Source organism: Nonomuraea jiangxiensis, from assembly GCF_900099965.1.
GTDB lineage: Bacteria > Actinomycetota > Actinomycetes > Streptosporangiales > Streptosporangiaceae > Nonomuraea > Nonomuraea jiangxiensis.
In genome coordinates this window covers 8,885-122,895 of record NZ_FNDJ01000029.1, presented here as the reverse complement: position 1 = coordinate 122,895, position 114,011 = coordinate 8,885, and the positions used below count along the sequence as shown (strand labels likewise).

The following is a 114,011-nucleotide window of genomic DNA, read 5'->3' as shown; positions in this document are numbered from 1 at the left end:
CCGGTCGATGTCGCGGGTGAAGGCGTGCACGTGCGCCAGCAGCTGGTGGCCGAACGAGACCGGCTGGGCGTGCTGCAGGTGCGTCATGCCGGGCGCGGCGGTCTCGGCGTGCTGCTCGGCCTGGGCCATCAGCGCCGTCTCCAGCTCGACCAGGCGCGAGACGACCGTGCGGGCGTGGTCGCGCAGGTAGAGGCGCAGGTCGGTGGCGATCTGGTCGTTGCGGCTGCGCCCGGCGCGGAGCTTGCCGCCCAGCGAGCCGAGCCGCTCCAGCAGGCCGCGCTCCAGCGCGGTGTGCACGTCCTCGTCGGCGACCGTCGGCCGGAACTGGCCCTCCTTGCAGGCGCGCTCCAGGTCGTCGAGCGCGCCGATCATACGCCCGAGCTCCTCCTCGGTCAGCAGCCCCGCCCTGTGCAGCACCCGGGCGTGCGCCCTCGACGCCGCCAGGTCGTACGGCACGAGCCGCCAGTCGAAGTGCACGCTCACCGACAGCCGGGTCAGCGCGTCGGCCGGGCCACCCTCGAAACGCCCGCCCCACAGCCGCATCGGCTTGCCATCACTCACCGTCATCTCCTTCGTGTCCCTTTTCCATGGTCGCGCCCGCTTCGGTGCTCGCCGGCATCGTGCCCTGCCTGTCCCCCGGTGCTTTGTGCGCCCCGGCGCGACCATAGTGCATCCGGCCCAGGTTGGCGTTCCTGGCCACGGCGATCTTCGCGGAAAGTGCGGAAGGCGGCGCTAGCTTCGCTTGTCGGCCACCCGCAGCAGCGCCTCCGCGACGGCCGGCCCGCCCGCCGGGTCGCGGCTGATGACGAGGATCGTGTCGTCGCCCGCCACCGTGCCGAGGATCGACTCCCAGTCGGCGTGGTCGATGGCCGAGGCCAGGAACTGCGCGGCGCCCGGCGGGGTCCGTACGATGACCAGGTTGGCCGACGCCTCGGCCCCGACCAGCAGTTCCTCCGCGATGCGGTGCAGCCGGGCGGCCGGCGACTCGCCGGTGCCGGTGCCCACCCGGGTGAGCGGGATCCGGCCGCCGCCCTCTCCCGGGAGCGCGTACACCAGCGAGCCGTCGTCGGCCCGCAGCTTGAGCGCGCCCAACTCGTCCAGGTCGCGTGAGAGCGTGGCCTGGGTGACCTCGACACCGCTCTCGGCGAGCAGTTTGGCCAGCTCGGGCTGGGAGCGTACGGCCTTCCGCTGCAGCAGGTCGGTGATCTTCGCCTGCCGCGCGGCCTTGGTCATCGGGATCGTCATCTAGTGGGTCACCAACCAGTGCAGCAGCGCCTTCTGCGCGTGCAGCCGGTTTTCCGCCTGGTCCCAGACCACGCTTCGCGGACCTTCGAGAACCTCTTCGGTGATCTCGTATCCGCGGTAGGCCGGCAGGCAGTGCAGCACGATCGCGTCGGGCGCGGCGTTCTTCAGCAGCTCCGCGTTGACCTGGTACGGCATGAGCGCGGCCACCCGCTGCTCCTTGCCCTCCTGGCCCATCGACACCCACGTGTCGGTGGCGATCACGTGGGCGCCCTGGACGGCGGCGGCCGGGTCGGACAGCGCGATCACCGAGCCGCCTGCCTTGGCCGCGATGGCGGCGGCCTGGTCGAGCACGACCGCGTCCGGCTGGTAGCCGGCCGGGGCGCCGATGCGCACGTGCATGCCCGCCGTGGCGCCGCCGAGCAGGTAGGAGTGGGCCATGTTGTTGGCGCCGTCGCCCACGAAGGCGAGCGTCACCCCGGCGGTCCCGCCCAGCCGCTCCCTGACGGTCTGCAGGTCGGCGAGGATCTGGCAGGGGTGGAACTCGTCGGTGAGCGCGTTGACGACCGGGACGCGCGAGTGCGCGGCCATCTCGTCGATGAGCTCCTGGCCGGTCGTGCGCCAGACGATGGCGGCGACCTGGCGGTCCAGCACCCTGGCCAGGTCGGCGGTGGGCTCGCCCCGGCCCATCAGGACCGAGAGGTTGTCCACCACCAGCGGCAGGCCGCCCAGCTCGCCGATGCCGGTGTGGAAGGAGATCCGGGTGCGGGCCGAGGGCTTGTCGAACAGCACCGCGACCGTCTTCGGGCCCTTGAACGGCTGGTAGCCGAAGCGGTCGCGCTTCATCGCGGCGGCGAGCTCCAGGACCTCCGCCTGCTCGGCGGGCGTCAGGTCGTCATCCCGCAGGAAGTGCCTGACCGCGGCGGGATTGCTCACTTCGATGCCTCTTCCAGGATCCGCGGGAACGCCGTCACGAACGCGTCCACCTCGCCGGCCGTCACGATCAGCGGCGGCGCCAGGCGTACGGCGTCCGGCTGGAGGGCGTTGACCAGGAAACCGGCGTCCGCGGCGGCCCGCTGCACCTCGGCCGAGCGGGGCTCGGTCAGCACCGTGGCCAGCCACAGGCCGCGCCCGCGCACCCCCTTCAGCAGCGGGTGACCGATGGCCTCCAGGCCACCCCGCAGCCGCGCGGAGACCGACTTGACGTGGTCGAGGTCGAGGTTGTCCAGCACGGCCAGGGCGGCGGCGCACGAGACCGGGTTGCCGCCGAACGTCGAGCCGTGGTCGCCCTTCTCGAACAGCGTGCCCGCGTCGCCGAACCCGACGCACGCGCCGATCGGCAACCCCCCGCCCAGCCCCTTGGCCAGGGTCAGGATGTCGGGCGTGACGCCGTCTGCCTGGTGGGCGAACCAGTGGCCGGTACGGCCGATGGCGGCCTGGATCTCGTCGGCCACCAGCAGCGCCCCGGTCGAGTCGCAGATCTCGCGGGCCGCCTCGAAGTAGCCCTCCGGCGGCGGGACCACGCCCGCCTCGCCCTGCGTGGGCTCCAGGAACACCGCGATGCAGTCGCCGGTCACGGCCTCCTTGAGCGCGTCGGCGTCGCCGTACGGGACGAAGCGCACGTCGATCGGGAACGGTCCGAACTGGTCGCGGATGGCCGGCTTGCCGGTCAGGGACAGGGCGCCGATGGTCCGGCCGTGGAAGCCGTTCTCGGCGGCCACGAAGTAGGAGCGGCCCTCGCGGCGGCCGTATTTGACGGCGAGCTTGTAGGCGGCCTCGTTGGCCTCGGTGCCGGAGTTGGCGAGGAAGACCTTGGCGGGGGCGTTCAGCAGGTCGAGGAGCTTCTCGGTGAGCAGCACCTCGGGCTCGTGCAGGAACAGGTTGCTGGTGTGCGCGATCGTGGAGACCTGCTTGGAGACGGCCTCGACCAGGGCCGGGTGGGCGTGGCCGAGCGAGCTGGTCGCGATGCCGGCGATGAAGTCGAGATATTCCTTGCCCGCCACGTCCCACACGCGGGAGCCCTCGCCTCGTGCCAGGGCGACCGGGGGGACGCCGTAGTTGGGCATGAAGGCCTTTTCGAACCTCTGAAACAGGTCCATCAGGGCATCACCATCGTTCCGATTCCCTCGTTCGTGAAGATTTCCAGCAGCAGTGAATGGGACACGCGGCCGTCGAGCACGTGGGCCTGCGGGACGCCGCCCCGCACGGCCGTCAGGCACGCCTCCATCTTGGGGACCATGCCGCTCGACAGCGTCGGCATCAGGGTCTCCAGCTCGTCGGCGCGGAGCTCGGGGATCACGTCGGTGTCGTCGGGCCAGTTGGCGTACAGGCCCTCGACGTCGGTCAGGACGATCAGCTTCTGCGCCTGGAGCGCCACGGCCAGGGCGGCGGCGGCCGTGTCGGCGTTGACGTTGTAGATCTCGCCGTCGTCGCCCCTGGCGACGCTGGAGACGACGGGGATGCGGCGGTCGTCGAGCAGGGCGTGCACCGCGCCGGGATCGACCTTGATGATCTCGCCGACCTGGCCGATGTCGACCGGCGCGCCGTCCACGATGGCGTGCTTGCGTACGGCCGTGAACAGGTGGGCGTCCTCCCCGGACATGCCGACCGCGAACGGGCCGTGCCGGTTGACCAGGCCGACGATGTCGCGGTTGACCTGGCCGACCAGGACCATCCTGACGACCTGCATGGCCTCGGGCGTGGTGACCCGCAGCCCGGCGGTGAACGTGGACTCGATGCCCAGCCGGTCGAGCGCGCTGCTGATCTGCGGGCCTCCGCCGTGCACGACCACCGGGCGCAGGCCCGCGTGGTGCAGGAAGACGACGTCCTCGGCGAAGCCCTCCTTGAGGGCCTCGTCGGTCATGGCGTTGCCGCCGTATTTGATCACGATGGTCGCGCCGTGGAAGCGGGTCAGCCAGGGCAGCGCCTCGATCAGCGCCTCCGCCTTGGAATGGGCGGTGGTGAGCCTCATGAGGAGTACGCCGAGTTCTCGTGGACGTAGGCGGCGGTCAGGTCCGTGGTGTGGACGGTCGCGGTGTACGGGCCCGCCGACAGGTCGATGGTGATCGTCACGTCCCTGGGGCGCATGTCCACCTTGTCGCGGTCGTCGCCGACCGCGCCGGCACGGCAGATCCAGATGCCGTTGATGGCGACGTTGAGCCGGTCGGGCTCGAAGACGGCGTCGGTGGTGCCGACGGCGGCCAGGACGCGGCCCCAGTTGGGGTCCTCGCCGTGGATGGCGCACTTGAGCAGGTTGGAACGCGACACCGTACGGCCGACCTTGACGGCGTCGTCCTCCGAGGCCGCGCCGACCACCTCGATGGCGATGGCCTTGGTGGCGCCCTCGGCGTCGACCAGGAGCTGCCTGGCCAGGTCGGCGCAGACCTCCGTGACCTTCTGCTCGAACTCCGCCAGGTCAGGCCGCACCCCGGAGGCGCCGCTGGCCAGCAGGAGCACGGTGTCGTTGGTGGACATGCAGCCGTCGGCGTCGAGCCGGTCGAACGTGGTGGCCGTGGCCCGGCGCAGCGTGGCGTCGAGCTCCTCGCTGGTCAGGTCGGCGTCGGTGGTGATCACGCAGAGCATGGTGGCCAGGGCGGGGGCGAGCATGCCGGCGCCCTTGGCCATGCCGCCCACCATGTAGCCGGAGGCCCGCCTGAAGGAGATCTTGGAGACGGTGTCGGTGGTGCGGATGGCGTCGGCGGCGGCCAGGCCACCGTCGCGGGAGAGCTGGGTGGCGGCGGTCTCGACGCCGGACAGCAGCGCGTCCATCGGCAGCCGCTCGCCGATCAGTCCGGTGGAGCAGACCGCGATCTCGCCCGCGGAGTCGGCCAGCACCGCGGCGGCCTTCTCGGCGGTGGCGTGGGTGTCCTGGAAGCCCTCGGGGCCGGTGCAGGCGTTGGCGCCGCCGGAGTTGAGCACCACCGCCCGCACCCGGCCACCCGCGAGGACCTGTCGCGACCAGAGCACGGGGGCGGCCTGCACGCGGTTGGCCGTGAAGACTCCCGCGGCGGCGCGGCTGGGCCCGTCGTTGACGACGAGGGCCAGGTCGCGGGCGCCGCCGGACTTGATCCCGGCCGCGACTCCCGCGGCACGGAAACCGAGCGGGGCGGTGACGCTCATGCCGCCTCCTTCGCCGTCCGCGGGGCTGCCGGGAACCCCTGCCTACCGGTGCGTTGGGTACGTTCTCTCACGGAGCAACTCCTGTCACGGGGAGACCCAGCTCTTCCGGCAGGCCGAGGGCGAGGTTCACGCACTGGATCGCGCCTCCGGCCGTGCCCTTGGTGAGGTTGTCGATGGCGATGACGGCGACGAGGCGGCCCACCCGCTCGTCGAGCGTCACCTGGAGGGCGGCGGTGTTGGCGCCGTAGGTCATGGAGGTGGCCGGCCAGAGGCCCTCGGGCAGCAGGTGGACGAACGGCTCGTCCTTCAGCGCCACCTCGTAGGCGGCCCGCAGCGACTCCTTGGTGACGCCGGGCGTGGCGGGAGCGGTGCAGGTGGCGAGGATGCCGCGGCTCATCGGGGCCAGCGTCGGGGTGAAGGACACGCGCACCGGGCCGCCGGCGACGGCCGACAGGCCCTGCTCCATCTCGGGGGTGTGCCGGTGTGCCCCGCCCACGCCGTACGCGCTGACGGAGCCCATGACCTCGCTGCCGAGCAGGTGGGGCTTGGGCGAGCGGCCGGCGCCGCTGGTGCCGCTGGCGGCCACCACGACCACGTCGGGCTCGGCCAGCCCGGCGGCGAACGCGGGCGACAGGGCGAGCAGGACCGAGGTGGGGTAGCAGCCGGGGACCGCGATGCGGGTGGCCCGGCGCAGGATCTCGCGCTGGCCGGGCAGCTCGGGCAGGCCGTAGGGCCAGGTGCCGGCGTGCTCGCCGCCGTAGAACTCCTGCCAGGCGGCCGGATCGGCGAGGCGGTGGTCGGCGCCGCAGTCGACCACGATGGTCTCCTCGCCGAGCTGGGCGGCGACCGCGGCCGAGTGGCCGTGCGGCAGCGCCAGGAAGACCACGTCATGGCCGGCCAGCGCCTCGGCGGTGGTGTCCTCGATGCGGCGACCGGCCAGTTGCGGGAGGTGGGGCTGGTGGGCGGCGAGGAGGCTGCCCGCGCTGGAGGCGGCGGTGAGCGTGCCGATCTCGACCTCGGGGTGAGCGAGCAGCAGGCGGAGCAGCTCCCCACCCGCGTAGCCGCTGGCTCCCGCGACTGCTGCCCTCATCCGGCGGCCTCCTGCATAGTCATGCATATGTCCTCATGGTTTTGCTGCACTGACAAGATGATGCACGCCAGAGGATGAATATGCAAGCGGAGGGCGGGCGGGCGGACCACATCGTGGGTTCCCTTCCCCCTGTTCCCCGGAGACGAACATGGCCGCCGCCCCCGTCTTCGGGGAGCGGCGGCCCTTTGTGCCGTTCGGTGCCTGCGCCCGGCGGGCGTCAGCGCAGGAAGGCGGCGGCCACGCCGGCGTCCACCGGGACGTGCAACCCGGTGGTGAGGGAGAGGTCGGCGCCGGTGAGGGCGAAGACCGCGGCCGCGACGTGCTCGGGCAGGACCTCGCGCTTGAGCAGCGTGCGCTGGGCGTAGAACTCGCCGAGCCTGTCCTCCTCGACCCCGTACACGGCCGCGCGGTTGGCGCCCCAGCCGGAGGCGAAGATGCCCGAGCCGCGTACGACGCCGTCGGGGTTGATGCCGTTCACCCGGATGCCGTGCCCGCCCAGCTCGGCCGCCAGCAACCGGACCTGGTGTGCCTGGTCGGCCTTGGCGGCGCCGTAGGCGACGTTGTTCGGGCCGGCGAAGACGGAGTTCTTGGAGGCGATGTAGACGATGTCGCCGCCCAGGCCCTGATCGATCAGGACCCGGGCGGTCTCCCTGGAGACCAGGAAGGAGCCCCTGGCCATGACGTCGTGCTGCAGGTCCCAGTCGGCCAGGCTCGTCTCCAGCAGCGACCGCGACAGTGACAGGCCGGCGTTGTTGACCACGAGGTCCACGCCGCCGAAGGCCAGCACGCCCGCGCGTACAGCTGCGACGACCTGCTCCTCCGAGGTGACGTCCACCCCGACCGCCACGGCGACGTCGGAGACCCGGTGTGCCGCCGCGCCGAGTTCGGCGGCCACCTTCTCCGCGGCGGCCAGGTCGCGGTCGGCGACGATCACGCATGCGCCCTCGGCGGCCAGCCGGCGGGCGGTGGCCGCGCCGATGCCCGAGCCGCCGCCGGTGACCAGCGCGATCCGCGTGGCCAGCGGCTTGGGCCTGGGCAGGCGGCGCAGCTTGGCCTCCTCCAGCTCCCAGTACTCGATGCGGAACTTCTCCGACTCCGGGATCGGCGCGTAGCTGGAGACGGACTCGGCGCCGCGCATGACGTTGATCGCGTTGACGTAGAACTCGCCGGCCACCCGGGCGGTCTGCTTGTCCTTGCCGAACGAGAACATGCCCACGCCCGGCACCAGCACGATCGCCGGGTCCGCGCCGCGCATGGGCGGCGAGCCGGGAGTGGCGTGCCGCTCGTAGTAGGCGGTGTAGTCGGCCCGGTAGGCGGCGTGCAGCTCGCGCAGCCGCTCGACCGCCCGCTCCAGCGGCGCGTCCGGCGGCAGGTCCAGCACCAGCGGCGCGACCTTGGTGCGCAGGAAGTGGTCAGGGCAGGAGGTGCCCAGGGCCGCCAGCCGCGGGTGCTCGGCGCGGGAGACGAAGTCCAGCACCTCCGGGCTGTCGGTGTAGTGGCCGACCACCCGCACGTCGGTGGCGGCCAGGCCGCGGATGTGCGGCATGAGGGTCGCCGCGCGCTCGTGCCGCTCGGCCTCGGGCAGGGTCTCGTGGACGACGGCGCCGAACGGGTCCGGGCGGCCGTGCTCGCTCAGGTACGCCTCCGCGGTGCGGATGATCTCCAGCGAGCGGGACTCGCACTCCTGCGACGTGGCGCCCCAGGCGGTGATGCCGTGGCCGCCGAGGACGCAGCCGATCGCTTGGGGGTGGGCGTCCTTGATGGCCGCGATGTCCAGGCCGAGCTGGAAGCCGGGCCGCCGCCACGGCACCCACACCACCCGGTCGCCGAACACCCGCCTGGTCAGCTCCTCGCCGTCGGCGGCGGTGGCCAGGGCGATCCCGGCGTCGGGGTGCAGGTGGTCGACGTGGGCGGCCTCGACCAGGCCGTGCATGGCGGTGTCGATCGACGGCGCGGCCCCGCCCCTGCCGTGCAGGCAGTAGTCGAACGCGGCGACCATCTCGTCTTCGCGGTCCACGCCCGGGTAGACGTTCGCCAGCGCGCGCAGCCGGTCCAGGCGCAGCACGGCCAGGCCCGCCTGCTTGAGCGTGCCGAGGTCGCCGCCGGAGCCCTTGACCCACAGCAGCTCGACCTCCTCGCCGGTCACCGGGTCGGGCGCGGCGCCCTTGGCCGAGGTGTTGCCGCCCGCGTAGTTGGTGTTGCGGGCATCGGCGCCCAGGCGGTGCGAGCGTTCAAGTAGTTCTTCGATGACGTGGTCACTCATGGTGGTGTCAGGCTCCCCAGCCGGCCTGTGCGCCGCCGACCCGATCGGCGACGATCTTCTCGAAATATCCGGACTTGGCGTAGGCGGCCATCGGGTCGGACGCCAGCCCCGACTCCTCCCGCAGCTCCGCCAGCAGCGGCCGCACGTCGGTGTTGTAGGCGTCCATGAACACCCCGTTCGCGCCCAGCACGTCACCCTCGGCCTGCGCGGCGGCCAGCGCCTCCCGATCCACCAGCAGCGCCTTGGCGGTCGCCTCCTGCACGTTCATCACCGAGCGGATCTGGCCCGGGATCTTCGGCTCGATGTTGTGGCACTGGTCGAGCATGAACGCCACCCCGGTCGCCGGGTCCAGCCCGCCGCCGCGCACCACCTCGTACATGATCCGGAAGAGCTGGAACGGGTCCGCCGCCCCCACCATCAGGTCGTCGTCGGCGTAGAAGCGGGAGTTGAAGTCGAACCCGCCCAGCTTCCCCTCCCGCAGCAGGAACGCCACGATGAACTCGATGTTCGTGCCCGGCGCGTGGTGCCCCGTGTCCACCACCACCTGCGCCTTCGGGCCGAGCTTGACGCAGTGCGCGTACGCGGTCCCCCAGTCCGGCACGTCGGTGGCGTAGAAGGCGGGCTCGAACAGCTTGTACTCCAGCAGGAACCGCTGCCCCTCGCCGAGGCGGTCGTAGACCTCGGCCAGGGCCTCGGCCAGCCGGTCCTGCCGGGCGCGGAGGTCGTCCTGGCCCGGGTAGTTGATGCCGTCGGAGAACCACAACTTCAGCGTGTCCGACCCGGTGGCGTCCATGATGTCCACGCACTCCAGCAGATGGTCGGTCGCCTTGCGGCGCACCCGCGCGGACGGGTGGGTGACGCTGCCGAGCATGTAGTCGTCGTCCTGGAAGACGTTGGAGTTGATCGCCCCGATACCCACCCCCAGCTCCCGGGCGTGCCGGGCCAGGTCGGCGTAGTCGTCCACCTTGTCCCACGGAATGTGCAGCGCCACCGTGGGCGCCACCCCGGTGAAGGCGTGCACCTGCGCGGCGTCGGCCAGCTTCTCGTACGGATCGCGCGGCACCCCCCGCTGGGCGAACACCTTGAACCTGGTGCCGCTGTTGCCGTACGCCCACGACGGCGTCTCGATGTGCTGCGCGCGCAGCACGGCCTTGATGTCAGTCATTACTCCCCGATCAATCCAGGTGGAACACTTCGTCCAGCGGCCGCATGCCCTCGTCGGGACGCCCGTCGAGGTCCTCGAAGAACGGCGCCATCTCCGCCTGCCAGCGGGCGTTGACCTCGGTCTCGGCCATGGCCTTCTTGGCGGCCTCGAAGTCGTCGGTCTCCAGGTAGCCCACGAGCAGGCCGTCGTCTCTGAGGAAGAGCGAGTAGTTGTGCCAGCCGGCGCGCGTGAGCGCCTCGCGCATGTCCGGCCAGACCTCCCGGTGGCGTTCGCGGTACTCCGCCAGCCGCTCTGGGCGGACTTTCAGCAGGAAGCAGACGCGTTGCACTGGCACTCCTTTCAAAACGTTTTAATCTTCCGCCTGGAAACTACGTTCACCGGTGCTCGCTGTCAATGAGGCGATTGCGTTCACCGCAGCCTCAACAGGGCGCCGACCTGGTTACACGTTTTAACTCATCGGCCGGGGACGACCCGGGCGTCGCCGGCCGGCACGGCGACCGTCCCGCCGTCGGGCAGGGTCACCACGGCGTCCTCCGCCGTGTGGTTGATCGCGAACAGGAACGAGCGGCCGTCGGCGTGCGAGCGGCGCACGACCTCGACCCCGGGCGCGGTCGTGGCGACGGGCTCGACGCCCGCCTCGGCGCACACCTCGGCCAGGACCCCGGCCAGGGCCGCGGCGTCGAGCCGGGTGGTCAGGTAGTGCGCCGCCCCCTCGCCCCACTCGTTGCGGGTCCGGGCGGGCTCGCCGGTGGCGTACGTGTCCAGGACCTGGGCGCCGGTCGAGCGCGCCACCTCGCTCCAGACGCCGGCCCTCGCCCCGGAGGCCAGCCGGATCGGCCCGTCCAGCGGGAAGAACTCCTCGACGCTCACTCCGAGCAGCTCCCGCCACGCGCCGGGGTAGCCGCCCAGCCGCACCCGGTCGTGCTCGTCCACGATCCCGCTGTACGGCCCGACGAGCGCGACCCCGCCCCGCCGTACGAACGCGGCCAGGTTCGCCGCCCCCGAGTCGCTCACCAGGTAGAGCTGGGGCACCAGAACCAGCCGGTAACCGGTCAGATCGCCCTCCGGATGCGCCAGGTCGCAGGTGATCCCGGCCCGCCAGAGCGCGGCGTGCCAGCGTTTGGCCTCCTCCACCGGGTCCAGCTCGGAGCTGGGCTGGGCGGGGTGGTCCTGGGCCCACACGCTGGAGTGGTCGAGGAGGATGGCGGCCTCGGCCGTAACGGTGCTGCCCGCCACGCCGGCCAGCCCGGCCAGCTCGGCCCCGAGCGCCTCGACCTCGCGCCAGATCTTGGTGCCCGTGCCGGCGTGCGGCAGCATCGCCGAGTGCCACTTCTCGGCGCCCGCCCGCGAGGCCCGCCACTGGAAGAACATGATCCCGTCCGCGCCCCTGGCCAGGTGGGCCAGGGAGTTGCGGCGCAGCTCGCCGGGGGCCTTGGCGAGGTTGCGCGGCTGCCAGTTGACCGCGCTGGTGGAGTGCTCCATCAGCAGCCAGGGGCGGCCGCCGTTCAGCGAGCGCGCGTAGTCGGCGGCGAAGGCCAGGTCGACGTGCGGCTCGGGGCGGGAACCGACCAGGTAGTGGTCGGTGGAGACCACGTCCACCTGGGCGGCGAAGGCCCAGCAGTCCATGTTCCAGTGCGCGCCCGCCATCAGGTTGGTGGTCGCGGGCACGTCAGGGGCGAGCCGCCTGAGCAGGTCGCGCTCGGCGACGTAGAGCTCGACCAGCGCGTCCGAGCTGAAGCGGCGGTAGTCGAGCTGCTGACCGGGGTTGGTGAAGCTGGGGGTGGCGCGCGGCGGCAGGATCTGCGCCCAGTCGCTGTAGTGCTGGGACCAGAACGCGGTGCCCCAGGCGTCGTTGAGCGCGTCGAGCGAGCGGTAGCGCGAGCGCAGCCAGGCGCGGAAGGCCGCCGCCGAGGCGTCGCAGTAGCAGCGGGCGTTGTGGCAGCCGTACTCGTTGTGCACGTGCCACAGGGCCAGCGCGGGGTGGTCGCGGTAGCGGGCGGCCACCTGCTCGGCGATGCGCAGCGCCTTCTCCCGGTAGATCGGCGAGCTGGGGCAGAAGCCCTGCCTGCTGCCGTGCTGCAGGCGCCGGCCGTCGGCGTCCACCGGCAGCGCCTCGGGGTAGGCGTCGCCGAACCAGGGCGGCGGGGCGGCGGTCGGGGTGGCCAGGTTGGCCCGGATCCCGTTCGCGGCCAGCAGGTCCAGCACGCGGTCGAGCCAGTCGAACTCGAACACGCCCTCGACCGGCTCCAGCAGCGACCAGGAGAAGATGCCGACGCTGACCCGGTTGACGCCGGCCCTGCGCATCAGCGCGACGTCCTCGGCCCAGACCTCCTCGGGCCACTGCTCGGGGTTCCAGTCCGCGCCGTAGGCGATGACATCGGGCATGAAGCCTGCCTTTCGATCGCTCGTCAGGTACCCGGGATTAAAACGTTCCTCTCCCAAGGCAGGCAAGTCCCATTCTGAAAGCGAGTGAATAAGGCCGGGATCTGGGCCGCGGCTGGCGTACTGGTCATTAGTACGTTTTAATTGGGCTTCATGGCCATGGTCAGCATCAAGGACGTCGCCGCGTACGCGGGCGTGTCCCCGGGCACGGTATCCAACGTACTGAACCGGCCCGGCAAAGTCGCCCCCGCCACCCGGGAGCGGGTGGAGGCGGCGATCAACGAGCTGGGGTTCGTGCGCCACGGCTCGGCCTCGACGCTGCGCGCCGGGCACAGCAGGACGATCGGCCTGAGCGTGATCGACATCGGCAACCCGTTCTTCACCGAGGTCGCGGCCGGGGTGGAGGACGTGGCCAGCGAGCTGGGCTACGCGGTGATCCTGGGCAACTCGGCCGGCTCGCAGGACAAGGAGGAGCGCAACCTGCGGGTGCTGGCCGAGCAGCGGGTGCGCGGCGTGCTGATCACCCCCTCCGGCGAGGACGTGGCCAGGCTCGACCGGCTGCGCGAGCACGGCATCAGCGTGGTGCTCGTCGACCATCCCGCGCACCGGCCCGACCAGTGCGCGGTGGCCGTGGACGACGTGGCGGGCGGCCGGGCGGCGGTCGCGCACCTGCTGGCCAGGGGCGCGCGCAGCCTCGCCTACGTCACGGGACCGCTGGCCATCAGGCAGTGCCTGGAGCGCCGGGAGGGCGCGAAGGTCGCCATGCGGGCCGCCGGGCTCGACCCCGGGACGCTGAAGGTGGCCGAGACGAACACCATGACGGCCCGCGCGGGCGAGAAGGCGGCCGGCGACCTCATCGCGGGCGGCCTGCCCGAGGCCGTGTTCTGCGCCAACGACCTGCTCGCCCTCGGCGTGCTACGGGCGCTGCTGCGGGCCGGGGTGCGGGTGCCCGAGGACGTGGCGCTGATGGGCTACGACGACATCGACTTCGCCGCCGCCTCCACCGTCTCGCTGAGCTCGATGCGCCAGCCCACCTACCAGCTCGGCCGCATCGCCACGGAGTTGCTGCTGGACGAGTGCGACAATCCGGAGACGCACGCCCACCAGCACATCATGTTCCAGCCCGAGCTCGTCGCCAGGGAGTCCACGCAATGAGCCGCCGCTTCGCCGCCGTCGACCTCGGCGCCTCCAGCGGCCGGGTGATGCTGGCCGACCTGTCCGACGGGCTGCGGCTGACCGAGGCGCACCGCTTCCCCAACGGCCCGGTACGCGTGGCGGGCCGCCTCCACTGGGACATCCTCGGCCTCTACCGCGAGATCCTGACCGGCCTGCGGCAGGCCGGACCGGTCTCCTCCATCGGCGTTGACTCCTGGGCGGTGGACTACGGGCTGCTCGACGAGTCGGGCGCGCTGCTCGGCAACCCGGTGCACTATCGCGACGACCGGACGCGCGGCGTGGCCGGGCAGGTGGCCGACGCCGTCGGCGCGGCGGCACTGTACGAGGTGTCCGGGCTGCAGGTGCTGCCGTTCAACACGATCTACCAGTTGCTGGCCGACCACCGGCTCGACCAGGCGGCGACGATGCTGCTGATCCCCGACCTGATCGGCTACTGGCTCACCGGCGAGGCCGGCGCGGAGGTGACCAACGCCTCGACCACGGGGCTGCTCGACGTACGCACCAGGTCCTGGGCGTTACCGCTGATCAAGCAGCTCGGCCTGCCCGCGCTGCTGTTCCCGCCGCTGCGGCGGCCCGGTGACGCGGTGGGCGGGCTGCGGCGGGACGTGGCGGCGGAGATCGGCTGGTCGGCGCCCGTCAGGGCGGTGGCCTCGCACGACACCGCCTCCGCCGTGGCCGCGATCCCGGCAGTGGGCGAGGCGTTCGCCTACGTCTCGTGCGGCACGTGGTCGCTGGCCGGGGTGGAGCTGCCGGGCCCGGTCCTGACCCCGGAGAGCCGCGCCGCGAACTTCACCAACGAGGCCGGCGTCGACGGCACCGTACGCTACCTGCGCAACGTGATGGGCCTGTGGCTGCTGCAGGAGTGCCAGCGCGCCTGGCCGGACTCCGACCTGGGCGACCTGCTGGCGGGCGCGGCGGCCGAGCCGGCGTTCGCGGCCGTGGTCAACCCGGACGAGCCGCTCTTCCTGCCGCCGGGCGACATGCCGGCCAGGATCGCGGCCGAGTGCCGCCGTACGGGTCAACGCCCGCCCGAGTCCCCGGCCGCCTACGTGCGCTGCGTCCTGGAGAGCCTGGCGCTCGGCCACCGGCTGGCGGTGCGCCAGGCGATGGAGCTGTCAGGCCGCGAGGTCGGCGTCGTACACCTGGTGGGCGGTGGGTCCCGCAACGAGCTGCTGTGCCAGTTCACCGCCGACGCCTGCGGCCTGCCGGTGGTGGCGGGGCCGGCCGAGGCGACCACGTTCGGCAACGTGCTGGTGCAGGCCCGGGCGGCGGGGCTGGTGTCCGGGCTCGACGAGATGCGCGCCCTGGTCGCCTCCTCGCAGCCGCTGCGCCGCTACGAGCCGTCGGGCGACGAGCACGCCTGGGAACAGGCCGCGGCCCGTCTCTTCTGACCCCTTCTGACCTGCGTCTTCCGGTTTTCCCGCGCACCGCACCGGGCAGGAAGGCGACCAGGGGCATCGGGGGGCGCCATGGATTTCGGATGGCCGCTGTTGCGGCAGTTGACGGGCAAGGACCGGACCGGGCGGGCGGCCGCGGTGAAATCCGCCAGAACCGGCGCGTTGACCGCCCGCACGGCCACCGCCGACCGTGTCGTCAAGTCGGTGTGCCCGTACTGCGCGGTGGGCTGCGCCCAGAACGTCTACGTACGCGACGAGCGCGTCATCCAGATCGAGGGGGACCCCGACTCCCCCATCAGCAGAGGACGGCTGTGCCCGAAGGGCGCGGCCACCCTCCAGCTCACCACCGACCCTGGCCGCCGGCGTAAGGCGCTCCACCGGCCGCCGGGCGCGGCCGACTGGCAGGAGATCGACCTGGCCACCGCCATGGACATGGTGGCCGACCGGATCATCGAGACCCGGCGCGCGACCTGGGAGTGGGAGAAGGACGGCCGGCGCGTCGCGAGGACCCTGGGCATCGCCAGCCTGGGCGGCGCCACGCTGGACAACGAGGAGAACTACCTCATCAAGAAGCTGCTGACCGCGCTGGGCGTGGTGCAGATCGAGAACCAGGCCCGCGTCTGCCACAGCTCGACCGTGGTGGGGCTGGGCACGTCGTTCGGCCGCGGCGGCGCCACCACGTTCATGCAGGACCTGCAGCACTCCGACTGCGTGATCATCCAGGGCTCGAACTTCGCCGAGGCGCACCCGGTGGGCTTCCAGTGGGTGATGGAGGCCAAGGCGCGCGGCGCGGTGGTCATCCACGTCGATCCCCGCTTCACCCGCACCAGCGCCCTGGCCGACCTGCACGTGCCCATCCGGGCCGGCTCCGACGTGGCCTTCCTCGGCGCGATCATCAACCACGTGCTGGAGAACGACCTGTACTTCCACGAGTACGTGGTCAACTACACCAACGCGGCCACCATCCTGCGCGAGGACTACCGCGACGCCGAGGACGGGGACGGCCTCTTCTCCGGCTTCGACGCCGAGACCCGGACCTACGACACGAACTCCTGGCAGTACGAGGGCATGGAGGTGACCGCGGCCGGCGGCGAGCGCGACGCGGGCTCCGGGCGGCGGACCGGCAGGGTGCCACCGGGCCGCGGCGAGATGTCCGGCGCCGCCGGAGTCCCGCTGGAGGGCGCCCCCGACCGGGACGAGACGCTGCGCCATCCGCGCTGCGTCATGCAGGTGCTGCGCCGCCACTTCGCCCGCTACACGCCGGAGATGGCCGAGCGGGTGTGCGGGGTGCCGCGTGAGCTGTTCGACCAGGTGTGCCGGCACCTGACGGAGAACTCCGGGCCGGACAAGACCGCCGAGTTCGTCTACGCGGTGGGCTGGACGCAGCACAGCGACGGCTCGCAGTTCATCCGCGCGGCGAGCATCCTGCAACTGCTGCTGGGCAACATCGGCCGGCCGGGCGGCGGCATCCAGGCGCTGCGCGGGCACGCCAGCATCCAGGGCTCCAGCGACGTGCCGACGCTGTTCAACCTGCTGCCCGGCTACATCCCGATGCCGCACGCCCACGAGCACCCGGGGCTGCGCGACTTCCTGCGGGCCGACGCGCCGCACAAGGGCTGCTGGGCGGACATGCCGGGCTACCTGGTGAGCCTGCTCAAGGCGTGGTGGGGCGAGGCCGCGCAGCCGGACAACGACTTCCGCTTCGGCTACCTGCCCCGGTTGACGGGCTCGCACAGCACCTACGACACCGTGCTGGCGCAGCTCGACGGCGTCTGCAAGGGCTACATCCTGCTCGGCGAGAACCCGGCGGTGGGCTCGGCCAACGCCAAGATGCAGCGTCTGGGCATGGCGGAGCTCGACTGGCTGGTGGTGCGCGACCTCAACATGATCGAGAGCGCCACCTGGTGGCGGGACGGCCCGGAGATCGAGACCGGCGAGCTGAAGACGGCCGACATCGGCACGGAGGTGTTCTTCCTCCCCGCGGCCTCGCACACCGAGAAGAGCGGCAGCTTCACCAACACCAACCGGCTGCTGCAGTGGCACCACCAGGCGGTCGAGCCGGCCGGTGACGCGCGCAGCGACCTGTGGTTCATGTACCACCTGGGGCGGATCATCCGGGAGAAGCTGGCCGGCTCGCAGGACCCGATGGACGCGCCCGTGCTCGACCTCACCTGGGACTACCCCGTGAGCGGCGAGGTGGCCGAGCCCGACGCGGAGGCCGTGCTGGCCGAGATCAACGGCCGCGACCCCGAGGGCCGGCCGCTGTCGGGATACCACGAGCTCAAGGACGACGGCTCGACGACCTGCGGCTGCTGGATCTACTGCGGCGTCTACGCGGACGGCGTCAACCAGGCGGCCCGCCGCAGGCCGCACACCGAGCAGGACTGGATCGCCGCCGAATGGGCCTGGGCGTGGCCGGCCAACCGGCGGGTGCTCTACAACAGGGCCTCCGCCAGGCCGGACGGACGCCCGTGGAGCGAGCGGAAGAAGCTGGTGTGGTGGGACGCGGACGCGGGCCGGTGGACCGGCTTCGACGTGCCCGACTTCGAGCTCCATAAGAGCCCCCGCTACCGGCCGCCGCCCGCCGCGCAGGGCGTCGAGGCGCTGTCGGGCATCGACCCGTTCATCATGCAGGCCGACGGGAAGGGCTGGCTGTTCGCGCCCGCCGGGGTGGTGGACGGGCCGCTGCCCACGCACTACGAGCCGCAGGACTCGCCGGTGGCCAATCCGCTCTACGGGCACCAGCGCAACCCGGCGCGCAAGGTCTATCCGCACGAGGCCAACCGTTACCATCCGAGCGGCGCGGAGCCGGGCGCGTCGGTCTACCCGTACGTGGTGACGACCTACCGGCTCACCGAGCACTTCACGGCGGGCGGCATGAGCCGGCACACGCCCTACCTGGCCGAGCTGCAGCCGGAGATGTTCTGCGAGGTGTCGCCGGAGCTGGCCGCCGAGCGCGGTCTGGTGCACGGCGACTGGGCGACGATCGTCACTGCCCGCAACGCCATCGAGGCCAGGGTGATGGTCACCGACCGGATGCCCTCCCTGCGCCTCGACGGCCGGGTGCTGCACCAGATCGGGCTGCCGTTCCACTTCGGGCCCAACGGCCTGGTCCGGGGCGACGCGGCCAACGAGCTGGCGTCGATCTCGCTGGACCCGAACTCCCACATCCAGGAGGTCAAGGCCCTGTCGGCGGACATCCGGCCGGGACGGCGGCCGCGCGGCCCGGCGCTGCCCGAGTTCGTCCGGGCCTATCAGCAGCGGGCCGGTGTGACCGGCACGACCGGAACGGAGGCGTGAGGGATGGCCTTCGACATGGACGAGAAGCCGGCCGAAGGGCGGGTGGGGTTCTTCACCGACACCAGCATCTGCATCGGCTGCAAGGCGTGCGAGGTGGCCTGCAAGGAGTGGAACGCGGTCCCCGAGGACGGCCTGACCTTCACCGGCTGGTCCTACGACAACACCGTGGGCCTGGGCGCCGACACCTGGCGGCACGTCGCCTTCGTCGAGCAGCGCCGGCCGCTCGGCCACCAGGAGCCGGGGGTCGGCGACATGGACTTCCGCTGGCTGATGGCCTCCGACGTGTGCAAGCACTGCACGCACGCCGCCTGCCTGGACGTGTGCCCGACGGGGTCGCTGTTCCGCACCGAGTACGGCACGGTCGTGGTGCAGGAGGACGTGTGCAACGGCTGCGGCTACTGCGTGCCCGCGTGCCCGTTCGGGGTGATCGGCAAGCGGGAGAGCAGCGGCACGGCCGCCAAGTGCACCATGTGCTACGACCGGCTGGGCGCCGGCCAGGAGCCCGCCTGCGCCACCACCTGCCCGACGGACTCCATCCAGTTCGGCGACCTGGAGGAGTTGCGCGAGCGCGCGGCGCGCCGCCTGGAGCAGGTGCACGCGGCCGGGATGAGCTCGGCCCGCCTGTACGGCCACGACAGCGGCGACGGCGTCGGCGGCACCGGCGCGTTCTTCCTGCTGCTGGACGAGCCCGAGGTGTACGGCCTGCCGCCCGACCCCGTGGTGACCACGCGGGACCTGCCGTCGATGTGGCGGCACGTCGGGCTCGCGGCGCTCGGCCTGCTGGCGGGCGTGGCGGCGACGGCCTGGCGGGCAGGCCCGCCGGGCGGAAGGGGACGATCATGAGCCAGACCGACGTACGGCTGGACGGCTCGGCCGAGGTGCGGACCGAGCGGGAGGCCACGCCGGGCTCCGCGGGGCACCGGCGGGAGCGGCCCGCCGCGCCGAGGCCCAGCGCCGACTCCTACTACGGGCGGCCGGTGCTGAACGAGCCGACCTGGCAGGCGGCCGACATCGCGGGATACCTGTTCCTCGGCGGCCTGGCCGGGGCCTCCTCCACGCTGGCGGCCGCCGCCGAGCTCACCGGCAGGCCCCATCTGGCCAGGGTGGCGAAGGTCGGCGCCCTGGGCGCGCTGGGCGGCTCGCTCTACGCGCTGATCCACGACCTGGGGCGGCCGGACCGGTTCGTGAACATGCTCCGGGTGTTCAAGGTGACCTCGCCGATGAGCGTCGGCACCTGGATCCTCACCGCGTACGGGCCGCAGGCCGGGTGCGCGGCGGCGGCCGACGTGTCCGGGCTGGCCCCGAGGCTGGGCCGGGCCGCCACACTGGGGGCGGGGCTGGCCGGGCCGGCGGTCGCCACCTACACCGCGGCGCTGATCTGCGACACCGCCGTGCCCGCCTGGCACGAGGGGTTCAGGGAGATGCCGTTCCTGTTCGCCGGGTCAGCCACGGCCGCCGCGGGCGGGCTCGGCATGCTGGCCGCGCCGCTCGCCGAGGCGGGCCCGGCGCGCCGGGCGGCGCTGCTGGGCGCGGCCGTCGAGTGCGTGGCCGCCACCCGGATGGAACGGCGGCTGGGGCCGCTGGCCGAGCCGCTCAAGCGCAGCAGCCTGCTGCGCGTGGGCGAGGCGCTGTCGCTGCTCGGCGCGCTGGCCGGGATCACCGCCGGGCGGCGCAGCCGGATCGCGGCCATGGCGGCGGGCGCGGCGCTGCTGGCGGGATCGGCCTGCACCCGGTTCGGGATCTTCCGGGCCGGGATGGAGTCGGCGAACGACCCCAAGTACACGGTGCAGCCGCAACGCAGGCGGCTGGCGAAGGCACAAGCGGAGGCTGACCTCACATGAAACGACAAGTCATCGAATATCTGCCGTTCCTGGGCATCGTCATCGTCATCGTCACGACGTCCTGGCTGGCGGGCCGGAGCCTGCCCCAGGTCCGCGCGTCAGCGACGCGCCAGGGCCGGCGAGGCAGCGCGTGTGCCCGGCGTGGGTCCCGGGTCAGGACTCCCCGGCGCGCCTGCTGTCCTTCCTGAGCGGCCCCGAAAAGATCATCCAGGAACGTTACGATCAGCAGATGACCGAAAAGACCGAAACCACGCCCGGCTGGCTGGCACCGGAAGAACTGGAGTCGGTGCGGGGGCGGCTGCCGATCCTCTACATCGACGCCGTGCCGGTGCGCGTCGACGAGACCGGCGTGGTGACCCACGTCGGGCTGCTGTTGCGCATCGCGGCGGACGGGACGGTCAGCCGGGCGCTGGTCTCGGGCCGGGTGCTGCACCACGAGCGGATCCGCGACGCCCTCCTCCGCCATCTGGAGAAGGACCTCGGCCCGGTGGCGCTGCCCCGCATCCCCGCCTCCCCGCAGCCGTTCACCGTCGCCGAGTATTTCCCCACGCACGGCGTGACCCCGTATCACGATCCGCGCCAGCACGCGGTCTCGCTGGCCTACATCGTGCCGGTCGCCGGTGACTGCCGGCCCCGGCAGGACGCGCTGGACCTGGTGTGGTTCACGCCCGAGGAGGCGGCCTCGCCGCTGGTGCAACAGGACATGGCGGGCGGGCAGGGCGTGCTGGTGAAGCAGGCGCTCGCCCACATCGGCCGGCTGCCCTGAGCCTCAGGGCCGCTTGGCGCCGGCGCGTACCCACTGGTAGAGCGGGTCGCCGGGGCACGAGGTGTCGTAGCCGTCCCGGTGGCCCTTCACCTCGCGCCCGGCGTCCCCGTGCTCGCGCAGGTATTCGATGGCGTCGACCAGGGCGTTCAGCAGGTCGTCGTTGGGCTCGGTGAGGCCGGAACTGCCGACGAGGGCGAGCACCGCGTAGTGGCCGGAGTTGAGGCCCGCGCCGTTGGCGGCCGGCAGCGCGTGCGGGCCGCGGCCCATGAACGTCCGCCCGTGCGGGCAGCAGACCATGTTGTAGCCCAGGTCGATGTACTTCTCGCCGCGCCCGCCCGCCATGTGCATGCGCTGGATGTCCTGCACCAGGTCGACGCAGTGGTCGTGGTTGGCGGCGTCGGGAAGGTCGGCGCGGACCGCCCCGCCCGTGTAGTGGATCTTGACGCCTCGGGTGGCGGCCAGGCGGGTGTAGCCGGTGCTCGGCTTCTTCGCGTCCCACTCCGCGCGGGTGATCAGGTTCATGTCGTCCCCTCCTGAACGGATGGCTCCAGCTACCAGAGTGTCAACTTTCGGTAATCGCGTCAGCACTCTTTGTCACTAGGGTGAGGTTCCGTCCTGGTGAGGCTTCCATGCCGGCTCGCCGGGCCGGGCCGCACTCCGGCCCGGCGAACCGCGCTGTCAGGCGTCGAGGCGGCGGGAGCCGTGGGACTTGCGGAAGACCTGCGCCCTGCCGGCCGCCACGAAGTCGGCCCGGGCGGTGATCCGCTCCCCGCCGCGCACCGGGAAGCCGACCGCGACGGTCTCCCCCGGCTCCACCTGCGCCACCGTCCGCGACCGTGCCCGGCGCGACCCGTCGAGCCCCAGGCGGACCTTGCGCCAGGGCACCTTCGACCCGTTGTACAGGGTCACGACGACCTGGCCGCCGGTCAGCTTCGTACGCAGCCCGTAGCGAAGGCGCGGGTCGGGGCCGATCGACTCGTCGAGCAGGGCCATCAGCTCCGCGGCCAGGTCGGGGCGGTCCGCGGCGAGGTCGTGCTGCTCGCCGGGGTCGTCGGCCAGGTCGTACAGCTCGACCCGGCCCTCCGGTCCGGCGCCGGAGATGTGCGGGGCGAACCTGACCCCCTTCCAGTCGCCGCGCCGGATGGCCTGGACCTTCTTGGGCCGGTTCCACACCAGGTGGTCGTGCTCGGGGGCGCTGCCACCGGCGAGCGCGCGGCGGAAGGACCGGCCGTCGAGGTGGGCGGGGACCGGCACGTCGGCCAGGTCGGCCAGGGTCGGCAGCACGTCCCAGGACGCGACCGGCTCCTTGACCACGCGCGGCTTCAGGGCGGGCGACCAGGCGACCAGCGGCACGCGGATGCCGCCCTCGTACACCTCGCGCTTGTCGCCGCGGAAGTCGGCGTTGGAGTTGAACAGCTCGGGCGTCACGCCCTTCTCCCGGTGCGGGCCGTTGTCGCTGGTGATCAGCACGAGCGTGTTGCGGGCTATGCCGGCCTCGCGCAGCGTGCGCACCAGCGCGTCGATGTCGGAGTCCAGCCGGGACACCTGGGCGGCGTGGCGGCGGTTGGCTAACGTCCACGGCTTGTGCTGGTACCGTCCCGCGTCGCCCGGGATCTGGCTCGGCGAGTGCGGCAGGATGGTGGCGAAGTAGAGCAGGAAGGGCTCCTCGCTGTCCTGCTTGATGAAGTCGATCGCCCGCTCGCGGAACAGGTCCGGTGCGTACGTCCTGCCGTCCAGCCGCACCTTGCCGTTGTTGTGCCACAGGTACTTGGGGAAGTACTGGTGGGCGTGCTTGTGGGTGATGTAGCCGAAGAACTCGTCGAAGCCGCGCTGGTTCGGGTGCGACACGTTGCCGGCCCGCTCGGGGCCGAACCCCCACTTGCCGATGCAGGCCGTCCGGTAGCCGGACAGCTGCAGCAGCTCGGCGAAGGTGAGGTCGGCGCTGGTGAGCGCGTGCTGCTCCCCGCCCTCGGGGTTCTCCCGTACGGTGCCGTGGCCCGCGTGCAGGCCGGTGAGCAGCGCGCAGCGGGACGGGGCGCACAGCGGCGCCCCCGAGTACGCGGTCTCGAACTGCACGCCCTCGGCGGCCAGCCGGTCCAGGTGCGGCGTGCTGATCAGTCGCTGTCCCTGGAAGCCGACCTCACCCCAGCCCAGGTCGTCGGCCAGAATGACGACGATGTTGGGTCGCGAGGGCAGATTGCCCGCCTTCTTCGCGGTCTCCGCCTCCGCCCCCTCGGCGGTCAGGGTGGGCAGGGCAAGGCCGGCCAATGTTCCGGCGAAGAGAGAGCGACGCGTAGGCCCGTTGATCACGAAGTGCAACATATCGGAGCCCCAGGCGGATGGCGGGCAAAATTCAAGCGAACTTCGTCACAGCACGGTCGGGGTCACAGATAGCCCCACTGGCGGCAGATCTCGTGCAGATCGGCGGGGATCTCGTCGCGCGAGGGCAGCGGGCGGCCCTCCACCACCGTGCCGGCGCGGATCTTGTCCCGCCAGTCGCCGATGCCCTTGACGAAGGCGCCGTGGTCCTGCCTGCCGTAGTTCAGCATCGCGGGCTCCCATTCGAGGCCCAGGAACAGGCACAACCGGCGCAGCTCCGCCTCGGGGTCGGCGACCAGGGCCTCGTAACGCAGGGTGTGGCCCTCCAGGCGGGTGCGGGCCTCCTCCAGGTGGGTCATGTACGTCAGCGTGCGCGGCACGGCCATCTCCATGGGCCGCTTCTCGGGATCGGCCTCGTGCCAGGACTGCACGATCGACATCGGGTGGCGCAGCAGGAAGACGAAGCGCGCGTCCGGCCAGCAGGTCGCGATGCGCCGCCAGGCGAACACGTTGCTCGGCGTCTTCTCCGCCATGATCGGCTTGCCGCTGCGGGTCAGTTCCCGGTGCAGCAGCCGGTCCCAGACGATGTGCTCGATGTCGCTGTGGGTGTGGCCGAGCGCCTCCATCGCCTGCCGTACCGGTTCGGTGCCCAGACCGATGGTCACCCGCCGGAAGTGCGTCTCGATGGGCGAGTGCACCTTCGAGTGGCTGTTGAGCATGACCCTCAGCAGCGTGGACCCCGACCGGACGGACGAGAGCAGGAAGACCGGCTCGCGCAGCAACCGGTCGTGGACCGGGTCGACCGGTCCGCGTAGCGTGTCGCCCGGCAGCCGCTGCAGCTCAAGCGGGGGTTTGGGTGGAGGCTTCGGGACGCTCTCCGTGAGCTCCTTACGCAACCGCCGCGTCAATGTGTATCCCGTCAGGCCCTCAAGTGTGGCGTTGGCCCGGTACCTCCAGCTCATGGCCATACAAGGTAGAGATAGCCAGTGAACCGCAGGTGAATGACACCTGTGAACCTGTTACCGGCTTGCCACCCGCCTAGGCCCGTTTGTGGATCACGCGGTCGTGCACCACCGCGTACGTGTCGCGCAGCGCCGCCATCGACGCGTCGTACGACGCCTGCGCGACGCCGGTGAACAGGCAGTCCACCACCATGAGCTGGGCGATGCGGCTGCCCAGGGCGGCCGGGCGGAACCGGGTCTCGCGGGCGGCAGTGGTCAAGGTCACATCGGCGGCGGCCGCCAGCGGCGAGTCCCGGAAGTTCGTGACGGCCACGGTGGAGGCCCCGGACCTGCGGGCGATGGCCAGGAACTCGACCGTGTCCACGGTGGCCCCGGTGTGCGAGACGGCCACCGCCACGCAGGCGCGGTCAAGCGTCGCCGCCGCCGTCCAGGCCGAGTGCGCGTCCGGCCAGTTGATCGCGGTACGCCCGATGCGCGACAACTTCTGCTGCAGGTCGAGCCCCACGAGCGAACTGGCGCCCACCCCGAAGCCGTCGATCCTGCGCGCCCGCGCCAGCAACGCCACCGCCTCGGCCAGGGCCTCCAGGTCCATCGACCGCGCCGTGTCGGCGATGGACAACGTCTCGGACATGGCCAGCTTGGAGACGATGCCCCCGAGGCTGTCGTGCCGGTCGATGTCGCCGGACGCCTCCGGCAGGCTGGAGGTGACCAGCTCGTCGCGGGCCACCGCCCTGGCCAGGTCGATCCGGAAGTCCTTGTAGTGGGCGTACCCCATGCGCTGGTAGAAGCGCACCACCGAGGTGGTGGAGGTCCGGCAGCGGGCGGCGACCTGGGCGATGGACAGGTTCGCGGCGGCGCCGGGGGCGACGGCGAACTCCTCGGCGACGCGCCGCTCCGACGGCCGCAGCGCGGGCATGGCAGCCCGGATGCGGATCAGCAGGGTGCCTGCGTCCTCGGCCATCGTCCGTCCATCCCGCGAAGGAAAATATTTACCTCAGTGATAAGGTCTGCGTAATTTTATGACCGCTGTTCCTGAGGAGACCACATGCCTCGTGGCCGGCTCTCCGCGATCGGCGTCACCTCCGCGCTGGTGATCGCCCTCGCCGGCTGTTCGTCCTCCTCCGGGTCCCCCGCCGGCACCGGCCCGGCCGCCGGCAAAACCCTCGTGGTCGGCGTGACTTCCGACCCCGACACCTTCTTCCCCTGGAAGGCCACCCAGTTCACGGCCGTGAACGTGCTGCAGAACCTGTACGGGACGCTGACCGAGTTCGACAAGGACCTCAACGTGGTGCCGGGGCTGGCAGAGTCCTGGAAGACCTCGGACGACGGCCGGAAGCTCACCCTCAAGCTGCGCCAGGGCGTCACGTTCGGCGACGGCAGCGCGTTCGACTCCGAGGACGTCAAGTGGTCGCTCGACCAGATCATGGCCCCGGCCACGGCGGCCGTGGCGCGGGCGTCGCTGTCGTCGGTCAAGTCCGTCACGGCCCCCGACCCGTCCACCGTGGTGCTGGAGCTGACCGGCCCCGACGCCGCGCTGCCCGCCAACCTGGCCACGGTCAACCTGGCGATGCTGTCCACCGGCGCCACCGAGGCCGAGCTCAGCACCCGGCCCAACGGCACCGGCCCGTTCACGCTGCGCAGCCGGACGGCCAGCCAGTCGATCACGCTGGCCAGGAACGACCGGTGGTGGGGCGCCGACAAGCCGAAGGTGAGCGCGATCGAGTTCCGCGTGATCCCCGACGAGTCCTCCATCGTGGCGGCGATGCAGTCGGGCAACGTGCAGCTCACGGTGCTCAACGACCCCCTGGTCGCGCGGACCGCGCAGGCCGCCGGCGTCGGCCTGACCAGGACGCCGCAGCTCAACTACCACGTGCTGCAGCTCAACGCGCGGCGGGGCGAGCTCGCCGACGTCAACGTGCGGCTGGCGATCCAGTGCGCGATCGACCGCAAGCAGGTGCTCGACACGGCCGCGCTCGGTGAGGGCGAGGTGGTCGGGCCGATCACCTCACCGGCCTTCAAGTCGGACCCGGCCCGGCGCCCCTGCCCCGCCCGTGACCTCGCCAAGGCGGCCGAGTACCTTGGCAAGGCGGGTAAGTCGGGCGGGGTGACCCTCAAGACGATCGTCTCCCAGGGCGAATACGCCACCTCGGTCAACGAGGCCCAGAACCTCAAGGCGCAGCTCGCCGAGGCCAAGATCAACCTGGAACTGGAGGTGCTGGAGTCGGGCGCGTACGTGGACCGCTGGAACGCGGCCGACTTCGACGCGGCCGTCGCGCTGAACGGCGGGCGTCCCGACCCCGACGGCTCCTACGGCCGCTACTTCACCAGCGGCGGCAACTTCAACCGGGTCGCCGGATACAGCTCACCCGAGCTGGACAAGCTGTTCGCCGACGGCAAGGCGACGACCGACCAGGCCGCCCGCAAGGCGATCTACGACCAGGTGTCGGCCCACCTGGAGGACAACGCCGTGTGGATCTGGCTGTTCTCCGGCTACACCTACACCGCCACCACGGCCGGGGTGCGGGGATTCGTCCCGATGGCCAACGGGTCGCTGCAGTACCTGCGTACGACGTCCGCCGGCTGATGCGGGGGTTCGTACGCAACCGCGTCGTCCGGCGGGTGGCGAGCACGGTGGGCACCCTGTTCGGGGTGGCCGTGCTGGTGTTCGTCATGCTCCGGGCGATCCCCGGCGACCAGATCACCGCCGGGCTCGGCACGGAGGCGGCCGGCCTCACCCCCGCCCAGCTGCAGGCCCTGGAGCGCTACTACGGCCTGGACCAGCCGCTGGTCACGCAGTTCTTCACCTGGCTGGGCAACCTGTTCACCGGCAACCTCGGCTACTCGGCGCGCAACCAGCAGAGCGTGCTGGAGCTGACCCTGCACTCGCTGCCCGTGACGGTCGAGCTGGCGGTGCTCTCGATCGTGCTGGCCCTGCTCATCGGGGTGCCGCTCGGGACGCTGGCGGCCTCGCGGGCCGGCTCCCCGCGCGACGCCGCCGGGCAGATCGTGAGCCTGGCGGGGCTGTCGATCCCGTCGTTCCTGCTGGCCACGACGTTGCTGTCGGTCTTGTCCGCGTCGTTCGGCTTCAACCCCAACGGCCGCGCCTTCGCCACGCCGGCCGAGGACCCGCTGCTCAACCTGCAGCAGATGATCCTGCCCGCGCTCGTGCTGGGCTTCGGCATCGCGGCGCCGATCCTGCGCACGACCCGCGCGGCGGTGCTGGAGGTGCGCTCGGAGGACTTCGTCCGCACCGCCCGTGCCAAGGGCGTGCCGGAGCGGCGGCTGCAGGTCAGGCACGTGCTCGGCAACGCGCTCGTGCCGATCGTGACCATGACCGGGCTGCAGTTCGGTTACCTGCTCGGCGGCGCGGTCGTGGTGGAGCAGATCTTCTCCGTGCCGGGCATCGGCCGGCAGGTGCTGCTGGGCATCCAGCAGAAGGAGTACGCGGTCGTGCAGAGCACGGTGCTGGTGATCGCGCTGGCGTTCGTGCTGGTCAACCTGCTGACGGACGCGCTCTACCGAATCGTGGACCCGCGGGTGAGGGCGTCATGACCGCTTTGGCACGGCGCAGTCCGGCCGGGGTCGCGGGCGTGGTCGTCCTGGTGCTGCTGGCGGTCGTGGCGGTGCTGTCGTACCTGGGGTTGCTGCCGTACGATCCGGTGGCGCAGCATCCGGCGTCGCGCTTCCTCGGGCCGTCGGGGGCGCACCTGTTCGGGACCGACCAGTTCGGCCGGGACGTGTTCTCGCGGGTGGCCGCCGGGGTGGGCAACTCGGCGCTCATCGCGGTGGTGGCGGTGGCGTTCGCGACCGTGGTGGGCACGCTGGGCGGGCTGGTGGCGGGCTTCTACCGCGGTTTCGCCGACGGCGCGATCGGCGGGGTGACGAACGTGCTGTTCGCCTTCCCGCCGCTGCTGCTGGCGCTGTCGCTGGCGTCCGTACTGGCTCGCGACTGGTTCACGGTGGCCGTGGCCATCGCGATCGTCTACGTGCCGATCTTCATCCGCGTCACCCGCGGCCCCGTGCTGTCCCTGCGGGAGATCGAGTACGTGAAAGCGGCCGTCGCCACCGGCCAGAGCCGCTTCCAGATCATGGTCCGGCACGTGTTGCCGAACATCGCCTCGATCGTCGTCATCCAGGTCGCCCTGTCCCTGTCGTGGGCCGTGCTGACCGAGGCGTCGCTGAGCTTCCTGGGCCTGGGCACGCCGCCGCCCGCGCCGTCGCTCGGCTCGATGATCTTCGAGGCGCGCAGCCTGGTGTTCGTGGCCCCGTGGACGCTGATCGCGCCAGGGGCCGTGGTCGTCCTGCTCGTGGTGGGTCTGAACCTGCTCGGCGACGGCCTGCGCGACACCCTCGATCCGCGGAACCGAGGAAGACATTGAGAGTTCTGGGAATGATCTCCGGCACGTCGCACGACGGGATCGACGTGGCCGTGGTGGACTTCGAGCGCGACGGGAGCGTGCTGCGGGGGCGGGTCGGGCACACCGCGAGCACGCCGTACCCGGGCGGGTTGCGGGCCCGGCTGATCGCGGCGCTCCCGCCCGCGCCGACCACGCTGGCCGAGGTGTGCGTGCTCGACACGCTGATCGGGCAGAGCTTCGCCGCCGCGGCGGCTGAGGCCATCGCGCGGGGCGGTCCCGTGGACCTGATCGTGTCCCACGGGCAGACGGTGTTCCACTGGGTGGAGGGCGCGCACGCGCTGGGCACGCTGCAGATCGGGCAGCCCGCGTGGATCGCCGAGCGGACCGGGACGCCGGTGCTGTCGGACGTGCGGATCCGCGACATCACGGCGGGCGGGCACGGGGCGCCGCTGGTGTCGGTGCTGGACGGGCTGCTGCTCGGCGCGTACGAGGGCGGCGCGGCGGCGCTCAACCTGGGCGGCATCGCCAACATGACCGTGGTACGCGGGGACTCCCTGTACGCCTACGACCTCGGCCCCGCGAACGCGCTGATCGACGCCGTGGTGACCAGCCGGGGCCTGAACCCCCGCGGCTTCGACGAGGACGGCCGGATCGCCGCCGCTGGACAGGTGGACGAGCGGCTGCTGGAGGTGCTGCTGGACGAGCCTTACTACGGGCTGGCGGCGCCGAAGAGCACCGGCAAGGAGCTGTTCCACCTCGGCTACGTGACGGCGGCGCTGGCCAGGGCCGGGCGCGAGGTGGGGGACGCCGACCTGGTGGCGACGCTGACCGAGCTGACCGTGCGCACGGTCGCCAGGGACGTGCTGGCCGCCGGGATCGGCACGCTGGTCGTCTCGGGCGGCGGCTGCCGCAACCCGGTGATCATGGCAGGGCTGCGGGCGGCGCTGCCCGGCGTGCGCGTGGTGCCGTCCGACGACCTCGGCGCGCCCGCCGACGACAAGGAGGCCATCGCGTTCGCCCTGATCGGCTGGCTGAGCGCGCACGGCCTGCCGGGAACGGTGCCCGGCGGGACCGGCGCCGCCGGTGCCCGCGTCCTCGGCACGCTGACGCCGGGCGCCGGGCCGCTGGTCCTGCCCGAGCCGCTCGCCGAGCCGCCGCGCTCCCTGGTGCTGTCCCGATGAGCCCGCCCGGCACCCCGGACCCCCGCTACCCCGCCGGTCCCCCGGACCCGCGCTATCCGGCCGGTTCCCCCGAGCCCCGTTATCCGGCCGGTCCCCCTGAGCCGCGGTATCCCGCTGCTTCCGCCGGTCCGGGGATCCCGGCCCGTCCCCTTCGACCCGGCGGGCGGCACCCGGCCGGTCCTCCCGACCCGCGCGATCCCGCCGGGGCCGCGATGGGCGTGGCCCGGCCGCCCGGGCTGGTCATGGCCGCCCGCGCGCCCTGGTTCGAGCTCACCGAGTGCGCCGGCCACCGCACCGTGCGCCGGGTGGGCGGCGAGCTGGCGGGCGATGCTCCCATGACCCTGGACACCCACCACGACCTCGCCTCGGTGACGAAGGTCGTGGCCACCACGACGGCGCTCATCCGGCTGGTGTCCGACCGGCTGGTCGATCTGGACGCGCCGCTGAGCGCGTACCTGGCACGGTCGTACGCGGCGATCACCGTACGGGACCTGCTGCTGCACCGGGGCGGGTTGTGGGAGTGGTGGCCGGTGTACATCCAGCCGCTGCTGCCGCCCCCTCGCTACCGGCCAGGCCGCGCCCGGCACTACTCCGACCTCGGTTTCATCCTGCTCGGCCGGATCGTCGAGGCCGTCACCGGGCTCGGCCTGGACCGGGCGGTGGCCGAGCTGGTCACCGGGCCGCTCGGCCTGGACTCGACCGTCTACGCCGCCCCCGCGGACCCCGAGGTGGCCATGGGCGCCCTGGACGACCGGGCCGAGATGACCATGCTCGACACCGGGCGGCCCTACCCCGTCCCCTACCGCAGCACCGACTTCGCCCGCTGGCGGAGCGGGCCGGTGCTCGGGCAGGTCGCCGACGGCAACGCCCACCACGCCTTCGGCGGGGTCTCCGGGCACGCCGGGCTGTTCTCGACGGTGCCCGACCTGCTGCGCTACGGCCTGGCGCTGTCCCGGTACGAGGAGCACGACCACCTGTGGCGGCCCGAGGTCGCCGAGGAGTTCTTCGCGCCCGGCCCGGACCCGGAGCAGGCGCTCGGCTTCCGCAGGTACGCCCTGCGGCTGGCGGACGAGACCGTCACCGTGCTCGGCCACCCCGGCTACGTGGGCTGCGCGGTCGGGTTCGTGCCCGGCCGCGACGTCGCCCTGGCCCTGGCGAGCAACCGCCTGCTGGTGGACGGCGCGCCCACGCCCACCGAGGACCTCTGGTACGACCTGCTGCAGGTCGCCGCCCAACGCTCGGGGACCGCATGAGCCCGCTGCTGGAGATCCGTGACCTCTCGGTCGCCTTCCGCGTCCGCGGGCAGGACGTCCCCGCCGTCAGGAACGTCTCCCTGGACATCCTGCCGGGCCAGACCGTGGCGGTCGTCGGCGAATCCGGGTCGGGCAAGACCACGACGGCGGCCGCGGTCAACCGGCTGCTGCCCGGCAACGGCCGGATCACCGGCGGCCGGGTGGTCTTCGACGGGCGTGACCTGGCCACGGCGAGCCGGCGCGAGATGACCGCGATCCGCGGCGCCCGCATCGGCCTGGTCCCGCAGGACCCGATGTCGAACCTCAACCCGCTCATGCGCATCGGCGACCAGATCGCCGAGGCGCTCGACGTGCACGGCGTCGCCGCCGGCCGGGCCGCCCGGTCGCGGGCCGTGGAGCTGCTGGAGCTGATGGGCCTGCCCGACGCGGCGCGGCGGGCCCGGCAGTACCCGCACGAGTTCTCCGGCGGCATGCGGCAGCGGGCGCTGATCGCCATGGGGCTGGCCTGCCGGCCCCAGCTGCTCATCGCCGACGAGCCGACCTCCGCGCTGGACGTGACCGTGCAGCGGCGCATCCTCGACCAGCTCGGCCGGCTCACCGCCGAGATGGGCACGGCGATCCTCCTCATCACGCACGATCTGGCGCTGGCGGCGGAGCGGGCGGACGTGGTGGCCGTCATGTACCGGGGCGAGATCGTCGAGACGGGTCCGGCGGGCGGCATCCTGGCCGAGCCGGCGCACGAGTACACCAGGCGGCTGCTGCGGGCCGTGCCGAGCCTGTCGTCGGTACGGGTGCCGGAGCCGCCGGGGCCCGCCGAGGACCTGGCCGTGGTGGAGGACCTGACCAAGGTCTTCCCCCTCAGGGGTGGCGGGACGGAGATCGCGGCCGTGGCCGGAGTCTCGTTCGGCATCCCGCGCGGCCGTACCGTGTCGATCGTGGGCGAGTCCGGCTCGGGCAAGTCGACGACCGCCAACCTGCTGCTCGGCCTGGAGGAGGCCACCTCGGGCAGCATCCGCTTCGACGGGACGGAGCTGGCCGGGCTGGGCCGGCGGGAGCTGTTCGCGTTCCGCAGGCGGGTGCAGCCGGTGTTCCAGAACCCGTACGCCTCGCTGGACCCCCGCTATCCGGTCGGGAAGTCGATCGCCGAGCCGCTGCGCGTGCACCGCGTCGGCGGCCCGGCCGAGCGCGCGAAGGCCGTCGCCGAGCTGCTGGAGAAGGTGGCGCTGCCGGCGTCGATGGCCGAGCGGCTGCCGCACGAGCTGTCCGGCGGGCAGCGCCAGCGGGTGGCCATCGCCAGGGCGCTGGCGCTCTCCCCCGAGCTGGTCGTGCTCGACGAGGCCGTCTCCGCGCTCGACGTGCTGGTCCAGGCGCAGATCCTGGAGCTGCTGGCCGAGCTGCAGCGGGAGCTGGGGCTCAGCTACCTGTTCATCAGCCACGACCTGGCCGTGGTACGGATGATCTCGCACGCGGTGCACGTCATGCGCGAGGGCCGGATCGTGGAGAGCGGCACCGCCGAGGAGATCTTCGACCGCCCCGCCCACGACTACACCCGCGAACTGCTCGCGGCCATCCCCGGCAACCGGTAGGAGCCCCCGATTCGGGCGCCTGCCGTCATATGGTAGGCGCACCATGGACAGTGGAATGCTGACGACGCCCGGCGCGGAGCTCTACTACGAGGCCCGCGGATCGGGACCGGTCCTGCTGACGATCCTCGGCGGCGGTGGCGACGCGGCGATGGCCGGGCCGCTGGCCGAGGCGCTCGCCCGCCGCTACACGGTGATCACCTATGACCGCCGCGGCACCACCCGCAGCCCCTTCACCGGCCCGCCGGCCGAGCAGCGGGTCGCGGAGCACGCCGACGACGCCCTGGGGCTGATCGACGCCTCCGGCCCGGAGGCCGCCTACGTGTTCGGCACCCATTCCGGCGCCCTCATCGCCCTCGACCTGCTGGCCCGCCACCCCGCCAGGGTCCGGCGGCTGGTCGCGCACGAGCCGCCCGCGTTCGACCTGCTGCCCGACGCGGCGCGGTGGCGGAGGCTGGCGCAGGAGGCGGTGGACCTGGGGCGGCGCGAGGGCGTCGGCCCGGCGATGCGCAGGTTCGGCGAGGAGACCGGGGTGGCCGCGCCACCGGAGCCGGACCCCGGGCTGCCCGCCTGGGTGCGCGACATGCTGGCCAGGATGGCCGCCAACATGGAGACGAGCCTGCTCTACGAGCTGCGCTCCTTCAGCCGGTTCGTCCCCGATCCGGTGGCGCTGCGCGGCGCCCCGCTCGTGCTGGCCAGTGGCGCGCAGTCCCGGGGCAAGCTGATGCACCGCTGCACGCTGGCGGTGGCGGAGCACCTCGGAGTCACCGCCGTGGAGCTGCCCGGCGACCACGTCGGCTATCTCAGGAGCCCGGCCGAGTTCGCCGCGGCGCTGCACGAGCGGCTGGCGGGATCCCCCTGACGCCCGGCGCGGCCCGGGCGGCGGGCCCACTCCGGGGAGTGGGCCTCCTGCGGCTGGGGGGCCTCCGCAGGAGGCCGCACACGATCAGCAGCCCCCGATCTTGCGGGCCGATGTGATGGTAAGGAATAAGGGCGGAGGAGGGGGAGACCCAATGACGTTCTGTGGTGCCGGTGGTGCCGTGTGTACGTCGACGCATAGGTGCCGTTAAATCGTGATTTATCATCGGGTTTTCTAAGGAGCCTCTGATGCATGACGACCGTGACCTGGTGGAAGCCCGGCTGAAGCGGGTGCTGAACGAGCGGATCCGCCCGGCCGTCTATCCCGAGTCCGTGCCGCTGGACGTGGCGGTCTGGCACGCGCCCGGGGAGCCCGTACCGGTGGCCGAGGGGCTGGCCGCGACGCCCGAGCCGATCGCGGTGGGCCAGGCGTGGGGCGCGCCGTGGGGCACGAGCTGGTTCACGGTCACCGGCACGGTGCCCGGGGAGTGGGCGGGCAGGACCGTGGAGGCCCTGCTCGACCTGGGCTTCGAGCGGAACATGCCGGGCTTCCAGTGCGAGGGCCTGGTCTACCGCCCCGACGGCACCCCGGTGAAGGGCCTCAACCCCCGCAACCAGTGGGTACGCGTGGCCGCCCCGGCCGCCGGCGGCGAGCACGTCGAGCTGCGCATCGAGGCCGCCTCCAACCCGATCATCTTCGGCCCCGTCCCGTTCCAGCCGACACCGCTGGGCGACAAGGAGACGGCGGGCGACGAGCCTCAATACCGGATCGCCCGGATGGACCTGGCCGTCTTCGACAAGACGGTCTGGGAGCTGGTGATGGATCTGGAGGTGGTGGGCGAGCTCATGCTGGAGCTGCCGGTGGACGGCGCCCGTCGCTGGGAGCTGCTGCGGGCGGTGAGCCGGGCGCTGGACGCGGTGGACCTCCAAGACGTCAACGCGACGGCGGCGGCCGCCCGCGCCGAGCTGGCCGGGGTGCTCGCCGCCCCCGCGACGCCCTCGGCGCACCGGATCAGCGCGGTCGGGCACGCGCACATCGACTCGGCCTGGCTGTGGCCGCTGCGCGAGACCGTACGCAAGGTGGCCCGCACCGCCTCGAACATGACCGCGCTGCTGGAGGACGAGCCGGACTTCGTGTTCGCGATGTCGCAGGCCCAGCAGTGGGCGTGGATCAAGGAGCACCGGCCCGAGGTGTGGGCGAAGGTGACCAAGGCGGTGGCCACCGGCCGGTTCGTCCCGACGGGCGGCATGTGGGTGGAGTCCGACACGAACATGCCCGGCTCCGAGGCGATGGCCCGGCAGTTCGTGCACGGCAAGCGGTTCTTCATCGACGAGTTCGGCATCGAGAACGACGAGGTGTGGCTGCCGGACACGTTCGGGTTCGCGGCCGGGCTGCCGCAGATCATCCGGGCGGCGGGGTCGAGGCGGCTGCTCACGCAGAAGATCTCGTGGAGCCAGACCAACACGTTCCCGCACCACACGTTCCTGTGGGAGGGCATCGACGGGTCGCGGGTCTTCACGCACTTCCCGCCGGTGGACACCTACAACTGCTCGATGACCGGGGGCGAGCTGGCGCACGCCGTGCGCAACTTCAAGGACAAGGGCGTGGCGCGGCACTCGCTGGCTCCGACCGGGTGGGGCGACGGGGGCGGCGGCACGACGCGCGAGATGGTGGCCAAGGCCGCCCGGACGCGCGACCTGGAGGGTTCGGCCGCGGTCACCTGGGAGGCGCCCGCTGCCTTCTTCGACAAGGCCGAGGCCGAGCATCCGAACCCGCCGGTCTGGGTGGGCGAGCTCTACCTGGAGCTGCACCGCGCCACCCTCACCAGCCAGGCCAGGACCAAGCAGGGCAACCGGCGCAGCGAAGCCCTGCTGCGGGAGGCCGAGCTCTGGGCCGCGACGGCCGCCGTGCGGACGGGCGCCGCCTACCCGTACGCGGGGCTGGACCGGATCTGGAAGACGGTGCTGCTGCACCAGTTCCACGACATCCTGCCCGGCTCGTCGATCGCGTGGGTGCACCGGGAGGCGGCGAAGACGTACGCGGCGGTGGCGGCGGAGCTGAACGCCATCATCGACACCGCCCAGCGCTCACTGGCCGGGGACGGCACGGGCACAGGCACGCTGGTCTTCAACGCCGCCCCGCACGCCCGGCACGGGGTAGCGGCCGGAGCCGCCGCCCCCGCCGTGACCGAGCCCGCGGCGGAGGCGCGCGCCCGCGCCGAGGGCGGTTACGTGCTGGACAACGGCGTGCTCAGGGTGGAGATCGACGCCCGCGGCCTGGTCGTGTCCGTCTACGACCTGGCCGCCGGCCGTGAGACGGTCGCGCCCGGCCGGGCCGCCAACCTCCTGCAACTCCACCCCGACCTGCCCAACAAGTGGGACGCCTGGGACGTGGACGCCTTCTACCGCGCCACCGTCACCGACCTGACCGAAGCCGATGAGGTGAGCCTGGAGGGAAGCTCGGTCCAGGTCGTCCGCTCGTTCGGCTCGTCGCGGGTGCGGCAACTGCTCACCCTGTCCGGCCGGCGGCTCGACATCGAGACCGAGGTCGACTGGCACGAGACGGAGAAGTTCCTCAAGCTGGCCTTCCCGCTGGACGTGCACGCCGACCGGTACGCCTCCGAAAGCCAGTACGGCCACGTCTTCCGCCCCACCCACACCAACACCAGCTGGGAGGCGGCCAAGTTCGAGGCGTGCAACCACCGCTTCGTGCACGTCGAGGAGCCAGGCTGGGGCGTCGCCCTGGTCAACGACTCCACCTACGGGCACGACGTCACCCGCGAGGTGGGCGACTCCGGCACGACCACGGTCGTGCGCGTCTCGCTGCTGCGCGCCCCGCGCTTCCCCGACCCGGAGACCGACCAGGGCCTGCACCGCTTCCGGCACGCGCTGGTGCCGGGCGCGGCGATCGGCGACGCGGTCCGCGAGGGCTACTTCGTCAACCTGCCTGAACGCCGCGTCCCCGGTGACACGCCGGTGGCGCCGCTGGTCGTGGTGGACGACGACGCGGTCGTGGTGACGGCGGTCAAGCTGGCCGACGACGAGAGCGGCGACGTGATCGTCCGCTTCCACGAGGCCCGGGGCGGGCGGACCCGGGCGACGCTCACGCCCGGTTTCCCTGTCGCCGAGGTCGTCGCCACCGACCTGCTGGAACGCCCGATCGAGGAGCCGCGGCGGCACGAAGGCCCGATCCCCGTGACGCTGCGGCCGTTCCAGCTCGTCACGCTCCGAATGAAGCGCGCCTAGTCACTCGCGTACGCTCCCCTCGGTGGGTCCGGCGCGCCGGGACAGCTGTGGCGCGCCGGACCGCACGAGTGGCCGATGACGGCCCTGGCAGCGGAACCTCAGTCGACCTGGCCGTATTTTCATAAAATATGAGCTTTTAGCGGGAGGCGGGAGGCGTGGATGAGCTATCCGAGGCGAGGCATGCACGGTGAGGTGGTCGAGGATCTCGGCCGCCGGATCGTGAGCGGCGACCCCGCGCCCTCCGGGCATCTCGACCCCGTCGAGCTGGGCCGTCGTTACCAGGTCAGTCACACCGTGGTCAGGGAGGCGCTCAAGACCCTGGCCGCCAAGGGGCTGGTGGACGCCCGGCCCAAGCGGGGCACGTTCGTCCGCCCGCGCGGGGACTGGTCACTGCTGGATCCCGACGTGCTGCGCTGGCAGTTCACGCAGCGGGGCGGCTCCGACCTGCTGCGCGACCTGGCCGAGGTCCGGGCCGTGGTCGAGCCGGCCGGGGCCCGGCTGGCGGCGGCCCGGCGCACGGCGGAGGACGTGGCCGCGCTGGAGGCCGCGTTCGAGCGGATGGCCGCCACGGTGGCCGACCCGCCGGCGCACACCGAGGCGGACGTCGCCTTCCACCGCGTGGTGCTCGCCGCCTCGGGCAACGAACTGCTGGAGTCTCTGGAGGTGGTGATCGCCGCCGCGTTACGGGCCCGCGATCGTTTGATACGTTCGCATGGCGAGCCCCCAGGGTTCGCCGCCACGCACCAGGCGGTCCTGGACGCGGTACGCCAGGGCGACCCGGACGCCGCCGAGGACGCCATGCGCGACCTGCTGGCCCAGGCGGAGCGGGACGAGGCCGGCCTCCTGGACGGGTGATGCGGGGCCATGACCACGAACAGCGCCCTAGCCACTGAGCAGGGTCCCCAGCCGGGGCGCGTAGGTGGAGTGGAACACCAGCGAGGCCGCCCCGATGGCCGCGGCGTCGGCCGCGATCGGCGAGGTCCGCACCTGCACGGCGTGCAGCCGGCGGGCCAGCGGCCTGCTGGAGACGGCCGTCGCGATCACCTCGCGGTAGATCTCCCCCACCTCCCCGAGCGCGGGCCCGCCGAGCACGAGCAGGTCGATGTCCAGCATGTTCACCACGCTCACGGCGGCGGCGGCCAGCCGCCCCGCCACCCGCTCGATCACCCGCCGCTCCGCCGGCTCGCCCGCGGCGGCCCGCGCGCAGATGGCGGCATGCGTGAGGGTTCCGCCCAGGGCCGCCTCGATGGCACTCGGGCAGCAGACGGCCTCCACGCACCCCCGGTTCCCGCAGTAGCACTCGGGCCCGTCGGGGTCGACCGTGATGTGGCCGAACTCGGCGGCGTTCAGCGACCTACCCCGGTAGACCTGGTTGTCGAGGAACATCCCGCCGCCGATGCCCGTACCGAGATAGAGGTAGACGAAGCTCGGCGTGGACCGGGCGATCCCCGCCCACCGCTCCCCGATCGCGGCGGCCGTGGCGTCGTTGTCGACGGTCACCGGGAACCGCGTGTGCTCGCGTAGCAAGCCCTTGATCGGCACCTGGTCCCACCCCGGCAACCGCGGCGGCGACACCATCACGCCCTGCCCGTCCAGCGGCCCGGGACAGGCCAGGCCGACTCCGAGCACCTTGCCGTCCGGCACCTCGGCCTCCCGCAGGATCCGCCGCGCGGCCCTGGCCATCTGCCGGATCACCGCCTCCGGCCCGGCTTCCGGCCGCACCGGCAGGCGCAGCCGGGTGACCGGCCGCCCCGCCAGGTCGGCCAGTACGCAGGAGATCTCCTGGGGATCGAAGTGCACTCCGACGGCGAACCCGGCCCGCGCGTCCACCCGCAGGATCGTGCGCCGCTTGCCCCCACGGGACGGCGCCGACCCGGCCTCGACGACCAGCCCCTCCTCCAGCAGCCTGCGCACGATGACCGAGACGGTCTGCGCGGTGAGCCGGGTCCGGGCGGCGATCTGCACCCGGCTGATCCCGTCCGACGTCTGGATGGCCTCGAGAACCACGGCCCGGTTGTAGCTGCCGACCTTGGGCAGGTTGGTGCCCAGTTGCATGTGAGCTATGTCACCACAAAGTGTTGACTTAGTAAATCAACTAGATTTACCTTCACGGCAACCCGATGGAAACAGGGGAGGCCGTGATGATACGTAGGCTGGCCGGTTCGGTCCTGCTGCTGGCGGCCGTCGCCGGCTGCGGCGCCGATCCCGCGCGGGAGTCCTCCGGCGGCAAGGAACTCGAGGTCCTCTACAGGGTCGAACCCACGTGGCCGCATCTGGAGAAGATGCTCACGGCCGCGAAGAAGCAGTACGAAAGCACCCACCCCGGCGTCACCGTCAAGCTCACCGCCGTCCAGGGCCATTCCGAGGTCTACTACACCAAGCTGGCGCTGCTGAACCGCTCCCCCGACTCCGCGCCCGACATCTACTACCACGACACCTTCCAGGTGAACGCGGACGTGGCGGCCGGCAAGCTGGCCCCGCTCGACGACTACCTGGCCACCTGGCCCGACTGGAGCACCCAGTTCCCCGACTCGGTCAAGCAGGCCGCCAGGGGTGGCGACGGCAAGACCTACGGCATCCCCATCAGCACGGACACGCGGGGCCTGTGGTACCAGAAGGACGTCTTCGCCAGGGCCGGCCTGCCGGTCCCGTGGGAGCCCAAGACCTGGGACGACGTCCTCACCGCCGCCCGCACGATCAAGCAGAAGCTCCCCGACGTGATCCCGTTCAGCATGTACTCCACGAAGGCGCACGGAGAAGCCACGACCATGCAGGGCTTCGAGATGCTCCTGTACGGCACGCCGGGCGGCACCCTGTACGACGACACCCAGCAGAAGTGGGTGGCCGGCGGTAAGAACTTCACCGACGCGCTGGCGTTCGTCAACGCCATCTACCGCGAGGAACTCGGCCCCAGGCAGGCCGACGCGCACAACCTCAAGCTCTACGACAAGACGGTGTTCGAGTGGTTCCCGGCCGCCAAGCTCGGCATCTCCCTCGACGGCGCGTGGGCGTCCTCCGCCTGGAAGCCGACCGGCAGCAAGCCATGGCCGGAGTGGAAGGACAAGATCGGCTGGGCGGCCATGCCCACGCAGAACGGCCAGGAGCCGGGCGCGGTCAGCATGTCGGGCGGCTGGGTCATCGCGATGAGCGCGTACGCCAAGGACAAGAAGGAGGCGTTCGACTTCATCACGGTGGCCACCAGCAAGGAGAGCTCCATGACCTACTCGGTGGGCACCGGTGACCTGAGCCCGCGCAAGGACGTGGCCGCCGATCCCGCCTACAGCGCCGACAATCCCAGCATCAAGTTCTTCACCGACCTGGCCGCGGTGACCCACTACCGCCCGGCGTTCGAGGCGTACCCGAAGGTGTCGGCCCAGATCCAGGAGGCCATGGAGGCCGTCACCACGGGCGCGCGGACGCCCGAGGAGGCCATGGCGGCCTACGTCAAGGCGCTGCCCGCGGCCGTCGGCGGCGCCGACAAGGTCCTGTCCCGGTGACGGTCGCCACCGCACCCTCACCCCCGCCCGTGACGAGCCCGCCCGCGCGCGGGCCGTCCAGGCGGGGCCGGGCGGCGCGCCGGCTCCTCCCCCTGGCTCCGGCGCTCGTCCTGCTGGCGCTTTTCCTGGCGGGCCCCGTCCTGTGGAGCGTCTACATCGCCTTCACCAACGAGACCCTGACCGGCTCGGCGTCGGTGAACGCGCAGTTCGTGGGCCTGGCCAACTTCGTCAAGCTCTTCGGCGACCCGAACTTCCTCAACTCGTTCCTGCTCACGTTCGTCTTCGTCATCGGCTCGGCCGTCATCGGCCAGAACACGCTGGGCCTGATCATCGCCCTGCTGCAGCGCGGGCGCGCCCGGGTGACCCGCAGCGTCGTCAACGGAGTGGTCATCGCGGCCTGGGTGATGCCCGAGGTCGTGGCGGCGGCCTGCTGGTTCTCCTTCCTCGCCGAGGACGGGACGCTCAACACGGTGCTCGGCATCTCCCAGGAGTGGCTCTACACGGCGCCCATGGTCGCGGTGATCCTGGCCAACATCTGGCGCGGCACGGCCTTCTCGATGCTGGTCTATTCGGCGGCCCTGTCGGAGGTCCCCACCGACCTGGTGGAGGCCGCCGCCGTGGACGGCGCGGGCCCCGCCCGCCGCCTGCTGCACATCACGCTGCCGCTGATCCGCAGGTCGATCATGGCCAACCTGATGCTGATCACCCTGCAGACGCTCGCCAGCTTCGGCCTCATCTACGCGCTGACCGGCGGCGGCCCGGGAACGGCCAGCCAGACGACCCCTCTCTACATGTACGAGCAGGCGTTCCGCTATTTCGAGATCGGCTACGGCTCGGCCATCGCCCTGGTCATGCTGCTGATCGGCGCCCTGTTCTCCCTGGTCTACCTGCGCCTGATCAAAGTGGAGGACGCATGACGAGACTGGCCGCCCGGACCGCCGCGTCGCTGGCGCTGCTCGTCATCGCGCTGGCCTTCGTGGGCCCGTTCCTCTGGGTCCTGATCGCCTCGGTCCAGCCGGCGGCCACCCTGTCCGCCAGCCTCACGCCGGCGTTCTCGCTGGACAACTTCAGAGCGGTGCTGACCTGGGAGACCACCATCCTCCCGCTGATCAACTCGGTGGTCATCTCCGGCGCCACGGCGGTCCTGACGGTCCTGGTGGCGGGCCTGGCCGCCTATCCCCTCTCGCGCTACCAGCTCCGCTACCGCCGCCCGTTCATGCTGACCCTGCTGTTCACCACGGGCCTGCCGGTGACGGCGATCCTGGTCCCGGTCTACGCGATGTTCTTCCGGTTCAACCTGTACGGCTCGGTGCCGGCGATGGTGCTCTTCCTGACGGCGAGCTCCCTGCCGTTCTCGATCTGGATGATGAAGAACTTCATGGACGGCGTGCCGGTGAACCTGGAGGAGGCCGCCTGGGTGGACGGGGCGGGCTGGTTCCGCTCGCTGACGTCGGTGGTGGGCCCGCTGATGGCCCCGGGCATAGCGGTGGTGGCGATCTTCGTGTTCGTCGGCCAGTGGGGCAACTTCTTCGCCCCGTTCGTCCTGCTGGACGCACCGGAGAAGCAGCCGGCCGCGGTCACGGTCTTCACCTTCTTCTCCGAGTACGGCCAGGTGGCCTACGGCGAGCTGGCCGCCTTCTCCATCCTCTACACGGCCCCCGCCGTGATCCTCTACGTGGCGGTCAACAAGTATCTCGCCGGTTCCTTCAACTTCGCCGGCTCCGTGAAGGGCTGACACCGCGGCGGATGCGCGTGATGACCTGGAACCTGTGGTGGTGCTTCGGGCCATGGGAACGACGGCAGCAGGCGATCCTCGACGTCCTGCGCGACCTGCGGCCCGACGCCGTGGGCCTGCAGGAGGTGTGGGCCAGGGGCGAGGACAACCTCGCGGGACGGCTCGCCGCGGCGCTCGGGATGCACTGGACCTGGGCGCCCTCCCCCGCCCCCGGGAGATGGCGGGAACGACTCGGCGACCCTGCGATCGACCTCGGCAACGCCGTGCTCAGCCGGTGGCCCGTCACGGAGCAGGCGGTCATCCGGTTACCGGCCGGAGCGGACCTGGACGACGGGCGTCTGGCGCTCTACGCCCGGCTGGACGCGCCCGGCCACCCCGTGCCGTTCTTCACCACGCAGCTGACCGCGGCCCCGCACGCGTCGGCCGTCCGCCGCGAGCAGGTCGTCGCCCTGGCCGGGTTCGTCGCCGCCCACCGCGCCGGGACCTCGTTCCCGCCGGTGGTCACCGGCGACCACAACGCCTGGCCGGACTCCGACGAGATGCGGCTGCTCGGCGGCTACCGGACGGCTCCCGCGGTGCCCGGCCAGGTGCTGCTGGACGCGTGGGAGTACGCCGACCCCGCGGCGCCCGCCGTCACCTGGGACGCCGCGAACCCCTACGTCGCCGCGACCTTCGAGCCGAGCGCCCGGATCGACTACATCCACGTCGGCGCCCCCGGCCCGGACGGGCTCGGCCGGGTCCTCGCGGTACGCCGCGCCGCCGACGGGCCGGTGGCCGGGGTCTGGCCCTCGGACCACGCCGCCGTCGTGGCCGACCTCCAGCACCACCCGCCCGGTCGGACCCCCTAGCCCGTAAGGCAGGGCCGTCAGCCCTCGCCGTACAGCCGGGCGATCGCCTCCACCTGCCTGGCCCGGAACCAGGACCGGTCCCGCGCCCCGTCCGACAACCCGTCCGGCCGCTCCACGTCGTGCCGGGCGTACTCCTCGGCCCACAGCCCGGTCTTCACCCGGCTCGGCAGGTTGCCCATCCCGGGCCGCCGCCGCAGCCGGCGCAGCGCCGCCACGTCAAGCTCCGCCGCGGCCACCAGCGACTCGCCCGGGCCCGCCTGCGCGAGCACCCGCCCCTGGGTGTCGATCACCTCGGAACCGCCGTTGGTGGAGTCGCCCGGGATCGCGATCCCGGCCAGGCCGCCGCTGTTGGCCGACACCACGTAGGCCAGGTTCTCCACGGCCCGGGCCCGGCGGGCGATGGCCTTCGGCGTCAGCACCGGCGAGGAGACCTCGGAGGTGGGGTGGCAGAGCACCTCGGCACCGCGCAGCGCCAGAACGCGGGCCAGCTCCGGCATGAGGATCTCCTCCGAGGCGACCACCGCCAGGTTGCCGATCTCGGTACGGGCCACCGGCAGCACCCCGTCGATGCCGTAGATCTCCAGGTAACGCTCCCACACGTCATAGGGAGTGGGCGTGAACATGGAGTGCAGCCGCCGGTAACGCAGCACCGCCTCCCCGCCCGGGGAGAAGATCACCGACGCCTGGAAGTACAGCTCGGGGAAGTGCTCGTCACGCTCGTACGCGTTCACGCACAGGAACACCGCGTGCCGGGCAGCAATCGCGGCCAGTTCCCGGTATTCCGGGCCGTCCGGATCGAGCGCGACCCGCGCCCGCCACTCGGCGAAACCCTCCCGCGCCGGGAACCCGGTCAGCACATATTCCGGCAGCACCACCAGCCGCAACTCGGGCCCGAGCCACGCCTTGGAACCCCCGACCCGCTCATCCACCCGCCCGACGGCCGCCATGATCGCCGCCCGCGGATCGGCCACCCCGTTGACGGCCCTGGTCTCCAGCTGCAGTGCCAGGGCGGTGAAGTGCGGCATTCAGCCGACTCTCCTCTCGTCGATCAAGGTACGCCGTACGCACTCGCCGTCCTCGATCCACTGCCAGACGCGGCTGCGCGACCTGCCGTCCTCACTCAGCACGATCAGCTCGTAGAGCCGCAGGTCCTGCCCCTTGTAGCGCCAGGTCAGGTAGATGGTGCTGGCGTCCAGCTCGCGGAACTCGCCCTCCAGCCGCTCGGTGTCGAACCCGCACCGCCCGCCGCCGAGGTAGGTGCCGGGGAACTCGTGCACCTCGGTCCGCCCGTCGTCCCAGGTGTAGCGGTTGGTCTGGTGGTAGGCGGTGTCGTCGACGATCGTGCAGGTCATCCGGACGCGGTGGTGGTCGAGCAGGGTCCCGTCCCGCCCGAGATGACGGTATTCGCCCTCCCACTCGCCCTCGTGGCGGGCCAGCAACGGCATCTCGCTGCGGAGTCCCATCCGCCCGCTCCCTCCTCCGGCGTACCGGTTGATCCAACCTACAACGGCGGCGGCGGGACGGCGGAAACCTGCCACTTACTCCGGATAGTTGAAAGGCGTACGTTTGACGCATGGCTGCGACCCCAGACACGGTGCACTGGCGCGGCGTGCACCATCTCGCCCTCGTGACCGCGGACATGGACGCCACCGTGCGCTTCTGGCACGGCGTGCTCGACGCCCGCCTCGTCACCACGCTCGCCGTCCCGGCGTTCAAGCACTACTTCTTCGAAGTGGCGCCCGGCAACACCATCGCCTTCTTCGAGTACGCGGACCAGCCGCTCGACAGCTTCGCCAAGCCGGCCGGGGTCCCGTACGCCAAGGCGGCCCAGTTCGACCACCTCTCGCTGCACCTGCCGGACGAGGACGCGCTCATCAGGCTGCGCGACCGGCTCAAGGCGCACGGCTGCGAGGTCACCGACGTCGTCGACCACGGGTTCCTGCGCTCGATCTACTTCAGCGACCCCAACGGCATCGCGCTGGAGGCCTCCTGGTGGACCCTCGACCCGACGGGCCGGCCGGTGGACTACACCGACGAGCGGCTGTTCTCCGACCCCGACCCGGTCCCCGCCGTACGCGAGCTCCGCGACGACGGCCACCTCCACCACACCGTCGCCACCCGCCTGGTGGACGGCATCATCGAGGACCTGCGACGCGAGGGCATCACCCTGGAACCCTGACCCTGCCCCGCCACTCAGGTGGGATCCGGCCAGGACGGCGCCGATCGCCGGGCGGCGGACGCGATCGCCGCGCCGTCCAGCTCGGCGATGCTCAGCGCGATCCCCCCGGCAGGCCACTCCACGGCGAGTTCGAAGGGCTCAGGGGGCGGCGAGGGCCAGAGCCACAATCCCAGCGGCATGACACCCGTGTCCTGGTCACCGCTGCGCATCGCCACGCCACCGAGCAGCCAGGAAAGCCGCGGCCCTGGTGGTGGCGGTTCCTGCTGGAGTTGCCTCCTGCTCAGATGCGATCCGATGGTGGTGGCCTTGGTTCCGTCGGCGAACCGCACGCCGAACCGCAACAAGGTATCCGGCAGCCGACCGCCGCCCACCTTGGCCATCAGATTCTGTATAACGGACAAGAAAAGGGACTGGTAGTCCTCGGGAGACAGGGTGTGCGGCCTCGTGTAGAGGTCCACGTTCAGCAGGCAGCCGTCGCCGAATGCCCGGATCGTCGGTAAGTGAACGGTGACGTTGGGGCTGCGGGCCAGCACCAGGCCGCTGAGCATCACCGCGCCCATCTCGTCGGCAGGCGGGGCGGCCCAGGCCGGCAGCCCGGGCTCGGGGGTGTGCGTCGTGTCTTCCTGCGCGGGCGGGGGCTCGAAGAACATGATTCCACCGTACGCAATCGTTCCGCGGCGAGAGCGTGACCTGCCGGCCGTGGGACCGGCAGGTCACGCCGGCGGTTGCTACGCGCAGGTGTACCCCGACGGGGTCTGCGTGTCTCCGTTCGGCCTGCTGACCTGGAAGCCGAAGGTGGTGCCGGCGTTGGGCGCCAGGTTGCCGTTGTAGCCCATGTTCCGGGCCGTGACGGTCTGCCCGCTGACGCTCAGGGCCGCGTTCCACGAACCGGTCACCGTGTGCCCGGCCGGCAGCGTGACCGTGACGGTCCAGCCGCTCTTGGCGGACGTGCCGGTGTTGGTGACGGTCACGGGCTGCACGACGTACCCGTTGCTCCACTGGGTCTGTACGGTCCCCGTCGCCGTGCAGCCGCCCGGGCCGGGGCCGCCACCGGTCGTGGTGGTGAAGGTGGCCACCGGAGAGTTGCCGGACAGGTTCCCGGCGCCGTCGCGCGCCCGCACGTACACCTGGTACTGCGTGGCGGCGCTCAGCCCGGTCAGCGTGATCGAGTTGGTGCTGGACTGGCCGAGCAGCGGGTCGGTGGCGCCCTGCTCGCGGTAGACGTTGTACCCGGCCAGGCCGCTGCCGCCGCTGTCGGTGGAGGCCGACCAGGTGAGGCCGGCCGAGTTGGCGGTGACGTTCCTCGCGCTCGGCGTGCCCGGGGTGGTCGGCGGCGTGGTGTCGGTGCTGGTGCCGCCGGCCAGCGCGTCGTGCACGGCGGTGTAGGACGGCTTCTGCTGGTAGCTCTCGTTGTAGATCAGCGCGGCGCCCTCACCGGGGAAGGTGTCGCCCACCCATGAATACCGGTCGGTGAAGCCCCAGATGGTGATGCCGGCGCAGGCGGTGACGGCCAGGCAGGCGTTCACGACGTTGCGGTAGTAGGTGGCCTGGGTGGTGTCCTTGGTGGCGTCGCGCGGCATCTGCATGCGCACGTCCAGCTCGGTGATGCGCACCTGGACGCCCAGGTCGGCGAAGCGCTGCAGGTTCTGCTGCACCTGGCCGGGGAAGCCGTACTGGATGGCGAGGTGTCCCTGGAAGCCCACGCAGTCCACGGGCACGCCCTGCTGGCGCAGCGAGGAGACCAGGTTGTACATCGCGGTGCTCTTGGCGTTGATGCCCTCGACGTTGTAGTCGTTGATGCACAGGCGCGCGTTGGAGTCGGCCGCCCGGGCGGCGCGGAAGGCGTCGGCGATGTAGCTCGAACCCAGGGTGTTGTACCAGAACGACGTGCGCATGTTCCCGTTGTCGTCGAAGACCTCGTTGACGACGTCCCAGGACACCACGGCCGGGTTACTGGCGTAGCGCCCGACGACCTGGCTGATGTGGTTCTGCATCGCCGAGCGCATGGCGGTGGCGTTCAGGCCCTGCACCCAGCCAGGCGTCTGGCTGTGCCAGACGAGCGTGTGGCCGTGGACCTGCTGGTTGTTCTGGGTGGCGAAGTCGACGATGGCGTCGGCGCCGGAGAAGGTGAACTGGCCCTGGCTGGGCTCGGTGGACTCCCACTTCATCGCGTTCTCGGCGGTGACCTGGTTGAACTCCTGCCCCGCTATGGTGCGGTACTGGGTTTCGTTGGAGAGTGGGCCTGTGGCGAGCGCCGTGCCGATGAACTTGCCCCGGCCGGCCGCGTGCGTGCGCAGCGGCCCGGACGCTTCTGCCGAGGTGGCGGGCACGAGGAAGGCTAGGAGCATCCCCAGCAGCGTGAGGACTCTGAGGAGCGAGGACGAACGCACGGACATCTACCTCCGGAGGCAGGCACTCGTTTCCGAAAGTTTCGATCCCGATCGGACCGCATCGCTGACGCTATTGACATGCGTCTGTACGGTCAATGCCGCGCTTCTTCCAGCGCCAAAGCGGCAGTTGGCGACCAAAAACTATCGGACGAAAAATGAAACTTTCATAAGCCTTGATCGGCCTCGGCCGCTCCGCGAGATTGGTACCGACCGTTCCGGAGGGGGCTGGACACGATGGCGGACCGGGCAAGCGACCTGGGTAGACCTCCCTCCATGTGGCCGTTTGTCCCGATCTAGCGCGACGTACCGGCCGGTCGGTATCGTGATTTATCCGGAATAATCCTCTACAGCGGGAGTTCTGCGTATGTCCCTTTCGCACGACCAGGCCCAGGCCCAGCTCACCGGTCCCGGCCAGCTGTTCGAGATGGAGGAGATCGGCGGCACGGGGATACGCACGTGGAAGCACGCCCCCGCCCACTTCCGCGCCCTGCTGGAGATGAGCAGGTTCCACGGCGAGCAGATCTTCCTCGCGTACGAGGACGAGCACATCACGTTCGAGGAGCACTTCCGCCGCGCCGCCACCCTGGCCGGCCGCCTCATCGGGGAATACGGAGTCCGTAAAGGCGACCGGGTCGCCGTGGCCATGCGCAACTACCCGGAATGGGTGGTCTCGTTCTCGGCCGCGCTGGCCGCGGGGGCCATCGCCGTACCGCTGAACGCCTGGTGGACGGAGGCCGAGCTGGCCTACGGCGTCCGCGACTCCGGCGCCAAGGTGCTGATCGCCGACGGCGAGCGCGCGGCCCGGCTGGCCTCGACGGGAGTGCCGCTGATCGTCACCCGGGGCGAGGTGCCCGCGGGCGCGCGCGCGTACGACGAGGTCATGGGCGAGGTCACCGCCGACGTGAAGCTCCCCGACGTCGAGCTCTCCCCCGAGGACCCGGCCACGATCTTCTACACCTCCGGCACGACCGGCCACCCCAAGGGCGCCCTGGGCAGCCACCGCAACCTCGGCCAGTCGCCGATGACCGTCTCCTACGGGTTCATGCGGGCGCTCGCCATGGCGGGCAAGGACCTGGCGGCCGCGGCCGGGGGCCGCCGGATCACCCTGCTGACCGTTCCGCTGTTCCACGTCACGGGCTGCTTCTCGGCCCTGACCACCACGATGTTCACCGGCGGTGGCCTGGTGCTCATGTACAAGTGGGACCCCGAGCAGGCCCTGCGCCTGATCGAGCGGGAGAAGGTCACCGCCATGATCGGCGTGCCCACGAACGCCTGGCAGCTCATGTCCCATCCCGACTTCGGCAAGTACGACCTGTCCTCCCTGGCCACCCTCGGCTACGGCGGCGCCCCCGCCCCGCCCAAGCTCCTGGAACGCATCACCGCGAACCTGCCCAACCGCGCTCCCTCCAACGGCTACGGCATGACCGAGACGACCGCCCTGGCCATCGGCAACGGCGGCGCCGACTACCAGGCCAGGCCCGACAGCATCGGCCTCCCGACGGCCGTGGTGGACCTGCGGGTGGTGGACCCGGCGGGCACCGAGCTGCCTCCGGGCGAGGTGGGCGAGCTCTGCGTACGCGGCCCGAACGTCATCATGGGCTACTGGAACAGGCCGGAGGCGACGGCGCAGACGTTCGTGGACGGCTGGCTGCACACCGGCGACCTGGCCAAGATCGACGACGAGGGTTTCGTCTACATCGTCGACCGGGCCAAGGACATGGTGATCAGGGGCGGCGAGAACGTCTACTGCGCCGAGGTGGAGGCGGCCCTGTTCGAGCATCCGGCGGTGGACGACGCGGCGGTGATCGGCGTGCCGGACGACGAGCTGGGCGAGGAGGTCGGCGCGGTCATCCGCCTGGCGCCCGGCCGGTCGGTGACGACCGCGGAGCTGCGGGAGTTCCTGGCCGACCGGATCGCCAAGTTCAAGATCCCGGCGCACGTGTGGTTCCGCGACGGCGAGCTGCCGCGCAATCCCGGCGGCAAGATCCTTAAGACCCACCTCCGCCGGGAGATCCTGGGCTCCTGACCATCCCCGGCGCCCTCCGGCCAAGGCCGGCCGCTCCCTCCCTCGTGCTCGGCCCCGCCCCGCACCGGCGGCGCCGAGCCAGCGGACTGTGCCCATCGTCACATCGGGGACGTCTCCGCAGCTAGAACCCCTCATCGCGGCACGCAAGCACTGCTCCTTTATCTGACGCGTAATCGCGGCCCCTACGCCGCGGCTGACATCTTTCCCATGTCAGCACCCACCGCGTCACCGTAAGGAGCCCGCCGTGACCGCCCTTCCCGTCACCCCCGGCCGTACGAAGTTGCTGCGCCTCACGCTGGCCACGGATGCCGTCGTGACCGCCGCCAACGGGCTGGCGTACCTGGCCCTGGCCCCCGCCGTGAGCGAGCTGCTGGGCCCCGGCCCGGCCCTGCTGCGCGCCATCGGCGCCGGCCTCCTGGTGTACGGCGTCGCGGTGGGCCTGCTGTCCACCCGCCACCCGATCCCGCCCTCCCTCACCTGGGCGGTGATCGCGCTGAACGCCGCCTGGCCCCTGGCGAGTCTCCTCACGCTGGTCACCGGCGCCCTGGACCTCACCACGGCCGGCACGTTCTGGACCATCGCCCAGGCCCTGGTGGTCGCCGTCTTCGGCGAACTCCAGTTCCTCGCCCTCCGCAAGACCCGATAATCACCACCAAGGAGATCAGAGATGACCATCATCGACCGCTACATCGCCGCCTGGAACGAGACCGACCCCGACAGCCGGGCGAAGGCCGTGGCCGAGGTGTGGACGGAGGACTGCGCGTACACCGACCCGCTGGCCGACGTGACCGGACACGCCGCGATGGCCGCGGTGATCGAGGGCGCCCAGAACATGTTCCCCGGCCTGGTCTTCACCCCGGGCGAGGTGTACGAGACCCACCACCACATCGCCCGCTTCACCTGGCACCTGGGCCCGGCGGGCGGAGAGCCGGTCGCCATCGGCTTCGACGTGGTGGAGCTGGCCGAGGACGGCCGCATCCGCAAGGTCCTGGGCTTCCTGGACAAGGTCCCCACCGCCTGACCGCCACCCCCTCAGGCCCCCGGCGTCCCGGGGGCCTGAACCCGTCCCGGCGAAAAATGGTTTGCCCGCTCCTCGGCATGCCCAACAGACTCTTGTTCCGTGCTCGACCCACTGAAACGGCTCGCCCGCCAGCTCTCCATCGACGTCAGCCCGCTACGGGACTCGCGCGACTACCGCTTGCTCTTCGCCTCCGGCGTCATCACCATGTTCGGCACCATGATCACCATGGTGGCGGTGCCTTACCAGATGAAGCAGCTGACCGACTCCTACCTGGCGGTCGGCCTGGTGAGCCTGGCGGCGTTCGTGCCGATGGTGGTGTGCGGCCTGTGGGGTGGCGCGATCGCCGACGCGCTGGACCGCCGCAAGATCATCCTCCTCAGCGAGCTGGGCCTCCTGGGGACCTCGACGGCCCTCATGGTCAACGCGCTCCTCCCCGACCCCCAGGTCTGGGTCCTGTACGTGCTGGGCGCGGTCTCCACCGGCATCACCTGCCTGCAGCGCCCCAGCCTGGAGGCCGTGTTCCAGCAGGTGGTCAGGCACGACCAGCAGGCCGCGGCGGCCGTACTGTCCAGCATGCGGTGGAATTTCGGCGCCATCGTGGCCCCGGCCCTCGGCGGCCTGCTGGTGACCGCGTACGGCCCTGGGCTGGCCTACGGCCTCGACTCGCTGAGCTTCCTGCTGTCCCTGGCACTGCTCTGGCGGATCCGGTCGCTGCCCGCCGCCGAGGACGCCGCACCGGCGTCGCTGAAGTCCCTGGTGGAGGGCGTGCGCTATGCCGTGGGCCGCCGCGACCTGATGGGGACCTACCTGGTGGACATCGCGGCGATGGTGTTCGCGATGTCGACGGCGTTGTTCCCCTTCCTGGCCGACGAGCTGGACTCGCCCCAAGCCCTGGGGCTGCTCTACTCGGCCGCCGCCGTGGGTGCCCTGATCGCCTCGGTCACCGGCGGCTGGACCACCCGCGTGCGGCGCCACGGCCTCGGCGTGATCATCGCGGCCACGGCGTGGGGGGCGGTGATGGGGCTGACCGCCCTGGCCCCCAACGTCTGGCTGGTCTTCATCGGCCTCGCGCTGGCCGGAGCGGCCGACATGATCAGCGGCATCTTCCGCATGACCATGTGGAACCAGACGATCCCCCAGGAACTGCGCGGCCGGCTGGCGGGCATCGAGCTCCTCTCCTACGCCAGCGGCCCGATGCTCGGCGACGCCCGGGCCGGCCTGATGGCCAACTTCGGCGGCACCCGCTTCGCCCTCGGCGCGGGCGGCCTGCTGTGCGTGGCCGGCGTCCTGGCGTTGGGCGCCGCACTCCCGAAGTTCCGCCGATATGACGCCAGGACGAGCGAGCACGCCCTGGCGGAGCAGGCCCGCAGGGAGGCGACCGCCCAGGAGGCTCCCGCCTGACCGGCCCAACTGTCCGCGCTAACCGGCTCGGGTGTCCGCCGCGCCGAACACCCGCAACGCCTCGGCATCGGAATAGACACTGGTCACGTAGGCGGCGACGAACCCCTCGATGTCCTCGAAGGAGCTCCCTGCCACCAGCCGCTCCCCCACCCGGGCCGCGTCGAGCGGCGTGCATCGCAACGTCACGGCCCCGCTCTCCCCGTCGAGCAGGGCCCAGTGCGCCCCGGGTCTCCCGTACGGCATGCCCACCGACCCCGGGTTGACGACGAGCACCCGATCGGCCAGCCGGACGAACGGCATGTGCGTGTGACCGAGCACCACGGTGTCGGCGCTCTCCCCCGCCAGCACCTCTCCCCACCGCTCCAGCGAGCTGTCGACCAGGACCATCTCCTCGTCGCTCCGGGGCGTGGCGTGCACGAACAACGTCGTCCCGAACCGCCCCAACTCCACCACCTGCCGGTCGGGCAGCCCCGCCAGCAGCTCGACCTGATCGTCCCGCAACTGCCCGGCCGCCCACCGGCTCACCGCATATTCGCAGGTCTCCCCACGGGTGATCTGCACCAGCTCCCGGTCGGCATTCCCGTTGACCCACAGGGCCCGCTCCCCGAGCGAGACCAGCAGATCGAGCGTCTCGACCGGCATCGGCCCCGCCGCCAGATCGCCGGTGAGCACGATCAGATCGGCCCCCGCCACGTCAGGCTCGGCCAGCACGGCTTCGAGCGCGGGCAACACCCCATGAACATCGGACAGCACGGCGATTCGCATACGATCCACTCTGCCGCTCCGCACCGCGGAGGGAGCCGTTGTTCGCAACCGACGAACAGCCGCGCGTATGCGTCCGTTCACCTGGCGTGAGCGCATTAGGTTGGTAGCGTTGGACGATGACGGCCGAAGCGGTGATCCCAGAGATGACGACTTCCTCGCTACCTGACTGGGTCTTCCCTCCGCCGGGGGGCTTCGTCGCGGAGGACCTCGATCGCATTCCGGATTTGCCTGCGCACACAGAGTTGATCGATGGAAGCTTGGTCTTCGTGAGCCCCCAAGCCTCCTTCCGCATGCGGGTCCTGTCGCTTCTCGAGCTCGAAGTGCGCCGGGCGGCACCTGAGCATCTGCGGGTGCGGCGCGAGATGAGCCTCATTCTCGACACCAGCCAGCGCCCGGAGCCGGATCTCATGGTGGTCGAGGCCAAGGCGACGCTCCCCGGGGATGAGACTTTCTACCGGCCCGCCGATACGCTGCTGGTCGTCGAGGTCGTATCCCCGGAGTCCAAACTCCGCGACCGTCACCGCAAGCCGGCGCTCTACGCGCAGGCCGGCATACCCCATTTCTGGCGCATCGAGAACGACTCGGACAAACCAGTGGCCTACGTCTACGCACTGGACCCCGCCACCAGGACCTACGCCCTCACCGGCATCCACTACGAGTCGCTCAAGCTGACCGTCCCCTTCGACCTGGCCATCGACCTCACCGAGATCGACAAGATCTGACGGCCCCCTCAACCGGCCTCCCGCCACCCCTCATACCGCTCCACCAGCTCATCCACCTGAGCCAACGCCCCGCCGTCGAGCCCCTCCACGACGACCATCCACTGAGCGTCCTCGACATCATCCCGCTCACCGAACACCAGCAACTGGTTCAGGACCGAATCCTCCCGGATCTCCACTCCTGCGCAAAAGTACACGAGCGTGCATGACCGTTCACCTGGCGTGAGCACACTACATTGGTTAGCGTTGGACCATGACGGCCGAAGCGGTGGTCCCGACGATGACAACTCCTTCGCTGCCAGACTGGGTCTTCCCGCCGCCGGGAGGCTTCGTCGCCGAGGACCTCGATCACATTCCGGATTTGCCTGCGCACACAGAGTTGATTGATGGAAGTTTGGTCTTCGTGCGCCCCCAAGCCTCCTTCCACATGAAGGTCGTCGATCTACTCGTTGCCCACCTACGCCAGGCCGCTCCAGACGACCTCCGGGTGCGGCGCGAAATGAGCGTCATCCTCGACCCCAGCCAACGTCCGGAGCCCGACCTCGCAGTGATCAGGGCCGCAGCGGTGCGTGACGATGACGAGACTTTCTACAAGGCGGAGGATGTGCTCCTTGTCATCGAGGTCGTCTCACCGGAATCCAAGCTCCGCGACCGTGGTCGCAAGCCGCAGCTCTATGCCGACGCCGGCATTCCTCATTTCTGGCTGGTCGAGAAGGAGTCGGGCAAACCCGCGGTCTACGTCTACAAGCTGGATCCCGTTACCCGGTCCTATGCCCACACCGGCGTCCACTTCGAGTAGCTGAAGGTGACGGTTCCCTTCGATGTGGTCATAGACCTCTCCGAGATCAACAAGCTATGAGCCGACGACCCCCTCAGCCGGCCTCTCGCCACCCCTCATACCGCTCCACCAGCTCATCCACCTGAGCCAACGCCCCGCCGTCGAGCCCCTCCACGACGACCACCCACTGAGCGTCCTCGGCGTCGTCCTCCCCCGCGAGCGTCTCCCGCACCACCCGCAGCACCCCGAGCCGCGGAAACCACTCCCCCAGCGTCCGCGCGACCTCCTCGGCGTCATCCCGCTCATCGAACACCAGCAACTGACTCATGACCGAATCCTCCCGGATCTCCACTCCTGCGCAAAAGTACACGAGCGCGCATGACCGTTCACCCGGCGTGAGCACGCGCTATTGGCTAGCGTTGGACCATGACCGCGGAAGCCCCCTCGCTCCCCGACTGGGTCTTCCCGCCGCCCGAGGGCTTCGTCGCAGAAGATCTCGATCACATTCCGGACTTGCCTGCGCACACAGAGTTGATAGATGGAAGCTTGGTGTTCGCGAGCTTCCAGCGAGACTTCCACCACACAGCTCTCTTCCGCCTGCACGTCCAGCTCGAAGACCTCGTGCCGCCAGGCCATGAAGTGCGCCAAGAGATGAGCGTGAAGCTCGGACGACAGCAACGCCCGGAGCCCGACCTCATCGTCATCGGGCCTGAGGCGATCATCGGCCGCGAGGTCACCTGTTTCGAGGCCGAGGACGTCGTGCTCGCTGTCGAGGTGGTCTCACCGGACTCCGAGGTTCGCGACAGGGAGCGCAAGCCAGTCCTCTACGCAAAGGCGGGGATTCCCCATTACTGGCGAATCGAGGAGATCGGCGGCAAGCCAGCCGTCTTCGTGTACGAACTCGATCCTGCCACCATGACCTACGCGAGCAACGGCATATACCACGACAGGCTGAAGCTCTCGGTCCCGTTCGACATCGACATCGAACTCACCACGCTCTACCAGGCTCGCACTCGATAGGGCCGGCACGGCACCCCGCCGCACCGGCCCCCAAGCAGCTCAGGAGCTCCGCAGCTGAGCGCCCACCCGGTCGGCGGCCATGGCCACCGCCGCGTCCCGGGCCGCCGTGGTCTCCTCGGCCGTCAACGTACGGTCCGGAGCCCGGAACCGCATCGTGTAGGCGAGCGACTTGTTCCCCTCGCCCACCTGCGCGCCCACGTAGACGTCGAACAACCGGATCGACTCCAGCAACGCCCCCGCCCCGTCCCGCAGCGCGGCCTCCACATCGGCCACCGGCGTGAAGTCGGGCACGATCAACGCGACGTCCTGCGTGGCCACCGGATAGGGCGACACGGCGGGGGTCTCCACCGGCCCGGGCATCCGGGCCTCCAGCCGCGACAGCTCCAGCTCCATCGCCGACGTACGAGCCGGCAGCCCGTACGCCTCCACGACCCGCGGATGCAGCTCACCGGCATGCCCCACCAGCGTGTCACCCACGTAGAGGGCCGCGCACCGGCCCGGGTGCCACGGCTCGTGCTGGTCGGCGCTGATCGACAGCTCCAGCCGCGCCTCGGCCGCCACCAGCCGCGCGGCCTGCACCGCGTCGGCCCACGAGGCCTGGCGCCCGCCGCCCCACCAGCCGGACCGCTCGAACTCCCCGGTCAGCACCACCGCGACCCGTAGCGGCTGGTCGGGCAGCGCCGCCTCGATGGAGGCCAGCTCCTCAGGCATCGGCCGGCGCTCCACACCGAGCACCGGCGCCACCTCGGCGGCGCCCTCGCGCGGCCGGTAGACCGCCCCGGTCTCGTAGAGCGCCACGTCCGCGAACCCGCGCCCGACGTTGCGTACGAGGGTCTTGAGCAGCCCCGGCAGCAACGTCGTGCGCATCAGCGGCTCGTCCTCGGACAGCGGGTTGGCCAGCCGTACGGCGTGCCGTCGCGCGTCCTCGGCCGGCAGCAGCAGCCGGTCGAAGTCGTCGGCGCTGAAGAACGGGTAGCTGAGCACCTCGACGTAGCCGCCCTCGGCCAGCGCCCGGCCGACCCGGCGGCGCAGCCGCTGCCCCTCGGTGAGCCCCGCCCCGGCCGGCGCCGAAGGCAGCACGGACGGGAGGTTCTCGTAGCCCTCCAGGCGGATGACCTCTTCGGCCAGGTCGTTCGGGTCGGTGAGGTCGGGCCGCCACGACGGCGGCGTCACCGTGATCATGTCGTCGCCCTTGACGGCCAGCCTGGCCGCCAGCGCGCCGCCGGTCACGACGCCGGTCGGGGCGACACCGCCCTCGCGCACCGCCGGGTCCTCGCCGTCGGTCACGACGCAGCCGACCTGTTCCAGCCGCGCGACCACGGTCTCCTTGGAGTAGGTGACACCGGCCACCGCGGAGGGATGGCCGACCGGGATCGCGATGCGTGGCGGCGAGACGTCCACCTGGGCGTGCGTGACGCCGGGCTGCACGGTGGCGCCGCCCAGCTCGGCCAGCATGTGTACGGCCCGCCACGAGGCGACGAGCGGGAGCTCCCGGTCCACGCCGCGCTCGAACCGCTTGGACGCCTCCGACACCAGCCCGTGCCGGCGCGACCCGCGCGAGATGCCGGTCGCCGAGAAGTGGGCGGCCTCGATCACGATGTCCGTCGAGCCGTCGGAGATCTCGGTCTTCAGGCCCCCCATCGTGCCCGCGATCGAGATCGGCCCCGACTGGTCGGTGATGAGGATGTCGTCGGGGTCGAGGTCGCGAACCACGTGGTCGAGCGTCTCCAGCCGCTCGCCGGCCACCGCGCGGCGGACGACGATCTCGCCGTCCAGCTCGTCCCGGTCGAACGCGTGCAGCGGCTGCCCCAACTCCAGCATCAGGTAGTTGGTGACGTCGACGGCCAGTGAGACCGGGCGCATGCCCGCCCGCATGAGCCGCAGGCGCATCCAGAACGGGCTGGGCGTGGCCGGATCGAACCCGCGGACCTCGCGCAGCACGAACCGGTCGCAGGCCGTGGGGTCGCCGATCGAGGCGGGCCACGCCACGCCGGTCTCCTCGGGCAGCTCCACGTCGGCGGGATCGCGGAACTCCACCCCGAAGGCGATCGCGACCTCGCGCGCCACGCCCCTGATCGACAGCGCGTAGCCGATGTCGGGCGTGATCTCCAGCTCGATCACGTCGTCGCGCAGGCCGAGCAGCTCGACCACGTCGGCGCCGATCGGGCTGTCCGCGGGCAGCACCATGATGCCGGAGTGGTCCTCGCCCAGCCCGAGCTCGCGCTCGGAGCAGATCATGCCCTCGGACAGGCGCCCGTACGTCTTGCGCGCCCCCACCTCGAACCCGCCGGGCAGCACGCCACCGGGCAGCACGACGGGCACCCGGTCACCGACGGCGAAGTTCGTGGCGCCGCAGACGATCTCGCGCGGGGTCGCCTCGCCCACCTCGACCTTGCAGTGCCGGATCGGCTTCTTGAACCCGGTCAGCTCCTCGATCTCGAGCACCTCGCCGACGACGACGTTCTTGACGTCGTGGCCGTAGGAGGTGATCGACTCCAGCTTGAGCCCGGCCGCGGTGAGCTTGTCGGCCACTTCGTGGGCCGTGACCGCCGGGAGATCGACATGCTCCCGCAGCCAGGAGAGCGGGACCTTCATCAGATCTCCATTCCGAACGGGAGCGTGAACCGCACGTCTCCCTCGACCATGTCACGCATGTCCTCGGCGTTGTGCCGGAACATCAGCGTGCGCTCGATGCCCATCCCGAACGCGAACCCGGAGTAGCGCGCCGGATCGACCCCGCAGGCGATCAGCACCCGCGGGTTGACCATGCCGCAGCCGCCCCACTCGATCCAGCCCTCGGACTTGCAGGTGCGGCAGGGCGGGTTGCCCGGGACCGCCGAGGCCCCGCGGCAGACGAAGCACTTGAGGTCCATCTCGGCTGACGGCTCGGTGAACGGGAAGTAGTTGGGCCGGAACCGGGTCGTGATCCCCTCGCCGAACATCACCTCCGCGAACCGGTCGAGCGTGCCCTTGAGGTGGGCCATCGTCAGCCCCTCGTCCACGGCCAGCCCCTCGGTCTGGTGGAAGACGGGGGTGTGGGTGGCGTCGAGCTCGTCGGTGCGGAACGTCTTGCCCGGCGAGATCACGTAGACCGGCAGCTCGCGCTGCAGCAGCGCGCGGATCTGCACCGGCGAGGTCTGTGTGCGCAGCACCATGCCGGATTCGGTGGACCCGACGAAGAACGTGTCGTGGTCGGACCGGGCCGGGTGGTCCTTGGCGATGTTGAGCGCGTCGAAGTTGAACCATTCGCCTTCGAGCTCCGGCCCCTCGGCCACCTCGTAGCCCATGGCCACGAACGCGTCGGCGATGCGCTCCTGCAGCGTGGTCAGCGGGTGGCGGGCACCGCGGGGCCGCCGGTCCCACGGCAGGGTGACGTCGACGGACTCCTCGACGAGCACCCGGGCGTCCCGCTCGGCCTCCAGCTCGGCCTGCCGGGCGGCCAGGGCCTCGTTGATCGCTTTGCGCGCGCCACCGACGCGCTTGCCCGCCTCGGCGCGGGCGGCCGGCGGCAGCGCGCCGATCTCGCGGTTGGCCAGGGCGATGGGCGAGCGGTCGCCCGCGTGCGCCAGCCTGGCCTGCTTGAGTGCGTCGAGGCTGTCGGCCGACTTGATCGCCGCCAGGGCGTCGGCCTCCATGCGGGACACCTCGTCGGCATGCAACGGTGTCACCTCGACGGGGTCGTAGTCAGACAAGAGTGAGCTCCGTATCCAGGGCTTGAGCGGAAATGAGTCTAGTGGGCCCGCCCACCGGGCCCGACTCCATCGCTACGGAGTGGCGAAGTCGGGCGTGCCGGTGGGCACGGTAAATCGAAACTCCGCCCCGCCCTCGGGTGCCCGCTGCACGGTGATCGTCCCGCCGTGCGCCTCGACCAAGCCCTTCACGATGAACAGGCCGAGTCCGGTGCCACCGCGCCTGCGGCTGTTGCCGCCCCGCCAGAACTGCCTGAAGACACGCGGAGCCAACTCGGGCTCGATGCCCTCGCCCTCATCGCGCACCGACACGGCAACTCCCCATCCGACGGACTCGATCTCTATTGTCACAGTGCCGCGCCCGTGACGCAGCGCGTTTTCCACCAGGTTACCCAGGATCTGGTCGATCTTGTCCTGGTCAAGCCACATTTCGGGGAGATCGTCGGCGGCGACCAGCAGGAAGCGCTCCTCGGGCTCCCCGGCCGCCACCCGGCCCGCGATGAGCCGGTGCGCCCTGGCGGGGATGTCCACGACCTGGCGGCGCACCTCCAGCCGCCCGGACTCGATCCGCGAGACGTCGAGCAGCTCGGTGATGAGCCGGGTGACCCGGTCGGCGTCGTTGTTGACGGTTTCGAGCATGACGCGCTTCTGCTCGTCGGTGAAGCGCGTCCACTTGGCCAGCAGCGTGGCCGTGAACCCCTTGACGCTGGTCAGCGGCGAGCGCAGCTCGTGGGCCACGGTGGAGACCAGGTCGGCGCGGCTGCGCTCCAGCCGGGCGCGGGCGCCGCCGTCGCGCAGCGTGATCGCCACCCGCTCGACCTCGCCGGCGCGCTCGGGCTCGCGCACCAGCCGGGCCGCGACGTAGAGCTCCTGACCGCCCGGCAGGTGCAGCGGCCGCTCCGGCACCCGGCTGCGGGTGCGCAGGCCGCCCTCCGGGTCGAGCGCCTTCCACCAGTCACGCCCGTCATGGTCGCGGAAGGGGAACACGTCGTTCATGTGCCGGCCGACCGCGCGCTCCGCGGTGATGCCGGTGAGCCTCGCGGCGGCCCGGTTGACGGCCAGCACACAACCGAATCTGTCGGTGACGATGAGGCCGTCGGGCAGCTCGTCAATGCCGATCGTGCACGCGGCGGTCACCACCCGCCCGTCGGTGTCTGCGCCGTGCACGAACTCGCCTCCTCCGCGTACACCGCCGACAATAGCGGGTTTCCAGCCGCCTAGGGCACTCGCTGTGCCCTGGCGGAGGAGTAAAGGCACACCGCCGCGGCGGTGGCCAGGTTCAGGCTTTCGGCCTGTCCGTAGATGGGCACTCTGACCACATCGTCCGCCTCGGCGAGTATCTCCTCCGGCAGTCCCCAGGCCTCGTTCCCGAAGATCCACGCGGTTGGTCCCGACAGATCGACATCGTCGAGCGTGTGCTTGCCCGCGCCGTCAGCCGCCAGCACGCGCAGGCCCCGCTCCTTGAGTTGACGCACGGCGGCGCTCACCGGTGCACCGATGACGACGGGCAGATGAAACAGGCTGCCGGCGCTGGCGCGTACGCACTTTCCGTTGTACGGGTCGACGGAGGCGTCGGTGAAGACCACCGCGTCCGCGCCGGCGGCGTCGGCCGCCCGCATGACGGTCCCGGCGTTGCCGGGGTCGCGCACGTGCGCGAGCAGCGCGACCAGGCGCGGCTCCCCGTCCAGGGCCTGCTCCAGCGGGGCGTGCACGAGCCGGCACACGGCCAGCAGCCCCTGCGGGGTGACGGTCTGGGACAGCTCGGCCAGCACCTCGCCGCTGGCCCGGTGCACGGGGACGCCCTGGAGGGTGGCCTCGGTGATCAGCTCGGGGTGGCGCAGCTCGGCCTCGGCCGTGCAGAACAGCTCCAGTGTCACGCCGTCGAGCTTGAGCGCCTCACGCACCGCCTGCGGCCCCTCGGCCAGGAACTTACGGTCCTGATCACGGAAGGCCCGCTTGGTGAGCCGCCTGGCCGCCTTCACCCGCGGCGACTTCACGTTGGTCAGCTCGGACCCGGCCATCTCTCCCCCTGTGTGCGTTCGGCCCGCGTGCCCGGCCCGCGTGTGTGCCCGGCCCTGGGCAGACGGCAAAGGGCCCACCGTCATCGGTGGGCCCTCGGTCAGGCGTCGCTTCAGCTCGCGGCCGGAGCGTTCACGTTCGCCGGCAGGGCCTTCTTGGCCGCCTCGACGAGCGTGGCGAAGGTCTGGCTGTCGTTGACCGCGAGGTCGGCCAGGATCTTGCGGTCCACTTCGATGTTCGCCAGGCGCAGACCCTGGATCAGGCGGTTGTAGGTCATGCCGTTCTGGCGGGCAGCGGCGTTGATCCGCTGGATCCACAGACGGCGGAACGTACCCTTACGGTCCTTGCGGTCCCGGTAGGCGTACGTCATGGAGTGGAGCATCTGCTCCTTGGCCTTGCGGTAAAGACGCGACCGCTGGCCACGGTAACCACTCGCCCTCTCGAGGACGACCTTGCGCTTCTTCTTGGCGTTGAGCGCCCGCTTCACGCGTGCCATGTTTCTTCTCCCCGGGGGTTCGCGCTACTTGGCGAGCAGCTTTTTGATCTTCTTGGAGTCGGCGTCGGAAAGGACGACCTCGTTCTTGAGACGGCGCGTCAGCGTGGACGACTTCCACTCGTTGTAGTGCGCGCGGTTGGCACGGCGACGCTTGATCTTGCCGGTGCCGGTAAGCCGGAACCGCTTCTTCGCACCGCTGTGCGTCTTCATCTTCGGCATGTCGCCGTCTCTCCTCGTTTCGGTCGTGCCACTGGCCGGGCCGGTGCTGGCCGACCCGGTAGCGGCGTCTTCGTCTGCCGGTGGCTGAATCGGGGCGCCGTGTAAGGCTAACCCCAACCGCGGGTCATCCTTCCTGTGGGGAAGTGTCCTCGCTGCCACGCTGCGCCTTGGCGGCGGCCTTTTCGGCCTTGGCCTCGGCTTTCTTCTTGTGCGGACCGATCACCATGATCATGTTACGACCGTCCTGCTTGGCGTGGGACTCCACGAAGCCGAGCTCCTGGACGTCGTCCGCCAGCCGCTGCAGCAGCCGGAAGCCGAGCTCCGGCCGGGACTGCTCACGTCCGCGGAACATGATCGTGACTTTGACCTTGTCTCCCGCCTTGAGGAACCGCACCACGTGACCCTTCTTGGTCTCGTAGTCGTGCGGGTCGATCTTCGGCCGGAGCTTGATCTCCTTGATGATCGTGTGCGCCTGATTCTTGCGCGCCTCGCGCGCCTTCATCGCGGACTCGTACTTGAACTTGCCGTAGTCCATGAGCTTGCACACGGGCGGTCGAGCCGTGGCCGCGACCTCGACGAGGTCAAGGTCGGCCTCCTGGGCGAGCTTCAGGGCGTCGTGTATGGAGACGATGCCTACCTGCTCGCCGTTCGGGCCCACGAGGCGAACCTCGGGAACTCGGATACGCTCGTTGATGCGGGGCTCAGTGCTGATGGGGCCTCCTAGGTTTGCGGTTCCCTACGTGCTCGTCGTGTGGGGCTTCGTCGCGTGAACGCGAAAAGCCCCGCACGTCGCGCATGCGGGGCCACTGAGCTCGTCGGCTTCGTGACCTCGAGCTCCCCGGAGTGATCCGGCGTGATCCTGGACCCGGCCACCTTGTGGCGACTCAGGTGGGAGGGAGACCTCCGCTTGCGCGTCCAGCAAGGCATGCCGGACCGATCAGGGAGCTACATTACCACAACACAGATGCTTCCTCGAATCATCCCGCCCACCGCGACCTCTTGCCCTGGAAACGGACGGACGACCATGGAACCGGTCGACGTGGCCCTCGATTGATGGGCGTCGGCCACGGCGGGCGTGGCCGTGATCAAACCGTCCGGTCGGCCGAGCGTCTGAGGATCTCCGCTTCCCCGGCCGCGTGCATCGCCTCCACCGGCACGTCCGTACGGCCGGTCATCAGCTCCACCTGGCGCACCGCCTGGTGGACCAGCATCGCGAACCCGCCGACCACCGTGCCACCCGCCGCCCGCACGGCCGCCGCCGCGCCGGTCGGCCACGGGGAGTAGACCACGTCGAAGAGCGCGGGCACCCCCGCCAGCCGCGCCGCGAAGGCGTCGGCCGCCCCGCCGGGCAGCGTGGAGACCACCAGGTCCACCCCCGTCATGGCATCCAGCTTGTCCAGCGTCTCGACCGCCAGCGCCACGCCGAGCCGCTCGGCCACCCGCGCCGTCTCCCCCGCCCGGGCGGGATCGCGCACCAGCAGTGTGGCGGAGAACAGCCCGAGGTTGCGCAGCGCCGCCAGCGCGGAGGCGGCCGTGGCCCCTCCGCCCAGAATGATCGCCGACCGCGGCGCGGGCACCCCGGCCTCGGCCAGCGCCTGCTCGATGCCGTAGACGTCGGTGTTGTGGCCGTGCCGCAGCCCGTCGCGGAACACCACGGTGTTGGCCCCGCCCACCTCCACGGCGAGCTCGGACACCGTGTCGAGCAGGGGCAGCACGGCCCGCTTGAGCGGCATCGTCAGCGACAGCCCCGCCCAGGCGTCCCCGCCGTCGGCCGCACCCTGGCCGCGCACGGGCGCCAGCTCCCGCAGCAGCCCCGGCAGCCGTGCCTCGTCGCACTCGAACGCCTCATAGGTCCACCCGTCGAGCCCCATCGCCTGGTAGGCGGCCCGGTGCAGGCAGGGCGAGAGCGAATGGCCGATGGGCGAACCCATCACCGCAGCCCGCATCCACACTCCTCGCGAAATCACTCCTCGCGACATCCGAACAGGACGACCCTATCGCCCCCGCCACCCGGGCGGCCCGCTGATCGCCGCGAGGCGCCCCGCGCCGCCCTCCACCCGCCCGCGCCACCCTTGCACCCGCCCGCGCCGCCCTTTCACGCGCCCGCGCCACCCCCCACGTGCACGGCCGCACTCGCTCGGGCGGCCGTGCATCGTCGAAGGCGCGCGGGACGCCCAAGGCAGATCGGACGTCAGGGGCTTGTAGAACCCGGGGGCGGCGCAGTACCCCAGGGCGGGGCAGGACGTCGTGGGGTCCGTCAGCCGCCGTTCCGCCGGTATTCGGCGAGCAGCGCCTGGCGCTCGGCCTCCGTCGCGGCGAACTTGGTGACGTTGCTCTTGGGGTCGGTGGCGACGAACCAGAGCCAGTTGCCCTTCGCCGGGTTCAGCGCCGCCTCGATGGCGTGGTCGCCGGGGTTGGCGATCGGGCCGGGCGGCAGGCCGAGGTACAGGTAGGTGTTGTACTTGCTCTTGGTCTTCGTCTCCGCGAAGGTGGCGGCGGTGCCGTACTTGTTGAGCGCGTACATGACCGTGCTGTCCATCTCCAGCTTCATCTGCGGCTGACGCTCCAGCCGGTTGTAGATGACGCGGGCGATCTTCGGCATGTCCTCCTGGCGGCCGGCCTCGGCCTGCACGATGCTGGCGATGACCATGATGTCGTGCGGCGAGTGGCCGAGCGCCTTGGCGGCGCCGTCGAGGTCCATCCGCTCGGCGGTCTGCTTGTAGCGTTCGACCATGGCCGCCAGCATCTGCGCCGCGGTGGTCTTCGGCTGGAACTCGTACGTGGCCGGGAAGGCGTACCCCTCCAGCTTGCCCTTGGCGTAGGGCGGCAGTTCCAGCGCTCCGACGTCCTCGGCCGCGGCCTTGAAGTCGTCCTCCGACTTGCCGGTCTCCTTGGCCAGCGTCGCCAGCGTGTCGGACAGCCGCAGACCCTCCTTGATCGTCACCCTTTCGAGCATCCGGTTGCCCGGAGTCAGCAGCTCCACCGCGCTCGCGGCCGACATCTGCTTGCGCAACTTGTACGAGCCCGGCTGCAACGACCCGCTCTTCTTCGCGTTGTCGATCGCGTTGGTGAACGCCCTGGCGCTGGCTACGACCCCCTGCCGCTCCAGCTCCTGCGCCACCTCGGAGGCGCTCTGGCCGTCCTTGATCTCCACGACGACCTCGCCGGTGCCCCTGCCGCTGAAGTCGTCGGGCACGAGCGCGTCGTTGACCCACATGTAGCCGAAGTAGCCACCACCGCCGATGATGCCCGCCAGCACGACGAAGGCGAGCAGCGGCGCGATGAACCCGCCTCGGTTGGGCCGCCGGCGCCGCCTGCGGCCACGCCTGCCGGAACCACGGGTACGGCGCCCAGGGCGACCTTCGTCGTCCTCCGCGCCGAGCAATGTGTTCAGATCGAGATCGTTCATAGGTGCGCTGGCCAATCTCCCGGTTCGGCCCGCTGGGCGTCAAGTGAAACCGCCCGACCGGCTGAAGTCACCGAGCAATGCTGGGGGACCCGCTGGCCATGCTCCCACGACCAGCGGAGATCACTCTGGGTAGCCATGCTAAGGGACGGAAAGAGGACGCATGCCCCTTTTTGGGGCTTTTGCGCGGGGCCGGGGGCGGTCCCGTCGAACATCATCTCGTCCCGAGGTTCTTGTTCAACTCTTCCCGGTATCTCACGAACTCGCTCTCTTTGTTGGTGAATTTGGTGATTCTATGCGCCGGATCCGTCGTCACAAACCAGTGCCAATCACCGTCTGCCGGGTTCAGGGCTGCCATCAGCGCCTTCTCTCCGGGATTGGCGATCGGCCCTGGCGGCAGGCCCTTGTGACGATAGGTGTTGTACGGAGAGTCGACCTTGGTGTCCTTCTCGGTCACTCTCAGCGTTCGGCGGTTCTGCGCGTACAGCACGGTGCTGTCGATCTCCAGCGGGGTGCCCTTCTCCAGACGGTTGTAGATCACCCGGGAGATCTTGGGGTAGTCCTCGTCGGTCCCGCCCTCGGCCTGGATCATGCTGGCCACCGTGACGATCTCCAGCGGGGTCAGCCTCAGCCGGGCGGCCTGCTCCTCCAGGTCCACGTGCCTTGCCGCCACGGCGAAGCGCTCGGCCATCGCCGCCAGTACGTCCACGGCCGTGTCGCCGGGCTCGACCTCGTACGTCGCCGGGAACAGGAACCCTTCGAGCCCCGGCGCGTACGCGGGCAGCCCGACGAGAGCCTTGTCGACGCTCTGGAACTCCTTGAGCGGCATCCCGGTCTGCTTGGTGAGGCGGTTCAGCACCTCGCTGGTGCGCATGCCCTCGGGCACCGTCACCCGCCGCACGATCCGGGATGTGGGCGCGAGCAGCAGGTCGAGCGCCGCTCCCGCAGCCATGCCCTTGCGCAGCCGGTAGTGCCCCGGCCGCAGCCGGCTGGTCACCCCACGGTCCTCGCTCGCGTTCACGAACGCCTCGGCGCTCGCCACGACCCCGGCCTCGGCCAGCGTGGAGCCGATCGCCTCGGCACTGGACCCGGGCGTGATGCGTACGGTCACGGTGCCGCTGCCGGTGCCCTCGAAGTCGTCGGGGCTCAGGCGCGGCTTGAGCACCGCGACCGCTCCCGCCCCGAGAACCAGCACCGCGACGACCAGCCCTGCGGTCACCAGCCCCGCCTTACGCATTGCCCGACCCCGCTGCCCGAGCGCCTCCACGCCCTCGGCCGCACCCTGCCCGGCCACCTGCTCGGGCCCGCTCCCAGACTCGGACGCGCCTTCGGCTGTCGGTGCGCTGTCAGGCTCACGAGCATCCCCAGACTCGGGCACTCGCTCAGCCCCAGTCCCGACCCCAGCCTCAGCCCCGACCCCGGACTCGGCCCCGGGCTCAGCCCGAGACCCGGCCCCCGGCTGGGGCCCGGCCGCACGCCCGGGTTCGGCCCCGGAACGCTCGTCACCCGACGCCTGACTGCCCGACGCCTCGCCACCCAACTCCTCGCCGGCCGACGTTTCGTCGCCCGGCGTCTCGTCGGCCGGGTCGTCGGAACGGAACGGGATCATGTCCCCGGCGTCGTCCTCGTTCTCCGGCGTCCCGTTCACGAGACCACCTCGCCACTCGCCCCCGCCGACCGGTGCCGCACGGCAGCGGTCGCGTCCCCCGTGGTGCGCGCGCTCATGAGGCAGGTCCGTCGGCCGCCGCTGGCGGTTCGACGGGCCTGCCTGGTGGTCTGTCCGTGGCACGCTCGGAGTCGAGCGCGTCCTGCAGCAGCACGACCGCGGCCGCCTGGTCGACGACCCCGCGCTGCTTCTTGGCCTTCACGCCGCTGGCCCGCAGCCCCTGCTGCGCGGCGACCGTGGTCAGCCGCTCGTCGAAGAGCCGTACGGGCGTCGGCGCAAGCCGGGCGGCGAGGTCGGCGGCGAAGCGGCGCGCCAGCGCCGCCGCCTGCCCCTCCCGCCCGGACAGCGAGGTGGGCAACCCCACCACGACCTCGATCGCCTCGTGCTCAGCGACGATCGCCGCGATGCGTTCGAGGTCGCCCTTGCCCCGCCTGACGGTCTCGACCGGCGTGGCCAGCAGCCCCGACGGGTCGCTGCGGGCCACCCCGATACGTACGGAGCCGACGTCCACGCCGATCCGTGAACCGAACCTCATGTCAGCCGACGCGCCCGGTGATCTCGTCAGCGATGGCCTGCTCGACCAGGCGCAGCGCGTCACCGATCGCCTCCGGCCGTGTGCCGCCGCCCTGCGCGACATCGTCCTTGCCGCCACCGCCACCCCCAAGAGCCTTGGCGGCGACGCCCACCAGTTTCCCGGCCTTGAGCCCTCGCTCGCGTCCCGCCTCATTGACCGCGGCAACCACCACTGGCCGGTCAGAGGGGGCACCGGCGATCACGACGACCGCCGGCCTGTCTGCCGGGAACCTGCCACGCACATCCAGCGCGAGCTTACGCAGATCGTCCGCGCCGGTGCCATCAGGCGCGCGGTGTGTCACGACGGAGACGCCCTGCACGTCACGTGGCTGGGCGGCCAGCGAGCCCGCCACCTCGAGCACCTGGGCGGAGCGCAGCTTCTCCAGCTCCTTCTCCGCGGTGCGCAGCCGGGTGACGATGCCGTCGATCCGCTCGGGCAGCTCCTCGCGGCGCGCCTTGAGCTGCTCGGTGAGCTGGGCGACCAGCACGCTCTCGCGGGCCAGGAAGCGGAAGGCGTCGATGCCGACGAGCGCCTCGACGCGGCGCACGCCCGCGCCGACCGACTGCTCGCCCAGCACCTTGACCAGGCCGAGCTGGCCCGAGCTGTGGACGTGGGTGCCGCCGCACAGCTCGCGGGAGTAGTCGCCGATCTCGACCACGCGGACCTCGTCGCCGTATTTCTCGCCGAACATCGCCAGCGCGCCCATCGCCCTGGCCTCCGCCTGGGAGGTGTAGAAGGCGTTGACCTTGAGGTCGTTGATCAGCACGGCGTTGACCTCGTCCTCGACGTCGCGCAGCACGCTCTGCGGCACCGCGCCCGCCGCGGTGAAGTCGAAGCGGAAGCGGCCCGGCGAGTTTTCCGAGCCGGCCTGCGCCGCGGTCTCGCCGAGCGCGTTCTTGAAGCCGCGGTGGACGAGGTGGGTGGCGCTGTGGCTGCGCGAGATCGCGCGGCGGCGCTCGACGTCGATCTCCGCCTGCGCCTCGTCGCCGACCTTGAGCTCGCCGCCGCGGACCTTGCCGCGGTGCACGGTGAGCCCGGCGATCGGCGACTGCACGTCGACGACCTCCACCTCGGCGCCGCCGGTGCGGATCACGCCCTGGTCGGCGAGCTGGCCACCGCCCTCGGCGTAGAACGGGGTGCGCCCGAGCACGACCTCCACGGTCGAGCCCGCGCCCGCCACGGGCACCGGCTGGCCGTCCACCAGGATGCCGACCACGCTCGTGTCGGCCTCGGTCTGGTCGTAGCCGAGGAACTCGACCTTGCCCGCCGCCTCCAGCAACTGCCCGAACACCGAGATGTCGGCGTTGCCGGTCTTCTTCGCCGCGGCGTCGGCCTTGGCCGCCTGCCGCTGCTCCTTCATGAGGCGGCGGAAGCCCTCCTCGTCGACCGTGAGCCCGTGCTCGGCCGCCATCTCCAGCGTGAGGTCGATCGGGAAGCCGTAGGTGTCGTGCAGCTTGAACGCCTGGTCGCCGGGGATCGTGGTGGCGGACCTGCGCTTGGTCTCCTCGACCGCCACGTCGAAGATCGCCGTGCCGGTGCGGAGCGTGCCCAGGAAGGACGCCTCCTCCGCGTCGATGATCCCGTGGATCTGCGGCGCGTCGGCCTTGAGCTGCGGGTATTGCTCACCCATGACGTTGATCGCGACATCGGTCAGCTCGTGCAGGTAGCGCTCGTCGCCGGAGCCGAGCAGGCGCAGGTTGCGCACGGACCGGCGCAGGATGCGGCGCAGCACGTAGCCGCGGCCCTCGTTGCCGGGCAGGACGCCGTCGGCGACCAGCATGGTGCCGGTGCGCACGTGGTCGGCGATCACCCGCAGGCTCACGTCGGCGCGGTGGTCGCGCCCGTAGCGGGTCTTGGTGAGCTCGGCGGCCTTGTCGAGGATCTTGTACGTGGTGTCGATCTCGTAGAGGTTGTCGACGCCCTGCAGGATCGTCGCCATGCGCTCGAGGCCCATGCCGGTGTCGATGTTCTTCGCCGGCAGCTCGCCCGCCACGTCGAAGTCGGTCTTCGCCCGAACCGCGCTGAGCTGGTATTGCATGAAGACGAGGTTCCAGACCTCGAGATAGCGGTCCTCGTCGGCGACCGGGCCGCCCTCCTTGCCGTATTCGGCGCCGCGGTCGTAGTAGATCTCCGAGCAGGGGCCGCCGGGACCCGGCACGCCCATGTGCCAGTAGTTGTCCTCCAGGCCGCGGCGCTGGATGCGCTCCGCGGGCACGCCGACACGGTTGCGCCAGATGTCGTACGCCTCGTCGTCGTCGTGGTAGACCGTCGCCCAGAGCCGGTCCTCGGGGAAGCCGAAGCCGCCGTCGGACTCCGACCTGGTGAGCAGCTCCCACGCGAACGGGATCACTTCCGCCTTGAAGTAGTCGCCGAAGGAGAAGTTGCCGAGCATCTGGAAGAACGTCGCGTGCCGCGTGGTCTTGCCGACCTCTTCGATGTCGGGGGTGCGCACGCACTTTTGCGCCGTGGCCAGCCGTGACGCCGGAGGCTTACGCTGCCCCAGGAAGTACGGCTTGAAGGGCACCATACCGGCAGGAACCAGGAGAAGCGTGGGGTCCTCAGCGATCAGGCTGGCCGAGGGCACTACCTTGTGCCCACGCTCCTCGAAGAAGCGCAGGAAGCGGCGGGCGATCTCTGCCGACTCCATGGTGGCCATCCTTTGCGTTAGTCATCGGTGTCTTGCTTGTCGTCAGCTGTTGCCTTCAGGGTTGTCGAGCCCGAACCGTGCCCGCAACTCCGTTTCGCGCTCCGCGGCCTCGCCGAGCACGTCCGTTGTAAAGTCTCTCACCCGGCGGACCATCCCCGCCGCGCTGCCGGCGGTCCTGCGGGCGACGTGCTCGGGATGGAGGGCCTGCAGCCTGCGCATCGCCCAGAGGGCGAGGAAAGCGCCCAGCGACAGGTAGAACACTCTTCTGATCATGGCTGTCGCCTCCGCGCCGGCGCGGTCGCCTTGCGCGGCCGGCGGGCCTCGATGGCGCGCCGCACGCCGTGGCCGAGCGCGGACACCTTGATCAGCGGCCCGGTGAAGATGGTCTGCGTCACGCCGCTGAGCTTCGCCGCGTGCGCGCTGACCTGCTTGACGTCTCTCGCGATGGCCTCGACGGCGACCAGCTGCCTGTTGGTCTCGTTGACCGCGACGCTCATGTCGTCGAGCAGCGGCGCCAGCCGGGCGGTCAGGTCGGAGACCGCCTTGGTGGTCTCGGTGAGCAGCCTGGCGAGCTTGACGAGCGCCATGGCGAGCACGCAGACCAGGACTATCCAGCCCGTGGCGGCGATCAGACCGGCGACCTCTCCAGCGGTAAGCATCCGCTCATCTCCCTCGTACGCTGGGCTGGAACGCCAAGACCCTATCGCGTTCGAGTGACAACGTTGGTGAGGCCGCCGGGCCCCGTCAGGCCGCCACGCCTGTCCCGGGCGCTTTCGCGAGGGCCCGCATGAGGCCGCGGGCGGCTCTGATCTCCGGCTCCACCAGGCCATCCGGCATGGCCATGGCCGCCGCGCGCAACGCCCTGAGCGCCAGGTCCGCGGCGTGCCCTGCCGCGCCGTCGCCGCGGCAGCCGTACATCTGCCTGGCCCAGCCGGGCAGCGTGGCGAACGCCAGCGCGCCCGCGGCGGGCAGCGAGCCGAAGGCCAGGGGCGGGGTGCGGAGGGCGAGCCGGAACGACAGGCGCGGGCTGACGGTGCGGCGCAGCGCGTCGCGGGCCTCCTCGGTGGCGGCCAGGTGAGGGCGCATGCCGTCGAGATGGTCGCGCAGCCCTGCCACGTCGCCGGGGACGTCGCCGATGCCGACGAGCCGGGCGCTGCGCCGCTGCTCGGCCACGTAGGCGTCGGCCTCGGCGGCGGTGAGCGGCACGCCGGAGCGGCGGGCCAGCTCCAGGTAGGAGGCGGTCTCGGCGCAGTGGGCCCAGCGCAGGTTCTCCTCCTCGTCGATCCGGAACAGGACGCCGGTGTCGGTGTCCAGGCCGATCAGCCGGGCGTGCACCTGGCGGATCCGCTCACCGGCCTGTTCGGCCTGCTCGCAGGTCCCGAACGTGCGTACGGTGACGAAGTCGAGCTGCCGCCGCAGCCGGGCACGGGCCACTTCGGGGTCGTCGAGCAGGCAGTTCTGGGCGATGCCGCGGATGGTGCGCGGATGCAGGGCCTGGAGCTGGAAGGCGCGCAGCACGGCCGGCCAGCCGGGGGTCTCGGTGTGGATGCGCCAGGTGATCGACTCCGGGCCGAAGAGGCCGCCGTGGGGGGTGACAGTTGCCTTCACAGGGTGAGTGATTCCCCGCGATCATCGCCTCTACCGCGCCTCCGCACGGAGGCGAGAGGCGGACAGAAGCCGCGCGGACGGCCGGGGCCCGGTCAGGCGCCGCGCAGGAAGTCGCGGATCCTGGCCCAGCGGTCGGCTATCGGGGCTTCGGCTCCGTGGCGGGTGGGCTCGTAGTAGCGGCGGGCGCGGACCTGCTCGGGCGCGTAGTCCTGGCGCACCAGACCATGGTCGAAGTCGTGCGGGTATTTGTAGCCGTCGCCGTGGCCGAGCTTGGCCGCCCCGGGATAGTGGGCGTCGCGCAGGTGGCCGGGGACCTGGCCGATCAGGCCGCGGCGGACGTCGTCGACCGCCGCGCCGATGGCCTTGACCACGGCGTTGGACTTGGGCGCGGTGGCGCAGTGGATGACCGCGTGGGCCAGGTTGATCTGCCCTTCAGGCAGCCCGATGAGCTGCACCGCCTGGGCGGCGGCCACCGCGGTCTGCAGGCAGGTGGGGTCGGCCAGGCCGACGTCCTCGGAGGCGAAGATGACGATGCGGCGGGCGATGAACCGCGGGTCCTCCCCCGCCTCGATCATCCGGGCCAGGTAGTGCAGCGCCGCGTCGGCGTCGGATCCGCGCATCGACTTGATGAACGCGCTGATCACGTCGTAGTGCTGGTCGCCCTGGCGGTCGTAGCGCACGGCGGCCTTGTCGACGGCCTTCTCCACCACCTCCACGGTGATGTCGTCGGCCAGCAGCGCCGCCGCCTCCAGGTAGGTCAGCGACCTGCGGGCGTCGCCGCCCGCGAGGCGTACGAGATGATCCAGGGCGGCGGGGGCCAGCGTGGCGCGCCCGTCCAGGCCGCGCGGGTCCGACACGGCCCGCTCCAGCACCGCGCGGACGTCGTCGTCGGACAGCGACTCCAGGGTGAGCAGCAGCGAGCGCGACAGCAGCGGCGAGATGACGGAGAAGAACGGGTTTTCGGTGGTCGCCCCGATGAAGGTGACCCAGCGGTTTTCCACCGCCGGCAGCAGCGCGTCCTGCTGGGCCTTGTTGAAGCGGTGCACCTCGTCCACGAACAGCACGGTCTGGCGGCCGGTCATGCCCAGCTCGCGCCGGGCGTTGTCGATGGCGGCGCGCACGTCCTTCACGCCGGCCGACACGGCGGACACCTCGACGAAGCGGCGCTTGGTGACGTTGGAGACCACGTAGGCGAGGGTGGTCTTGCCGGTGCCGGGCGGCCCCCACAGGAACAGCGACATGGGAGCCTCGCTCTCCACCAGCCGCCGCAACGGGGTGCCGGGACCGAGCAGGTGACGCTGGCCGATCACCTCGTCGAGGGTGCGCGGTCGCATCCGGACCGCGAGGGGCTGCGGGGTGGCCTCCTCAGCCGCCGAATCGAACAGGCTCTCCACAACGCGAGACTACATGCCCCACACCGCTCTCGCTCCCGAGTCACCGGCGCGGAAGACGTAGTAGGCGGCCACGGCGGCCAGCACCACCGTCACCCCGGACAGGAGCATGGTCACCGGGCGGCCGAACCGGTCGCGGCCGACGGAGTCGCGCGAGGGGTGGGTGGCGTACACGAGCAGCAGCGCGGCCACGGCCAGCCCGAGCACGGACAGCAGCAGCGGGGTGGCGAAGCTCTCGTGGGTGGCGATGCGGGTGCCCAGCGTGCCGTCGGCCGAGGCGAAGCGGGCTTCCTTGAGTTCCTCCCCGCTCTCCTTGGCCGCGAAGACCGTCGCGGGCGCGGCCAGGGACAGAAGCACCACCGCCCACGCCACGTACGGACGCCGGCGCGGCAGCAGCGCGTGGGCCGCGGCGGTGACGACGAGCAGCGGCGTCAGCACCACGGCAAAGTGAATGATCAAGGGGTGGGCCGGCAGGCCGAGGATTTCGTCGAACATGGGGTCTCCTTTAGTACTCATTTCAACTACGAATCCCGGCGCCGGATGGTTCGCGGCCTCGGGGGTCGCACTCAACGGGTTTCGTCACTTATGTCAGTCAGATCTCGGAGGCCGGTAGCATTCGCGGAGTTGTTTGGTCATGTGTCGGCAAAGATGAAGGAGACAAGCGGTGAGCGGCGACGACGACCGCAAGAGCGAGCTGGCGCGCGAACACAAGGAGCGGCAGGCGAAGCGCGCGGCCGAACAGACCTCGAAGGGGAGGCGGAACACCTTCATCGGCGCCGGGGTGGCCGTGGTCGTGGTCGCCGGTGGCATCTTCGCCGCCACCACGCTCGTCGACAATGACCGCGGGCAGGCGGCGGCGGAGGCCAGCGCGTCCGCCTCCCCCAGTGCCAGCACGAGCGGGCTGCTGCCCACGCCGTCGGCCACGCCGACCCAGACGGGCTCGGTGACCTGCACGTACAAGCGGGACAACTCGGTGCCGAACAAGTTCGTCGGGCTGCCGGGCAAGAAGCCCAACATGAAGCTCAAGAAGATGACGATCGTCACCAACCACGGCCCGATCGGGATCAATCTCATGACCTCGGCCGCGCCGTGCTCGGTCAACTCGCTGAGCTTCCTGGCGAAGAAGAAGTTCTACAACGACATGAAGTGCCACCGCCTCGTCACGCCCGACGTGGCCGGCGTGCACCTGCTCCAGTGCGGCGACCCGCAGGCCAAGGCCGACGGCCTGAACCCGACCGACGGTCAGGGCACCGCGGGCTACGTCTACGGCGACGAGAACGCCGACGTCCCGCTCGTCAAGGGCGTGGTGTTCATGACCCAGGCCGGTGACGCCATGGGGAGGAACAACAGCCAGTTCGCCATCTCGCTGTCGGACGAGAACACCGAGATCGGCTCGGGCTACAACGTCGTCGGCGTCGTCAGCGAGGGCATGGACATGCTGCTCGGGCTGGCCAAGAGCGGCCAGGACCTGATCGTCAACCCGGACGACATCACCGGCGACGGCGGCACCACCGCCCCCAAGAACCCGGTGATCATCAAGCGGATCACCTTCTCCTGACCCGCCGGAAACGGGTGCGGCGGGCGTTCTCCACGCCCGCCGCACCCGTTTCGCGCCGTTACTGCTTGGGCTGGGCGTCGACGCCCGCCTCCTTGCGCTGCTCGGTGGTGATCGGCGTGGGCGCGCCCGTGAGCGGGTCGAAGCCGGAGGCCGTCTTCGGGAACGCGATCACGTCACGGATCGAGTCGCCGCCGGACAGCAGCATGCAGATGCGGTCCCAGCCGTAGGCGATGCCGCCGTGCGGCGGCGGGCCGTACTTGAACGCCTCCAGCAGGAAGCCGAACTTGCTCTCCGCCTCCTCCTTGGAGATGCCCAGGACGTCGAACACGCGCTGCTGCATCTCGGCCCGGTGGATCCGGATCGAGCCGCCGCCGATCTCCATGCCGTTGCACACCATGTCGTAGGCGTAGGCCAGCGCCTGCCCGGGGTGGTCCTGGAAGTTGTCGGCCCACTCCGGCTTCGGCCCGGTGAACGGGTGGTGCACGGCCGTCCAGCCGCCCTCGCCGTCCTCCTCGAACATGGGGGCGTCCACCACCCACAGGAACGACCACAGCGACTCGTCGATCAGCCCGCAGCGCCGCCCGATCTCCAGCCGGGCCGCGCCGAGCAGGTCGCGGGCGGCGTTCGGGGCGCCGGCGGCGAAGAAGACGGCGTCGCCGGGGTTGGCGCCGACCTTGGCGGCCAGCCCGGAGATCTCCTGCTCCGACAGGTTTTTCGCGACGGGGCCGCCGAGCGTGCCGTCCTCCTGGACCAGCACGTAGGCCAGGCCCTTGGCGCCGCGCGAGCGGGCCCACTCCTGCCAGCCGTCGAGCTCCTTGCGGGTCTGCGAGGCTCCGCCCGGCATGACCACGGCGCCGACGTAGGCGGCCTGGAAGACGCGGAAGGACGTGTCCGCGAAGTAGTCGGTCATCTCGACCAGCTCCTGGCCGAAGCGCAGGTCGGGCTTGTCGGAGCCGTAACGGGCCATCGCGTCGGCATAGGTCATGCGCGGCAGCGGCGTCGGGATCTCGTAGCCCACGATCTCCCGCCAGAGCCGGCCGATCAGCTTCTCGCCGACCTCGATGACGTCCTCCTGGTCCACGAAGGACATCTCGACGTCGATCTGGGTGAACTCCGGCTGCCGGTCGGCCCGCAGGTCCTCGTCGCGGTAGCACTTGGCCAGCTGGTAGTAGCGCTCCAGGCCGGCGACCTGGAGGAGCTGCTTGAAGAGCTGGGGCGACTGCGGCAGGGCGTACCAGTTGCCGGGCTGCAGGCGGACCGGCACCAGGAAGTCGCGGGCGCCCTCCGGGGTGGAGCGGGTCAGCGTCGGCGTCTCGACGTAGACGAAGCCGAGCTCGTGCATCACCTCGTTGGCCAGGTAGGTGGCCTTGGAGCGGGTGCGCATGGCGCTCGCCACCTGCTGCCGGCGGATGTCGAGGTAGCGGTATTTCAGCCGCGCCTCCTCCGAGACGCCCACGTTGCCCTCGATCGGGAACGGCAGCGGCGCGGCCTCGCTCAGCACGATCACCTGGTCGGCCACGACCTCGATCGCGCCGGTGGGCAGATCGGGGTTCTCGTTGCCCTCGGGCCGCACCCGGACCTGGCCCTCGACCTGCACGCAGTATTCGGCGCGCAGGTCGTGGGCGTGGTCCTCCTCGCGGAAGACCACCTGCGCCGAGCCGGAGGCGTCACGCAGGTCGATGAAGACGACGCCGCCGTGGTCACGGCGGCGGGCCACCCATCCTGCGAGCGTCACCTGCTGCCCGGCGTGCTCCTCGCGGAGCGACCCGGCGGTATGCGTGCGGATCACTGGACTTTCCCTTCGTACGGGTAGGAGAGGGGAGGCGGCGACCCGGCGCGCGCCGGCTGGCGGATCACTGCACTTTCCCCTTCAAGACATCGACGACCTGGGCCAACGGCACCTCGGTCTGCTCGGCGGTGGTCAGGTCCTTCACTTGCACGGCCTCGGCCGCGAGGTCGCGCTCGCCCAGGATCAGCGCGAACCTGGCACCCGAACGGTCGGCGCCCTTCATCGCTCCCTTGAGCCCCTTGCCGCCGAAGGCCATGTCGGCGCTGACACCCGCCTCGCGCAGCTCGCTCACGAGCAGGAACATCCGGCGGCGCGCGTCGTCACCCAGCGGGACACCGTACACCTGGACGCGCGACTCCGCCGTGTCGTCCACCAGCCCCTCGGCCTCCATGGCCAGGAACGTGCGGTCGACGCCCAGCGCCCAGCCGACGCCGGGCAGCGGCGGGCCGTCGAGCATCTCGCTCAGCCCGTCGTAGCGCCCGCCGCCGCCCACGGCCGACTGCGAGCCGAGCCCGTCGTGCACGAACTCGAACGTGGTGCGCGTGTAGTAGTCGAGCCCGCGCACCAGCCGGGGGTCGTCCTCGAAGGCGATCCCGGCGGCGGCCAGCAGGCCGCGGACCTCCTCGTGGTAGGCCTTGCAGGAGGCGCACAGGTGGTCGACGACCAGGGGCGCGCCGGTGAGCTGGGCCTGCACCTCGGGCCGCTTGTCGTCGAGCACCCGCAGCGGGTTGATCTCGATCCGGGCCCTGGTGTCCTCGTCGAGGTCGAGCCCGCGCAGGAACTCCTGCAGGGCGGCGCGGTAGGCGGGCCGGCACGTCTTGTCGCCCAGCGAGTTGAGCAGCAGCCTGACGCCCTTGAGGCCGAGCGAGGCGAAGCCGCGCACGCCGAGCATGATGATCTCGGCGTCGAGCGCCGGGTCCTCCGATCCCAGCGCCTCGACTCCGACCTGCCAGAAGTGGCGGTAACGGCCCTTCTGCGAACGCTCGTAGCGGAATTGACTTCCCGAGTACCACAACTTCACGGGAAGCTGACCGTTGTGCAGGTTGTGCTGGAGAACCGCGCGCACGACCGGAGCCGTGCCCTCGGGGCGCAACGTCAGGGAACGTCCCGCTTTGTCGGGAAAGGTGTACATCTCCTTGGAGACGATGTCCGTTGACTCGCCTACGCCCCTGGCGAACAGCTGCGTGTCCTCGAACACGGGCGTCTCGATGTAGCCGTATCCCGCCGCCCGCAGCGGTGCGGTCAGCGCCTCCCGGACGGCCAGGATCCGCTCTGAGCGGGGTGGCAGCCAGTCGAAGGTGCCTTTCGGTGCTTGGAAACTCATTAGATCCCTCGTGTGGGACCGGCGTGCGGTGCCGCCTCTTTCAAGTATGGGTTGGCGGCGCGCTCGCGGCCGATCGTGGTCTGTGGTCCGTGGCCCGGCAGCACGACCGTATCGTCAGGCAGGGTCAGGCACTTGGTAGCCAGGCTGCGCAGGAGGGTCGCGTAGTCGCCGCCGGGAAGGTCGGAGCGGCCGATGGAGCCGGCGAACAGCAGGTCACCCGAGAACATGATCTCGTCGTCGGGCAGCCGGAAGCTCACCGACCCCCTGGTATGGCCGGGCGTGTGGTCGACCACGAGCTCCAGGCCCGCGAGCCGCAGGACCGCGCCGTCGGACAGCTCGCGCACGTCGTCGGGCTCGCTCAGGGTGAGGCCGCCGAACAGCTGCGCGCTCGTGTCGGACCAGCCCGCGGCCGGGTCGCTCAGCAGATGGCGGTCGTCGGGGTGGATCCACGCGGGGACGTCACGCGCGCCGCAGACCGGGGCCACCGACCAGACGTGGTCGAGGTGACCATGCGTGAGCAGGACCGCGACCGGCTTGAGCCGGTGCTCGCGGAGCAGGTCGTCGACGCCGTCGGTCGCGTCCTGGCCCGGATCGACGATCACGCACTCCTCGCCGGCGGCGGGCGCGACGACGTAACAATTGGTCTGGAAGGCCCCTGCGGGGAAGCCTGCGATGAGCATCTGCCTCAGGTGATCTCGTCAAAAAGCCAATGGGAATGTAACCGAAGGGTACCGGTGCGGGTCGCCGGGCTGCGAATCATTACCCGTTGGCCGATACGATTCGCCCACCTCAGTTGATTCACTATGGGAGGCAAAGCGGTGACCACGGGGAAGGACCGGCAGCGGCAGCTGGCACGCGAGCACCACGAGCGGCAGATGCAACGCCGCGCCGAGCGCGAGCAGAAGGCCAAGCGCACAGCGATCATCGGCTCCACCGTGGGCGTCGTGATCGTGATAGGCGGCATCGTGACCGCGGTCGCGCTGCTGGGCGGCGGTGACACGGCGACGGATGCGGCGGCCTCACCCTCGGCACCCGCGGCGTCCCCGGCGGACACCGCGGCGCCATCGCCGAGCACCGGGCCCAAGCCTTATGACGCGGCCGCGGGCACCTGCGACTACGTCCCTGACTCGTCGGGCGGTCAGGTCAAGGACGTCGGCATGCCGCCGACCAAGGTCAAGACCACGCCCGCGACGAAGCAGATGACGCTCAAGACGAACCTCGGCGACATCGTGGTCGATCTCGACAACGCCAAGGCGCCCTGCACCACCAATTCGCTGGAGTTCCTGGCCAAGAAGAACTTCTACAACGGCAGCAAGTGCCACCGGCTCGGCAGCGCGCAGTTCCCGATGCTGCAGTGCGGCGACCCGACGGCCAAGGCCGACGGCAAGAGCCAGGACGGCGCGGGCGGCCCCGGCTACGTGATGGCCGAGGAGAACCTCCAGGGTGCCCAGTACAAGCGCGGTGTGATGGCCATGGCCAAAACCCAGGCGCCGGGCAGCACGGGCAGCCAGTTCTTCCTCGTTTTCGGAGACATCGGGCTCACCCCGGATTACACGCCGGTGGGTACGATCACCAAGGGGCTCGACATCCTGGACAAGGTGAACAAAGCAGGCGTCATAGCCGACATGGGGGACGGGACTGGGGCACCTAAGCAAACCGTCGAAATCAAAGACGTGACAATCGCCGGCAAGAGCTGACGTAATACAAACTAGGGACGAAGTAGTCCCGAAGGGTCTGATGGATGTGCGGGAGGACACGGTGAGCACCGACCCGTGGGGCCGGGTAGACGACGACGGCACCGTCTACGTGCGTACGGCTGAGGGAGAGCGGGCCGTCGGCTCCTGGCAGGCCGGTGAACCCGAAGAGGCACTGGCCTACTTCCATCGCAAGTACGACGAGCTGGCCGGGCAGGTGCAACTGCTGGAGCAGCGCGTCAGAGGCACCGACCTGGCTCCGGCGCAGGCCGAGGCGAGCATCGTCAAGCTGCGCGAGGCCGTCGCCGACGCCCATGCCATCGGCGACCTGGCCGCCCTGACGGCCCGGCTCGACGGCCTGACCGAGCTGGTCGGCCAGCGCCGGGAGGAGGTCAAGGCGGCCCGCGAGCACGCCCGGGCCGAGGCCAGGTCGGTCAAGGAGCGCATCGTCGCCGAGGCCGAGCGCATCGCCGACGAGACCACCCACTGGAAGTCGGGTGGCGAGCGGCTGCGCCAGCTCGTGGAGGAGTGGAAGGCCGCCGACCGCATCGACCGGGTCACCGAGGCGGCGCTGTGGAAGCGGCTCTCGGCCGCCCGTACGGCGTTCGCCAAGCGTCGCAAGCAGTACTTCGCGGGGCTCGACGAGCAGCGTGAGGGCGTACGCGCGGCCAAGGAGCGCATCGTCGCCGAGGCCGAGGCCATCGCGGACTCGACCGACTGGGGGGCCACGGCGGCGATCTACCGCGAGCTGATGCAGCAGTGGAAGAACGCGGGCCGGGCCTCGCGCGAGGCCGAGGACGAGCTGTGGGCCCGCTTCAAGGGTGCCCAGGACCAGTTCTTCCAGGCGCGCTCCGCGGTGTTCGCCGAGCGGGATGCCTCCCTGGCCGCCAACGCCCAGGTCAAGGAGGAGCTGCTGGCCGAGGCCGAGAAGATCCTGCCGGTCACGGACGTACGCACGGCCAGGAACACCCTGCGGCATGTCCTGGAGCGCTGGGAGGCCGCCGGACCGGTGCCGCGCGAGCAGCGCGACCGCCTGGAGGGCGGGCTGCGCAAGGTGGACGAGGCCGTGCGCAAGGCCGAGGACGCCGAGTGGAAGCGCTCCAACCCCGAGGCCAGGGCCCGCGCCCAGAGCACGGTCGACCAGCTCCGCACCTCCATCGAGCAGCTGGAGAAGCGCCTGTCCAAGGCGCAGGCCGCCGGTCGCGCCAAGGACATCAAGGAGGCCGAGGAGGCCCTGATCGCCCGCCGCTCGTGGCTGGAGGAGGCCGAGCGCACGCTGACCGAATTCAGCTGAGCGTTCTTCGGCGCGAGAGCTTCGGGGCCACGCGGTCGGCTGTAGAGCCACGCGGTCACGCCGCGTGGCTCTAGGCTGGCCGTATGGATCCCGTCAGCGCCGCGCGTGCCCTCGTCGAGGAGATGTTCCCGGGGGCCATGTACGCCTTCGTCGGCGGCAGCGTGCTCACCGAAAGCCGCACCAGCACCTCCGACCTCGACGTCGTTGTGGTGCTCGACGGCCTGGCGCGGCCCTACCGCGAGTCGCTGCGCTGGCGCGGCTGGCCCGTGGACCTGTTCGTGCACAGCGAGACCAGCCTGGCCGCCTACCTCGACAAGGACTTCGAGCGGCGGCAGCCGAGCCTGGCGCGCATGTGCGCCGAGGGCGCGGTCGTGACCGACCGCACCGGCGGGCGGGCCAGCGACCTGCAGACCGCCCTCGGCGAGCGGCTGGCGGCCGGTCCCGGCGGCCTGACGACCGCCCAGACCGAGCGGGCCCGTTACGGGCTCTCCGACCTGCTCGACGACCTGGCGGGCACGACCGATCCCGGCGAGCAGGCGTTCATCCGCTGGGAGGTCGTCCAGGCGGCCGCCAGGGCGGCGCTGGGCGTGGGGCGCAGGTGGCAGGGCAGCGGCAAGTGGCTGCTGCGCGAGTTGCGCGCGCACGATCCGGCGCTGGCCGACGAGCTCCTCTCCGCCCACGACGACCCCGCGCGCCTGACGGCGGTCGCCTCAAAGGTGCTTGAGCGGGCTGGAGGGCGCCTCTGGGAGGGTTACCGGGCCGAGGGTGACCCGTTCCACCGGCCGCTGCGTCACATCGCCGCAGGAGAGCTCTCGGGCGAAACGGCGCAGAGCTCCGGCATGCGGCGGCTGGCCGCCATCAGCGGCGCCACGGCCGGGTCGTCGCGCCTGTGGATGGGCCAGACCCACGTGGCCCCCGCCACCCGCTCCTCCGACCACCACCACGGGGCTTCGGAGACGGCCATCTACGTGGTCAGCGGCACGCCGTCGTTCGTGTTCCTGGAGGACGGCGAGGAGCGGCGTCACGACGCCCGTCCCGGGGACTACATCTTCGTCCCGCCCTACGTCCCGCACCGGGAGGAAAACCCGGACCCGTCCCAGGAAGCGGTGGTGGTGATCGCGCGCAGCACCCAGGAGGCGATCGTGGTCAACCTCCCCAGCCTCGCCGGTTAGCGAGCGCCTTCCCACTCCACCCGGGCCCGGCGGGCATCGACCCCTTCGCGTCGCCGGGCCCGGCGGGCTCCGTGGCCGGTCAGCCCCCGGCGCCGCTCACCCGGTAGACGTCGAAGACGCCCTGGATGCTGCGTACGGCCTTCAGGACGTGGCCCAGATGCTTGGGGTCGCCCATCTCGAACGTGAACTTGCTGATCGCCACCCGGTCGCGGGAGGTCGTGACGGAGGCGCTGAGGATGTTGACGTGCTGGTCGGAGAGCGTACGGGTGACGTCGGACAGCAGCCGGGGCCGGTCGAGCGCCTCCACCTGGATCGCCACCAGGAAGACGCTGTCGTCGCTCGGCGACCAGCTGACCTCCACCAGCCGGTCGGGCTGCTCCTTGAGCTGCTGCACGTTGGTGCAGTCGGCCCGGTGCACCGAGACGCCGTGGCCCCGGGTGACGAACCCCACGATCTCGTCGCCGGGGACCGGGGTGCAGCACTTCGACAGGCGTACCCAGACGTCGGCGTCGCCCGCCACGACCACACCCGCGCCGCCACCGCCCCGGGGGCGGCCGCGCAGCCGGGTCGGCAGCGAGGTCTCGGCGATGTCCTCCTCGGCGCTGTCGACGCCGCCGATCGAGGCCACCAGCTTCTGCACGACCGCCTGCGCCGCGACGTGGCCCTCCCCCACGGCCGCGTAGAGCGCGGACACGTCGGGATAGCGCAGGTCACGGGCCAGCGCCAGCAGCGCCTCGCCGGACATCAGCCGCTGGAGCGGCAGGCCCTGCTTGCGCATGGCGCGGCCGATGGCCTCCTTGCCCGCCTCGATCGCGGTCTCGCGGCGCTCCTTGGAGAACCACTGCCTGATCTTGTTACGGGCGCGGCCCGACTTGACGAACTTCAGCCAGTCGCGCGACGGCCCGGCGTCCGGCGACTTGGAGGTGAAGATCTCCACCGTGTCGCCGTTGCCCAGCCGCGACTCCAGCGGCACCAGCCGCCCGTTGACCCGGGCGCCGATGCAGCGGTGGCCGACCTCGGTGTGCACGGCGTAGGCGAAGTCGACCGGCGTGGCCCCCTCCGGCAGGGCGATGACCTGCCCCTTCGGGGTGAACACGTAGACCTCGGACACCGACAGGTCGAACCGCAGCGACTCCAGGAACTCGCCCGGGTCGGAGGTCTCCTTCTGCCAGTCGAGGAGCTGCCGCAGCCAGGCCATGTCGCTGCCCGGCTTGACCTTGCCCGTGGGCCCGGGAGTGCCGACCTCCTCCTTGTACTTCCAGTGCGCGGCCACGCCGTATTCGGCCCTGTGGTGCATCGCGTGGGTGCGGATCTGCAGCTCCACCGGCTTGCCCTCGGGACCGATCACCGTCGTGTGCAGCGACTGGTACATGTTGAACTTGGGCATCGCTATGTAGTCCTTGAACCGCCCCGGCACCGGATTCCACCGAGCGTGGATGGTGCCGAGCGCCGCATAGCAGTCGCGTACGCTGTCGACCAGCACGCGGATGCCCACCAGGTCGTAGATGTCGTCGAAGGCCACGTCGCGGGCGATCATCTTCTGGTAGACCGAGTAATAGTGCTTCGGCCGGCCCTTGACCACGGCCCGGATCTTGGCCTCGCGCAGGTCGCCGGAGACCTTCTCGATGACCTCCTGCAGGAACAGGTCGCGGCGCGGGGCCCGCTCCGACACCATGCGCGCGATCTCGTCGTAGCGCTTGGGATAGAGCATCGCGAAGGCCAGGTCTTCGAGCTCCCACTTGATCGTGTTCATGCCCAGGCGGTGGGCGAGCGGGGCGAAGATCTCCAGCGTCTCGCGTGACTTCTGGTGGCGCTTGTGCTCGGGCAGGTAGCGCATGGTCCGCATGTTGTGCAGCCGGTCGGCCAGCTTGATGATCAGCACGCGGATGTCGCGGGACATCGCCACGACCATCTTGCGCACCGTCTCGGCCTGCGCGGCGTCGCCGAACTTGACCTTGTCGAGCTTGGTGACGCCGTCGACCAGGGACCCGATCGTGTCACCGAAGTCGCCGCGCAGCTCGTCGAGGCTGTAGGCGGTGTCCTCGACCGTGTCGTGCAGCAGCGCGGCGCAGAGCGTCTCGTCGTCCGTGCCGAGCTCGGCCAGGATGGTGGCCACGGCCAGCGGGTGGGTGATGTAGGGGTCACCGGACTTCCGCTTCTGGTCGCGGTGGTGGTAGGCGGCCACGTCGTAGGCGCGCTCGATGACGCGCAGATCCGCCTTGGGGTGGGTGGCCCGGACCGTCCGGAACAACGGCTCCAGCACCGGATTCATGGCCCCACCCCCAAACCGCCTTCGACGCACCGCTGGAACGCCGGCCGCCGCCTCGGCATTGCCGGGGTCGGTTACGTCGGGCGCGACCACATCACGGGGCACACAGACTCCTCATGCAATGGCTCCCTCCGCCAATGCTCCTCGCCTTCGAGTCCAGATCCCCCAAGTGTATCCAGGTGGTGTGCCTGGACCGTCGCGGGCCCGACTCAGACGATCACGAGGGAGCGCAGATCCACTCCCTGCAGCCGCTCACGTCCCTTCAGGAAGGCCAGTTCCATGAGCACCGCTATGCCGGCGATCTCGGCTCCGGCCCTCTCCACCAGCTCCACGGTCGCCTTGGCCGTGCCGCCCGTGGCCAGCACGTCATCGACGATCAGCACACGGTCGCCGGGGGCGAAGGCGTCACGGTGGACCTCAAGGGTCGCGGAGCCGTACTCCAGATCGTAGGACTCTTCCAGGGTCGCGGCGGGCAGTTTCCCCTTCTTGCGGACCGGTACGAACCCGGCCCCCGACCGGTACGCCACGGGAGCGGCCAGAATGAACCCCCGCGCCTCGATGCCGACGATCTTGTCCACCTGGTGCTGCCCGGCCAGCGCGTCCACCACGGCCACCAGCGCGACGGGGTCGGCCAGGAGCGGGGTGATGTCCTTGAACAGCACGCCCGGCGTGGGGTAGTCGGGGACGTCCCTGATCCGGTCAAGGATCATCGTGCTCAGCTCACTCATGGATTCCCTCGCATTCCTACCGGCCATATGCCGGGCACCATGATGCTGCATCCCGCCCCCTCCCGGAGCCGCCCTCCCAGACCCGCGAGGTCACCGACCCCCGCCACCGGTGACGTCCCCGCGCCCCCAGAGCACTTTCCGCAGCACAACAGGAGTGGCGCGGAACGCCCTCCGCAGCACCACAGGGATCCCCGGAACTCCCCCGCGGCCCTACAGAAGTCCACCGGGACGCCCTCCGCGGCGCTGCAAGAGCCCCCTGGGTGGCCTCTGCGGTGCCACAGCCGTTCCACAGGGCCGGATAAGTCCCCATCCGGTAAGGGTTGCCCCAAGGCGGCATAAGCCCCGTACAGGGCTTGTCAGGGGCTTGGACGCGGCGGCGCCCCCGGCCCGAGGGACCGGGGGCGCCGCGACGTGCGTGCCGCAGACGGGCTAACCCTTGGCTACCGCTGCGCTTTTGGAACCCTTCCCACCGCCTGTGGAGGCCAGCCGCCGGGCGATGGCCTGGTATTTCGGCTCCCGCTCCTTGAGCGTCACCAGCAGCGGCGTGGCGACGCACAGCGACGAGTACGTACCGACGATCATGCCCACGAACAGCGCCAGCGACAGGTCCTTCAGCGTGCCCGCGCCGAGCAGCGTGGTGCCGATGAACAGGATGGCCGCCACCGGCAGGATGGCCACCAGGGAGGTGTTCAGCGACCGGATCAGCGTGTGGTTGAGCGCGTTGTTGGCCGCCATCGAGTAGGTCTGCTTCGACGTGTGCCCCAGCTTGGCCGTGACTTCCTTGATCATGTCGAACACCACGACCGCGTCGTAGAGCGAATAACCGAGGATGGTCAGGAAGCCCAGCAGCGTCGCGGGCGTGACCTCGAAGCCCGACCAGGCGTAGATGCCGGCCGTGATGACGAGGTCGTGGATGAGCGCGACGATCGCGGCCAGCGCCATCTTCGGCTCGAACGCCATCGACAGATACAGGATGATCGCGACCATGAAGACCGCCAGGCCGATCCAGGCCTTCTGGGAGACCTCACCGCCCCAGGACGGGCCGATGGCCTGGACGCTGACCTGCCCGACCGGGGTCTTGTAGTCCTGGGCGATCTGGGACTGCAGTTGCTCCCGGGTGTTCTCCGGCAGGCTCTCGGTGGTCACCCGCCAGCCGTTGGTGCCGGCCGACTGGACGATCGCCTGGTGCACGCCCCCGTCCAGGACGGTCTGGCGGACCTGCTCGACGCTGGCCTGCTCGGACTTGAACGTGAAGACCGTGCCGCCCCTGAACTCCACGCCCAGGTTGAGCCCATTGATCAGCAAGCCCGCGAGCGAGATGATCAGCAGGAAACCCGACAGGCTGTACCAGAGCTTCCACTTGCCGACGAAGTCGACGTCGATCTCGCCTCGGTAGAGGCGGCGCCCCAGTCCCATCTCAGGCCTCCTGCGGAGTGGTCGTGCGGCCGGTCGAACCCGATTCGCTCATGCGCTCGGCGTCCAGACCCGACAGCGGGTGCCCCTTGGCGAAGAACTTCATTCTTGCCAGCAGGGCGATGAACGGCTTCGTGAACAGGAACACCACCACGATGTCGATCAGCGTGGTCAGGCCCATCGCGAAGGCGAACCCGGCCACACCGCCCACCGCCAGGAAGTAGAGCACGATCGCGGCGATGAACATGACGGCGTCGGCGATCAGGATCGTGCGCCGGGCACGGACCCAGGCCACCTCGACGGCCGCCCTGAGCGACCGCCGGCCCTCCTTCATCTCATCACGTATGCGTTCGAAGTACACGATGAAGGAGTCGGCGGTGATGCCGATCGAGACCACCAGGCCGATGATGTGCGGCAGCGAGAGCCGGAAGCCGGCGTTGTGGCCGAGCACGACCACGGCGGTGTAGGTGAGGATCGTGGCGACGACCAGACTCAGCACCGCCACGATGCCCAGACCGCGGTAGTAGAGCATGCAGTAGACGACCACGAGCAGGAGGCCGATCAGGCCGGCGATCAGGCCGCCCTGGAGCTGGTCCTGGCCCAGCGTCGAGGAGACCGTGTCGACCGAGCTGCGGTTGAACTTCAGCGGCAGCGCGCCGTACTTGAGCTGGTCGGCCAGGTTGGTGGCGCTGATCTGGTCGAAGCCGCCGGTGATCTCGGCCCGGCCGCCGGGGATCGGGCTGATGATGTTGGGGGCGGTGATGACGACGCCGTCGAGCACGACCGCGACCTTGTTGCGCGGCTCCGGGGAGTTGTACGCGGCCGTGGTGAGCTTGCTCCACTCGCCCGCGCCCTTGCTCTTGAAGTCGAGCTGGACGACCCACTCGGTGGTGCCCTGCTGGACGCCCGCCGAGGCCGTGTCGATGTCGGTGCCGACGACCTTGGCGACGTCGAGGACGTACTTGTAGCTGCCGTCGGTCTCGCAGGCCGCGTACTGCTTGTTCGGGTCGTCCTGGACGCCCTGGCCGCGGTTCTTCGGGTCGGCGCAGTCGAGCTTGTTGTACTGGGCCAGCACCGTGGGGTCGATGCCCTCGGTGTTGATGCCGGTGTTGGGATCCTGGGCGGGCGGCTCACTGGGCTGGCCGGACGGGGACGCCGTCGGCGAGGCCTTCGCGTCCTGGCCCTTCTTGCCGTCCTGCTGCCCCTGCTGCTGGTCGCCCTGCTGCTGGCCGTTCTGCTGCTGGCCGTTCTGCGTGGCCGAGGGGGCCTCGGACGGTGACGTGGCGGGGGACGGCGCGGTCAGCGCGGACGACAGTGCCTTGCCCGTCGGGGACGTGCTGGGCTTCGGCACGCCGGCCGACTGCGAGGCCGCCGGGCTGGCCGAGTCCGAAGGCTGCGGGCTGGCCGGCGCGTTGGGCGAGCCCGACCCGCTCGGCGTGGGCGCGTTGGTGGCCAGCTGCTGCGGCACCTGCGTGGGCTCCATGGCGAGCACCTGGCGGAAGCGCAGCTCCGCGGTGGTGGCGACCAGCGCAATGGCCTCGCTCTGCCCGACGCCCGGGATCGAGATGATGATGTTGTCGCCGGACTTGGCGACCTCCGCGTCGGAGATTCCGGTGCCGTTGACTCGCTCGCGGATGATGTTGACCGCGCGGTCGAGGATCTCCTCCGGAGGAGCCGCGTTGTTCAGAGTCACGGGGGACAGAGTCACCGTCGTGCCGCCGGCGAGGTCGAGTCCCAGCTTGGGCGTGAACGCCTTCTGCAAGAGCATCGTCCCGCCCAGGGCGAGGATGAGCGCCAGAAGCACGAGGAGCGTACGCCCCGGTCGGCTGTGGCTGCTGGTCGGTCGGGCCACTGGTCGTCGATTCTTTCAGATAGAGGTTTGTCGCAGAGCTTAGTCAGGACTGCTTGGTGCTGGAGTCCTGGTCTCCGTTGCGATCCACGGCGGCCTCGGACCCCCTGTCGTCATCCTCCCCGAGCCCGGACTCCTGACCTGCCGGTTCGACGGTCGACGGCGCATCGCCGGGGGTGACGACGCGACCGATGGCGGCCTTCACCCAGCGGGTCTCGATCCCGGGAGCGATCTCGATGACCACGTCCTCATTGTCCACTGCGACCACGGTACCGAACAGGCCAGTTGTGGTCATGACTCGCGCGCCGGGCGAAAGGGAGTTTTGCATTTTGATCGCCTCTTGCTGGCGCTTGCGCTGGGGGCGGATCAGCAGGAAGTAGAACACCACCACCAGCAGAATCAGCGGCAGGATGCTACCGAGTTGTCCCATGTCCATAGGGGCGACCTTCCATGTTCGTACAAGGAGTTGACACCGGCCTCGCGCCGGAAATTCCGAATGATGCCTCGGGCCGTGCCGCTCAGCCCGTCAGCCTACACAGCCAGCCAAGCCACGGAGTGTAGGCGCTTGTTGCGAAACGCGGCAACGAGGCAGCGTTTCGGCGCGCGGGGAAGTTCCCGAATCGGGATGGTTGCAACCGTTCTGTGATCAGTCGGAAAGAGCGGCTCCGAACGCACCCGGGGGCGGGGTCATACCGAGGTGGCTCCACGCGGACGCGGTGGCGACGCGGCCCCGAGGGGTCCTGGCCAGCAGCCCTTGGCGTACGAGGAACGGCTCGGCCACCACCTCGACCGTCTCCGGCTCCTCCCCCACGGCCACCGCCAGCGTCGACAGGCCGACGGGCCCGCCGCCGAACTTGCGCAGCAGCGCGCCCAGCACCGCCCGGTCGAGCCGGTCGAGCCCTTCGGCGTCGACCTCGTAGAGGTTGAGCGCGGCCGAGGCGATCTCCCGGTTGATCAGCCCCTCGGCGCGTACGTCGGCGAAGTCGCGCACCCGCCGCAGCAACCGGTTGGCGATGCGGGGCGTGCCCCTGGACCTCCTGGCGATCTCGTGGGCGCCGTCGCCGGGCAGCGTGACCCCGAGCAGCGTGGCCGATCGGTAGAGCACCTGCTCAAGCTCGCCGACCTCGTAGAAGTCCATGTGCGCGGTGAAGCCGAACCTGTCGCGCAGCGGGGCGGGCAGCAGCCCGGCCCGCGTGGTGGCGCCGACCAGCGTGAACGGTGCGATGTCGAGCGGGATGGCGGTGGCTCCCGGGCCCTTGCCGACGACGATGTCGACCCGGAAGTCCTCCATGGCGAGGTAGAGCATCTCCTCGGCGGGCCTGGCCATGCGGTGGATCTCGTCGATGAACAGCACCTCGCCCTCGCTCAGCGTGGACAGGATGGCGGCGAGGTCGCCCGCGCGCTCCAGCGCGGGGCCGGAGGTGATCCTGAGCGGCGCGTTGAGCTCGGCCGCGACGATCATGGCAAGGGTGGTCTTGCCGAGGCCGGGGGAACCGCTCATCAGCACGTGGTCGGGGGGCCGCCGGCGCCGCAGGGCGCTTTCGAGCACGAGGGACAACTGCTCGCGCACGCGGCCCTGGCCGATGAACTCGCTGAGCCGCTTGGGCCGGAGCGCCGCCTCGATCTGCAGCTCGTCGCCCTCGGCATCGGGCGAGACAAGCTCACGCTCGATCCCCACGCCGGCACCTCCCTTCGGCCGCCCCCAAGCTGACGACACCCCACCCACCCCACCACACCAACCCGCCACACGAGACCGACCGACCCCCGCCACACGAGACCGACCGGTCTCCCCCACGCGAGGCTGCCCGGTCTCCGCCGCCCGAAGCCGACCGGTCTCCGCCGCACGAGGCGGCTCCGCCGCGCGAAGCCGAGCAGACCCAGCCACCTGGAGCCGAGCAGGCACCACCACGCCAAGCCAGACAACTCCCGCCACCCGAAGCCAAGCGGGCACCACCACGCCAAGCCAGGCGACTCCCGCCACCTGAAGCCAAGCGGGCACCACCACGCCAAGCCAGGCGACTCCCGCCACCTGAAGCCGACCGTGCTTCACCGCGCCAAGCCGAGCAGATCCCGCCGCCTGAAGCGGCGCAGGCTCCGGTGTGCAGGGCCGGACGGGCTCCGATGCCGGGGTCCGGATGGGCTCCGGTGTGCGGGGGCAGATGAGCTCCGACGTGCGAGGCCGAGCAAACCAAGCCGCCTGGAGCCGGCCGGAGGCCAGCATGCAGGGCCGGGTGGGCTCCGCCGGGCGGGGCCGGATGGGCTCCGACTCGCGAAGCCAGGCGGACCCACCCGCCTGGAGCCGGACGGAGGCCGGCATGCGAGGCCAGGTCGGCTCCGCCGCACGGGGCCGGATGGGCTCCGACTCGCGAAACCGGGCGAACCAAGCCGCCCGGAGCCGGGCGGAGGCTGGTGTGCGGAGCTGGGTGGGCTCCGCCGGGTGGGGTGGGGGCGTGGGTGGTGATCATCGTACGCTCAGTGCTCGTAGTGCCGCCTTCAGCAGGGCGGCCACCTGTGGCTGGCGGCCGGCCAGGAGGTCGGCGTCGGCGTCCGGCTCCACGACGGCGACGGCCTCGTCGGCGTCTTTGCTGGAATAGCCCAGCCCCACCAGACCCGAGTGGACCTGCTCGCGCCACGCCGCCGCCCGCCGCTCGCCGTTGAGCGCGGCGTTGACCGCCTCCTCCGGCGTGCCGAGACGGTCCTTCAGCTCCAGCACGATGCGCTGCGCTCCCTTCTGGCCGATGCCCGGCACCTGGGTGAGGGCCTTGAGGTCGGCACTGGCCACGGCGACCCGCAGCGCGTTGGGCGTGTGCACGGCGAGCATCGCCAGGGCCAGCTTGGGCCCGACGCCGCTGGCCGTCTGCAGCAGCTCGAACACGGCCCGCTCGTCGTCGGTGGCGAACCCGTAGAGGGTGAGCGACTCCTCGCGCACCACGAGCGAGGTGGCCAGCCGGGCTTCCTCACCGATCCGCAGCGTGGCGAGGGTGCCCGGAGTGCAGCGGGTGAGGATGCCGACCCCGCCGACCTCGATCACGGCCCCGTCGGGCGCGATCGCCGTCACCCTGCCCGCCACTGACGCGATCACAGCGCCCCTCCCACCGTCGTCCCGCTCCCCATCATTCCGGCCACCAGCCCCCGCCCGTCCTCATCCCGGTCACCTCGATACCGACCCTTGCCGGAATCTCCACCCGAACACCCGCCGTCATCCCGATCATCGGCCGGCACCGCTCTCGTCCGGTCCGACCGGCCCGGCACCCGGCATCGCCTCGGTCCTGGGTGTGCGACGCTGCTGGACCTGGAGGTCAGGACCCGCCATCACCGGCTCTCTGCGCGTTGCCGGGCCGGTCACGGCTTGAGGTCCTTGCCCCGGGCCTTGGCCAGCGCCGCGGCGAGGCGGTGCTGGGCGCCGCCGCGCCAGACGTGGCAGATGGCCAGGGCCAGCGCGTCGGCCGCGTCGGCGGGCTTGGGCATCTCCGACAGCCGCAGTAAGCGGGTGACCATGGCGCCGATCTGCTTCTTGTCGGCGGTGCCGCTGCCCGTGATGGCTGCCTTGACCTCCGACGGCGTGTGCAGCGCCACGGGCAGCCCGCGCCTGGCCGCGCACAGCACGGCGATGCCCGCCGCCTGCGCGGTGCCCATGACGGTGCGTACGTTGTGCTGGCTGAAGACGCGCTCGACCGCGACCGCGTCGGGACGGACGTCGTCGAGCCAGCGCTCGATCCCGGCCTCGATGCCGACGAGCCGCGCGCCGAGCTCCTCGTCAGCGCCGGTGCGCACCACCCCGACCGCCACCAATGTCAGCGGCGCGCCGGGGCGCCCGTCGACAGCGCCCAGGCCACACCGCGTCAGCCCCGGATCGACGCCCATCACCCGCACCGGCCTGCTCCCCACGCCGCCGAACACCTGTTCGGCACGAGACTTTACCCCGGCGGGCCCGGCCGTGCACCGGGAAACGCCCGTCACCAGTACTCAAGCATGTACGGCTTCGCCGCGAAGGCCGAGTCGAGTGCCTCGTCGTATCGGTCATCTCCGGACATGAGCCCGCTGAGTCGCAGCGTCGCCGCCGGGATTCCGGCGTACAGGGCGGAGAAGCCGTTCACGCTGAGCTGAACCCCGTCCGCCGAGGTCACCGGTGTGACCGCGCCCGATCCGCCCGAGATCTCCAGCCGCCACGTGCCCCCGCCCCGCACCGGATCGGTCACACTGACGACCGCGTCGCACGTCACGTGCTCCGGATAGCCCCTGCGCTCGACCGCCGCGGCCACGTCCAGCACCCTGAACATCCACCGCACCTGCCGCACCTTGACCGTTGACCACTCCCGAAGCAGCCACAGCACGGGGTCGTCCGGCGCCACGGAGGCGACGACGTGCTCGGCGACCGACGACGCGCTGCCCACAAGGGACCACAGTGCCCTGAGCGTCTCCTCCGACCCGGCGACGAGGTTCTCAACCTCGATGTCGCCGCCGCTCCAGCGGTAGATGACGTAGCCGTCGTCGGCGAGGTAGAGGAAGTCGTCCTGGTTGCCGAGCCACAGGCGCCAGGTGTCCGCGTTCCACGAGGCGGGTCCGCTGGCGCGGGCGGCACCGTGCACGCGGTGCAGCAGGGAGATCACCTCGGCGGCGTCGCCCGGTCCCATCCTGCGCAGTTTGACGTCCGTGGCCGGCCGGATCGTGCGCAGCGCCTCGGCCGGGAGCGTCACGAGGTGCCGCGCGCCGGCGTGCTCGTAGCCGACCGAGCGGTAAATGGGCGTGGTGGCCGGGTAGAGCACGGACACCGCGTCGCCGAGGGACGCTCCCCGGCGGATGACGGCCCGCATGAGCCGGGTGCCGACGCCGCGCCCGCGGTCCTCCGGGCCTACGGTGACGCCGGCGATCCCGGCCATCGGCTGCGGCCTGCCGTGCCACCACTGGGTGAACTGGCGCAACCGGGCCGCTCCGGCCAGCCGGGAGCCGTCGAACACCCCCACGTAGCGGCCCTGTTCGAGCACCGGGAGCACGGCCCGGCGCCACCTGTCGATGTCGGCCGCCGACATCGGACCGAACGAGCGCTTACGCAGGTCAATGACGTCGTCAAGGTCATCAGGAGTCACATCGCGAATGTCCACAACCACACAATTTACGCTGGCTACGCCGACGTACGCGGCCGTGAACCGCCCAGCGTGACGGCCAGCCTGTCGAGGTACCACAGCTGCGCGGCCACCACGGCGATCACGGCGACGGCGACCACGACCAGCGGTGTCGCCGCACCGACGTCGGGCGCGCCGGCGCCGTACGAACTGAGCCCGGCGACCTGCGCGACGGGCGTGGGGAAGAGGGTGTTGTCCTGGGCCACCAGCAGCGGCCAGAGCAGGTCGTGGGCGTTCAGCAGGGTCACGCCCCCGGCCAGGATGCCCGCCATGGGGAGCGAGGGCAGGAACACGCCGCTGAAGAAGTCGCGGTCCGTGCGCTCGGCCAGGCCCTTGCACAGCAGCGTGAGCACCAGCAGCGCCGGGACGCTCACGAGCAGCGGCGGGAAGAGGGAGAAGAAGGAGTCGAGCACGCCGAGGTTGCGCATGTTCTGCCAGTTGGCGACGGCGAGCGGGGCGGGGCCGACGAACAGCCAGGGGGCGAACGCCAGCAGCAGCCACTCACTGCGCCGCCCGAGCGGCCGCAGCCCGCCGATGCCAAGAGCGCCCAGGTAGGCGACGCTCACCGAGATGATCGCGCCCACGACGGCGGGCACCCAGGTGTTCACGTGGGTACGCAGGCCGATCTCCGGGCCGCCCCTGCCCTGGAAGCCGGACCGGCCCAGCACCCCGTCGATCCAGGGCCAGGTGAACACGAGCGCGAGCGCCACCACGACGACCAGCGCCACCACCCCGACGGCGATCCCCACCGCCCCGGGCCGACGCTCCGGCAAGCCCTCCTGGAAAGCGGGCGGGTCCTGGTGAGCAGGCGGACTCTGGAAAGCAGGCGGGTCCGGGTGAGCAGACGGTCCCTGGAAAGCCGGCGGACCCTGGAAAGCGGGCGGGCCCTGCTGGAACGCCGGGGATCCAGGCGCGCCCTGCGCAACCCTTTGAGGCTCCGGACCCGCCCCGGCGCCGGCCCGCGCGGTCACCGTGATGCTCAGCCGGGAGACCACCGCGATGACCGTGGCCACGATGCCCAGCACCCCCAGGATCACCCCCGTGAGGACCGCCACGGCCGCACCAGCGCCGAAATCGGCGTGGGCGAAGGCCTTGGTGTACTGGAGTTGCGCGAGCGTCTCTGTGGTGCGCTCAGGCCCGCCACGGCTGAGCACGAACGCGATCGAGAAGGCCTGCAGCCCCACCGCGATCATGGTGAGCCCGACGAGCGCCGCCACGACGAGCATCGCGGGCACCACCCGCCCTCCGCGCAACGCGGGCAGGAACGCCATGGTCGCCAGCGCGCACACCACCCCGAAGGTGGCGGCCGCGACCAGCAGCCGCATCGCCCCCGGCGCCGTCACCGGCTCGCGGAGCCCCTGGACCAGGGTGGCCACGCCGGACGCCGACGGATCCATGCCCTGGATCCAGCCCATCGCCACGGCCACCGGCGAGAACGTGACGACGGCGAGCGACAGCACGACCCGGCCGGCCCACCGTACCCAGGTGCCGCCCCAGTCGAGTGCCGCGGCCAGCAGCGGCCCCACCACCAGGGCCACCACGAGCGGCAGCAGGGTCACCGAGACGGTGAAGCCCAGCGCCCGCCACCAGTCGCCACCACCCAGTAACTCGGTGTAGTTGGACGAACCGGTGAAGGTGGCCTCTTTGAGCACGCCGCCGCTCTGGAAGCTCAGCCAGATCGACTGTCCCGTCGGCAGCACCAGCGAGATCAGGGTGCCGAGTAACGCGGGGGCGGCCAGCAGCCAGCCGAGCGCGGGAGAGGGTGCCTGAGGAGAACGAATGGGGGAGGTCACGTCGCCCGACCCTACGCCGCCGCGGCCCCGCGCCGCATCTCGCACGGGAAAGCCGCCGGAGCGCGGAGCCCCGAGTCCGCCGCGTCCGAGCCGGCGAACTTCTCAGACCCGAGGACCCCTCGGCTCCCGGGCCGGCGAACTTCTCAGACCCGAGAAACCCTCGACTCCCGGGCCGGCGGAAAACGTCAGCCCGGATTCGCCGCGATGTCAGTCGAGCGCCGCCAGCACGTCGTCCGCGACGTCGAAATTGGCATAGACGTTCTGGACGTCGTCGCTGTCCTCCAGGGCGTCGATGAGCCGGAACACCTTCTTGGCGCCCTCCTCGTCGAGCGGCACGCTCATCGTCGGCAGGAAGCTCGACTCGGCCGAGTCGTAGTCGATCCCGTTTTCCTGCAACGCCTTGCGCACCGGCACCAGGTCACCGGCCTCGGAGACGACCTCGAACGACTCGCCCAGGTCGTTGACCTCCTCGGCGCCCGCGTCGAGCACGGCCATCAGCACGGTGTCCTCGTCGAGCCCGTTCTTGGGCACGATCACGACGCCCTTGCGGTTGAACATGTAGGACACGGAGCCGGGATCGGCCAGCGAGCCGCCGTTGCGGGTCAGCGCGACGCGCACCTCGGAGGCGGCGCGGTTGCGGTTGTCGGTGAGGCACTCGATGAGCACGGCGACACCGCCGGGGGCGTAGCCCTCGTACATGATGGTCTGCCAGTCGGCGCCGCCGGCCTCCAGGCCGCCGCCGCGCTTGCGGGCCCGCTCGATGTTGTCGTTGGGCACGGAGTTCTTCTTCGCCTTGAAGATGGCGTCGAAGAGGGTGGGGTTGGCGTCCGGGTCTGGGCCACCGGTCCGGGCCGCCACCTCGATGTTCTTGATGAGCTTCGCGAACAGCTTGCCGCGCTTGGCGTCGAGCGCGGCCTTCTTGTGCTTCGTCGTCGCCCATTTGGAGTGGCCGGACATTACCTAGAACTCCCTCAGCATGTCTACGAAGTAACGGTGCACGCGCGCGTCCCCGGTCAGCTCGGGGTGGAACGACGTCGCGAGCAACGGCCCTTGTCGGACCGCGACGATCCTATCCCCCGGCTCGCACCTGCCCAGCACTTCCACGTCCGCGCCGACCGATTCGACCCAGGGCGCGCGGATGAACACGGCGTGCACCGGCTCCCCGGCGAAGTCCAGATCGGCCTCGAAGGAGTCGACCTGGCGGCCGAACGCGTTGCGCCTGACGACCATGTCGATGCCGCCGATCGTCTGCTGTCCCGCGATGCCGTCCTCGATCCGGTCGGCCAGCATGATCATGCCCGCGCAGGACCCGTAGGCGGGCATGCCTTCCTTGATCCGCAGCCGCAGCGGCTGCAGCATGTCGAAGGTCTCGGCGAGCTTCCACATGGTGGTGGACTCCCCGCCGGGGATGATCAGGCCGTCGACCGCGTCCAGCTCGGCGGGCCGGCGTACGGCGATCGCCGACGCGCCGGCCTCCTGGAGCATGCGCACATGCTCACGCACGTCCCCTTGGAGAGCGAGTACACCGATCGTGGGCACAGCCGATCCTTCCGTCCGGGTGCGGGTTCAGACCATTCAACACCAGGATCGCCTGGGATCTTCCTAACCGGTGGCCCCGAGGCGGGCGGACTTGTGACCGGACGGGAAAACCGGGCCAGGCCGGCGGCCTGACCCGGTTCCGTAGAGATTACGGGCGTTCCGTCTCCAGGCGGACCGTGTCCTCCGCCGTGATCGGCTGCATGCGCAGCGCCGGGTCGAGCGGCCGCAGGTAGGTCTGCTGCACCCCCGGCACCCGGTCCTCGATCACGAACGTGGCCTTGGTGTAGACCTCCGCCCCGGGCGTCTGCACGCGCGGCACCACCTTGAAGTCGGCGGTCATCAGGTCCCGCTCGATCTTGGTCAGGACGTAGCCGCGCTGGTTGTTGTAGAACTTCAGGTGCGGGTTGATCGCGAGGAACGGATGCGTGGCCGGGTCCGAGTCGGCGCCGTCGCCGCCGGTCGAGATCGAGGTGGCCACCAGCTCCGACCCGACGCTGGGCCCGGTCGGGTCGTCGTAGTCCAGCTTGAGGTCGCTGGCCCAGTGGGCGTGCACGTCACCGGTGAGGACCACGGCGTTGCGGACCCTGGCGTCCACCCAGCCCTGCGTGATCCGCTGGCGGGAGGCGACGTAGCCGTCCCAGGCGTCCATGCTGGTGATCTTGGCGGGTCCGGCGTTGTTGTCACGCTGGGCGAAGAAGACCTGCTGGCCCAGGATGTCCCACTGCGCCCGCGAGTGGTGGAACCCGTCCAGCAGCCACTTCTCCTGCTGCGTGCCGGTGATCGAGCGCGCCGGATCGACGGCGGCCGGGCAGTCGCGGTAGCCGTCGCCGCAGCCCTGGTCGTCGCGGTACTGGCGGGTGTCCATCATGTGGAAGGTGGCCAGCCGGCCCCACCGGATGCGCCGGTAGAGCTGCATGTCGATGCCGCGCGGGATCGAGGTGCGGCGCAGCGGCATGTTCTCGTAGTAGGCGCGGAAGGCGGCCGTGCGCCTGGCCAGGAAGTTCGGCTGGGGGACCTCGGGCCGCTCGGGCACCTCGTCGGCCCAGTTGTTGTCCAGCTCGTGGTCGTCCCACACCACCAGCCAGGACGCGGCGGCGTGCGCGGCCTGGAGGTCGGGGTCGGCCTTGTACTGGGCGTGGCGCTGGCGGTAGTTGGCCAGGGTCTCGGTCTCGGGGCCCTCGTGGTCGCGGATGTTCCCGCCGGGGATGGTGTAGGTGTCCTTGGTGTACTCGTACTGGTAGTCGCCCAGGTGCAGGACGAGGTCGGGGCGGTCCTCGGCCAGCCTGCGGTAGGAGGTGAAGTAGCCGTGCTCGTACTGGGCGCACGAGACGAAGGCCATCGACAGGGCGCCGCCGTACGAGAGCGGGTGCGGGGCCGTGCGGGCGCGGCCGATCGGCGAGACGTACGGGCCCACGCGGAAGCGGTACCAGTACTCGCGGTCGGAACTGAGGTTGTCGACCTCGACGTGCACGCTGTGGCCCCACTCGGGCGCGGCCACGGTCACGCCGGACCGCACGACGCGGCGGGCGCGCTCGTCGGAGTAGATCTGCCACAGCACCGGGAACGGCCGCTGCGGCATGCCGCCCAGCCCGTCCTCGGCGAGGGGCTGCTGGGCCAGCCTGGTCCAGAGCACGAAGCCCTCGTGGTCGGGGTCGCCGGAGGCGACGCCCAGCGTGAACGGGTCGCCGCGCAGCCCGCGCGAGGCCAGGGTCTGGGCCGTCTCCGCGGCCGGATCAGGAGTGGGATCGGCGTACGCGGCACCGGCGGGGATGGCCGCCGCGGCCCCCGCGGCTAACCCTGTGACGAGGAAGTGCCTGCGGTTGAGCTGGGACATGTGTGGCTCCTGATGATCAAGGGTTGCTCCGTAGCTTGACCGAGAATCATGACTACGCAGTGAACGCCACACAACACGAAAAAGACGACATCCTTCGCGGATGCCGCCTCTTCCGATGATTTCCCCCATCACGGAATGGCGCCCCCGGCCGGGCGGGGGACGTACCCCGCGCCCGCCGTAGGGGATCATGTCACATGTGGGGCCTCTGACCTGCGACGACGCGCCGCTCTACCAGCCGCGCTCGGCCAGGCGGTGCGGCTGCGGGATCTCGTCGACGTTGATGCCGACCATGGCCTCGCCCAGTCCGCGCGAGACCTTGGCGACCACGTCGGGGTCGTCGTGGAAGGTGGTGGCCTTGACAATGGCCGCGGCGCGCTTGGCCGGGTCGCCGGACTTGAAGATGCCCGAGCCCACGAACACGCCCTCGGCGCCGAGCTGCATCATCATCGCGGCGTCGGCGGGGGTGGCGATGCCGCCCGCGGTGAACAGCACGACCGGCAGCTTGCCGGCCTTGGCCACCTCGGCGACCAGCTCGTAGGGGGCCTGCAGCTCCTTGGCGGCGACGTACAGCTCGTCCTCGGGCAGGGAGGTGAGCCGCTTGATCTCGGCGCGGATCGTGCGCATGTGGGTGACGGCGTTGGAGACGTCGCCGGTGCCCGCCTCGCCCTTGGAGCGGATCATCGCCGCGCCCTCGGTGATGCGGCGCAGGGCCTCGCCGAGGTTGGTGGCGCCGCACACGAACGGCACCGTGAACTGCCACTTGTCGATGTGGTTGGCGTAGTCGGCCGGGGTGAGCACCTCCGACTCGTCCACATAGTCCACGCCAAGCGACTGCAGCACCCTGGCCTCGACGAAGTGGCCGATGCGGGCCTTGGCCATGACGGGGATCGACACGACGGCGATGATGCCGTCGATCATGTCGGGGTCGCTCATCCTGGACACGCCGCCCTGGGCGCGGATGTCGGCGGGCACGCGCTCAAGGGCCATCACGGCCACCGCACCGGCGTCCTCAGCGATCTTGGCCTGCTCGGGGGTGACGACGTCCATGATGACGCCGCCCTTGAGCATCTCGGCCATGCCGCGCTTGACGCGCGCGGTTCCGGTGACGGGAGTGTTCTGGGACGTGCTGCTGGACACGGTCATCCTCACGGGCTCTCGGTAAGTTATCAAGCCCATGGTAGGTCCTGTGGGACCACTCCCCCGACATTCCAAAATGTCAACATTTGTCGCCCAGCTTGTACAGAGAGACGATCCGCGCGTGCCTACGGGATGACCGGCTTGCGGCTGGCCAGGGCGATCCACACCTGGCCGGGCGCGAAGTTCATCGGCTCGCCGCTCTCCGTGGTGAACGTCGTGCCGTCCTTCTCCGAGCCACGCTCCCAGTTCGCGTTGAAGGCCTGGCCGTCGCGCAGCACGACCGCCTTGCCCTTGCCCGTGGTGTGCACGAGCGGCGTGTAGCTGTCGTTCAGGTCGTGGAACTCCGAGCGCTCGGTCTTCGTGTACTGGATGACGACCGTGGAAGCGCCGAGCTGTCCGCCCTCGGCGGCCATGTCCTTCTTGCCGTCCTGCCAGATCAGCCACTGCTTCTTCGCCTCCGACCAGGCGAAGGTGAAGCGGGCGGCGGGCCACTTGACGGTGTACGACTTGCGCGGCGTGCCGCCCTCCGGCGCGTCCCCGAAGGTGAGGCCGATGTCCTTGGCCTTGCTCGCCTTGGGCGCCTCGGCGATCAGCTTCTTGGTGGTGGCGAACAGGTTGTACGGGGCGAAGCGGCCGGGCTGGCGGAAGTACGCGCCGGGGTTGCGGGTGTCGCCCACGTCGAACAGCGACGCCTCGGCGACGAACGGCAGCATCTTGGTCTGCACGCCCGAGTAGGCGAAGGCCGGCTTGCCGAACTGGGGCGCGATGTGCAGGTCGGAGATGCGGGCGCTGCGCACGGGCCCCACCTTGGGCGGCAGCTTCGAGGAGAAGATGGCCATGAGCCTGGTCAGACCCGCCTCGACCTGCTCGACGTAGACGATGTCCGCACTTTTCAGGCCCAGCTGCGGCTTCCCCGCCGCGGTGTTCTCGATCTTCACCGCCAGCACCGGCTTGAGCCGCTCGTACGGCTCGCCGGTGAAGGGATGCGTCTTGACCTCGACGGGCTCCTCCGTCGGAGCGGCCGGGGCGGCGGCCTGCGGGGCCTTGCCGGGCGCGGGCTCATCGGCGGAGCAGGCCGTGACCGGGAGCAACACGGCCGCTCCAGCCAGCCAGATCGTGATCATCCGGGGTAGCCGCACCTGAGTACTCCTCGCTTCAGCCTGAAAACCGGATGAAGCTTACTGGCTTCCACAAATTAGGTCATTCAGTTGCCATAGTCGCTGGCGGATTGTCATCTATTTCGAAGAATCGGGGGTATTCGGTATGCCCGGCCAGGCGGAGTGTCCTGGCGAGCCAGCGGCGCTGAGCCGTACGCGTGACCCCCACGGCGTTGTTGTAGAAGCGCCGCGAGTAGACGACCTTGGCCACGGCCGTGTCCAGCTCGTCCAGCAGGTCGCGGCCGCCCGGCGCCTCCGACAGCTTCTCCCTGAACCGCTCCTGGTCCACGGCCGCCCGCAGCGCCCGCGACAGGTCGCTCTCGGCGTGCTCGCGCTCGTCGGGGCCGGCCGTCCTGGCCTCGTGCGCGGCGGCGGCCAGCACCAGGGAGGTGGCGGGGTCGAGCAGGCGCGAGCCGGCCAGCTCCAGCACCACCGCCCTGCGCCGCATCAGCGCGGCGTCGAGCGACTCGCTGGCCAGCTCAAGCCGGATGTGCAGGCGGTCCAGCCGGCCCGCGCGCCAGGAGATGTAGACGGCCGTGAGCACCACGACGATGCCCACGACCAGCGCCGTCATGGTCGGGGTCACAGATCTTCCTCCACCCGTCCCGCACCGCTCGTGGTGACCGTCTCGTAGACGCGTACGACGTCCCGGGCGACCGTGGACCAGTCGTACTTCCTGACCGCGACCAGCGCCTCGGCGGCCAGCTTGGCCCGGCGCTCGGGGTCGTCGAGCAGCGCGGCGGCCTCGCGCGCCAGCGAGCCGGGGTCGCCGTTGTCGAACAGCGCGCCCGCCTGGCCCTCCCCAAGCACCCTGCGGAAGGCCGGGATGTCGCTGGCCAGCACCGTCGCCCCGGACGCCATGGCCTCGGCCAGCACGATGCCGAAGCTCTCCCCCCGGGTGTTGGGCGCGCAGAACACGTCCACCGAGTGGTAGGCGCGGATCTTGTCGGCCTCGCTGACCATGCCGAGCACCGTCACCCGGTCGTGGAACTCTTTCGGCACCCGCTCGTAGACGTCCTTCTCGTCGCCCGGCCCGGCGATGAGCAGCCGCAGGCCGGGCCGCTCGGCGGCCAGCGTCCCGAACGCGTCGAGCAGGATCGGCAGGCCCTTGCGCTCCTCGTCCATCCGGCCCAGGAAGCCGATCGTGGCCCCGTCGGGCCCCCACCCGTCGAGCGGCTCGGCCTCGGTGTAACGGGAGACGGTGACGCCGTTGGGGATCAGCACCGCGTCCCCGCCGAACTGCTCCACCAGGCTCTTGCGGGCGGCGTCGGAGACCGCGATGCGGCCCGACAGCTTCTCCAGCGCGCTGCGCAGCAGCGGCTCGGCCACCGCGATGGCGCGCGAGCGGGTGAAGGAGGCGTGGAAGGTCGCCACGATCGGCCCCTTGGCCGCCCAGCAGGCCAGCACGCCCAGGCTCGGGATCAGCGGCTCGTGGATGTGCAGCACGTCGAACCCGCCCGTACGCACCCACCGCCGCACCCGCGCCGCCGACAGGAACCCGAACGACATCCTGGCCACCGACCCGTTGTACGGCACCGGCACCGCCCGCCCGGCCCCGGTCACGTAGGCCGGCAGATCCTCGTCGTCGGCCGCCGGCGCGATCACGGACACCTCGTGCCCCTGCGCCATCAGCGCCTGGGCCAGATCGTCGATGTGCTGCTTGACCCCGCCCGGCATGTCCCACGAATAGGGGCAGACCACGCCGATCCTCATCGCGTCAGGTCTTCCAGCCACAATCGCTGCAACATGTGCCAGTCCTCGGGATGTTCGGAGATGCCCTTCTCGAACACGTCGGCCAGGCCCTGCGCCAGCGCCGCGACCTTCTCCTGCCTGGTGCCCTCCGCCGGGACGGGGATCTCCTCGTGGATGTGGATGCCCCAGTCGTCGCCCACGAAGTAGACGGTGGCGGGCAGCAGCGCGGCCCCGGTCTGCACGGCCAGCAGCGGCGGCCCCGCGGGCACCTTGGTGGCCGCGCCGAAGAAGCGCACCTCGATCCCGCTCTTGGTGAGGTCGCGCTCGGCGGGCAGGCACACCACGCCGCCCTTGCGCACCCGGTTGGCCAGCGTGCCGAAGTTGTGCCCGTCGCCGCCGGTGAGCGGCAGCACCTCCATGCCCAGCCCCTCGCGGAAGGCCACGTAGCGGCGGAACAGCGACTCCGGCCTGAGGCGCTCGGCCACCGTCGTGAACGGGTGTCCCACGCCCACCAGCCACGCGCCCGCCTGGTCCCAGTTGCCCATGTGCGGCAGCGCCAGCACCACGCCCCGGCCCGCCGCGACGTTGTCGTGGATGTGCTCGGCGCCGATGACGTGGGTGCGGCGCACGATCTCCTCGGTCTTCATCGACGGCAGCCGGAAGATCTCGTGGAAGTAGCGGAAGTAGGACCGCATGCCGGCCCGGCTGAGCGCGCGCATCTCCCGGGCGTCCGCGTCGATGCCGGTCACCCTGGCCAGGTTGGACTCCAGGCGGCGCACGGACTTGCCGCGCCGCCGCCAGACCCGGTCGGCCATGAAACGGAAGACCGCGGCCGTGGGACGCTCGGGGAGCAGCGGCACGAGCTTCCAGCCTGCCGCGAAGCCCGCGGCCACCACGCGATCGCTGACGGACGCCTTCTCGCTCATCTCTCCCTCGTCTGCAAGTAAACGTGCCTCACCCGCTGGACCACGGTGACCAGGCTGGCCGCCGCCAGCAGCCACATCCCCGCGGGCAGGACGTACGGCACCCCGAGCCCCGCGAGGAAGGCGGCCACCAGCGCCACGACGAGCCGCTCCGGCCGCTCGGCCAGCCCCACGTCCGCCGTCATCCCGAGCCCTTCGGCCCTGGCCTTGGCATAGGAGACCACGGCCCCGGCGATCAGGCAGAAGAGTGCCACCGCGGCCATCAGCGTGTCGTCTTCGGAGATGAAATACAAGATCAGGCCGGCGAAGATGGCGGCGTCGGCCACCCGGTCGAGCGTCGAGTCGAGGAACGCTCCCCAGGTGCTGCCGCCCTTGCCGCCGAGCCTGGCGACCACGCCGTCGAGCAGGTCGAACAGCACGAAGACAGTGATCACCAGAGCCCCCAGGGCCAGTTGGCCCAGGGGGAAGAAGAGCAGGGCCGAGATCACCGTGCCGAGGGTGCCGATCGCCGTGACGGCGTCCGGGCCGATCCCGCGGCCGACGAGTGCCCTGCCCAGCGGGGTGAGTATCCGGGTCATGGCCGGGCGCAGGAGTTTGAGCATCGCCGTCCGATCGTAGGCCATGAAACGCCTGACAACTTTCTTTGCCCCACCCCCCTTGTGATATCCGCCACAGGGGTATTTGGTGAACACACCGCGTCCATGCGGTTTCCATTAGCCCTCCGCGCGGGCGCGGCGTTGGACAACGAACCGACGACGCGGGAGGCCGATGTGGCTGAACGAAACACAGGCGGCGCCGTAGGAGCCGCGGGCAGGGCACCCACGGCCGACAGGGCGGATGCTATACGCAATGTCGTGCTGGTCGGCCACTCAGGAGCGGGTAAAACCACCCTCGTCGAGCAGTTGCTGGCCGCGACGGGCACCATCCAGCGGCCGGGCCGGGTGGAGGACGGCAACACGGTCAGCGACTTCGACGAGGTCGAGGTCCGGCAGCAGCGGTCGGTCAACCTCGCCGTGGCGCCCTTGGTGCACAACGGCATCAAGATCAACCTCCTCGACACCCCCGGTTACGCCGACTTCGTCGGTGACCTGCGCGCGGGCCTGCGCGCGGCCGACGCCGCGCTGTTCGTGGTCTCGGCGGCCGAGGGCATCGACGGTCTCACCCAGATGCTCTGGGAGGAATGCTCCCGCGTCGGCATGCCGCGGGCGGTGGTCATCACCAAGATCGACCACCAGCGGGCCAACTTCGACGAGGCGCTCGCCTCCTGCCAGGACGTCTTCGGTGACGGGGTCGCGCCCCTCTATCTCCCGGTGATCACCAACGGTCACGTCAACGGGCTGATCGGGCTGCTGACCCAGAAGTTCTACAACTACGCCACCGGCGACCGCAGCGAGAAGGAGCCGGGCGCGGAATACGAGACGCAGATCGAGGAGCACCGCGGCGTCCTGATCGAGGGGATCATCCAGGAGAGCGAGGACGAATCGCTCATGGAGCGATACCTCGAAGGCGATCCCATCGACACCAAGGTCCTCATCGAGGACCTGGAGAAGGCCGTCGCCCGCGGCAGCTTCTACCCGGTGCTGTGCACGGGCATCGGCGTCGGCGCCCACGAGCTGCTCGAACTCGTCACCCAGGGCTTCCCGTCCCCGCTCGAACATCCCATGCCCGAGATCACCGACCTGTCCGGCAAGCCGGTCAACGGCATCGTCTGCGACCCGGAAGGGCCGCTCGTGGCCGAGGTCGTCAAGACCACCAGCGACCCGTACGTGGGCCGCATCAGCCTCGTACGCGTCTTCTCCGGCACCCTGCGCCCGGACATGACCGTGCACGTGTCCGGGCACGGCCTGGCCGACCGCGGGCACGAGGACCACGATCTCGACGAGCGCATCGGCACCCTGACCTGCCCGCTGGGCAAGCACCAGCGCGCCTGCGCCAAGGGTGTCGCGGGCGACATCGTCGCGGTGGCCAAGCTCTCGCGGGCCGAGACCGGCGACACCCTGTCCGAGGTCGAGCGCCCGCTGCTGATGACCTCCTGGGAGATGCCCGACCCGCTGCTGCCCGTGGCGATCAGGGCCAGGTCGAAGGCCGACGAGGACAAGCTCTCGCAGGCCCTGGGCAGGCTGGTGGCCGAGGACCCGACCCTGCGGCTGGAGAACAACGCCGAGACCCGCCAGCTCGTCCTGTGGTGCATGGGCGAGGCGCACACCGACGTGCTGCTCGACCGCCTGGCCAAGCGCCACGGTGTCGAGGTGGAGCGGATCGAGCTGCGGGTGCCGCTGCGCGAGACGTTCGGCGGCAGGTGCCAGGCGATGGGCCGCAACGTCAAGCAGACCGGCGGCCACGGCCAGTACGCGATCTGCCACCTGGAGGTCGAGCCCCTGCCGTCCGGGGGAGGCTTCGAGTTCGTGGACAAGATCGTGGGCGGGGTCGTGCCCCGCCAGTTCATCCCGTCGGTGGAGAAGGGCGTACGCGCCCAGATGGAGCGGGGCGTCGTCGCCGGCTACCCGATGGTGGACGTGCGCGTCACCCTGTACGACGGCAAGGCCCACTCGGTCGACTCCTCCGACATGGCCTTCCAGATCGCCGGCCAGCTCGCGCTGAAGGAGGCGGCGTCGAAGGTGCCGACACTGCTGCTGGAGCCGGTGGACGAGCTGGCGGTGCTGGTGGCCGACGACTACGTGGGATCGGTGATGTCCGACCTGTCGTCGCGGCGCGGGCGGGTGCTCGGCACCGAGCCCGTCGGCACCGGGCGCACGCTGGTCAAGGCGGAGGTGCCCGAGCTGGAGATCACGCGCTACGCCATCGACCTGCGATCGATGTCGCACGGCACCGGTACGTTCCAGCGCACATTCCTGCGGTACGAGCCGTTGCCACCGAACCTCGCGAGCAAAGTGACCGCCACGGAGTGAGGCGCGACCCAGCCGGGAGGGATTTTGCTCCCTCCCGGCCCAACCATGCGCTTTAGTCACACAAGTATCACGACTCGATTTCGGTTTTCCGCGCCGAGTGGCTGGAGCGAGCTGCCACACTGGATTGCACTATGCGAACTGGACGCCCACTCCTCGCCGCCACCTCTTTCGCGGTCGTCGCCATGGCCGCCGCCTACGTCTTCGGCCCCGGCGCCGGACAGAGCCCCGCGGAGAGCCGGAAAAAGCAGGCCGCAGCAGCCCCCGCCGCCGCCCCCTGCCAGGCCGACGCCCGCTATCCCAAACGGGAGCTGCGTGGGGTGTGGATCGCCACGACGACGAACATCGACTGGCCCTCCAAGTCCGGGCTCAGCCCCGCCAGGCAGCGGGCCGAATACGTGAAGATCATGGACGCCGCCGCCCGGCGCAATCTCAACGCGGTCTTCGTCCAGGTGCGCCCGGCCTCCGACGCGCTCTACAAGTCCTCGCTGGAGCCCTGGTCGCAATATCTGACGGGCACGGCGGGCAAGGACCCCGGCTGGGACCCGCTGCCGTTCCTCATCGACGAGGCGCACAAGCGCGGCATGGAGTTCCACGCCTGGTTCAACCCCTACCGCGCCGCCTACGACGACAAGCCGGCCAGGCTGCCCTCGAACCATCCCGCGCGGCGCCACCCGGACTGGACGGTCACCTATGGTGGCCGCCTCTACTACAACCCCGGCCTGCCCGCCGTGCGCGACCACGTGACCAAGGTCATCACCGACGTGGTGGACCGTTACGACGTGGACGCGGTGCACTTCGACGACTACTTCTACCCCTATCCGGTGGCGGGGGCGAAGTTCGACGACAGGGCCGCGTTCGAGAAGTACGGCAAGGGCAAGAAGCTGGCCGTCTGGCGGCGCGACAACGTCAACACGCTGGTCGCCCAGGTGAACGAGGCGGTGCACGCGGCCAAGCCGTACGTCAAGTTCGGGATCAGCCCGTTCGGCATCTGGCGTAACAAGTCGAACGACCCGGCCGGCTCGGCCACGGCGGGCATGTCGGCGTACGACACGATTTATGCGGACGCGCGGGCCTGGATCCGGTCCGGCACCGTGGACTACGTGCTGCCCCAGCTCTACTGGCCGCGCGGGCACAAGCTGGCCGACTACACCACGCTCGCGCGCTGGTGGGGCGACGTGGTCGAGGACAGCGGCGTGCAGCTCTACATCGGGCAGGCCCTCTACCGGGTCGGGTCCAAGGACGAGCGGGCCTGGACCAAGGCGGGCGAGCTGGCCTCCCACGTGGCGCTCAACCGCGAGCGCGGGCAGGTGCAGGGCGACGTCTACTTCAGCGCCAAGCAGCTCCTGAGCAACCCGCTCGGGGCGATGGACCGCATCGTCAAGGAGCACTACAGCCGCCCCGCGCTGCTGCCGCTCATGAAGGACCGCGGCGGCGCCGCGCCGGACGTTCCGGCCAGGGCACGGGCGGCGGGCTCCGCCGTGACGTGGAAGCCGTCGGCGGGGGCACGCGCCTACGCGGTCTACCGGGTGCCGGAGTCGGGCAAGGACTGCCACACCACCGACGCCCGCAACCTGGTGGCCGTCGTCACCAGCCCGTCGTTCACCGCCCGGTCGGCGGGGACCTACCTGGTCACCTCGCTCGACCGGCTGCACAACGAGAGCAGGCCGGCCAGGGTGAAGGTCGAGGACGTCTGACCGGCGGTCCCCGCCGCCGGGTCACATGAGTTCGACGGGCCGCCGCGCACGCGGCGGCCCGTCCCCGCTGATCGGCCCCGTCTCTCATGTCACCGCCGGTTCGCTCGGGCGGCCGGCGACGACTCGGCGTGCCGAAGTTCCCATCGCGCCATGAGAGGGTAGTCGGGACGTGTGGCGCCTTCACCACGTGCCACTGGACGGACTGCTGGCGCCCTGCGACGCGCCACACTTTTCGATCTTTCGGGGAGGTCGTCGGCGTTGAGGCGCGCACTGGTAGTGCTGGCCCTGCTCGTCGTTCAACTGCTGGCCGGGCCCGGGCTGGTCGCCGGCGCGGCGCACGCGGACGAGGGCGCCGAGCGCGTGGCCCTCATCGGCGTGTCCGGCCTGCACTGGAGCGACCTCACCCAGGCCGACACCCCCCACCTGTGGGAGCTGGCCTCCGCCAGCGCCATCGGCTCCCTGTCGGTTCGCACCGTCGGCAACGTGACCTGCCCCTACGACGCCTGGCTGACCGTGTCGGCGGGCGTCCGGTCGGCGGCCGGCTACCGGTGCGGCGCGCCGCCCGCGCCCCGCCCCGAAGGAGAGGGCGCCGTCATCCCCGACTACCGCTACCTCCCGGACGTGGCCGGGCAGCGTGACGCGGGCACCCTGGGCGAGGCGCTCAGGTCGGCCGGGCAGTGCTCGATCGCCATCGGCCCCGGCGCGGCGCTGGGCCTGGCCGACCGGCAGGGCGCGGTGCCTCACTACCGGGCCACGCCGCAGCAGGTCAGCACCGCCGACCTCGAACGGTGCCGGATGATCGCCATGGACGTGGACGACCTCGTCCGCCCCTACCTGAGCAGCGGCCGGCTGCCCGACGTGCCCGACCTGCTCTCCCCCGCCGCCCGCCGCGAGGCGCTCCGCCGGGCCGACGCCCAGGCGGGCGCGCTGCTGTCCGCGCTGCCCGCCGGCACGGCGGTGCTGCTCGCGGGCATGTCCGACCACGGCTCCGTCCCGCACCTGCGGGTGGCGGCGCTGCGCGAGCCCGGCGCGGCGGGGCGGCTGCTCGGCTCGGCCTCCACCCGGCGCGAGGACATCTCGATCCTGCCCGACCTGACCGCCACCGTGCTGACCGAGCTCGGCGTGGCCGTGCCGAGCACGGTGGTGGGCGTGCCGCTGGCGGTGGGCGAGCACGGGGCCACGTTCGAACGGCTCCAGCGCGCCGACGCCGCCGCGCAGACCATGCGCGCGGCCAAGGGTCAATACTTCACCGCCCTGGCCGTCCTCCAGGTCGTGTTCTACGTGCTGGCCTTCCTGCTGCTGCGCCGCCGCAAGGCCCTGTCGTGGGTCCGCATGTCCGCCGTGGCCCTGGCCGCCCTGCCGGTCACCTCCATGCTGGTCAACCTGCTGCCCTGGGCCGACCACCTGCAGCTGTTCGGCGGCATGCTGGCCTGGTGGGCCGCGATCACCGCGCTGGCGCTGGCCGGGCCGTGGCGGCGCCGCCCGCTCGGGCCCCCGGCCGTGGTGGCGGCCGTCACCGCGATCACGCTCGTCGGCGACCTGCTCACCGGCACCAACCTCCAGCTCAACAGCTTTATCGGCTACAGCGCCGAGCAGGGGGCCCGCTACTTCGGCCTGGGCAACATCCCGTTCGCGCTGCTGGCCACCAGCACGCTGCTGACCGCCACGATCATCGCGCACCGCTGGCCGGGTAAGGTGGGGCTGGCCGCGATCGTGGGGCTCGGGGCGTTCGCGATGGTGCTCGGCGGGTCCGGCATGGGCAGCGACTTCGGCGGGGTCATCGCGTTCGTGCCGGGCATCGCGGTGACCGCGCTGATCCTCGCGGGCCGGCGGGTCTCACTGGTCAAGCTGGCCGCGTTCTGCGTGGCGGGCGGGGTGATCGTGATGACGTTCGCCTGGATCAACTACCTGCGGCCGCCGAGCGAGCAGACGCACCTGGGCCGGTTCGTGGGGCAGCTGCTCAGCGGAGAGGCGCTCGACGTCATCCTGCGCAAGCTGCAGGCCATGCTGGGCACGCTGCTCAGCCCCAACCTGATGCCGATCGTGATCGCCGCCGTGGCCTTCCTCGTCTACGCCGTCCTGCGACCGGACCAGGCCTCCTTCGGGGTGGTGCCGACGGCGTTCCGGCACTCCCCCGCGCTGCGGGCCGGGCTGATCGGCACGCTCGTCAGCGGGGTGATCGGGATGCTGGTCAACGACTCGGGGGCGGCCGTGCTGGCCATGGCGCTGGCGCTCGCGGTGCCGCTGCTGCTGGCGACCGGCGTCACCGCCCTGCGTCCGACCCGCGAACAGGTCACCGGGGCCCCGGCCGGCCTGGCCAGGGCGACGAGATAGCCGCTCGCGTCGAGGGATCAGTCCCAGGCGTCGGCGAGGAGCTGACGGGTGTCGCGCAGGAGCTGCGGCAGGACCTTGGTCCCGGCCACGACCGGCATGAAGTTCGTGTCGCCGCCCCACCGGGGCACGACGTGCTGGTGCAGGTGGGCGGCGATGCCCGCGCCCGCCACGTGGCCCAGGTTCATGCCCACGTTGAAGCCCTGGGCGCCGCTGGCCTTGCGCAGCGCCCGCAGCGCCTTCTGGGTGAACGTGCCCAGCTCGATCAGCTCGTCGGCCACCAGCTCGTCGTAGTCGGACACGTGCCGGTAGGGCACGACCATCAGGTGGCCGGAGTTGTACGGGTAGAGGTTGAGCACGGCGTAGACCACCGCGCCCCTGGCCACGACCAGGCCGTCCTCATCGCTCATCCTGGGGATCTCGTCGAACGGGCACCCGTCGTCGGGGCCGGTGCCCGTCGGCTTGCCCTCGCCCTTGATGTAGGCCATGCGATGGGGGGTCCACAGACGCTGGAAGTTGTCCGGGGACCCTGCCCCTGCCTGATCGTGCATAACTAGCAGCATAGGACCCCGGACAAACAGGGTGGTCTTCCGGCACAATCCCAGGGACTTGCCTGAAGGAGGCCGCGATGACCGACACCCTTACCGAGCACTCCACCTCATCCGCCGACCATCCGGACCCGGCTGCCGAGGACTTGTCCGCCGAGCATTCCGACGCCGGCGATCCCGGGCTCGACCCTGCCACCGAGGCTCTCGACGGGACCGAGACGTCCTCCGCCGGTGTCGCCGTGAAGGGACGTATCAAGGTGGCCGACGAGGTGGTGGAGAAGATCGCCTCGCTGGCGGCGCTGGAGGTCCCGGGGGTCGCCGACATGGGTGGCGACCTGGCGCGGGCGTTCGAGTCCGTACGCGACCGCATCGGGATCGGGTCCCGCCGGGGCAACCAGGGGGTCAACGCCCACATCCAGGACCGCGAGGTGTCGGTGAGCCTCACCATTGTGGTCGAGTACGGACATGTCGTGATGGAGGTGGCCTCGGCCGTCAAGACGAACGTGGCCAGAAGCGTCAGCCACATGCTGGGCATGCGCGTCGAGGAGGTCAACGTCACGGTCGACGACGTCCGCCTCCCCGGCGACCGCCGCCCCTCCTCCCTGCCCGCCCCGGCCGAGGACGAGGACCAGTCCGCCACCACCTGACCGGCAGCGCTGCGGGCCACCCGCCCCGTCCCTCCAGGACCCCGGTGGAACCTCGGTGGCCCGCCGTGCCGAGTCCCCCGGTGGCGCGCCACGCCGACTCCCAGTAGCTCTCTCCCGCGATCCGCACCTCGCGGGAGAGGTCCGTGCCGGCGCGCTGGTGGCGCCGGCACGAAACCGCGCCGACTCCCCGGTGGCGCGCCACGCCGCGTCCGCCCGATGGCGCGCCACGTCGCGCCCGCGACCGGGTGCCTGGCCGCCCTCGCCCCCGGCCTCCGCCCGTGGCGGGTCGTCCATCACCGAACTGAGGCGGTGCCGGTCGGCCAGGAGGGTATGGGTGCCCGCTCCGGCGGGTGTGGCCACGTTGCGGGGTCAGCCGTCCTGGTCGCGGAGATCCTTCTGGTAGACGCGGAAGTCGCAGGGGGTGGCCAGCAATCCGGCCAGGTCGGGATAGGTCTCCTCGATCTCGGACATGCCGACCATCCGGTAGCCGATCCGGCCGTACCAGCCCTCCAGGAACTCTTTCGAGGGGTGTGCCCACGTTCTGGGCATCAGCAGTTCGAGCCGCATCGTGTGGCGGCCCTGGGCCCGGCTGTGACTCTCGGCGAAACGTACGAGTGCGCGTCCCACGCCGATGCCGCGGGTCTCCGGCGCGGCGGTGAGCATGCCGAACTCGCTCAGCTCGTCGGTCAGCCGCCGGACCCGGACGCACCCGACGATTCGCCCGTCCAGCCTGGCCACGAACATCTCCCCGGCACCGGTGAGCCGGGACAACTCGGCCGGGTCCGTCCGGGCGGCGGACCCCTGCCACAGTCCTTTCTCCGCGGCCGCGTACACCTCGTTGATCAGGTCGGTGAGCATCGACATCATCGCTGCGTCCGCGGCCGTCTCCCGGGGCAGCGGCTCGACCCGGACCTCCCCCTGCACGTGCTTTTCCTCTCGCATCCGTGTATTTCATCAGGTACGGCAGCATGGGAGCTCTGGTGCGGCGCCACCTGGGGTTCCGGGGGGCCGGCACCCGGGCTAGGTGATCCTCGACAGGCGCTGACGAGTGCGGGCCGGTGCCGTCGGGGGCAGCGTGGCGAGGATGCCGGCGAGGGTGACCCCGGCGAGGCTGTCGCGCCACGCCTCGTGCGCGTCGAACATCTTCTGCGCGAGCACGCAGGTCTCCCGGCAGTCCTCCGGACGCAACGCGCCCCGTCCCCGCTGCCGGATCTCGCGGCACTCGTACGGCGATGACGTGCCGTCCACGGCCTCGACGATCTGCAGGAGCGTGATCTCGGCGGCCGGCCGTGCGAGCCGGAACCCGCCCCTGGGGCCCGTGGTGGCGGCCAGCAGACCGGCTTTGACCAGCGCCTTCAGTTGCTTGGCGAGGTAGGGCGCCGGAAGGTCGAAGTACTGCGCGAGCTGGGCCGTCGACGCGGTGGCTCCGGCGTCGAGCTGGGCCAGCGTGGCGGCGCAGTGCAGAACCCATTCGGTGCTCCCAGGCAGCTTCACGACGCTGAGCCTATCGTAGAGATTGTGGACCTGTTAAGTCCGTGATAGCTTCCTCGCTTGCAAACTAGGACAAGGGGAGGTCATCATGCGGATCGCCGTCGCGGGAGCCAGCGGGAACATCGGGGCACTCACCGTCGCCGCACTTGAGCGGGACGGGCACGAGGTCGTGCGCGTCAGCCGGTCGCTCGGGGTAGATCTGTCGACCGGGGCCGGGCTCGACGACGCCCTGGCCGGGGTGGATGCGGTCGTGGACGTGACCAACGCGCCGGCCGCCGACCGGGACGGGACCGTCGCGTACTTGGGCACCATGACGCGCAACCTGCTGGCCGCCGAGGAGCGGGCCGGCGTCCGGCACCACGTGCTGCTCTCGATCGCCGCGCTCCACCGCGTCGAGGGCAACGCGCACTACGCGGGCAAGCGGGAGCAGGAGCGGCTCGTGGCGGACGGGCCGGTGCCGTGGACGATCGTCCCCGCCACGCAGTTCCACGACTTCGCCGCGATGGTGGCGGGCTGGACCGAGCACGACGGCGTCGCCACAATCGCGCCCCTGCTCGTGCAGCCGATCGCACCCGCCGATGTGGCCGACGTCCTCGCCGAGCTCGCGGCGGGCGAGCCCCAGGGGCGGTACGCCGACGTCGCCGGGCCGGAACCGCAGGACCTGGTGGACATGGCCCGGCGCACCAACGAGGCACGCGGGCGGTCGGTGAAGCTGGTGCCGACGTGGTCGGGGCTGTTCGGCCCGGAGATGGCCGGCCCCGTGCTGCTGCCGGACGAGGGCGCCCGCATCACCCCGACCACGTTCGAGGAGTGGCTCGCGAAACAGCACTAGCCCGACCCGCCGCCCACTCCCACGCCCCGCTGGAACGCGACGGCCGCCCAACCAGGGCTGGCCCGACCAGGGCTGGCCCGACCAGGGCTGGCCCGACCAGGGCTGGCCCGGCCCGCCGGGCACTTCCACGCCCGCTGGAACGCGGCGGGCGTCCGACCGGGCCTGGCCCGGCCCGCAGCCCACTTCCACGCCCGCTTGAACGCGGCGGGCGCCCGGCCAGGGCTGGCCTCGCGATCGCTACCGGCGCTCGGCGGATGCCGGGACCCGGGCACGGAGACCCGAGCACCGGGACGGGGGCGCCGGGAGCAGGGCACCGGGAGCAGGGCACCGGGACCGGGGCGCCGGGAGCTGGGCAGCGAGCCGGGCCAGCCCGGCATACCGGCAATCGGCATACAGGCACCCGACGACCACCCGGCCAGGGCCAACCCGGCCCTCACCGGCACGCGCCGGGTGCCCCGGCGATCCGGAGGCCGAGCGGGCACCACAGCCATCCGGAGGCCGAGCGGGCACCACAGCCATCCGGCGGCCGAGCGAGTGCCACGGACGTCCGGCAGCCGAGTGCCACGGGCACCCACCGGCCGAGCGGGCGCCCCGGCCATCCCACAGCCAAGCGGGCGCCCCGGCCATCCCACAGCCAAGCGGGCGCCCCGGCCATCCCACAGCCAAGCGGGCGCCC

101 protein-coding genes (1 of these 101 cut by a window edge) are annotated in these 114,011 nt (G+C 71.1%); 36 read left to right on the top strand and 65 right to left on the bottom strand.

Going from position 1 to position 114,011, the window contains the following annotated elements; all coding sequences use genetic code 11:
* The 11 genes from argH to BLS95_RS43380 form a co-directional block, all read right to left on the bottom strand.
* A protein-coding gene (gene argH, locus BLS95_RS43430; protein ID WP_090945448.1) for an argininosuccinate lyase crosses the window boundary here: on the bottom strand, nt 1–567 show its 5' end (the start). Its footprint begins 855 nt before the window's first position; the window shows 567 of its 1,422 coding nt (coding positions 1–567); the start codon lies at nt 565–567; its stop codon lies off the left edge, out of view.
* 165 nt (nt 568–732) lie between these two features.
* Nucleotides 733–1,245: an arginine repressor gene (locus BLS95_RS43425; RefSeq protein WP_090945447.1), complete on the bottom strand. Its 513-nt coding sequence runs from the start codon at nt 1,243–1,245 to the stop codon at nt 733–735.
* A complete protein-coding gene (gene argF / locus BLS95_RS43420) occupies nt 1,246–2,178 on the bottom strand; it encodes an ornithine carbamoyltransferase (RefSeq protein WP_090945446.1) in 933 nt (310 codons plus the stop codon).
* The gene (locus BLS95_RS43415; RefSeq protein ID WP_090945445.1) at nt 2,175–3,341 is read right to left on the bottom strand and encodes an acetylornithine transaminase; all 1,167 of its coding nucleotides are present in this window, start codon (nt 3,339–3,341) and stop codon (nt 2,175–2,177) included. The genes argF and BLS95_RS43415 overlap by 4 nt, the downstream gene beginning before the upstream one ends.
* The gene (argB, locus tag BLS95_RS43410; RefSeq protein ID WP_090945444.1) at nt 3,341–4,213 is read right to left on the bottom strand and encodes an acetylglutamate kinase; all 873 of its coding nucleotides are present in this window, start codon (nt 4,211–4,213) and stop codon (nt 3,341–3,343) included. The genes BLS95_RS43415 and argB overlap by 1 nt, the downstream gene beginning before the upstream one ends.
* Entirely contained in the window at nt 4,210–5,361 is a 1,152-nt protein-coding gene (argJ, locus tag BLS95_RS43405) for a bifunctional glutamate N-acetyltransferase/amino-acid acetyltransferase ArgJ (RefSeq protein WP_090945443.1), read from the bottom strand. Before argJ ends, argB begins: the two co-directional genes overlap by 4 nt.
* 67 nt (nt 5,362–5,428) lie before the next feature.
* A complete protein-coding gene (gene argC, locus BLS95_RS43400; RefSeq protein WP_090945442.1) occupies nt 5,429–6,451 on the bottom strand; it encodes an N-acetyl-gamma-glutamyl-phosphate reductase in 1,023 nt (340 codons plus the stop codon).
* Between the two features lie 217 nt (nt 6,452–6,668).
* Nucleotides 6,669–8,714, bottom strand: coding sequence for a bifunctional aldolase/short-chain dehydrogenase (locus BLS95_RS43395; protein WP_090945441.1), 2,046 nt, complete (start codon nt 8,712–8,714; stop codon nt 6,669–6,671).
* 7 nt (nt 8,715–8,721) lie between these two features.
* Complete coding sequence (rhaI, locus tag BLS95_RS43390) at nt 8,722–9,879, bottom strand: L-rhamnose isomerase (RefSeq protein WP_090945440.1); 1,158 nt, start codon at nt 9,877–9,879, stop codon at nt 8,722–8,724.
* A gap of 10 nt (nt 9,880–9,889) precedes the next feature.
* Nucleotides 9,890–10,207 (bottom strand): L-rhamnose mutarotase, encoded by a 318-nt coding sequence (locus BLS95_RS43385; protein WP_090945439.1) that lies wholly within the window; start codon nt 10,205–10,207, stop codon nt 9,890–9,892.
* Nucleotides 10,208–10,332: 125 nt separating this feature from the next.
* Nucleotides 10,333–12,264 (bottom strand): beta-galactosidase, encoded by a 1,932-nt coding sequence (locus BLS95_RS43380; protein WP_090945438.1) that lies wholly within the window; start codon nt 12,262–12,264, stop codon nt 10,333–10,335.
* 150 nt (nt 12,265–12,414) lie between these two features.
* Between BLS95_RS43380 and BLS95_RS43375 the strand changes: the two genes are divergently transcribed.
* From BLS95_RS43375 to BLS95_RS43350, 6 genes are all read left to right on the top strand, one after another.
* Nucleotides 12,415–13,416, top strand: a complete 1,002-nt coding sequence (locus BLS95_RS43375; RefSeq protein ID WP_090945465.1) for a LacI family DNA-binding transcriptional regulator — start codon at nt 12,415–12,417, stop codon at nt 13,414–13,416.
* On the top strand, nt 13,413–14,828 hold the full coding sequence (locus BLS95_RS43370) for a rhamnulokinase (RefSeq protein WP_090945437.1): 1,416 nt from the start codon (nt 13,413–13,415) through the stop codon (nt 14,826–14,828). Before BLS95_RS43375 ends, BLS95_RS43370 begins: the two co-directional genes overlap by 4 nt.
* Nucleotides 14,829–14,906: 78 nt before the next feature.
* A complete protein-coding gene (gene fdh / locus BLS95_RS43365) occupies nt 14,907–18,134 on the top strand; it encodes a formate dehydrogenase (RefSeq protein WP_090945436.1) in 3,228 nt (1,075 codons plus the stop codon).
* A 3-nt stretch (nt 18,135–18,137) separates the two neighbouring features.
* Nucleotides 18,138–18,977 (top strand): 4Fe-4S dicluster domain-containing protein, encoded by an 840-nt coding sequence (locus BLS95_RS43360; RefSeq protein ID WP_090945435.1) that lies wholly within the window; start codon nt 18,138–18,140, stop codon nt 18,975–18,977.
* Nucleotides 18,974–19,975, top strand: coding sequence for an NrfD/PsrC family molybdoenzyme membrane anchor subunit (gene nrfD, locus BLS95_RS43355; RefSeq protein WP_090945434.1), 1,002 nt, complete (start codon nt 18,974–18,976; stop codon nt 19,973–19,975). Before BLS95_RS43360 ends, nrfD begins: the two co-directional genes overlap by 4 nt.
* A 229-nt stretch (nt 19,976–20,204) precedes the next feature.
* Nucleotides 20,205–20,741, top strand: coding sequence for an NUDIX hydrolase family protein (locus BLS95_RS43350; protein WP_090945464.1), 537 nt, complete (start codon nt 20,205–20,207; stop codon nt 20,739–20,741).
* A gap of 3 nt (nt 20,742–20,744) precedes the next feature.
* Here the strand turns inward: BLS95_RS43350 and BLS95_RS43345 are convergent, their stop codons facing one another.
* From BLS95_RS43345 to BLS95_RS43330, 4 genes are all read right to left on the bottom strand, one after another.
* Entirely contained in the window at nt 20,745–21,263 is a 519-nt protein-coding gene (locus tag BLS95_RS43345) for a peptidoglycan recognition protein family protein (protein ID WP_090945433.1), read from the bottom strand.
* A 156-nt stretch (nt 21,264–21,419) separates the two neighbouring features.
* A complete protein-coding gene (locus tag BLS95_RS43340; protein WP_176993689.1) occupies nt 21,420–23,051 on the bottom strand; it encodes an arylsulfatase in 1,632 nt (543 codons plus the stop codon).
* A 74-nt stretch (nt 23,052–23,125) separates the two neighbouring features.
* Nucleotides 23,126–24,022 (bottom strand): sulfotransferase family protein, encoded by an 897-nt coding sequence (locus BLS95_RS43335; protein WP_218136265.1) that lies wholly within the window; start codon nt 24,020–24,022, stop codon nt 23,126–23,128.
* 76 nt (nt 24,023–24,098) lie between these two features.
* Entirely contained in the window at nt 24,099–24,983 is an 885-nt protein-coding gene (locus BLS95_RS43330) for a MurR/RpiR family transcriptional regulator (protein ID WP_090945430.1), read from the bottom strand.
* Nucleotides 24,984–25,067: 84 nt separating this feature from the next.
* Between BLS95_RS43330 and BLS95_RS43325 the strand changes: the two genes are divergently transcribed.
* The 9 genes from BLS95_RS43325 to BLS95_RS43285 all read left to right on the top strand — a co-directional run bounded on the left by BLS95_RS43325 (nt 25,068) and on the right by BLS95_RS43285 (nt 37,356).
* Entirely contained in the window at nt 25,068–26,606 is a 1,539-nt protein-coding gene (locus tag BLS95_RS43325; protein ID WP_090945429.1) for an ABC transporter substrate-binding protein, read from the top strand.
* The gene (locus BLS95_RS43320; RefSeq protein ID WP_090945428.1) at nt 26,606–27,574 is read left to right on the top strand and encodes an ABC transporter permease; all 969 of its coding nucleotides are present in this window, start codon (nt 26,606–26,608) and stop codon (nt 27,572–27,574) included. The genes BLS95_RS43325 and BLS95_RS43320 overlap by 1 nt, the downstream gene beginning before the upstream one ends.
* A complete protein-coding gene (locus BLS95_RS43315) occupies nt 27,571–28,401 on the top strand; it encodes an ABC transporter permease (protein ID WP_090945427.1) in 831 nt (276 codons plus the stop codon). The genes BLS95_RS43320 and BLS95_RS43315 overlap by 4 nt, the downstream gene beginning before the upstream one ends.
* 11 nt (nt 28,402–28,412) lie before the next feature.
* Entirely contained in the window at nt 28,413–29,561 is a 1,149-nt protein-coding gene (locus BLS95_RS43310; RefSeq protein ID WP_090945426.1) for an anhydro-N-acetylmuramic acid kinase, read from the top strand.
* Nucleotides 29,558–30,814 (top strand): serine hydrolase domain-containing protein, encoded by a 1,257-nt coding sequence (locus BLS95_RS43305; RefSeq protein ID WP_090945425.1) that lies wholly within the window; start codon nt 29,558–29,560, stop codon nt 30,812–30,814. Before BLS95_RS43310 ends, BLS95_RS43305 begins: the two co-directional genes overlap by 4 nt.
* Nucleotides 30,811–32,400 (top strand): ABC transporter ATP-binding protein, encoded by a 1,590-nt coding sequence (locus BLS95_RS43300; RefSeq protein ID WP_090945424.1) that lies wholly within the window; start codon nt 30,811–30,813, stop codon nt 32,398–32,400. Before BLS95_RS43305 ends, BLS95_RS43300 begins: the two co-directional genes overlap by 4 nt.
* A gap of 55 nt (nt 32,401–32,455) precedes the next feature.
* Nucleotides 32,456–33,259 (top strand): alpha/beta fold hydrolase, encoded by an 804-nt coding sequence (locus BLS95_RS43295; RefSeq protein ID WP_218136264.1) that lies wholly within the window; start codon nt 32,456–32,458, stop codon nt 33,257–33,259.
* Between the two features lie 245 nt (nt 33,260–33,504).
* Nucleotides 33,505–36,501: an alpha-mannosidase gene (locus BLS95_RS43290; RefSeq protein WP_090945422.1), complete on the top strand. Its 2,997-nt coding sequence runs from the start codon at nt 33,505–33,507 to the stop codon at nt 36,499–36,501.
* A gap of 159 nt (nt 36,502–36,660) precedes the next feature.
* Entirely contained in the window at nt 36,661–37,356 is a 696-nt protein-coding gene (locus BLS95_RS43285) for a FadR/GntR family transcriptional regulator (protein ID WP_090945421.1), read from the top strand.
* A 27-nt stretch (nt 37,357–37,383) separates the two neighbouring features.
* Here the strand turns inward: BLS95_RS43285 and BLS95_RS43280 are convergent, their stop codons facing one another.
* Entirely contained in the window at nt 37,384–38,556 is a 1,173-nt protein-coding gene (locus tag BLS95_RS43280) for an ROK family transcriptional regulator (protein ID WP_090945420.1), read from the bottom strand.
* 86 nt (nt 38,557–38,642) lie between these two features.
* On the opposite strand from BLS95_RS43280, the gene BLS95_RS43275 reads away from it, so the two are divergent.
* From BLS95_RS43275 to BLS95_RS43260, 4 genes are read left to right on the top strand one after another with little or no spacing between them, the layout of a single operon-like run.
* Complete coding sequence (locus BLS95_RS43275) at nt 38,643–39,998, top strand: extracellular solute-binding protein (RefSeq protein ID WP_176993687.1); 1,356 nt, start codon at nt 38,643–38,645, stop codon at nt 39,996–39,998.
* Complete coding sequence (locus BLS95_RS43270) at nt 39,995–40,915, top strand: carbohydrate ABC transporter permease (RefSeq protein ID WP_090945418.1); 921 nt, start codon at nt 39,995–39,997, stop codon at nt 40,913–40,915. The genes BLS95_RS43275 and BLS95_RS43270 overlap by 4 nt, the downstream gene beginning before the upstream one ends.
* Complete coding sequence (locus BLS95_RS43265; protein WP_090945417.1) at nt 40,912–41,733, top strand: carbohydrate ABC transporter permease; 822 nt, start codon at nt 40,912–40,914, stop codon at nt 41,731–41,733. Before BLS95_RS43270 ends, BLS95_RS43265 begins: the two co-directional genes overlap by 4 nt.
* 20 nt (nt 41,734–41,753) lie before the next feature.
* A complete protein-coding gene (locus tag BLS95_RS43260) occupies nt 41,754–42,581 on the top strand; it encodes an endonuclease/exonuclease/phosphatase family protein (RefSeq protein WP_218136263.1) in 828 nt (275 codons plus the stop codon).
* A 17-nt stretch (nt 42,582–42,598) separates the two neighbouring features.
* Here BLS95_RS43260 and BLS95_RS43255 read toward each other — a convergent pair whose 3' ends face one another.
* Complete coding sequence (locus BLS95_RS43255; protein ID WP_090945415.1) at nt 42,599–43,606, bottom strand: nitrilase-related carbon-nitrogen hydrolase; 1,008 nt, start codon at nt 43,604–43,606, stop codon at nt 42,599–42,601.
* Nucleotides 43,607–44,044 carry a DUF3598 family protein gene (locus BLS95_RS43250; protein WP_090945414.1) on the bottom strand — a complete coding sequence of 146 codons (438 nt, stop codon included), beginning with the start codon at nt 44,042–44,044 and terminating at the stop codon, nt 43,607–43,609.
* A gap of 110 nt (nt 44,045–44,154) precedes the next feature.
* Between BLS95_RS43250 and BLS95_RS43245 the strand changes: the two genes are divergently transcribed.
* On the top strand, nt 44,155–44,760 hold the full coding sequence (locus BLS95_RS43245) for a VOC family protein (protein ID WP_090945413.1): 606 nt from the start codon (nt 44,155–44,157) through the stop codon (nt 44,758–44,760).
* Nucleotides 44,761–44,774: 14 nt separating this feature from the next.
* Here the strand turns inward: BLS95_RS43245 and BLS95_RS43240 are convergent, their stop codons facing one another.
* A complete protein-coding gene (locus BLS95_RS43240) occupies nt 44,775–45,410 on the bottom strand; it encodes a hypothetical protein (protein WP_090945412.1) in 636 nt (211 codons plus the stop codon).
* 78 nt (nt 45,411–45,488) lie between these two features.
* Nucleotides 45,489–47,156 carry an endo-1,4-beta-xylanase gene (locus BLS95_RS43235; protein WP_090945411.1) on the bottom strand — a complete coding sequence of 556 codons (1,668 nt, stop codon included), beginning with the start codon at nt 47,154–47,156 and terminating at the stop codon, nt 45,489–45,491.
* A gap of 358 nt (nt 47,157–47,514) precedes the next feature.
* Between BLS95_RS43235 and BLS95_RS43230 the strand changes: the two genes are divergently transcribed.
* The 4 genes from BLS95_RS43230 (at nt 47,515) to BLS95_RS43215 (ending at nt 51,598) form a co-directional block, all read left to right on the top strand.
* Entirely contained in the window at nt 47,515–49,176 is a 1,662-nt protein-coding gene (locus BLS95_RS43230) for a class I adenylate-forming enzyme family protein (RefSeq protein WP_090945410.1), read from the top strand.
* Between the two features lie 244 nt (nt 49,177–49,420).
* Entirely contained in the window at nt 49,421–49,822 is a 402-nt protein-coding gene (locus tag BLS95_RS43225; RefSeq protein ID WP_090945409.1) for a hypothetical protein, read from the top strand.
* Between the two features lie 21 nt (nt 49,823–49,843).
* Nucleotides 49,844–50,197 carry a nuclear transport factor 2 family protein gene (locus tag BLS95_RS43220; RefSeq protein ID WP_090945408.1) on the top strand — a complete coding sequence of 118 codons (354 nt, stop codon included), beginning with the start codon at nt 49,844–49,846 and terminating at the stop codon, nt 50,195–50,197.
* Nucleotides 50,198–50,296: 99 nt separating this feature from the next.
* Nucleotides 50,297–51,598, top strand: coding sequence for an MFS transporter (locus tag BLS95_RS43215; RefSeq protein ID WP_245765647.1), 1,302 nt, complete (start codon nt 50,297–50,299; stop codon nt 51,596–51,598).
* 18 nt (nt 51,599–51,616) lie between these two features.
* Here the strand turns inward: BLS95_RS43215 and BLS95_RS43210 are convergent, their stop codons facing one another.
* The gene (locus BLS95_RS43210; protein WP_090945407.1) at nt 51,617–52,363 is read right to left on the bottom strand and encodes a metallophosphoesterase family protein; all 747 of its coding nucleotides are present in this window, start codon (nt 52,361–52,363) and stop codon (nt 51,617–51,619) included.
* Between the two features lie 116 nt (nt 52,364–52,479).
* On the opposite strand from BLS95_RS43210, the gene BLS95_RS43205 reads away from it, so the two are divergent.
* Nucleotides 52,480–53,085 (top strand): Uma2 family endonuclease, encoded by a 606-nt coding sequence (locus BLS95_RS43205; RefSeq protein ID WP_245765646.1) that lies wholly within the window; start codon nt 52,480–52,482, stop codon nt 53,083–53,085.
* 8 nt (nt 53,086–53,093) lie between these two features.
* Here BLS95_RS43205 and BLS95_RS56285 read toward each other — a convergent pair whose 3' ends face one another.
* Nucleotides 53,094–53,261, bottom strand: a complete 168-nt coding sequence (locus BLS95_RS56285; protein ID WP_176993686.1) for a hypothetical protein — start codon at nt 53,259–53,261, stop codon at nt 53,094–53,096.
* Nucleotides 53,262–53,335: 74 nt separating this feature from the next.
* Between BLS95_RS56285 and BLS95_RS43200 the strand changes: the two genes are divergently transcribed.
* Complete coding sequence (locus tag BLS95_RS43200) at nt 53,336–53,881, top strand: Uma2 family endonuclease (protein WP_245765645.1); 546 nt, start codon at nt 53,336–53,338, stop codon at nt 53,879–53,881.
* A gap of 73 nt (nt 53,882–53,954) precedes the next feature.
* On the opposite strand, the gene BLS95_RS43195 is transcribed toward BLS95_RS43200, so the two are convergent.
* Nucleotides 53,955–54,188, bottom strand: a complete 234-nt coding sequence (locus tag BLS95_RS43195; protein ID WP_176993685.1) for a hypothetical protein — start codon at nt 54,186–54,188, stop codon at nt 53,955–53,957.
* Between the two features lie 98 nt (nt 54,189–54,286).
* On the opposite strand from BLS95_RS43195, the gene BLS95_RS43190 reads away from it, so the two are divergent.
* Nucleotides 54,287–54,880: a Uma2 family endonuclease gene (locus tag BLS95_RS43190; RefSeq protein WP_090945406.1), complete on the top strand. Its 594-nt coding sequence runs from the start codon at nt 54,287–54,289 to the stop codon at nt 54,878–54,880.
* Nucleotides 54,881–54,919: 39 nt separating this feature from the next.
* On the opposite strand, the gene BLS95_RS43185 is transcribed toward BLS95_RS43190, so the two are convergent.
* The 17 genes from BLS95_RS43185 to BLS95_RS43105 all read right to left on the bottom strand — a co-directional run bounded on the left by BLS95_RS43185 (nt 54,920) and on the right by BLS95_RS43105 (nt 73,090).
* Entirely contained in the window at nt 54,920–57,475 is a 2,556-nt protein-coding gene (locus BLS95_RS43185) for a phenylalanine--tRNA ligase subunit beta (protein WP_090945405.1), read from the bottom strand.
* Nucleotides 57,475–58,515: a phenylalanine--tRNA ligase subunit alpha gene (gene pheS, locus BLS95_RS43180; protein ID WP_245765649.1), complete on the bottom strand. Its 1,041-nt coding sequence runs from the start codon at nt 58,513–58,515 to the stop codon at nt 57,475–57,477. Before pheS ends, BLS95_RS43185 begins: the two co-directional genes overlap by 1 nt.
* 129 nt (nt 58,516–58,644) lie before the next feature.
* Complete coding sequence (locus BLS95_RS43175) at nt 58,645–59,736, bottom strand: sensor histidine kinase (protein ID WP_090945403.1); 1,092 nt, start codon at nt 59,734–59,736, stop codon at nt 58,645–58,647.
* Nucleotides 59,737–59,786: 50 nt separating this feature from the next.
* A complete protein-coding gene (locus BLS95_RS43170) occupies nt 59,787–60,590 on the bottom strand; it encodes a TrmH family RNA methyltransferase (RefSeq protein WP_090945402.1) in 804 nt (267 codons plus the stop codon).
* Nucleotides 60,591–60,700: 110 nt separating this feature from the next.
* On the bottom strand, nt 60,701–61,084 hold the full coding sequence (gene rplT, locus BLS95_RS43165; protein WP_090945401.1) for a 50S ribosomal protein L20: 384 nt from the start codon (nt 61,082–61,084) through the stop codon (nt 60,701–60,703).
* A gap of 24 nt (nt 61,085–61,108) precedes the next feature.
* Nucleotides 61,109–61,303, bottom strand: a complete 195-nt coding sequence (gene rpmI, locus BLS95_RS43160) for a 50S ribosomal protein L35 (protein WP_043622108.1) — start codon at nt 61,301–61,303, stop codon at nt 61,109–61,111.
* 124 nt (nt 61,304–61,427) lie between these two features.
* A complete protein-coding gene (gene infC / locus BLS95_RS43155) occupies nt 61,428–61,997 on the bottom strand; it encodes a translation initiation factor IF-3 (RefSeq protein ID WP_281250103.1) in 570 nt (189 codons plus the stop codon).
* 391 nt (nt 61,998–62,388) lie between these two features.
* Nucleotides 62,389–63,249: a shikimate dehydrogenase gene (locus BLS95_RS43150; protein ID WP_090945399.1), complete on the bottom strand. Its 861-nt coding sequence runs from the start codon at nt 63,247–63,249 to the stop codon at nt 62,389–62,391.
* A gap of 311 nt (nt 63,250–63,560) precedes the next feature.
* Nucleotides 63,561–64,712: an endolytic transglycosylase MltG gene (gene mltG, locus BLS95_RS43145; RefSeq protein WP_090945398.1), complete on the bottom strand. Its 1,152-nt coding sequence runs from the start codon at nt 64,710–64,712 to the stop codon at nt 63,561–63,563.
* 211 nt (nt 64,713–64,923) lie between these two features.
* A complete protein-coding gene (gene mltG, locus BLS95_RS43140; protein ID WP_245765643.1) occupies nt 64,924–65,928 on the bottom strand; it encodes an endolytic transglycosylase MltG in 1,005 nt (334 codons plus the stop codon).
* Nucleotides 65,929–66,430: 502 nt separating this feature from the next.
* The gene (ruvX, locus tag BLS95_RS43135; protein ID WP_090945396.1) at nt 66,431–66,910 is read right to left on the bottom strand and encodes a Holliday junction resolvase RuvX; all 480 of its coding nucleotides are present in this window, start codon (nt 66,908–66,910) and stop codon (nt 66,431–66,433) included.
* Nucleotide 66,911: 1 nt separating this feature from the next.
* Entirely contained in the window at nt 66,912–69,596 is a 2,685-nt protein-coding gene (gene alaS, locus BLS95_RS43130) for an alanine--tRNA ligase (protein WP_090945395.1), read from the bottom strand.
* Between the two features lie 42 nt (nt 69,597–69,638).
* Nucleotides 69,639–69,869, bottom strand: a complete 231-nt coding sequence (locus BLS95_RS43125) for a hypothetical protein (protein WP_090945394.1) — start codon at nt 69,867–69,869, stop codon at nt 69,639–69,641.
* Nucleotides 69,866–70,255 carry a DUF948 domain-containing protein gene (locus tag BLS95_RS43120; RefSeq protein ID WP_090945393.1) on the bottom strand — a complete coding sequence of 130 codons (390 nt, stop codon included), beginning with the start codon at nt 70,253–70,255 and terminating at the stop codon, nt 69,866–69,868. Before BLS95_RS43120 ends, BLS95_RS43125 begins: the two co-directional genes overlap by 4 nt.
* Before the next feature lie 85 nt (nt 70,256–70,340).
* Complete coding sequence (locus BLS95_RS43115; protein ID WP_176993684.1) at nt 70,341–71,204, bottom strand: oxygenase MpaB family protein; 864 nt, start codon at nt 71,202–71,204, stop codon at nt 70,341–70,343.
* Between the two features lie 92 nt (nt 71,205–71,296).
* Nucleotides 71,297–72,538, bottom strand: coding sequence for a replication-associated recombination protein A (locus tag BLS95_RS43110; protein ID WP_483869881.1), 1,242 nt, complete (start codon nt 72,536–72,538; stop codon nt 71,297–71,299).
* 69 nt (nt 72,539–72,607) lie between these two features.
* Nucleotides 72,608–73,090: a DUF2231 domain-containing protein gene (locus tag BLS95_RS43105; RefSeq protein ID WP_090945390.1), complete on the bottom strand. Its 483-nt coding sequence runs from the start codon at nt 73,088–73,090 to the stop codon at nt 72,608–72,610.
* A gap of 169 nt (nt 73,091–73,259) precedes the next feature.
* Between BLS95_RS43105 and BLS95_RS43100 the strand changes: the two genes are divergently transcribed.
* Nucleotides 73,260–74,153: a peptidylprolyl isomerase gene (locus BLS95_RS43100; protein WP_090945389.1), complete on the top strand. Its 894-nt coding sequence runs from the start codon at nt 73,260–73,262 to the stop codon at nt 74,151–74,153.
* 58 nt (nt 74,154–74,211) lie between these two features.
* On the opposite strand, the gene aspS is transcribed toward BLS95_RS43100, so the two are convergent.
* The 3 genes from aspS to BLS95_RS43085 form a co-directional block, all read right to left on the bottom strand.
* Nucleotides 74,212–75,942 carry an aspartate--tRNA ligase gene (aspS, locus tag BLS95_RS43095; protein WP_090945388.1) on the bottom strand — a complete coding sequence of 577 codons (1,731 nt, stop codon included), beginning with the start codon at nt 75,940–75,942 and terminating at the stop codon, nt 74,212–74,214.
* Between the two features lie 64 nt (nt 75,943–76,006).
* Nucleotides 76,007–77,266 carry a histidine--tRNA ligase gene (hisS, locus tag BLS95_RS43090; RefSeq protein ID WP_090945387.1) on the bottom strand — a complete coding sequence of 420 codons (1,260 nt, stop codon included), beginning with the start codon at nt 77,264–77,266 and terminating at the stop codon, nt 76,007–76,009.
* On the bottom strand, nt 77,266–77,946 hold the full coding sequence (locus BLS95_RS43085) for an MBL fold metallo-hydrolase (RefSeq protein ID WP_090945386.1): 681 nt from the start codon (nt 77,944–77,946) through the stop codon (nt 77,266–77,268). The genes hisS and BLS95_RS43085 overlap by 1 nt, the downstream gene beginning before the upstream one ends.
* Nucleotides 77,947–78,084: 138 nt before the next feature.
* Here BLS95_RS43085 and BLS95_RS43080 point away from each other — a divergent pair, with 138 nt between their 5' ends.
* The 3 genes from BLS95_RS43080 to BLS95_RS58525 all read left to right on the top strand — a co-directional run bounded on the left by BLS95_RS43080 (nt 78,085) and on the right by BLS95_RS58525 (nt 81,426).
* Complete coding sequence (locus tag BLS95_RS43080) at nt 78,085–78,963, top strand: peptidylprolyl isomerase (RefSeq protein WP_342742823.1); 879 nt, start codon at nt 78,085–78,087, stop codon at nt 78,961–78,963.
* Between the two features lie 40 nt (nt 78,964–79,003).
* Entirely contained in the window at nt 79,004–80,254 is a 1,251-nt protein-coding gene (locus tag BLS95_RS43075; protein WP_176993683.1) for a DUF349 domain-containing protein, read from the top strand.
* Between the two features lie 83 nt (nt 80,255–80,337).
* Entirely contained in the window at nt 80,338–81,426 is a 1,089-nt protein-coding gene (locus tag BLS95_RS58525; protein ID WP_245765642.1) for a cupin domain-containing protein, read from the top strand.
* A 79-nt stretch (nt 81,427–81,505) separates the two neighbouring features.
* Here the strand turns inward: BLS95_RS58525 and BLS95_RS43060 are convergent, their stop codons facing one another.
* The 19 genes from BLS95_RS43060 to pgsA form a co-directional block, all read right to left on the bottom strand.
* Nucleotides 81,506–83,698 carry a RelA/SpoT family protein gene (locus BLS95_RS43060; protein WP_090945384.1) on the bottom strand — a complete coding sequence of 731 codons (2,193 nt, stop codon included), beginning with the start codon at nt 83,696–83,698 and terminating at the stop codon, nt 81,506–81,508.
* A 206-nt stretch (nt 83,699–83,904) separates the two neighbouring features.
* Nucleotides 83,905–84,423, bottom strand: coding sequence for an adenine phosphoribosyltransferase (locus BLS95_RS43055; RefSeq protein ID WP_090945383.1), 519 nt, complete (start codon nt 84,421–84,423; stop codon nt 83,905–83,907).
* A 429-nt stretch (nt 84,424–84,852) separates the two neighbouring features.
* Nucleotides 84,853–85,839 (bottom strand): protein translocase subunit SecF, encoded by a 987-nt coding sequence (gene secF, locus BLS95_RS43050; protein WP_090945382.1) that lies wholly within the window; start codon nt 85,837–85,839, stop codon nt 84,853–84,855.
* Nucleotide 85,840: 1 nt separating this feature from the next.
* Nucleotides 85,841–87,640, bottom strand: coding sequence for a protein translocase subunit SecD (secD, locus tag BLS95_RS43045; RefSeq protein ID WP_090945381.1), 1,800 nt, complete (start codon nt 87,638–87,640; stop codon nt 85,841–85,843).
* 91 nt (nt 87,641–87,731) lie between these two features.
* A complete protein-coding gene (gene yajC / locus BLS95_RS43040) occupies nt 87,732–88,121 on the bottom strand; it encodes a preprotein translocase subunit YajC (protein WP_090945380.1) in 390 nt (129 codons plus the stop codon).
* A 210-nt stretch (nt 88,122–88,331) separates the two neighbouring features.
* Nucleotides 88,332–89,363 carry a Holliday junction branch migration DNA helicase RuvB gene (gene ruvB / locus BLS95_RS43035; RefSeq protein ID WP_090945379.1) on the bottom strand — a complete coding sequence of 344 codons (1,032 nt, stop codon included), beginning with the start codon at nt 89,361–89,363 and terminating at the stop codon, nt 88,332–88,334.
* Between the two features lie 783 nt (nt 89,364–90,146).
* Nucleotides 90,147–90,767 carry a Holliday junction branch migration protein RuvA gene (ruvA, locus tag BLS95_RS43030; RefSeq protein ID WP_090945378.1) on the bottom strand — a complete coding sequence of 207 codons (621 nt, stop codon included), beginning with the start codon at nt 90,765–90,767 and terminating at the stop codon, nt 90,147–90,149.
* 260 nt (nt 90,768–91,027) lie between these two features.
* Nucleotides 91,028–91,558 (bottom strand): crossover junction endodeoxyribonuclease RuvC, encoded by a 531-nt coding sequence (gene ruvC / locus BLS95_RS43025; protein ID WP_090945457.1) that lies wholly within the window; start codon nt 91,556–91,558, stop codon nt 91,028–91,030.
* Between the two features lie 83 nt (nt 91,559–91,641).
* Nucleotides 91,642–92,787: a GNAT family N-acetyltransferase gene (locus tag BLS95_RS43020; RefSeq protein WP_245765641.1), complete on the bottom strand. Its 1,146-nt coding sequence runs from the start codon at nt 92,785–92,787 to the stop codon at nt 91,642–91,644.
* Between the two features lie 20 nt (nt 92,788–92,807).
* Nucleotides 92,808–94,601 carry a carbohydrate ABC transporter permease gene (locus BLS95_RS43015; RefSeq protein WP_143044121.1) on the bottom strand — a complete coding sequence of 598 codons (1,794 nt, stop codon included), beginning with the start codon at nt 94,599–94,601 and terminating at the stop codon, nt 92,808–92,810.
* Nucleotides 94,602–94,808: 207 nt separating this feature from the next.
* Nucleotides 94,809–95,558, bottom strand: a complete 750-nt coding sequence (locus tag BLS95_RS43010) for a YebC/PmpR family DNA-binding transcriptional regulator (protein ID WP_090945375.1) — start codon at nt 95,556–95,558, stop codon at nt 94,809–94,811.
* Between the two features lie 3 nt (nt 95,559–95,561).
* A complete protein-coding gene (gene pdxT / locus BLS95_RS43005) occupies nt 95,562–96,140 on the bottom strand; it encodes a pyridoxal 5'-phosphate synthase glutaminase subunit PdxT (protein ID WP_090945374.1) in 579 nt (192 codons plus the stop codon).
* A 148-nt stretch (nt 96,141–96,288) separates the two neighbouring features.
* Complete coding sequence (locus BLS95_RS43000) at nt 96,289–97,974, bottom strand: alkaline phosphatase D family protein (protein ID WP_090945373.1); 1,686 nt, start codon at nt 97,972–97,974, stop codon at nt 96,289–96,291.
* 228 nt (nt 97,975–98,202) lie between these two features.
* Nucleotides 98,203–99,117: a pyridoxal 5'-phosphate synthase lyase subunit PdxS gene (gene pdxS, locus BLS95_RS42995; protein ID WP_090945372.1), complete on the bottom strand. Its 915-nt coding sequence runs from the start codon at nt 99,115–99,117 to the stop codon at nt 98,203–98,205.
* 119 nt (nt 99,118–99,236) lie between these two features.
* Nucleotides 99,237–100,250, bottom strand: coding sequence for a DUF3048 domain-containing protein (locus BLS95_RS42990; protein ID WP_245765640.1), 1,014 nt, complete (start codon nt 100,248–100,250; stop codon nt 99,237–99,239).
* A gap of 61 nt (nt 100,251–100,311) precedes the next feature.
* The gene (locus BLS95_RS42985) at nt 100,312–100,842 is read right to left on the bottom strand and encodes a hypothetical protein (protein ID WP_176993691.1); all 531 of its coding nucleotides are present in this window, start codon (nt 100,840–100,842) and stop codon (nt 100,312–100,314) included.
* Between the two features lie 8 nt (nt 100,843–100,850).
* Nucleotides 100,851–101,981 carry a glycosyltransferase family 4 protein gene (locus BLS95_RS42980; protein ID WP_090945369.1) on the bottom strand — a complete coding sequence of 377 codons (1,131 nt, stop codon included), beginning with the start codon at nt 101,979–101,981 and terminating at the stop codon, nt 100,851–100,853.
* Nucleotides 101,978–102,886, bottom strand: coding sequence for a phosphatidylinositol mannoside acyltransferase (locus tag BLS95_RS42975; protein ID WP_090945368.1), 909 nt, complete (start codon nt 102,884–102,886; stop codon nt 101,978–101,980). Before BLS95_RS42975 ends, BLS95_RS42980 begins: the two co-directional genes overlap by 4 nt.
* Entirely contained in the window at nt 102,883–103,506 is a 624-nt protein-coding gene (pgsA, locus tag BLS95_RS42970; RefSeq protein WP_090945367.1) for a phosphatidylinositol phosphate synthase, read from the bottom strand. The genes BLS95_RS42975 and pgsA overlap by 4 nt, the downstream gene beginning before the upstream one ends.
* 147 nt (nt 103,507–103,653) lie before the next feature.
* Here pgsA and BLS95_RS42965 point away from each other — a divergent pair, with 147 nt between their 5' ends.
* The 3 genes from BLS95_RS42965 to BLS95_RS42955 all read left to right on the top strand — a co-directional run bounded on the left by BLS95_RS42965 (nt 103,654) and on the right by BLS95_RS42955 (nt 109,820).
* Entirely contained in the window at nt 103,654–105,792 is a 2,139-nt protein-coding gene (locus BLS95_RS42965; RefSeq protein ID WP_176993682.1) for an elongation factor G-like protein EF-G2, read from the top strand.
* Between the two features lie 131 nt (nt 105,793–105,923).
* On the top strand, nt 105,924–107,486 hold the full coding sequence (locus BLS95_RS42960; protein WP_090945365.1) for a glycoside hydrolase family 10-like protein: 1,563 nt from the start codon (nt 105,924–105,926) through the stop codon (nt 107,484–107,486).
* A gap of 258 nt (nt 107,487–107,744) precedes the next feature.
* Nucleotides 107,745–109,820 carry a hypothetical protein gene (locus tag BLS95_RS42955; RefSeq protein ID WP_143044120.1) on the top strand — a complete coding sequence of 692 codons (2,076 nt, stop codon included), beginning with the start codon at nt 107,745–107,747 and terminating at the stop codon, nt 109,818–109,820.
* A gap of 17 nt (nt 109,821–109,837) precedes the next feature.
* On the opposite strand, the gene BLS95_RS42950 is transcribed toward BLS95_RS42955, so the two are convergent.
* Nucleotides 109,838–110,368: an HIT family protein gene (locus BLS95_RS42950; protein ID WP_245765639.1), complete on the bottom strand. Its 531-nt coding sequence runs from the start codon at nt 110,366–110,368 to the stop codon at nt 109,838–109,840.
* A 77-nt stretch (nt 110,369–110,445) separates the two neighbouring features.
* On the opposite strand from BLS95_RS42950, the gene BLS95_RS42945 reads away from it, so the two are divergent.
* A complete protein-coding gene (locus BLS95_RS42945; protein WP_090945362.1) occupies nt 110,446–111,012 on the top strand; it encodes an Asp23/Gls24 family envelope stress response protein in 567 nt (188 codons plus the stop codon).
* A gap of 369 nt (nt 111,013–111,381) precedes the next feature.
* Here the strand turns inward: BLS95_RS42945 and BLS95_RS42940 are convergent, their stop codons facing one another.
* Together BLS95_RS42940 and BLS95_RS42935 are read right to left on the bottom strand one after the other, a co-directional pair.
* Nucleotides 111,382–111,954 carry a GNAT family N-acetyltransferase gene (locus BLS95_RS42940; protein WP_176993681.1) on the bottom strand — a complete coding sequence of 191 codons (573 nt, stop codon included), beginning with the start codon at nt 111,952–111,954 and terminating at the stop codon, nt 111,382–111,384.
* Between the two features lie 78 nt (nt 111,955–112,032).
* Nucleotides 112,033–112,506 carry an RrF2 family transcriptional regulator gene (locus BLS95_RS42935; RefSeq protein ID WP_090945361.1) on the bottom strand — a complete coding sequence of 158 codons (474 nt, stop codon included), beginning with the start codon at nt 112,504–112,506 and terminating at the stop codon, nt 112,033–112,035.
* Nucleotides 112,507–112,591: 85 nt separating this feature from the next.
* Here BLS95_RS42935 and BLS95_RS42930 point away from each other — a divergent pair, with 85 nt between their 5' ends.
* The gene (locus tag BLS95_RS42930) at nt 112,592–113,335 is read left to right on the top strand and encodes an SDR family oxidoreductase (RefSeq protein ID WP_090945360.1); all 744 of its coding nucleotides are present in this window, start codon (nt 112,592–112,594) and stop codon (nt 113,333–113,335) included.
* Nucleotides 113,336–114,011: the final 676 nt, after the last annotated feature.

What these genes read in the sequence shown, in the direction of transcription:
- BLS95_RS43425 (WP_090945447.1), bottom strand. Translation starts at nt 1,245, where the DNA reads ATGACGATCCCGATGACCAAGGCCGCGCGGCAGGCGAAGATCACCGAC.
- BLS95_RS43415 (WP_090945445.1), bottom strand. Translation starts at nt 3,341, where the DNA reads ATGGACCTGTTTCAGAGGTTCGAAAAGGCCTTCATGCCCAACTACGGC.
- argB (WP_090945444.1), bottom strand. Translation starts at nt 4,213, where the DNA reads ATGAGGCTCACCACCGCCCATTCCAAGGCGGAGGCGCTGATCGAGGCG.
- argJ (WP_090945443.1), bottom strand. Translation starts at nt 5,361, where the DNA reads ATGAGCGTCACCGCCCCGCTCGGTTTCCGTGCCGCGGGAGTCGCGGCC.
- argC (WP_090945442.1), bottom strand. Translation starts at nt 6,451, where the DNA reads ATGAGGGCAGCAGTCGCGGGAGCCAGCGGCTACGCGGGTGGGGAGCTG.
- BLS95_RS43395 (WP_090945441.1), bottom strand. Translation starts at nt 8,714, where the DNA reads ATGAGTGACCACGTCATCGAAGAACTACTTGAACGCTCGCACCGCCTG.
- rhaI (WP_090945440.1), bottom strand. Translation starts at nt 9,879, where the DNA reads ATGACTGACATCAAGGCCGTGCTGCGCGCGCAGCACATCGAGACGCCG.
- BLS95_RS43380 (WP_090945438.1), bottom strand. Translation starts at nt 12,264, where the DNA reads ATGCCCGATGTCATCGCCTACGGCGCGGACTGGAACCCCGAGCAGTGG.
- BLS95_RS43375 (WP_090945465.1), top strand. Translation starts at nt 12,415, where the DNA reads ATGGCCATGGTCAGCATCAAGGACGTCGCCGCGTACGCGGGCGTGTCC.
- BLS95_RS43370 (WP_090945437.1), top strand. Translation starts at nt 13,413, where the DNA reads ATGAGCCGCCGCTTCGCCGCCGTCGACCTCGGCGCCTCCAGCGGCCGG.
- fdh (WP_090945436.1), top strand. Translation starts at nt 14,907, where the DNA reads ATGGATTTCGGATGGCCGCTGTTGCGGCAGTTGACGGGCAAGGACCGG.
- BLS95_RS43360 (WP_090945435.1), top strand. Translation starts at nt 18,138, where the DNA reads ATGGCCTTCGACATGGACGAGAAGCCGGCCGAAGGGCGGGTGGGGTTC.
- nrfD (WP_090945434.1), top strand. Translation starts at nt 18,974, where the DNA reads ATGAGCCAGACCGACGTACGGCTGGACGGCTCGGCCGAGGTGCGGACC.
- BLS95_RS43350 (WP_090945464.1), top strand. Translation starts at nt 20,205, where the DNA reads ATGACCGAAAAGACCGAAACCACGCCCGGCTGGCTGGCACCGGAAGAA.
- BLS95_RS43345 (WP_090945433.1), bottom strand. Translation starts at nt 21,263, where the DNA reads ATGAACCTGATCACCCGCGCGGAGTGGGACGCGAAGAAGCCGAGCACC.
- BLS95_RS43335 (WP_218136265.1), bottom strand. Translation starts at nt 24,022, where the DNA reads ATGAGCTGGAGGTACCGGGCCAACGCCACACTTGAGGGCCTGACGGGA.
- BLS95_RS43330 (WP_090945430.1), bottom strand. Translation starts at nt 24,983, where the DNA reads ATGGCCGAGGACGCAGGCACCCTGCTGATCCGCATCCGGGCTGCCATG.
- BLS95_RS43325 (WP_090945429.1), top strand. Translation starts at nt 25,068, where the DNA reads ATGCCTCGTGGCCGGCTCTCCGCGATCGGCGTCACCTCCGCGCTGGTG.
- BLS95_RS43320 (WP_090945428.1), top strand. Translation starts at nt 26,606, where the DNA reads ATGCGGGGGTTCGTACGCAACCGCGTCGTCCGGCGGGTGGCGAGCACG.
- BLS95_RS43315 (WP_090945427.1), top strand. Translation starts at nt 27,571, where the DNA reads ATGACCGCTTTGGCACGGCGCAGTCCGGCCGGGGTCGCGGGCGTGGTC.
- BLS95_RS43310 (WP_090945426.1), top strand. Translation starts at nt 28,413, where the DNA reads ATGATCTCCGGCACGTCGCACGACGGGATCGACGTGGCCGTGGTGGAC.
- BLS95_RS43305 (WP_090945425.1), top strand. Translation starts at nt 29,558, where the DNA reads ATGAGCCCGCCCGGCACCCCGGACCCCCGCTACCCCGCCGGTCCCCCG.
- BLS95_RS43300 (WP_090945424.1), top strand. Translation starts at nt 30,811, where the DNA reads ATGAGCCCGCTGCTGGAGATCCGTGACCTCTCGGTCGCCTTCCGCGTC.
- BLS95_RS43295 (WP_218136264.1), top strand. Translation starts at nt 32,456, where the DNA reads ATGCTGACGACGCCCGGCGCGGAGCTCTACTACGAGGCCCGCGGATCG.
- BLS95_RS43290 (WP_090945422.1), top strand. Translation starts at nt 33,505, where the DNA reads ATGCATGACGACCGTGACCTGGTGGAAGCCCGGCTGAAGCGGGTGCTG.
- BLS95_RS43285 (WP_090945421.1), top strand. Translation starts at nt 36,661, where the DNA reads ATGAGCTATCCGAGGCGAGGCATGCACGGTGAGGTGGTCGAGGATCTC.
- BLS95_RS43280 (WP_090945420.1), bottom strand. Translation starts at nt 38,556, where the DNA reads ATGCAACTGGGCACCAACCTGCCCAAGGTCGGCAGCTACAACCGGGCC.
- BLS95_RS43275 (WP_176993687.1), top strand. Translation starts at nt 38,643, where the DNA reads ATGATACGTAGGCTGGCCGGTTCGGTCCTGCTGCTGGCGGCCGTCGCC.
- BLS95_RS43265 (WP_090945417.1), top strand. Translation starts at nt 40,912, where the DNA reads ATGACGAGACTGGCCGCCCGGACCGCCGCGTCGCTGGCGCTGCTCGTC.
- BLS95_RS43260 (WP_218136263.1), top strand. Translation starts at nt 41,754, where the DNA reads ATGACCTGGAACCTGTGGTGGTGCTTCGGGCCATGGGAACGACGGCAG.
- BLS95_RS43255 (WP_090945415.1), bottom strand. Translation starts at nt 43,606, where the DNA reads ATGCCGCACTTCACCGCCCTGGCACTGCAGCTGGAGACCAGGGCCGTC.
- BLS95_RS43250 (WP_090945414.1), bottom strand. Translation starts at nt 44,044, where the DNA reads ATGGGACTCCGCAGCGAGATGCCGTTGCTGGCCCGCCACGAGGGCGAG.
- BLS95_RS43245 (WP_090945413.1), top strand. Translation starts at nt 44,155, where the DNA reads ATGGCTGCGACCCCAGACACGGTGCACTGGCGCGGCGTGCACCATCTC.
- BLS95_RS43240 (WP_090945412.1), bottom strand. Translation starts at nt 45,410, where the DNA reads ATGTTCTTCGAGCCCCCGCCCGCGCAGGAAGACACGACGCACACCCCC.
- BLS95_RS43235 (WP_090945411.1), bottom strand. Translation starts at nt 47,156, where the DNA reads ATGTCCGTGCGTTCGTCCTCGCTCCTCAGAGTCCTCACGCTGCTGGGG.
- BLS95_RS43230 (WP_090945410.1), top strand. Translation starts at nt 47,515, where the DNA reads ATGTCCCTTTCGCACGACCAGGCCCAGGCCCAGCTCACCGGTCCCGGC.
- BLS95_RS43220 (WP_090945408.1), top strand. Translation starts at nt 49,844, where the DNA reads ATGACCATCATCGACCGCTACATCGCCGCCTGGAACGAGACCGACCCC.
- BLS95_RS43210 (WP_090945407.1), bottom strand. Translation starts at nt 52,363, where the DNA reads ATGCGAATCGCCGTGCTGTCCGATGTTCATGGGGTGTTGCCCGCGCTC.
- BLS95_RS43205 (WP_245765646.1), top strand. Translation starts at nt 52,480, where the DNA reads ATGACGGCCGAAGCGGTGATCCCAGAGATGACGACTTCCTCGCTACCT.
- BLS95_RS43200 (WP_245765645.1), top strand. Translation starts at nt 53,336, where the DNA reads ATGACGGCCGAAGCGGTGGTCCCGACGATGACAACTCCTTCGCTGCCA.
- BLS95_RS43195 (WP_176993685.1), bottom strand. Translation starts at nt 54,188, where the DNA reads ATGAGTCAGTTGCTGGTGTTCGATGAGCGGGATGACGCCGAGGAGGTC.
- BLS95_RS43190 (WP_090945406.1), top strand. Translation starts at nt 54,287, where the DNA reads ATGACCGCGGAAGCCCCCTCGCTCCCCGACTGGGTCTTCCCGCCGCCC.
- BLS95_RS43185 (WP_090945405.1), bottom strand. Translation starts at nt 57,475, where the DNA reads ATGAAGGTCCCGCTCTCCTGGCTGCGGGAGCATGTCGATCTCCCGGCG.
- pheS (WP_245765649.1), bottom strand. Translation starts at nt 58,515, where the DNA reads ATGGAGGCCGACGCCCTGGCGGCGATCAAGTCGGCCGACAGCCTCGAC.
- BLS95_RS43170 (WP_090945402.1), bottom strand. Translation starts at nt 60,590, where the DNA reads ATGGCCGGGTCCGAGCTGACCAACGTGAAGTCGCCGCGGGTGAAGGCG.
- rplT (WP_090945401.1), bottom strand. Translation starts at nt 61,084, where the DNA reads ATGGCACGCGTGAAGCGGGCGCTCAACGCCAAGAAGAAGCGCAAGGTC.
- rpmI (WP_043622108.1), bottom strand. Translation starts at nt 61,303, where the DNA reads ATGCCGAAGATGAAGACGCACAGCGGTGCGAAGAAGCGGTTCCGGCTT.
- BLS95_RS43150 (WP_090945399.1), bottom strand. Translation starts at nt 63,249, where the DNA reads ATGCGGGCTGCGGTGATGGGTTCGCCCATCGGCCATTCGCTCTCGCCC.
- mltG (WP_090945398.1), bottom strand. Translation starts at nt 64,712, where the DNA reads ATGAACGATCTCGATCTGAACACATTGCTCGGCGCGGAGGACGACGAA.
- ruvX (WP_090945396.1), bottom strand. Translation starts at nt 66,910, where the DNA reads ATGAGGTTCGGTTCACGGATCGGCGTGGACGTCGGCTCCGTACGTATC.
- alaS (WP_090945395.1), bottom strand. Translation starts at nt 69,596, where the DNA reads ATGGAGTCGGCAGAGATCGCCCGCCGCTTCCTGCGCTTCTTCGAGGAG.
- BLS95_RS43125 (WP_090945394.1), bottom strand. Translation starts at nt 69,869, where the DNA reads ATGATCAGAAGAGTGTTCTACCTGTCGCTGGGCGCTTTCCTCGCCCTC.
- BLS95_RS43120 (WP_090945393.1), bottom strand. Translation starts at nt 70,255, where the DNA reads ATGCTTACCGCTGGAGAGGTCGCCGGTCTGATCGCCGCCACGGGCTGG.
- BLS95_RS43110 (WP_483869881.1), bottom strand. Translation starts at nt 72,538, where the DNA reads ATGCGACCGCGCACCCTCGACGAGGTGATCGGCCAGCGTCACCTGCTC.
- BLS95_RS43105 (WP_090945390.1), bottom strand. Translation starts at nt 73,090, where the DNA reads ATGTTCGACGAAATCCTCGGCCTGCCGGCCCACCCCTTGATCATTCAC.
- hisS (WP_090945387.1), bottom strand. Translation starts at nt 77,266, where the DNA reads ATGAGTTTCCAAGCACCGAAAGGCACCTTCGACTGGCTGCCACCCCGC.
- BLS95_RS43085 (WP_090945386.1), bottom strand. Translation starts at nt 77,946, where the DNA reads ATGCTCATCGCAGGCTTCCCCGCAGGGGCCTTCCAGACCAATTGTTAC.
- BLS95_RS43075 (WP_176993683.1), top strand. Translation starts at nt 79,004, where the DNA reads ATGGATGTGCGGGAGGACACGGTGAGCACCGACCCGTGGGGCCGGGTA.
- BLS95_RS58525 (WP_245765642.1), top strand. Translation starts at nt 80,338, where the DNA reads ATGGATCCCGTCAGCGCCGCGCGTGCCCTCGTCGAGGAGATGTTCCCG.
- BLS95_RS43060 (WP_090945384.1), bottom strand. Translation starts at nt 83,698, where the DNA reads ATGAATCCGGTGCTGGAGCCGTTGTTCCGGACGGTCCGGGCCACCCAC.
- BLS95_RS43055 (WP_090945383.1), bottom strand. Translation starts at nt 84,423, where the DNA reads ATGAGTGAGCTGAGCACGATGATCCTTGACCGGATCAGGGACGTCCCC.
- secF (WP_090945382.1), bottom strand. Translation starts at nt 85,839, where the DNA reads ATGGGACTGGGGCGCCGCCTCTACCGAGGCGAGATCGACGTCGACTTC.
- yajC (WP_090945380.1), bottom strand. Translation starts at nt 88,121, where the DNA reads ATGGACATGGGACAACTCGGTAGCATCCTGCCGCTGATTCTGCTGGTG.
- BLS95_RS43010 (WP_090945375.1), bottom strand. Translation starts at nt 95,558, where the DNA reads ATGTCCGGCCACTCCAAATGGGCGACGACGAAGCACAAGAAGGCCGCG.
- BLS95_RS43000 (WP_090945373.1), bottom strand. Translation starts at nt 97,974, where the DNA reads ATGTCCCAGCTCAACCGCAGGCACTTCCTCGTCACAGGGTTAGCCGCG.
- pdxS (WP_090945372.1), bottom strand. Translation starts at nt 99,117, where the DNA reads ATGACCGTGTCCAGCAGCACGTCCCAGAACACTCCCGTCACCGGAACC.
- BLS95_RS42985 (WP_176993691.1), bottom strand. Translation starts at nt 100,842, where the DNA reads ATGACGGCGCTGGTCGTGGGCATCGTCGTGGTGCTCACGGCCGTCTAC.
- BLS95_RS42980 (WP_090945369.1), bottom strand. Translation starts at nt 101,981, where the DNA reads ATGAGGATCGGCGTGGTCTGCCCCTATTCGTGGGACATGCCGGGCGGG.
- BLS95_RS42975 (WP_090945368.1), bottom strand. Translation starts at nt 102,886, where the DNA reads ATGAGCGAGAAGGCGTCCGTCAGCGATCGCGTGGTGGCCGCGGGCTTC.
- pgsA (WP_090945367.1), bottom strand. Translation starts at nt 103,506, where the DNA reads ATGGCCTACGATCGGACGGCGATGCTCAAACTCCTGCGCCCGGCCATG.
- BLS95_RS42960 (WP_090945365.1), top strand. Translation starts at nt 105,924, where the DNA reads ATGCGAACTGGACGCCCACTCCTCGCCGCCACCTCTTTCGCGGTCGTC.
- BLS95_RS42950 (WP_245765639.1), bottom strand. Translation starts at nt 110,368, where the DNA reads ATGCACGATCAGGCAGGGGCAGGGTCCCCGGACAACTTCCAGCGTCTG.
- BLS95_RS42945 (WP_090945362.1), top strand. Translation starts at nt 110,446, where the DNA reads ATGACCGACACCCTTACCGAGCACTCCACCTCATCCGCCGACCATCCG.
- BLS95_RS42940 (WP_176993681.1), bottom strand. Translation starts at nt 111,954, where the DNA reads ATGCGAGAGGAAAAGCACGTGCAGGGGGAGGTCCGGGTCGAGCCGCTG.
- BLS95_RS42930 (WP_090945360.1), top strand. Translation starts at nt 112,592, where the DNA reads ATGCGGATCGCCGTCGCGGGAGCCAGCGGGAACATCGGGGCACTCACC.